98 protein-coding genes, 1 tRNA gene and 6 pseudogenes (2 of these 105 running past the window's edge) are annotated in these 114,762 nt (G+C 71.3%); 46 read left to right on the forward strand and 59 right to left on the reverse strand.

Annotated elements, in window-relative coordinates; genetic code table 11:
• The 9 genes from ACP4J3_RS14610 to ACP4J3_RS14650 all read left to right on the forward strand — a co-directional run.
• Positions 1-481: the final stretch of a 6-phospho-beta-glucosidase gene (locus ACP4J3_RS14610; protein ID WP_426534234.1), read on the forward strand. Its footprint begins 785 nt before the window's first position; the window shows 481 of its 1,266 coding nt (coding positions 786-1,266); the start codon falls outside the window, past its left edge; its stop codon occupies positions 479-481.
• Positions 472-1,443, forward strand: coding sequence for an N-acetylglucosamine kinase (locus ACP4J3_RS14615; protein WP_426534236.1), 972 nt, complete (start codon positions 472-474; stop codon positions 1,441-1,443). Before ACP4J3_RS14610 ends, ACP4J3_RS14615 begins: the two co-directional genes overlap by 10 nt.
• A 225-nt stretch (positions 1,444-1,668) precedes the next feature.
• Complete coding sequence (locus ACP4J3_RS14620) at positions 1,669-3,120, forward strand: hypothetical protein (protein ID WP_426534238.1); 1,452 nt, start codon at positions 1,669-1,671, stop codon at positions 3,118-3,120.
• A 14-nt stretch (positions 3,121-3,134) separates the two neighbouring features.
• Positions 3,135-4,220 carry a glutamate ABC transporter substrate-binding protein gene (locus tag ACP4J3_RS14625; RefSeq protein ID WP_426534240.1) on the forward strand — a complete coding sequence of 362 codons (1,086 nt, stop codon included), beginning with the start codon at positions 3,135-3,137 and terminating at the stop codon, positions 4,218-4,220.
• 83 nt (positions 4,221-4,303) lie between these two features.
• Entirely contained in the window at positions 4,304-5,635 is a 1,332-nt protein-coding gene (locus tag ACP4J3_RS14630; protein WP_426534242.1) for a hypothetical protein, read from the forward strand.
• A gap of 160 nt (positions 5,636-5,795) precedes the next feature.
• Complete coding sequence (locus ACP4J3_RS14635; protein ID WP_426534244.1) at positions 5,796-8,357, forward strand: tetratricopeptide repeat protein; 2,562 nt, start codon at positions 5,796-5,798, stop codon at positions 8,355-8,357.
• Between the two features lie 3 nt (positions 8,358-8,360).
• Complete coding sequence (locus tag ACP4J3_RS14640; RefSeq protein ID WP_426534246.1) at positions 8,361-10,001, forward strand: protein phosphatase 2C domain-containing protein; 1,641 nt, start codon at positions 8,361-8,363, stop codon at positions 9,999-10,001.
• A gap of 96 nt (positions 10,002-10,097) precedes the next feature.
• Positions 10,098-11,444, forward strand: a complete 1,347-nt coding sequence (locus tag ACP4J3_RS14645; protein WP_426534248.1) for a vWA domain-containing protein — start codon at positions 10,098-10,100, stop codon at positions 11,442-11,444.
• A gap of 38 nt (positions 11,445-11,482) precedes the next feature.
• A complete protein-coding gene (locus ACP4J3_RS14650) occupies positions 11,483-13,129 on the forward strand; it encodes an FHA domain-containing protein (RefSeq protein WP_426534250.1) in 1,647 nt (548 codons plus the stop codon).
• A 130-nt stretch (positions 13,130-13,259) separates the two neighbouring features.
• Here ACP4J3_RS14650 and ACP4J3_RS14655 read toward each other — a convergent pair whose 3' ends face one another.
• A complete protein-coding gene (locus tag ACP4J3_RS14655; RefSeq protein ID WP_426534252.1) occupies positions 13,260-14,246 on the reverse strand; it encodes a methyltransferase domain-containing protein in 987 nt (328 codons plus the stop codon).
• A 152-nt stretch (positions 14,247-14,398) separates the two neighbouring features.
• On the opposite strand from ACP4J3_RS14655, the gene ACP4J3_RS14660 reads away from it, so the two are divergent.
• Entirely contained in the window at positions 14,399-14,812 is a 414-nt protein-coding gene (locus ACP4J3_RS14660) for a globin (RefSeq protein ID WP_426534254.1), read from the forward strand.
• A 24-nt stretch (positions 14,813-14,836) separates the two neighbouring features.
• On the opposite strand, the gene ACP4J3_RS14665 is transcribed toward ACP4J3_RS14660, so the two are convergent.
• From ACP4J3_RS14665 to ettA, 3 genes are read right to left on the reverse strand one after another with little or no spacing between them, the layout of a single operon-like run.
• Entirely contained in the window at positions 14,837-15,505 is a 669-nt protein-coding gene (locus ACP4J3_RS14665; RefSeq protein ID WP_426534256.1) for a hypothetical protein, read from the reverse strand.
• Positions 15,502-15,939 carry an acyl-CoA thioesterase gene (locus ACP4J3_RS14670; RefSeq protein ID WP_426534258.1) on the reverse strand — a complete coding sequence of 146 codons (438 nt, stop codon included), beginning with the start codon at positions 15,937-15,939 and terminating at the stop codon, positions 15,502-15,504. The genes ACP4J3_RS14665 and ACP4J3_RS14670 overlap by 4 nt, the downstream gene beginning before the upstream one ends.
• A 6-nt stretch (positions 15,940-15,945) precedes the next feature.
• Positions 15,946-17,610, reverse strand: coding sequence for an energy-dependent translational throttle protein EttA (ettA, locus tag ACP4J3_RS14675; protein ID WP_426534260.1), 1,665 nt, complete (start codon positions 17,608-17,610; stop codon positions 15,946-15,948).
• 275 nt (positions 17,611-17,885) lie between these two features.
• On the opposite strand from ettA, the gene ACP4J3_RS14680 reads away from it, so the two are divergent.
• Entirely contained in the window at positions 17,886-18,179 is a 294-nt protein-coding gene (locus ACP4J3_RS14680; protein WP_426534262.1) for a hypothetical protein, read from the forward strand.
• A gap of 259 nt (positions 18,180-18,438) precedes the next feature.
• On the opposite strand, the gene ACP4J3_RS14685 is transcribed toward ACP4J3_RS14680, so the two are convergent.
• From ACP4J3_RS14685 to ACP4J3_RS14700, 4 genes are all read right to left on the reverse strand, one after another.
• Positions 18,439-19,869 (reverse strand): Cys-Gln thioester bond-forming surface protein, encoded by a 1,431-nt coding sequence (locus ACP4J3_RS14685; RefSeq protein WP_426534264.1) that lies wholly within the window; start codon positions 19,867-19,869, stop codon positions 18,439-18,441.
• 272 nt (positions 19,870-20,141) lie between these two features.
• Positions 20,142-20,624, reverse strand: a complete 483-nt coding sequence (locus ACP4J3_RS14690) for a single-stranded DNA-binding protein (RefSeq protein ID WP_426534266.1) — start codon at positions 20,622-20,624, stop codon at positions 20,142-20,144.
• 202 nt (positions 20,625-20,826) lie between these two features.
• Positions 20,827-23,349, reverse strand: a complete 2,523-nt coding sequence (locus ACP4J3_RS14695) for a GTPase (RefSeq protein ID WP_426534268.1) — start codon at positions 23,347-23,349, stop codon at positions 20,827-20,829.
• 3 nt (positions 23,350-23,352) lie between these two features.
• The gene (locus ACP4J3_RS14700) at positions 23,353-24,960 is read right to left on the reverse strand and encodes a dynamin family protein (protein ID WP_426534270.1); all 1,608 of its coding nucleotides are present in this window, start codon (positions 24,958-24,960) and stop codon (positions 23,353-23,355) included.
• A 321-nt stretch (positions 24,961-25,281) separates the two neighbouring features.
• Between ACP4J3_RS14700 and ACP4J3_RS14705 the strand changes: the two genes are divergently transcribed.
• Positions 25,282-25,354, forward strand: a tRNA-Arg gene (locus ACP4J3_RS14705).
• Between the two features lie 620 nt (positions 25,355-25,974).
• On the opposite strand, the gene ACP4J3_RS14710 is transcribed toward ACP4J3_RS14705, so the two are convergent.
• From ACP4J3_RS14710 to ACP4J3_RS14720, 3 genes are all read right to left on the reverse strand, one after another.
• Positions 25,975-29,598, reverse strand: a complete 3,624-nt coding sequence (locus ACP4J3_RS14710; RefSeq protein WP_426534272.1) for a trypsin-like peptidase domain-containing protein — start codon at positions 29,596-29,598, stop codon at positions 25,975-25,977.
• A complete protein-coding gene (locus ACP4J3_RS14715; RefSeq protein WP_426534274.1) occupies positions 29,577-29,873 on the reverse strand; it encodes a CU044_2847 family protein in 297 nt (98 codons plus the stop codon). Before ACP4J3_RS14715 ends, ACP4J3_RS14710 begins: the two co-directional genes overlap by 22 nt.
• Before the next feature lie 746 nt (positions 29,874-30,619).
• On the reverse strand, positions 30,620-31,063 hold the full coding sequence (locus ACP4J3_RS14720; RefSeq protein WP_426534276.1) for a hypothetical protein: 444 nt from the start codon (positions 31,061-31,063) through the stop codon (positions 30,620-30,622).
• A gap of 271 nt (positions 31,064-31,334) precedes the next feature.
• Between ACP4J3_RS14720 and ACP4J3_RS14725 the strand changes: the two genes are divergently transcribed.
• On the forward strand, positions 31,335-31,517 hold the full coding sequence (locus ACP4J3_RS14725) for a hypothetical protein (protein WP_426534278.1): 183 nt from the start codon (positions 31,335-31,337) through the stop codon (positions 31,515-31,517).
• Positions 31,518-31,557: 40 nt separating this feature from the next.
• Here ACP4J3_RS14725 and ACP4J3_RS14730 read toward each other — a convergent pair whose 3' ends face one another.
• Both ACP4J3_RS14730 and ACP4J3_RS14735 read right to left on the reverse strand, forming a co-directional pair.
• Positions 31,558-32,991: an ATP-binding protein gene (locus tag ACP4J3_RS14730; protein ID WP_426534437.1), complete on the reverse strand. Its 1,434-nt coding sequence runs from the start codon at positions 32,989-32,991 to the stop codon at positions 31,558-31,560.
• A 703-nt stretch (positions 32,992-33,694) separates the two neighbouring features.
• The gene (locus ACP4J3_RS14735; protein ID WP_426534280.1) at positions 33,695-34,567 is read right to left on the reverse strand and encodes an LLM class F420-dependent oxidoreductase; all 873 of its coding nucleotides are present in this window, start codon (positions 34,565-34,567) and stop codon (positions 33,695-33,697) included.
• A 228-nt stretch (positions 34,568-34,795) separates the two neighbouring features.
• Between ACP4J3_RS14735 and ACP4J3_RS14740 the strand changes: the two are divergent.
• Positions 34,796-34,903, forward strand: a pseudogene (locus ACP4J3_RS14740) (Rieske (2Fe-2S) protein); the annotation flags it as partial.
• Positions 34,904-35,246: 343 nt separating this feature from the next.
• Positions 35,247-35,831: a hypothetical protein gene (locus ACP4J3_RS14745; RefSeq protein ID WP_426534282.1), complete on the forward strand. Its 585-nt coding sequence runs from the start codon at positions 35,247-35,249 to the stop codon at positions 35,829-35,831.
• 695 nt (positions 35,832-36,526) lie between these two features.
• On the opposite strand, the gene ACP4J3_RS14750 is transcribed toward ACP4J3_RS14745, so the two are convergent.
• Entirely contained in the window at positions 36,527-37,774 is a 1,248-nt protein-coding gene (locus ACP4J3_RS14750; RefSeq protein WP_426534284.1) for a serine hydrolase domain-containing protein, read from the reverse strand.
• A 313-nt stretch (positions 37,775-38,087) separates the two neighbouring features.
• Here ACP4J3_RS14750 and ACP4J3_RS14755 point away from each other — a divergent pair, with 313 nt between their 5' ends.
• The 4 genes from ACP4J3_RS14755 to ACP4J3_RS14770 all read left to right on the forward strand — a co-directional run bounded on the left by ACP4J3_RS14755 (position 38,088) and on the right by ACP4J3_RS14770 (position 40,734).
• Positions 38,088-39,071: an ArsR/SmtB family transcription factor gene (locus ACP4J3_RS14755; protein ID WP_426534286.1), complete on the forward strand. Its 984-nt coding sequence runs from the start codon at positions 38,088-38,090 to the stop codon at positions 39,069-39,071.
• 135 nt (positions 39,072-39,206) lie between these two features.
• The gene (locus ACP4J3_RS14760; RefSeq protein WP_426534288.1) at positions 39,207-39,344 is read left to right on the forward strand and encodes a hypothetical protein; all 138 of its coding nucleotides are present in this window, start codon (positions 39,207-39,209) and stop codon (positions 39,342-39,344) included.
• Positions 39,345-39,421: 77 nt separating this feature from the next.
• Positions 39,422-39,607, forward strand: a complete 186-nt coding sequence (locus ACP4J3_RS14765; protein WP_426534290.1) for a hypothetical protein — start codon at positions 39,422-39,424, stop codon at positions 39,605-39,607.
• Positions 39,604-40,734 (forward strand): hypothetical protein, encoded by a 1,131-nt coding sequence (locus ACP4J3_RS14770; protein WP_426534292.1) that lies wholly within the window; start codon positions 39,604-39,606, stop codon positions 40,732-40,734. The genes ACP4J3_RS14765 and ACP4J3_RS14770 overlap by 4 nt, the downstream gene beginning before the upstream one ends.
• 27 nt (positions 40,735-40,761) lie before the next feature.
• Here ACP4J3_RS14770 and ACP4J3_RS14775 read toward each other — a convergent pair whose 3' ends face one another.
• The 5 genes from ACP4J3_RS14775 to ACP4J3_RS14795 form a co-directional block, all read right to left on the reverse strand.
• The gene (locus tag ACP4J3_RS14775) at positions 40,762-42,312 is read right to left on the reverse strand and encodes a serine/threonine-protein kinase (protein ID WP_426534294.1); all 1,551 of its coding nucleotides are present in this window, start codon (positions 42,310-42,312) and stop codon (positions 40,762-40,764) included.
• A complete protein-coding gene (locus ACP4J3_RS14780; protein WP_426534296.1) occupies positions 42,309-43,103 on the reverse strand; it encodes a serine/threonine protein kinase in 795 nt (264 codons plus the stop codon). Before ACP4J3_RS14780 ends, ACP4J3_RS14775 begins: the two co-directional genes overlap by 4 nt.
• Before the next feature lie 185 nt (positions 43,104-43,288).
• On the reverse strand, positions 43,289-44,077 hold the full coding sequence (locus tag ACP4J3_RS14785; RefSeq protein WP_426534298.1) for an SDR family oxidoreductase: 789 nt from the start codon (positions 44,075-44,077) through the stop codon (positions 43,289-43,291).
• A 17-nt stretch (positions 44,078-44,094) separates the two neighbouring features.
• Positions 44,095-45,066 carry an NAD-dependent epimerase/dehydratase family protein gene (locus ACP4J3_RS14790; protein ID WP_426534300.1) on the reverse strand — a complete coding sequence of 324 codons (972 nt, stop codon included), beginning with the start codon at positions 45,064-45,066 and terminating at the stop codon, positions 44,095-44,097.
• Positions 45,067-45,080: 14 nt separating this feature from the next.
• Positions 45,081-46,058, reverse strand: a complete 978-nt coding sequence (locus tag ACP4J3_RS14795; protein WP_426534302.1) for a ScbA/BarX family gamma-butyrolactone biosynthesis protein — start codon at positions 46,056-46,058, stop codon at positions 45,081-45,083.
• 131 nt (positions 46,059-46,189) lie between these two features.
• On the opposite strand from ACP4J3_RS14795, the gene ACP4J3_RS14800 reads away from it, so the two are divergent.
• Both ACP4J3_RS14800 and ACP4J3_RS14805 read left to right on the forward strand, forming a co-directional pair.
• Entirely contained in the window at positions 46,190-46,861 is a 672-nt protein-coding gene (locus tag ACP4J3_RS14800) for a ScbR family autoregulator-binding transcription factor (RefSeq protein WP_426534304.1), read from the forward strand.
• 86 nt (positions 46,862-46,947) lie between these two features.
• Positions 46,948-47,907 carry a D-2-hydroxyacid dehydrogenase family protein gene (locus ACP4J3_RS14805; protein ID WP_426534306.1) on the forward strand — a complete coding sequence of 320 codons (960 nt, stop codon included), beginning with the start codon at positions 46,948-46,950 and terminating at the stop codon, positions 47,905-47,907.
• A 10-nt stretch (positions 47,908-47,917) separates the two neighbouring features.
• On the opposite strand, the pseudogene ACP4J3_RS14810 reads toward ACP4J3_RS14805, so the two are convergent.
• The 5 genes and pseudogenes from ACP4J3_RS14810 to ACP4J3_RS14830 all read right to left on the reverse strand — a co-directional run.
• Positions 47,918-48,160: pseudogene (locus ACP4J3_RS14810) on the reverse strand (DUF2087 domain-containing protein); the annotation flags it as partial.
• 321 nt (positions 48,161-48,481) lie between these two features.
• A complete protein-coding gene (locus tag ACP4J3_RS14815; protein ID WP_426534308.1) occupies positions 48,482-49,342 on the reverse strand; it encodes a tyrosinase family protein in 861 nt (286 codons plus the stop codon).
• The gene (locus tag ACP4J3_RS14820) at positions 49,326-49,829 is read right to left on the reverse strand and encodes a tyrosinase family oxidase copper chaperone (RefSeq protein WP_426534310.1); all 504 of its coding nucleotides are present in this window, start codon (positions 49,827-49,829) and stop codon (positions 49,326-49,328) included. Before ACP4J3_RS14820 ends, ACP4J3_RS14815 begins: the two co-directional genes overlap by 17 nt.
• 108 nt (positions 49,830-49,937) lie before the next feature.
• On the reverse strand, positions 49,938-50,528 hold the full coding sequence (locus tag ACP4J3_RS14825) for a vitamin K epoxide reductase family protein (RefSeq protein ID WP_426534312.1): 591 nt from the start codon (positions 50,526-50,528) through the stop codon (positions 49,938-49,940).
• Between the two features lie 104 nt (positions 50,529-50,632).
• Complete coding sequence (locus tag ACP4J3_RS14830; RefSeq protein ID WP_426534314.1) at positions 50,633-51,391, reverse strand: beta-glucanase; 759 nt, start codon at positions 51,389-51,391, stop codon at positions 50,633-50,635.
• 160 nt (positions 51,392-51,551) lie between these two features.
• On the opposite strand from ACP4J3_RS14830, the gene ACP4J3_RS14835 reads away from it, so the two are divergent.
• From ACP4J3_RS14835 to ACP4J3_RS14850, 4 genes are all read left to right on the forward strand, one after another.
• Positions 51,552-51,941 carry a hypothetical protein gene (locus tag ACP4J3_RS14835; RefSeq protein WP_426534316.1) on the forward strand — a complete coding sequence of 130 codons (390 nt, stop codon included), beginning with the start codon at positions 51,552-51,554 and terminating at the stop codon, positions 51,939-51,941.
• A gap of 394 nt (positions 51,942-52,335) precedes the next feature.
• Entirely contained in the window at positions 52,336-52,671 is a 336-nt protein-coding gene (locus ACP4J3_RS14840; RefSeq protein ID WP_426534318.1) for a hypothetical protein, read from the forward strand.
• Positions 52,672-52,736: 65 nt separating this feature from the next.
• Positions 52,737-53,057: a hypothetical protein gene (locus tag ACP4J3_RS14845; RefSeq protein ID WP_426534319.1), complete on the forward strand. Its 321-nt coding sequence runs from the start codon at positions 52,737-52,739 to the stop codon at positions 53,055-53,057.
• Positions 53,058-53,120: 63 nt separating this feature from the next.
• Positions 53,121-53,441, forward strand: a complete 321-nt coding sequence (locus ACP4J3_RS14850) for a hypothetical protein (RefSeq protein WP_426534321.1) — start codon at positions 53,121-53,123, stop codon at positions 53,439-53,441.
• Between the two features lie 320 nt (positions 53,442-53,761).
• On the opposite strand, the gene ACP4J3_RS14855 is transcribed toward ACP4J3_RS14850, so the two are convergent.
• Positions 53,762-54,067 (reverse strand): hypothetical protein, encoded by a 306-nt coding sequence (locus tag ACP4J3_RS14855; protein ID WP_426534323.1) that lies wholly within the window; start codon positions 54,065-54,067, stop codon positions 53,762-53,764.
• 184 nt (positions 54,068-54,251) lie between these two features.
• Positions 54,252-54,884, reverse strand: a complete 633-nt coding sequence (locus ACP4J3_RS14860; protein WP_426534325.1) for a hypothetical protein — start codon at positions 54,882-54,884, stop codon at positions 54,252-54,254.
• Between the two features lie 370 nt (positions 54,885-55,254).
• Between ACP4J3_RS14860 and ACP4J3_RS14865 the strand changes: the two genes are divergently transcribed.
• The 8 genes from ACP4J3_RS14865 to ACP4J3_RS14900 are packed head-to-tail and all read left to right on the forward strand — an operon-like array spanning position 55,255 to position 64,802.
• Positions 55,255-56,394 (forward strand): glycosyltransferase, encoded by a 1,140-nt coding sequence (locus ACP4J3_RS14865; RefSeq protein ID WP_426534327.1) that lies wholly within the window; start codon positions 55,255-55,257, stop codon positions 56,392-56,394.
• Positions 56,391-57,854 carry an exopolysaccharide biosynthesis polyprenyl glycosylphosphotransferase gene (locus tag ACP4J3_RS14870; RefSeq protein ID WP_426534329.1) on the forward strand — a complete coding sequence of 488 codons (1,464 nt, stop codon included), beginning with the start codon at positions 56,391-56,393 and terminating at the stop codon, positions 57,852-57,854. Before ACP4J3_RS14865 ends, ACP4J3_RS14870 begins: the two co-directional genes overlap by 4 nt.
• 6 nt (positions 57,855-57,860) lie before the next feature.
• Entirely contained in the window at positions 57,861-59,225 is a 1,365-nt protein-coding gene (locus tag ACP4J3_RS14875; RefSeq protein ID WP_426534331.1) for an O-antigen ligase family protein, read from the forward strand.
• Positions 59,226-59,236: 11 nt separating this feature from the next.
• Positions 59,237-61,051, forward strand: a complete 1,815-nt coding sequence (gene murJ / locus ACP4J3_RS14880; RefSeq protein WP_426534333.1) for a murein biosynthesis integral membrane protein MurJ — start codon at positions 59,237-59,239, stop codon at positions 61,049-61,051.
• Positions 61,041-61,832 carry a polysaccharide deacetylase family protein gene (locus ACP4J3_RS14885; protein ID WP_426534335.1) on the forward strand — a complete coding sequence of 264 codons (792 nt, stop codon included), beginning with the start codon at positions 61,041-61,043 and terminating at the stop codon, positions 61,830-61,832. Before murJ ends, ACP4J3_RS14885 begins: the two co-directional genes overlap by 11 nt.
• A complete protein-coding gene (locus tag ACP4J3_RS14890) occupies positions 61,829-62,971 on the forward strand; it encodes a glycosyltransferase (RefSeq protein WP_426534337.1) in 1,143 nt (380 codons plus the stop codon). The genes ACP4J3_RS14885 and ACP4J3_RS14890 overlap by 4 nt, the downstream gene beginning before the upstream one ends.
• Positions 62,968-63,639: a lipopolysaccharide biosynthesis protein gene (locus tag ACP4J3_RS14895; protein ID WP_426534339.1), complete on the forward strand. Its 672-nt coding sequence runs from the start codon at positions 62,968-62,970 to the stop codon at positions 63,637-63,639. The genes ACP4J3_RS14890 and ACP4J3_RS14895 overlap by 4 nt, the downstream gene beginning before the upstream one ends.
• A complete protein-coding gene (locus ACP4J3_RS14900; RefSeq protein WP_426534341.1) occupies positions 63,636-64,802 on the forward strand; it encodes a GNAT family N-acetyltransferase in 1,167 nt (388 codons plus the stop codon). The genes ACP4J3_RS14895 and ACP4J3_RS14900 overlap by 4 nt, the downstream gene beginning before the upstream one ends.
• Here ACP4J3_RS14900 and ACP4J3_RS14905 read toward each other — a convergent pair.
• The 8 genes from ACP4J3_RS14905 to ACP4J3_RS14940 form a co-directional block, all read right to left on the reverse strand.
• The gene (locus tag ACP4J3_RS14905) at positions 64,765-65,955 is read right to left on the reverse strand and encodes a glycoside hydrolase family 26 protein (protein ID WP_426534343.1); all 1,191 of its coding nucleotides are present in this window, start codon (positions 65,953-65,955) and stop codon (positions 64,765-64,767) included. The two genes, ACP4J3_RS14900 and ACP4J3_RS14905, sit on opposite strands and share 38 nt — an antisense overlap.
• A 96-nt stretch (positions 65,956-66,051) precedes the next feature.
• Positions 66,052-67,698 (reverse strand): hypothetical protein, encoded by a 1,647-nt coding sequence (locus ACP4J3_RS14910; RefSeq protein WP_426534345.1) that lies wholly within the window; start codon positions 67,696-67,698, stop codon positions 66,052-66,054.
• 200 nt (positions 67,699-67,898) lie between these two features.
• Positions 67,899-68,438, reverse strand: a complete 540-nt coding sequence (locus tag ACP4J3_RS14915) for a GNAT family N-acetyltransferase (RefSeq protein WP_426534347.1) — start codon at positions 68,436-68,438, stop codon at positions 67,899-67,901.
• Entirely contained in the window at positions 68,423-69,160 is a 738-nt protein-coding gene (locus tag ACP4J3_RS14920; RefSeq protein ID WP_426534349.1) for an XRE family transcriptional regulator, read from the reverse strand. Before ACP4J3_RS14920 ends, ACP4J3_RS14915 begins: the two co-directional genes overlap by 16 nt.
• Before the next feature lie 167 nt (positions 69,161-69,327).
• Entirely contained in the window at positions 69,328-69,684 is a 357-nt protein-coding gene (locus ACP4J3_RS14925) for a hypothetical protein (protein WP_426534351.1), read from the reverse strand.
• Positions 69,685-69,718: 34 nt separating this feature from the next.
• On the reverse strand, positions 69,719-70,231 hold the full coding sequence (locus ACP4J3_RS14930; RefSeq protein WP_426534353.1) for a hypothetical protein: 513 nt from the start codon (positions 70,229-70,231) through the stop codon (positions 69,719-69,721).
• Between the two features lie 265 nt (positions 70,232-70,496).
• Positions 70,497-70,772 (reverse strand): PIG-L deacetylase family protein, encoded by a 276-nt coding sequence (locus ACP4J3_RS14935; RefSeq protein WP_426534355.1) that lies wholly within the window; start codon positions 70,770-70,772, stop codon positions 70,497-70,499.
• A 63-nt stretch (positions 70,773-70,835) separates the two neighbouring features.
• The gene (locus ACP4J3_RS14940; protein ID WP_426534357.1) at positions 70,836-72,758 is read right to left on the reverse strand and encodes an AMP-dependent synthetase/ligase; all 1,923 of its coding nucleotides are present in this window, start codon (positions 72,756-72,758) and stop codon (positions 70,836-70,838) included.
• 321 nt (positions 72,759-73,079) lie between these two features.
• Here ACP4J3_RS14940 and ACP4J3_RS14945 point away from each other — a divergent pair, with 321 nt between their 5' ends.
• Entirely contained in the window at positions 73,080-73,274 is a 195-nt protein-coding gene (locus ACP4J3_RS14945) for a hypothetical protein (RefSeq protein ID WP_426534359.1), read from the forward strand.
• Here the strand turns inward: ACP4J3_RS14945 and ACP4J3_RS14950 are convergent.
• The 8 genes and pseudogenes from ACP4J3_RS14950 to iolC form a co-directional block, all read right to left on the reverse strand.
• Positions 73,265-74,842, reverse strand: coding sequence for a YfbK domain-containing protein (locus ACP4J3_RS14950; protein WP_426534361.1), 1,578 nt, complete (start codon positions 74,840-74,842; stop codon positions 73,265-73,267). The genes ACP4J3_RS14945 and ACP4J3_RS14950 overlap by 10 nt on opposite strands.
• Positions 74,843-74,990: 148 nt before the next feature.
• Complete coding sequence (locus ACP4J3_RS14955; RefSeq protein WP_426534363.1) at positions 74,991-75,854, reverse strand: ABC transporter permease; 864 nt, start codon at positions 75,852-75,854, stop codon at positions 74,991-74,993.
• Positions 75,851-78,508, reverse strand: coding sequence for a CocE/NonD family hydrolase (locus tag ACP4J3_RS14960; protein WP_426534365.1), 2,658 nt, complete (start codon positions 78,506-78,508; stop codon positions 75,851-75,853). The genes ACP4J3_RS14955 and ACP4J3_RS14960 overlap by 4 nt, the downstream gene beginning before the upstream one ends.
• A gap of 122 nt (positions 78,509-78,630) precedes the next feature.
• On the reverse strand, positions 78,631-80,133 hold the full coding sequence (mmsA, locus tag ACP4J3_RS14965) for a CoA-acylating methylmalonate-semialdehyde dehydrogenase (RefSeq protein ID WP_426534367.1): 1,503 nt from the start codon (positions 80,131-80,133) through the stop codon (positions 78,631-78,633).
• 14 nt (positions 80,134-80,147) lie between these two features.
• A complete protein-coding gene (gene iolD / locus ACP4J3_RS14970; protein ID WP_426534369.1) occupies positions 80,148-82,040 on the reverse strand; it encodes a 3D-(3,5/4)-trihydroxycyclohexane-1,2-dione acylhydrolase (decyclizing) in 1,893 nt (630 codons plus the stop codon).
• A gap of 122 nt (positions 82,041-82,162) precedes the next feature.
• Positions 82,163-82,255, reverse strand: a pseudogene (locus ACP4J3_RS14975) (5-deoxy-glucuronate isomerase); the annotation flags it as partial.
• A gap of 10 nt (positions 82,256-82,265) precedes the next feature.
• The gene (locus ACP4J3_RS14980) at positions 82,266-83,147 is read right to left on the reverse strand and encodes a Cgl0159 family (beta/alpha)8-fold protein (RefSeq protein WP_426534371.1); all 882 of its coding nucleotides are present in this window, start codon (positions 83,145-83,147) and stop codon (positions 82,266-82,268) included.
• The gene (gene iolC, locus ACP4J3_RS14985) at positions 83,144-84,094 is read right to left on the reverse strand and encodes a 5-dehydro-2-deoxygluconokinase (protein ID WP_426534373.1); all 951 of its coding nucleotides are present in this window, start codon (positions 84,092-84,094) and stop codon (positions 83,144-83,146) included. Before iolC ends, ACP4J3_RS14980 begins: the two co-directional genes overlap by 4 nt.
• 369 nt (positions 84,095-84,463) lie before the next feature.
• Between iolC and ACP4J3_RS14990 the strand changes: the two genes are divergently transcribed.
• A complete protein-coding gene (locus ACP4J3_RS14990) occupies positions 84,464-84,664 on the forward strand; it encodes a helix-turn-helix transcriptional regulator (protein WP_426534375.1) in 201 nt (66 codons plus the stop codon).
• A 53-nt stretch (positions 84,665-84,717) separates the two neighbouring features.
• The gene (locus ACP4J3_RS14995; RefSeq protein WP_426534377.1) at positions 84,718-85,311 is read left to right on the forward strand and encodes a GNAT family N-acetyltransferase; all 594 of its coding nucleotides are present in this window, start codon (positions 84,718-84,720) and stop codon (positions 85,309-85,311) included.
• Here ACP4J3_RS14995 and ACP4J3_RS15000 read toward each other — a convergent pair.
• Both ACP4J3_RS15000 and ACP4J3_RS15005 read right to left on the reverse strand, forming a co-directional pair.
• Positions 85,283-86,335 (reverse strand): zinc-dependent alcohol dehydrogenase family protein, encoded by a 1,053-nt coding sequence (locus tag ACP4J3_RS15000; RefSeq protein ID WP_426534379.1) that lies wholly within the window; start codon positions 86,333-86,335, stop codon positions 85,283-85,285. The two genes, ACP4J3_RS14995 and ACP4J3_RS15000, sit on opposite strands and share 29 nt — an antisense overlap.
• 161 nt (positions 86,336-86,496) lie before the next feature.
• Positions 86,497-88,791: an MMPL family transporter gene (locus ACP4J3_RS15005; RefSeq protein ID WP_426534381.1), complete on the reverse strand. Its 2,295-nt coding sequence runs from the start codon at positions 88,789-88,791 to the stop codon at positions 86,497-86,499.
• A gap of 190 nt (positions 88,792-88,981) precedes the next feature.
• Here ACP4J3_RS15005 and ACP4J3_RS15010 point away from each other — a divergent pair, with 190 nt between their 5' ends.
• The 3 genes from ACP4J3_RS15010 to ACP4J3_RS15020 all read left to right on the forward strand — a co-directional run bounded on the left by ACP4J3_RS15010 (position 88,982) and on the right by ACP4J3_RS15020 (position 92,480).
• The gene (locus tag ACP4J3_RS15010) at positions 88,982-89,674 is read left to right on the forward strand and encodes a TetR/AcrR family transcriptional regulator (RefSeq protein ID WP_426534383.1); all 693 of its coding nucleotides are present in this window, start codon (positions 88,982-88,984) and stop codon (positions 89,672-89,674) included.
• Positions 89,675-89,934: 260 nt separating this feature from the next.
• Positions 89,935-90,174 carry a heavy-metal-associated domain-containing protein gene (locus ACP4J3_RS15015; RefSeq protein ID WP_426534385.1) on the forward strand — a complete coding sequence of 80 codons (240 nt, stop codon included), beginning with the start codon at positions 89,935-89,937 and terminating at the stop codon, positions 90,172-90,174.
• 8 nt (positions 90,175-90,182) lie between these two features.
• Complete coding sequence (locus tag ACP4J3_RS15020; protein WP_426534387.1) at positions 90,183-92,480, forward strand: heavy metal translocating P-type ATPase; 2,298 nt, start codon at positions 90,183-90,185, stop codon at positions 92,478-92,480.
• Between the two features lie 613 nt (positions 92,481-93,093).
• Here ACP4J3_RS15020 and ACP4J3_RS15025 read toward each other — a convergent pair.
• The 8 genes from ACP4J3_RS15025 to ACP4J3_RS15060 form a co-directional block, all read right to left on the reverse strand.
• Positions 93,094-94,383 carry a citrate synthase gene (locus ACP4J3_RS15025; RefSeq protein ID WP_426534389.1) on the reverse strand — a complete coding sequence of 430 codons (1,290 nt, stop codon included), beginning with the start codon at positions 94,381-94,383 and terminating at the stop codon, positions 93,094-93,096.
• Between the two features lie 267 nt (positions 94,384-94,650).
• Entirely contained in the window at positions 94,651-96,909 is a 2,259-nt protein-coding gene (gene recD2, locus ACP4J3_RS15030; RefSeq protein WP_426534391.1) for an SF1B family DNA helicase RecD2, read from the reverse strand.
• 41 nt (positions 96,910-96,950) lie between these two features.
• Positions 96,951-97,337, reverse strand: coding sequence for a DUF937 domain-containing protein (locus tag ACP4J3_RS15035; protein ID WP_426534393.1), 387 nt, complete (start codon positions 97,335-97,337; stop codon positions 96,951-96,953).
• A 225-nt stretch (positions 97,338-97,562) separates the two neighbouring features.
• A complete protein-coding gene (rbsD, locus tag ACP4J3_RS15040; protein WP_426534395.1) occupies positions 97,563-97,952 on the reverse strand; it encodes a D-ribose pyranase in 390 nt (129 codons plus the stop codon).
• On the reverse strand, positions 97,949-98,962 hold the full coding sequence (locus ACP4J3_RS15045) for a ribokinase (RefSeq protein WP_426534397.1): 1,014 nt from the start codon (positions 98,960-98,962) through the stop codon (positions 97,949-97,951). The genes rbsD and ACP4J3_RS15045 overlap by 4 nt, the downstream gene beginning before the upstream one ends.
• 69 nt (positions 98,963-99,031) lie before the next feature.
• Entirely contained in the window at positions 99,032-100,984 is a 1,953-nt protein-coding gene (locus ACP4J3_RS15050) for a substrate-binding domain-containing protein (RefSeq protein ID WP_426534399.1), read from the reverse strand.
• Entirely contained in the window at positions 100,974-102,542 is a 1,569-nt protein-coding gene (locus ACP4J3_RS15055; RefSeq protein ID WP_426534401.1) for a sugar ABC transporter ATP-binding protein, read from the reverse strand. Before ACP4J3_RS15055 ends, ACP4J3_RS15050 begins: the two co-directional genes overlap by 11 nt.
• Positions 102,543-102,646: 104 nt before the next feature.
• Entirely contained in the window at positions 102,647-103,654 is a 1,008-nt protein-coding gene (locus ACP4J3_RS15060) for a LacI family DNA-binding transcriptional regulator (protein ID WP_426534403.1), read from the reverse strand.
• Between the two features lie 156 nt (positions 103,655-103,810).
• On the opposite strand from ACP4J3_RS15060, the gene ACP4J3_RS15065 reads away from it, so the two are divergent.
• Positions 103,811-104,173, forward strand: coding sequence for an alpha/beta fold hydrolase (locus ACP4J3_RS15065; protein ID WP_426534405.1), 363 nt, complete (start codon positions 103,811-103,813; stop codon positions 104,171-104,173).
• A 133-nt stretch (positions 104,174-104,306) separates the two neighbouring features.
• Here the strand turns inward: ACP4J3_RS15065 and ACP4J3_RS15070 are convergent, their stop codons facing one another.
• From ACP4J3_RS15070 to ACP4J3_RS15080, 3 genes are read right to left on the reverse strand one after another with little or no spacing between them, the layout of a single operon-like run.
• The gene (locus tag ACP4J3_RS15070) at positions 104,307-105,107 is read right to left on the reverse strand and encodes a sugar phosphate isomerase/epimerase family protein (protein ID WP_426534439.1); all 801 of its coding nucleotides are present in this window, start codon (positions 105,105-105,107) and stop codon (positions 104,307-104,309) included.
• 50 nt (positions 105,108-105,157) lie between these two features.
• The gene (locus tag ACP4J3_RS15075; RefSeq protein ID WP_426534407.1) at positions 105,158-106,309 is read right to left on the reverse strand and encodes a dihydrodipicolinate synthase family protein; all 1,152 of its coding nucleotides are present in this window, start codon (positions 106,307-106,309) and stop codon (positions 105,158-105,160) included.
• Complete coding sequence (locus ACP4J3_RS15080) at positions 106,306-107,463, reverse strand: Gfo/Idh/MocA family protein (protein WP_426534409.1); 1,158 nt, start codon at positions 107,461-107,463, stop codon at positions 106,306-106,308. The genes ACP4J3_RS15075 and ACP4J3_RS15080 overlap by 4 nt, the downstream gene beginning before the upstream one ends.
• Positions 107,464-107,734: 271 nt before the next feature.
• Here ACP4J3_RS15080 and ACP4J3_RS15085 point away from each other — a divergent pair, with 271 nt between their 5' ends.
• The gene (locus tag ACP4J3_RS15085; RefSeq protein ID WP_426534411.1) at positions 107,735-108,781 is read left to right on the forward strand and encodes a LacI family DNA-binding transcriptional regulator; all 1,047 of its coding nucleotides are present in this window, start codon (positions 107,735-107,737) and stop codon (positions 108,779-108,781) included.
• A 98-nt stretch (positions 108,782-108,879) separates the two neighbouring features.
• Here ACP4J3_RS15085 and ACP4J3_RS15090 read toward each other — a convergent pair whose 3' ends face one another.
• From ACP4J3_RS15090 to ACP4J3_RS15100, 3 genes and pseudogenes are all read right to left on the reverse strand, one after another.
• Positions 108,880-109,755 carry a maleylpyruvate isomerase family mycothiol-dependent enzyme gene (locus tag ACP4J3_RS15090; RefSeq protein WP_426534413.1) on the reverse strand — a complete coding sequence of 292 codons (876 nt, stop codon included), beginning with the start codon at positions 109,753-109,755 and terminating at the stop codon, positions 108,880-108,882.
• Positions 109,756-109,925: 170 nt separating this feature from the next.
• Complete coding sequence (locus ACP4J3_RS15095; protein ID WP_426534415.1) at positions 109,926-110,150, reverse strand: DUF397 domain-containing protein; 225 nt, start codon at positions 110,148-110,150, stop codon at positions 109,926-109,928.
• Positions 110,137-110,962: pseudogene (locus ACP4J3_RS15100) on the reverse strand (helix-turn-helix domain-containing protein). Before ACP4J3_RS15100 ends, ACP4J3_RS15095 begins: the two are co-directional and overlap by 14 nt.
• Before the next feature lie 297 nt (positions 110,963-111,259).
• On the opposite strand from ACP4J3_RS15100, the gene ACP4J3_RS15105 reads away from it, so the two are divergent.
• Positions 111,260-111,592 carry a hypothetical protein gene (locus ACP4J3_RS15105; RefSeq protein ID WP_426534417.1) on the forward strand — a complete coding sequence of 111 codons (333 nt, stop codon included), beginning with the start codon at positions 111,260-111,262 and terminating at the stop codon, positions 111,590-111,592.
• A gap of 1 nt (position 111,593) precedes the next feature.
• Here ACP4J3_RS15105 and ACP4J3_RS15110 read toward each other — a convergent pair whose 3' ends face one another.
• Positions 111,594-112,205: a DinB family protein gene (locus ACP4J3_RS15110; RefSeq protein ID WP_426534419.1), complete on the reverse strand. Its 612-nt coding sequence runs from the start codon at positions 112,203-112,205 to the stop codon at positions 111,594-111,596.
• A 27-nt stretch (positions 112,206-112,232) separates the two neighbouring features.
• Here ACP4J3_RS15110 and ACP4J3_RS15115 point away from each other — a divergent pair, with 27 nt between their 5' ends.
• The 4 genes and pseudogenes from ACP4J3_RS15115 to ACP4J3_RS15130 all read left to right on the forward strand — a co-directional run.
• A complete protein-coding gene (locus ACP4J3_RS15115; protein ID WP_426534421.1) occupies positions 112,233-113,078 on the forward strand; it encodes a hypothetical protein in 846 nt (281 codons plus the stop codon).
• A gap of 147 nt (positions 113,079-113,225) precedes the next feature.
• Positions 113,226-113,462, forward strand: a pseudogene (locus ACP4J3_RS15120) (dihydrofolate reductase family protein); the annotation flags it as partial.
• 26 nt (positions 113,463-113,488) lie between these two features.
• A pseudogene (locus ACP4J3_RS15125) lies at positions 113,489-113,749 on the forward strand (dihydrofolate reductase family protein); the annotation flags it as partial.
• Between the two features lie 101 nt (positions 113,750-113,850).
• On the forward strand, positions 113,851-114,762 hold the 5' portion of the coding sequence (locus ACP4J3_RS15130; RefSeq protein ID WP_426534441.1) for a bifunctional helix-turn-helix transcriptional regulator/GNAT family N-acetyltransferase. 21 nt of this gene lie beyond the right edge of the window; only the first 912 of its 933 coding nucleotides appear in the window; it begins with the start codon at positions 113,851-113,853; its stop codon lies beyond the right edge, outside the window.

The following is a 114,762-nucleotide window of genomic DNA, read 5'->3' on the forward strand; positions in this document are numbered from 1 at the left end:
GTCCCGCGCCGCGGAAGTGGCCGAAATGGAAAGAAAACTGCTCACCCTGTACGCCGACCCGGCCCTGGACGAGAAGCCCGGACTCCTCTCCGAGCGCGGCGGCGCGTACTACTCGGAGGCGGCGGTGGACCTGGCGGCGGCGCTGCTGAACGGCGCGGGGAGCCCGTACCAGGTGGTGAACACGTACAACAGGGGCACCCTGCCGTTCCTCCCCGACGACGCGGTGATCGAGGTGCAGGCGGCGGTCGGCGGACAGGGCCCGCTCCCGCTGCCGGTCCCGAGCCCGGAACCCCTGTACGCGGGCCTGATGGCCCAGGTGACGGCCTACGAGGACCTGGCCCTGGAGGCGGCCCTGCACGGCGGCCGCACCCGTGTCTTCAAGGCCCTGCTCTCCCACCCCCTCATCGGCCAGTACGAGTACGCCGAGCAGCTCACCGACCGGCTGATCGCACACAACCGGGAGCACCTCGCGTGGGCATGACCGCACGTGTCCTCGCCATCGACGCGGGCAACAGCAAGACCGACGTGGCGGTGGTGGCCGGCGACGGGACCGTCCTGGCCACGGCCCGGGGAGGAGGGTTCCGTCCGCCCGCGGTGGGCGTGGCGGCGGCCATGGACACCCTCGCCGAGGCCGTGGACCGGGCCTTCACGGCCGCGGGCGTGACATCCGCCGACCACGTCTCCGCGTGCCTGGCCAACGCCGACTTCCCGGTGGAGGAGGAGACCCTGGCCGCCGCGCTGCACGCGCGCGCGTGGGGGACGACGGTCGAGGTCCGCAACGACACCTTCGCGATCCTGCGGGCGGGTGTGACCGAACCCCGGGGCGTGGCCGTCGTCTGCGGCGCCGGCATCAACTGCGTGGGCATGCGCCCCGACGGCCGTAGGGCCCGCTTTCCGGCGCTGGGCCGCATCTCCGGTGACTGGGGCGGCGGTTGGGGGCTGGCGGAGGAGGCGCTGTGGCACGCGGCGCGGGCGGAGGACGGCCGGGGCGAGCCGACGGCCCTGGCGCGCACCCTCCCCGCCCACTTCGGCCTCCCCACGATGTACGCCCTGATCGAGGCCCTGCACCTGGGGCACGTCGAGGAGATCCGCCGTCACGAGCTGACACCGGTCCTGTTCACCACGGCGGAGGCCGGCGACCCGGTCGCCCGCGCGATCGTGGACCGGCTGGCCGACGAGGTGGTGACGATGGCGACGGTCGCCCTGAGCCGCCTCGAGATGCTGGAGCAGGAGACACCGGTCCTGCTGGGCGGAGGCGTACTGGCGGCCCGCCACCCCCAACTGACCGACGGCATCCGGGACTTGCTGGCAGCGCGGGCTCCGAAGGCCGTGGCCCGGGTGGTGGCGGCGAGCCCGGTGCTGGGGGCGGCATTGCTGGGGCTGGACCGGGTGGGGGCGGAAGCGGAGGTGCACGAACGGCTGCGGTCACACTTCGAAGGCTGACGGGGCCGACGGGGCCGACAGGGCCGGCGGCGGAACTCGGCCCAGCCCCTGGAGCGGAACCGATCCGATTCCCACGGCGTATTCATGGGCAGGGGAGGTGCGGGATCCTGTCGGCCGCCGGCAGGCGCTCCGCTGCGATCCGATCAAGATCCAGGGAAGGCCGGTGCGGATGTCAGTCCCGGCAGCGATACTTGCCGCGACGGATGACCACGGGGGAGGTCAGCAGTGACACAGACGCCGAAGAGCAGCACCGCACCACCACCGGGCCACGACCCGGTGCACGGCACCCCCACCCTGCCGTCCGTCCCCCCACAGCCCCACCGCCCGGCCGCGCCCGGCCCCACCTCCACCGAACCCCGCCGCACCGCCTTCGCCGAGGGCTTCGACCAGCTCCGCGCGGCCGCCACCACCGAACCCGGCCGCCTGCGCATCATCGGCGCCCTCCTCGCCCTCCTCGTCATCGCCTTCGGCGCCATCGCCGCCTGGCAGATGACCGAGCGCGCGAGCGCGGCCGACGACGTCCTCAACCGCAGCCAGCCCCTCACCTCGGACGCGGCCGACATCTACCGCTCCCTCGCGGACGCCAACACCGCCGCGGCCAGCGGCTACCTCGCCGGTCTGCAGGAGAAGCCCGCCATGCGCGAGGGCTACGAGACGGACATCCGCACGGCCGCCGCCAAGCTCGTCACCGCCGCCGCCAACTCCGAACCGGGCTCGACCTCGGCGGACACGATCGCCGAACTCAGCAGACTGCTCCCCGAGTACAACGGCCTGGTCGAGACCGCGCGGGCCAACAACCGCCAGGGCTACCCCGTCGGCGGCGCCTATCTGCGCGCCGCGAACGAGATGATGCAGCAGAAGATGCTGCCGGCCGCCCAGAAGCTGCACCGGACCGAGAACCAGCGCCTGCGCGAGGACTACGCCGACGCGAAGTCCTTCCCCTGGGCGGCCGCGGGCCTCGGCATCGTCGCCCTGGGCGGCCTCGCCTGGGCCCAGCGCCGCAACTACCGGCGCACCAACAGGGTCCTCAACCACGGCCTGGTCACCGCCACGGCCGCCTCCACGGTCGTCCTGCTGTGGCTCACCGTGGGGCACACCGTGGCCCGCGCGGGCCTGAACGACTCCTACGACCACGGCGTCCGCTCCTTGAACGTGCTGCACGAGGCCCGGATCGCCTCCCTCACCGCCCGCAGCGACGAGAACCTCGCCCTGGTCCGCCGCGGCGCGGACACCAAGGCGCTCGACGACGACACGGTCGTGGACGCGTACGAGTGGGGCTACGACCGGGAGATCGAGGAGCTCGGCAAGGCGCTCACCCGGGCCGCGGGCCTCGCCGACGACACGGCGGGGAGGAAGCCGGTGCAGGACGCGAACGGCTTCATGAAGATCTGGAAGGACCGCCACGGCATCGCCCGCGCCGACAACGACTCGGGCAACTACCAGGCCGCCCGCGACCGTGTGATCGGCACCGCGAAGGAGCCGACGAGCGTGTGCTTCGACAACGTCGACCAGGCCCTGGCCACGGCACTGAAGCACGAGCAGACCGAGTTCAGGCAGGCCGCGGGCGACGGCCGCGACTCGCTGACCGGCCTCCCGACCGGCGCCGCGGTCCTCGCGGTCCTGGGCGCGGCCGGCGCGGTCCTCGGCATCGGCCGCAGGCTGTCGGAGTACCGGTGAGAGGGGGCACGACGATGAACGCGCACCACGCACACGACACACGCCGCACCAGCACCCCCTGGCACCGTCTGCGGGCCGGCCTGCGCGGCTGGGGCGGCGTCGGCGCGATGGCCGTCCTGTGCGCGATGGCCCTGGCCTTCGCCCTGCTGCTCCCGCTCTCCCAGCCGTCCGGCGACACCGGTGCCCCCGGCGGCGACACGGACCCCGCCGGCCACCGCGTCACCACCGGCCTCCAGGCCGAGGCCGAGGACTGCGAGAACCCGCAGGACAAGAGCCTCTCCCCGGCAGGCGGCAACGGCGACACCCCGGCCCTCGACGCCATCAAGGCCCGCAAGGACCGGCGCCTGATCGTCGGCATCGACACCAACAGCTACCGCTGGGGCTACCTCGACCCGAACAACCCCTCCGGCGCGTTGGAGGGCTTCGACATCGACCTGGTCCACCGGATCGCCGAGGACATACTCGGCGACCGCGACGCCGTGCGGTTCAAGGCGATCCCGACCAGCCGCCGTATCGAGGCGATCCAGAAGGGCGAGGTCGACATGGTGGTCCGCACCATGACGATCAACTGCGACCGCATCGAGCAAGTCGCCTTCTCCGCCCCGTACTTCGTCACCGGCCAGCAGGTCCTCGCCCCCAAGACCTCGGAGATCACCGGGTACGACAAGAGCCTGGCGAAGAAGAAGGTCTGCTCGGCGGAGGGCTCCACGGCCTACGACAACCTCGAGGCGGACAAGAAGGAAGGCGACCTCCCCGCGTCCACCGACATCGCCGTCACCGTCCCCAACCAGCTCGACTGCCTGGTGAAGTTGCAGCTCGGCGAGGTCGACGCGATCGTCACCGACGGCGCCCTGGCGGCCAGTCAGGCCGCGCAGGACCCCACGGTCGAACTGAAGGGCGGACTGTTCACCGACGAGTACTACGGCGTGGCGATGAAGCTGGGCTCCGACGATCTGGTACGCCAGGTCAACCGGACCCTGGAGAACTACATCGAGGACGGCGGCTGGAAGACGTCGTACGAGAAGTGGCTGCACCCGACCATGGACCAGGGCGACAAGAAGTCGGCGTCGGCGACCCCTCCCGAAGCCCGGTACAAGTGACCGACCATCAACTGACAGACAGTTACTGACAGACGATTACTGACAGACGACTGACGAAACCACAACGCAGCGAGAGGTGATCGATGGGCGTCACGGACCCCGCCGGGCCGGTGATGGACCGGGACGAGGTGGACCGTGCGCTGGCGCGGCTCGGCGCGGAGCACGAGGCGATCGAGACCTCGCTCCTCGCCCTGCAGGACCACGCGGGCCGCAGACTTCTCGAGGGCGCGCAGTTGACCGGGGTCACCAAGGAGCGCTGGACGGCCGCGGAGGCGTCGATCACGTTGCTGTGGGCGTACTTCGACGCGTACACGGACGCGTTGCGCTCCGCCCGCGAGATCCGCGCCCGGCGCCGCTGGTCCAGCCGGGACGACCTGGTGGAGCTGACGGAGCTGCTGCGCGGCGACTCCGTGACCGTCGCGGGCTCGACGACCGCGACGGCGACCGCCAACGCGCCGACATTGCAAGGCGCTTCGAGCAAGCTCAGCGAGCAGTTCTCGCTGGCCACCCTGGTCGACCGGATGAACGAACTGTACGCGACCTCGCTCGACATGGTCGTCGCCGCCGACGCCGTCTGGTCGGCGCTGCCCGCGCGGATCGATTTACTCGCCGCGGAGCTCCAGCGCACCCGCAAGCTCGCGCACTCCGTCGGCGTACGCCCCGGCGAGCACCCCTCGGGCGACGACCTGGAGCGCATCACCCGCACCCTCACCAACCTGCGCGCGCAGGTGGTCTCCGACCCGCTGGCGTACTGGATCCCCACGCAGGGCAGTTCGGCGCCGGGCGGCGGCCGGCCGGACACCACGGTCTACGACCGGGAGGCGCGCGCCCTGGAGGACGTACGCCGTGAGATCGACGCGGTGCTGACGGTCCGCCAGGATGCCGAGCAGCGTCTGGTCAAGCTGCGCGACGTGCTCTCGCGCGCGGACCGCACGCTGGCCGAGGCCCGCACCGCGCGCGGCGAGGTGCTGGCGAAGATCGCCGCCACGGAGGTGCCGGTCGTCAGCGGCCCGCCGACCGCGCTGCAGGAGCAGTTGGCGACGGCCGCCGAGTACCGCAGACACGCCCAGTGGCACCGTCTGTCCCCGCTCCTGGAGTCGCTGGAGCAGAAGGCGGACGACGAACTGCTGCGCGCCCGCGAGTCGCTGACCGCGGTCACCGCGCCCCTGGCGGTCCGCGCGGAGCTGCGCGGCCGCCTCGACGCGTACAAGGCGAAGGTCGCGCGGCACGGCTTCGCGGAGGACCCGTTCCTGATCGAGCGCTACGACGCGGCCCGCCGCATGCTGTGGAGCGCCCCCTGCGACCTGCGCGTCGCCGAACAGGCGGTCCTGCGCTACCAGCAGGCGGCCGCCGACCTGCTCGGCAGCGGCCGGGTACCGGGGCCGCGCGGGCCGGAGGATCGCGGGGGATCATGAGGGTGAGAGCCTGTGAACAAACCCCCGTGGGGGAGCGCGTGCCGACAGCGACATCAGCCTCCCCCACGCTCGAATCGAGCTCGCGCGGGGGCACCCCCATCGCGGCGGGCGCAGCGCTGGCGGGGCTTTGTTCACAGGCTCTAAGGGGGGAGTCGTCGTCATGAGTCAGGCACAGCAGCCCTGCCAGCGGCCGGACTGTGGTGGGGCGTACGAGGACATGGGTGGCGGTGAGCTGTACTGCGACACCTGCGGGCTCGCCCCGGTCGTCTCGGCGAGCGGCATGGTCGGCTCGCCGCCCACCGGGATGACCGGCGGTGGCAAGGGCGGGCGCGGTTCGGGCAGTGACAGCTCCCGCGCCGGCAGCCGTGGCAGCTCGCGTACGTCGTCGCAGTCGTCGAAGTCCCGGCGCTCGGTGTCGGGACGGCTCTCGCGCGCGCTGTCGGGCCGTTCCACGGGCCGCTCGGTGTCGGTGCGCAGCTCCGGCTCCTCGGCGGGCTCCAGCGGCCGCAGCCGGCTCGGCGCCGGTCTGGTCCAGGTGCCGGACGTGCCGCGGCCCGACCCGCGCGCGATGGTGCTTCAGAACCCCGAGGTGCCCGAGCGCAAGCGTTTCTGCTCGCGTTCGGACTGCGGCGCGCCGGTGGGCCGTGCGCGCGGCGACCGGCCGGGCCGTACCGAGGGCTTCTGCACCAAGTGCGGGCACCCGTACTCGTTCATCCCGAAGCTGAAGGCCGGCGACATCGTGCACGGCCAGTACGAGGTCGTGGGCTGCCTCGCGCACGGCGGGCTCGGCTGGATCTACCTCGCCGTGGACCGCGCCGTCTCCGACCGCTGGGTGGTGCTCAAGGGCCTGCTCGACACCGGCGACCAGGACGCGATGGCGGCGGCGATCTCCGAGCGGCGCTTCCTCGCCGAGATCGAGCACGCCAACATCGTGCGGATCTACAACTTCGTCGAGCACCTCGACCAGCGCACCGGCTCCCTCGACGGCTACATCGTCATGGAGTACGTCGGCGGCAAGTCCCTGAAGGAGATCGCGAACTCGCGCCGCACGGAGACCGGCCGGCGCGACCCGCTGCCCGTCGAGCAGGCGTGCGCGTACGGCATCGAGGCCCTGGAGGCGCTCGGCCACCTCCACAGCCGCAATCTCCTCTACTGCGACTTCAAGGTCGACAACGCCATCCAGACCGAGGACCAGCTCAAGCTGATCGACATGGGCGCGGTGCGCAGGATGGACGACGAGGAGTCGGCGATCTACGGCACAGTGGGCTACCAGGCGCCGGAGGTCGCGGACGTCGGCCCCTCGGTGGCGTCCGACCTGTTCACGGTCGCCCGCACGCTCGCCGTACTGACCTTCGACTTCCAGGGCTACACGAACGTCTACGTCGACTCGCTGCCCGACCCCGACAACATCGAGGTCTTCCGCCAGTACGAGTCCTTCTACCGCCTCCTGGTCCGCGCCACCGACCCCGACCCGGCCCGCCGCTTCGCCTCCGCGCAGGAGATGACGGAGCAGCTCACGGGCGTGCTGCGCGAGGTCGTGTCCCTGCAGTCGGGGCGGGCCAGGCCGTCGCTGTCGACGCTGTTCGGGCCCGAAGTGCGGGTGACGGACACGGAGTTGTTCCCGAGGCTGGACGGGGACGTCTCGCGGCTGGGGGCGCGGGCGGCGCCGTCCCGGAAGAAGCGCACCGCGGCCGGTTCCCCCGCCCTGGAGCCCGGCGTCGGCGCCGGCGCCGGCGCCGGCAAGGCACTCACGTCCGGCGCTCCCGGCACCCCGGGCATCGTCAAGGCCGCCGACGCCCCCGCCGCCGCCCTCGCCCTGCCGGTCCCCCGGGTCGACCCCTCCGACCCCAACGCCGGTTTCCTCGCGGGCCTGATGACCACCGCGGCGGCCGAGCTGCTCGGCGCCCTCGCCGCCGCGCCCGCGCCGTCGACCGAGACCCGGCTCCGGCAGGTGCGGGCCTGGCTGGAGAACGGCGACACCGGCACCGCGCACGAGGCGCTGCTGAAGCTGGAGGACGAGCGGCCCGACGACTGGCGGGTGGTCTGGTACCGCGGCGTGGCCGCGCTGGTCACCGGCGACCACGAGGGCGCCGCGCTCGCCTTCGACGCGATCTACGACGCCTTCCCCGGCGAGCCCGCGCCCAAGCTGGCCCTCGGCCTGTGCGCGGAGGTGCTGGGGCAGTTGGACAACGCCGCCGAGTACTACCGCCTGGTGTGGTCCACCGACCCCAGCTTCGTCAGCGCCGCCTTCGGCCTGGCCCGCGTCCAGTTCGCGACCGGCGACCGCCGTGGCGCCGTAGGCACCCTGGAGTCGGTTCCGGAGAGCTCCATCCACTACACGGCCGCACGCGTCGCCGCCGTCCGGGCGCGGCTGCGCGGTCGTACGGGGGTCGGCGCCGACGTGCCGTTCCTGGACGATCTGACCGCCGCCGCGGGGCAGGTCGAGGCGCTGGAGGCGTACGGTCTGGATCCGGCGCGCCGAGAGCAGTTGTCGGCGGAAGTCCTCGGCTGCGCGCTGGACTGGATACTCTCCGGGGGCCAGGGTTCCGTCCCTCCCGCCGCCGGAGGACGGACACTGCTCGGCAGTGGCCTGGACGAGCGGGGACTGCGTTTCGGCCTGGAGCGTTCGTACCGCATGCTGGCCCGGCTCGCACGGGGCGGCGAGGAGAGGATCGACCTGGTGGAACGTGCCAACCGTTACCGCCCCCGGACGTGGGTGTAGTTGATGTCGCAGATGCCCCAGTTGTCCGCCTGCCCGAGCTGCGAATGGCCGCTCGAGTCGGGTGACCGTTTCTGCGGTGCGTGCGGATACGACCTGTCCGCCGTGCCCGTACGGCCGGACGACCACCCGACCATCGCCCTGAACGGCTCGACGCCACCCCCCGCCCCGGGCACGCCCGGCACGGACTGGCCCGCCGCCCCCACACCGAACGGCCCCACCGTGCCCGCACCCACACAGCCCCCGACGAACGCCCCCGGACCCCACCCGGTACCCCCGGGCACACCCCCACCCCCACAGTCACCACCACCCGCCGCACCGGTGCCACCGCCGACGAGCGGGACCGAGGTGCCACCGGGCAGCCAGGGCATGACGCCGACCCCCGCAGCACCGGGCCACCACGCACCGCACGGTTATCCGACCCCGGGCAGCCACGCCAGTCCGGCCCGCCCCGCAGGTCCGGGCAGCCCCACCGACCCCGGCATCCCGACACCCGGCCACCACGCACCGGCCGTCCACCCGGCCCCGGGCGGGCACGCAGGTCCGGGCAGCCACACCGACCCGCAGGCGCCGCACCCCCCGGCCGTCCCCCCAGCCGCGACCGGCGCCCCGGTCCCCCCGGTCTCCCCGGCGTCCGGTGTGCGGTTCGATCGTGCGCCGCAGCCCGAGGAGTACGCCTTGCAGGCGCCCGATCCGCGGATCGCCGCCGATCTGCCGACCCCGCCCGAGGGCACCAAGGTGTGTGTGGCCTGCCGTGCGGGACGCGTCGATCACGACGGGTACTGCGAGAACTGCGGGCACGCCCAGCCGCGCGAGCGCGACCACATGGAGCAGGACGCGGGTCCCGTCGCCGCCGTCAGCGACCGCGGTCTGCGCCACCACCGCAACGAGGACGCGTTCGCCGTGGGCGCCGCCACGCTGCCCGACGGCCGCCCGGCGGTGCTCGCGATCGTCTGCGACGGCGTGTCCTCGGCGACCCGCCCCGACGACGCCTCGATGGCCGCCTCCCGCGCCGCGAGCGATTCGCTGCTGGCCGCCCTGCCGCGCGGCACGCACCCGCAGCAGGCCATGCACGACGCGATCATCGCCGCCTCGAACGCGGTCAACGCGCTGGCGAGCGAACCGGCCACGGCCCGCGAGCAGGCCCCGCACCAGAACGCGCCGGCCTGCACGCTCGTCGGCGCCGTGGTCACCGCCGGCCTGCTGGTCGTCGGCTGGGTCGGCGACAGCCGCGCCTACTGGGTCCCGGTCGACCGCGGCACTCCCCCGGCCCGGCTCACCGAGGACGACTCCTGGGCCGCGCAGATGGTCGCCGCGGGCCTGATGAACGAGGCCGAGGCGTACGCCGACGAGCGCGCCCACGCCATCACGGGCTGGCTCGGCGCGGACGCCTACGAACTGGAGCCGCACACCGCTTCCTTCAAGCCGGACCGCCCGGGTGTGGTGATCGTGTGCACCGACGGGCTGTGGAACTACGCGGAGGCCGCCGAGGACATGGCCGACGCCGTGCCCCTCGACGCCGCCGCGCGCCCCCTGCACGGGGCCCAGGTACTGGTCGGCCACGCGCTGGACGGCGGGGGCCACGACAACGTAACAGTGGCGATCCTGCCGTTCCCGGCACCGCCGATGGGGGCAGGATCGGCCTGAGGCCTACTGCGGGGACGGCCTCAGCGGACCGGAGGGGACCGGTCCGTCGACAGCCATGGCCCCACCACGGGGTTCTTTAGGGGGATTTGAGAACGTATGGCCAATTTCTCGAAATCAAGCGTGCCGCAGTTCTCGGTGGACGTGTACCAGAACGAGTACCTGCCCGAGGGCGGCCGCGAGGTCAACGCGATCGTCACGGTCACCTCGACCGGCGGCGGCACCATCGGCAGCGCGGTCACCGCGCCCCACCTGTACTCGCCGGGGCAGAGCCCGGACGCGGCCGTGGCGATCATGGTCGACTGCTCGGGCTCGATGGACTACCCGCCGACCAAGATGCGCAACGCCCGCGACGCCACGGCCGCCGCGATCGACACCCTGCGCGACGGCGTGCACTTCGCGGTGATCGGCGGCACCCACGTGGCGAAGGAGGTCTACCCGGGCGGCGGCCACCTCGCCGTGGCCGACGCCACCACCCGCGACCAGGCCAAGCAGGCGCTGCGCAGGCTGAGCGCGGGCGGGGGCACGGCCATCGGCACCTGGCTGCGCCTGGCCGACCGGCTGCTGTCCTCGGACGACGTCGCCATCCGGCACGGCATCCTGCTCACCGACGGCCGCAACGAGCACGAGTCGCCCGAGGACCTGAAGGCCGCGCTCGACGCCTGTGCCGGACGGTTCACGTGTGACGCCCGCGGCGTGGGCACCGACTGGGAAGTGAAAGAAGTCACAGGGATCGCTTCCGCACTGCTCGGCAGCGCCGACATCGTCGCGGACCCGGCCGGTCTCGCCGCCGACTTCACGCAGATGATGGAGACGGCGATGGGCAAGGAGGTCGCGGACGTCGCGCTGCGGCTGTGGACGCCGGTCGGCACCACGATCAAGTTCGTCAAGCAAGTCGCGCCGACGGTCGAGGAATTGACCGACCGCCGCACCGAGGCCGGCCCGCGCGCCGGGGACTACCCCACGGGGTCCTGGGGCGACGAGTCCCGTGACTACCACGTTTGCGTCGAGGTCCCGGCCGCGAACATCGGCCAGGAGATGCTCGCCGCCCGGGTTTCACTGGTGGTTCCGCAACCCGACGGCAGCGCCGGGAACTTGGGCGCGCAGGGTCTCGTACGGGCCGTATGGACCGACGACATGGTCGCCTCGACGTCGATCAACCCACAGGTCGCCCACTACACCGGCCAGGCCGAACTGGCACAAGCCATTCAACAAGGGCTGGATCTTCGCAAAGCGGGCGATATGGATGGAGCAACTGCCAAACTGGGCCGCGCCGTTCAGCTCGCGAACGACTCCGGAAACGCGGATACTGCGAAACTGCTTGCGAAGGTGGTGGACGTCGTCGACGCCACGACAGGTACTGTGCGACTGAAGACGAAGGTCGAGGAGGCCGACGAGATGACTCTCGAGACACGGTCGACAAAGACTGTTCGTGTAAAGAAGTGAGCTAGAAGTTCCCTGACCTGAGAGGGGGAAGCGCCGACATGCCGACCTGCCCGAACGGACACCAGTCGGGTTCCGACGACTGGTGCGAGGTCTGCGGTCACCGCATGGCCGGTGCCGTACCTCCGCCCCCTCCGCCGCCCCCGCCCGGCGGCGGCTACGGCTTCCCGCCGCCCGGTGGCCCCGGCCCCGGCGGCCCGTCCGGTGGCCCGAACGTCGGTCAGCCGGGCGGCCCTCCGCCCAGGTCCGGCATGCCGGAGCCGGAGCTGTGCCCGCAGTGCCGTACGCCGCGTGAGGGCGGTGCGCCGTTCTGCGAGGAGTGCCGGTGGAACTTCCTGACCAACACGGCGACGTCGTACACCCCCGCCGCCCCGCGCCCGCCGGCGCCCGGCGGGCCGGGCCTGCCCTCCCACTTCCAGCAGCAGTCGGGGCCTCCGCCGTCGTTCGGCGGCGGTGACTCGTACGAGTACCAGGGCTCGCGCCCGTCCCAGGTGAACCGCCCGGCGGAACCGATCCCACCGTTCGGCGCGGAGCCGCAGCGGCCGGGTGGCCCGGGTGGTCCCGGTGTCCCGGGCGGACAGGGCGGACCCGGTGGTCCCGGTGGCCCGGGCGGTCCCGGCACTCAAGGTGGCCCTGGCGCACCCGGTGGGCCCGGCGGACCTGGTGGTCCTGGTCCCGGTGGCATGGGCGGTCCCGGTTCGGGCTTCGGCGGTCCCGGAGCCGGCCCCGGTGGTCCGGGCGGTCCGGGCGTTGGCCCGGGTGGTCCAGGCAGCGGCCCGGGTGGCTTCGGCGCGGGTCCGGGCGGTCCGGGTCCCGGCGGTCCGGGTCCGGGCAACACGAACCCCGGCGCACCCGGTGGCCCGGGCGGACCGGGTGGTCCTGGCGCCCCCGGCGGTCTCGGTGGCCCTGGCGGTCCCGGTGGCCCCGGTATGAACGGCCCCTCCGGCTTCGGCGGCGACCCCTCGCGGCCGGTTCCGCCGCCGCCCGGCCCCACCCCGCCCGGTGGCCCCGGCGGCCCGGGCGCGACCGGTGGTGCTCCGCAGGCGTTCCAGTCGGCCGGTCCCGGCGCCGGCCCCGCCGCCCCGCCGGCCCCGCCCGGGTTCGGGCAGGACCCGAACCGTCCACAGCCGGGCGGCCCGTCCTTCGGCGGCGGTGACGACGACTGGGTGATCTCCCCGCCCTCGTCGGGCCCGGGCGCTCCCGCTCAGGGCGGCTACGGCTACCCGCAGCCCGGTGCGACCCAGGCCCCGCCCTCGCCCGGCCCCGGCTACCCGCAGCAGCCGACGACCTGGATGGCGACCATCGGTCCGGACCGCGACTACTTCATGGCGATGATGCAGCGCTCCGGCCCCGAGGCCGCGGGCCTGAACCTGCCCGCGTACTCGCCCGAGCAGCAGCGCACGCTCACCGGCAACCAGGTCACCATCGGCCGCCGCCGCCACTCCACCGGCGACACCCCCGACATCGACCTGTCGGTGCCGCCGGAGGACCCGGGCGTCTCGCACCAGCACGCGGTCCTGGTCCAGCAGCCGGACGGCACCTGGGCGGTCGTCGACCAGAACTCGACGAACGGCACCACGGTGAACGGCGCCGAGGAGCCGATCCAGCCCTTCGTGCCGGTACCGCTCCAGGACGGCGACCGGGTGCACGTGGGGGCGTGGACGACGATCACGATCCGACGCGGCTAGTTCTCGGCCGGCTCTCGGCTGGTTCTCGGCCGGGTCTGGACCGGTTGCCGGTTCTCAACCGGTTCTCGACACCCGGGAGGGGTCGGTCGTACGGGGCTTCACGGCCGTACGACCGACCCCTCCCGGCGTCTCAGCCGGGCAGCGGCCACGCGTAGGGCCCCTCGGGGTCGTCCAGCCACGCCCACTCGTGCTCGCCGCGCACCGTGATCCCGTAGCGCTCCCGCTCCGGCCGCCCCTCGCGGTCCCACAGCGCGTACGCCTCCTGCGGATCGAGGCTGCCGCGGGTCAGGGCGAGCAGGAAGCGGAACAGTTCGTGCTCCCTGGCCCGGCGCGGCAGCCCGCCCAGGTGCGCCGGCTCCAGCTCGGAACGGCTGCCTCCGCGCAGCGGCACGAAGTAGGCGGGCGTGTGCAGGAAGCGCCCCTCGGCGTGCTCGGCGTCCCGTACGGCGAGGGCGACCAGGCCGGTGGCGAGCGGCGTCAGGATGCGGGCGCCGGGGCGGCACTGGGCGAGCCAGGCGCGCGGGACGGACCGCAGGGTGCAGGTGGCGATGATGCGGTCGAAGGGGGCGCGCTCGGGCACGCCGCGTGCGCCGTCGCCGGTGACGACGGCGGGGTGGTATCCGGCGGCGGCCAGGTGCTGCCGGGCCGACTCGGTGATCTCCGGCTCCAGGTCGACGGTGGTGACGAGATCGTCGTCGCCTAGCCGGTGGGCGAGCAGGGCGGCGTTGTAGCCGGTGCCGGCGCCGATCTCCAGGACCCGGCCGCCGTCCCGCACCTCCAGCGCGACCAGCATCATCGCCATCAGCGACGGCTGGCTGCTGGAGGAGAGCAGTTCGCCGTCGCGCAGCCGGGTGGCCAGCGGGGTGTCGGCGTAGGCGCCGCGCACCCAGCGCTCGCGCGCGGCCGGGTCGGGGCTCTGGCCCCAGCGGCGCTCGTAGCCGCCGGCGACGCCGACGTAGTAGTACGGCACGAACAGGTGCCGCGGCACGGCCCCGAAGACGTCCCGCCACACGGGGTCGCCGGCCCACGCCCCGCTCAGGTCGATCCCGCGCACCAGCGCGGCCCGCGCCGAGGCGGCGAGGTTCTCCAGGTCCCGGTCGAGTGCGTGCGCGCTCATACGTCCACTGTCCTGCGCGAGACGGCACGAGGCGAGCACCCGCCCCGGCCATCCGGAACGAGCCTCTCGGTTCACCGGTCCAGGACTGTCGACCGGTCCAGGACTGTCGACCGGTCCTAGGCCTGGAGTCCTCGGTCGCCGCGTCTGAGAGCATGGGAGGCGTGAATGAGATTCGGCGCGGCACGCTTCAGGAGCAGACCTTCTACGAGCAGGTCGGCGGGGAGGAGACCTTCCGCCGCCTCGTCCACCGTTTCTACGAGGGTGTCGCGGAGGACCCGCTGCTGCGGCCCATGTACCCCGAGGAGGACCTGGGCCCGGCGGAGGAGCGTCTGACCCTGTTCCTGATCCAGTACTGGGGCGGCCCGACCACGTACAGCGAGAACCGCGGCCACCCCCGCCTGCGCATGCGCCACGCCCCCTTCACTGTCGACCGCGCGGCGCACGACGCCTGGCTGAAGCACATGCGGGTCGCCGTCGACGAACTCGGCCTCTCCGAGGAGCATGAGCGGACGCTGTGGAACTACCTCACGTACGCGGCGGCGTCGATGGTGAACACGGCGGGCTGATCCAGCCGGCGGCCCGCGTGGCCGTCAGCGGACGCTGACGTCGAGCGCCCCGAGCCCCGCACGCCGTACGGCGATCGACCCGTACGGCGTGCGCAGCCGCAGCCACGCGCCGGACGAGAGCAGGGTCGGCTCCCCGGTGGCGCGCAGGAATCCCAGTGACTGGGCGGCGTGCACGGCCCGTACCGGCAACTGGGTGTCCCCGACGGTCCGGGACCAGATCTCCCGCCCGATCCGGTCAAGCTCGGCCCGGGTACGCCGCTCGGCCGGCAGCTCCTGCGTACGCGACCGGAACTCGGCGATCCCCGCACCGATCATCGCCCGCAGGGCGTCGGACGCGGGCAGCCCCGGCACCGGCCGCCATCCGCCGCGCGGCGGGAGCACCCCGGCCCACGGCGGTCCGGTCACGGCCTGCGGCACGACGGCGGTGGCCGCCGACTCGTCGACGGACTCCAGGAGTTCACCGGCGGAGACGGTCGCGTCCAGCGTGACGTCGAGACCGTTCTCGTACGGCTTGGCCAGGCGCACCGCGCGGATCGCCAGCACCTCGAAGGACGGCGGCCGCCCGAAGACGGCGAGCGCGGTGCCGGCCGCCTGCAGGCGCACCGCGGCTGAACGGTCGTAGTGGAGCAGCCGGGAGAGGAAGGCCGCGAGATCCGCCGCCTCCCCCTCGTCGGCGAGGTGGAGCACCGTCATGCGGCGACGGCCCCCTCCTCATCGGCTCGGTCGGCCTCGCCGGGCTCGTCGTCCATGTACTCCCGGAGGAACTCCTTCTCCTCCGCGGTGATCCGGCGCGGCCGCTCGGCCTCGAAGTCGAACGGCACGACGACCGTCGAGGCCCGGACGTAGACCAGGTCGTCGTCCTTCACCTCGTAGCCGATGGTGAAGGACGCGGCCTTGATCTCACTGACCCACAGCTCTATGTCCACCGGGTGGTGCCGGTGGACGAGCTGCCGCTTGTAGTCGATCTCGTGGCGCGCCACCACCGACCCCTGCTTGAAGTCCCTCTCCGGACGGAACAGGAAGTCGATACGGGCTTCCTCCAGATAGCGGACGAAGACCGCGTTGTTGACATGCCCGTACGCGTCCATGTCCGACCAGCGCAGGGGGCAGCGGTAGATGTGGCGCAAGATCGATCAGCCCCGGGTCAGCTTCTTGTAGGTGGCACGGTGCGGACGGGCCGCGTCCGGGCCGAGCCGCTCGATCTTGTTCTTCTCGTACGACTCGAAATTGCCCTCGAACCAGAACCACTTGGACTCGCCCTCGTAGGCGAGGATGTGCGTGGCGACGCGGTCGAGGAACCACCGGTCGTGGGAGACGACCACGGCGCACCCGGGGAACTCGAGAAGAGCGTTCTCCAGGCTCGACAGCGTCTCGACATCCAGGTCGTTGGTGGGCTCGTCGAGCAGCAGCAGGTTGCCGCCCTGCTTCAGGGTGAGCGCGAGGTTGAGGCGGTTGCGCTCACCGCCGGAGAGCACACCGGCGGCCTTCTGCTGGTCGGGCCCCTTGAACCCGAAGGCGGAGACGTACGCCCGGGACGGCATCTCGACCTGACCCACGTTGATGTAGTCGAGCTCGTCGGAGACGACGGCCCAGAGGGTCTTCTTCGGGTCGATGTTCTCGCGGCTCTGGTCGACGTAGGAGATCTTGACGGTCTCGCCGACCTTGATGTCGCCGGAGTCGGGCTGCTCAAGACCCTGGATCATCTTGAACAGCGTGGTCTTTCCGGCGCCGTTCGGCCCGATGACACCGACGATCCCGTTGCGCGGCAGCGTGAAGCTGAGGTCGTCGATGAGGAGCTTGTCGCCGAAGCCCTTGCTGAGGTTGTTGATCTCGACGACGACGTTGCCGAGCCGCGGCCCCGGCGGGATCTGGATCTCCTCGAAGTCCAGCTTCCGCATCTTGTCGGCCTCGGCGGCCATCTCCTCGTAGCGGGCCAGTCGCGCCTTGGACTTGGCCTGCCGCCCCTTGGCGTTGGAGCGGACCCACTCGAGCTCTTCCTTGAGCCGCTTCTGCCGCTTGGCGTCCTTCTGCCCCTCGACCTTGAGGCGGGCGGCCTTGGTCTCCAGGTACTTGGAGTAGTTCCCCTCGTAGCCGTGCAGCCGGCCGCGGTCGACCTCGCAGATCCAGCCCGCGACGTTGTCGAGGAAGTACCGGTCGTGGGTGACGGCGACGATGGTGCCCGGGTACTTGGCGAGGTGCTGCTCCAGCCAGTTCACGGACTCGGCGTCGAGGTGGTTGGTGGGCTCGTCGAGCAGCAGCAGGTCGGGCGCCTCGAGCAGCAGCTTGCACAGCGCGACGCGGCGCTTCTCACCACCGGAGAGGTTGGTGACCTGCCAGTCGCCGGGCGGGCAACCGAGGGCGTCCATAGCCTGCTCGAGCTGGGCGTCCAGGTCCCAGGCGTTCGCGTGGTCGAGCTCCTCCTGCAGCTTGCCCATCTCGTCGAGCAAGGCGTCGGAGTAGTCGGTGGCCATCAGCTCGGCGATCTCGTTGAACCGGTCGAGCTTGCCCTTGATCTCGGCGACACCCTCCTGGACGTTCTCCAGGACGGTCTTCTCCTCGTTCAGCGGCGGCTCCTGGAGCAGGATCCCCACCGTGTAACCGGGCGACAGGAAGGCGTCACCGTTCGACGGCTGCTCGAGCCCCGCCATGATCTTCAGAACGGTCGACTTACCGGCACCGTTCGGGCCGACGACGCCGATCTTCGCACCCGGAAGGAAGTTCAGGGTGACGTCGTCGAGGATCACCTTGTCGCCGTGCGCCTTGCGCGCCTTGCGCATGGTGTAAATGAACTCAGCCAAGAGAAACCGTCCGGCAGCTTGAAATCTGGCAGTGGGCAGATACACCCCATCTTGCCCGACCGCCACCCCTGGGGGGAAACCAGTATGGGGCGGGGGCTCTGACCTGGGGCTTCATTACCCCGGCACACGTCGGCCAAGAGGGGTCCGGCTCGGTGGGATCGCCCGATTCCCCGGCGCGTCGTACAGACATGTCCTAATTTTTCACATTACCCTCTCGTAACTGTACGAAGTCGATCTCCCACAGATCGCACCCACCTCACTCCATCGGAGATGACATGCACAAGCTTCACAAGGCTGCCGTCGTGGTCGTCGCCCTTGGCAGCGTCGGTCTGCTGAGCGCCGGCACCGCCACCGCCCAGGGCTTCGACGGGCACGGCGGCAAGGGCGGGGACAAGGTCAGTGTGCTGCAGAGCTCCCAGTGCAAGTCGCACGACCTGAACGTCGACGTCCTCGGCCAGATCGGCATCCTCAACGGCGCGCTCGGCAACGCGCTCAACGGCGAGGGCCACACGGGCGCGCAGGACACCCACATCGGTTCGACGATGGGCTGCGACAACAGCGCCTTCTGAGCCCCGCCTCAGTCACGGGGATTCCGGCCACGTCTCATGCCGTGACGATCTCGGTGTGAGACGTGGGGGCGGGTGCGGACCGGTGCGTCCCAGGCGAGACCTACCGGTGGAGTACGGGCTGTGACGGGCGGCCCATGGGTTTTGTTCCGCCGATGACGGCGCACCGAGGCCCGCCGTACCGCACCGGCTCCCCGGAAAGATCAGGGCCCGATCCACTCAACGGATCGGGCCCTGACCGGCGTTCTGCCTCGGCAGACGCCTACTTCTGCGCCGAGGCCTCCCGCTTGCGTACGACGATCAGGCCCGCGCCGCCGATCACGACCAGGCCGATGGCGATGCCCGCGATCAGGGGTGTCATGGCGGAGCCGCCGGTCGCGGCGAGGTTGGTGTCGTCGGACGCCGAACCGACCGTGGCGGGGCTCGGCTCGCTCAGGGTCTGGGTGACACTGCCCGCCGCGTCGGCCTCGCCCGCCTGTGTCATGCAGTCCAGCACCCCGGCGAACCGCTTCTTGAAGCCGTTCGGCCCCTCGATGGTGAAGTCGTAGGCCTGGTCCTCCTGGAGCGGGACCGTGACCGTGCGCGAGGTGCCCGCCGGGATGCTGTACTCGATCCCGAGCAGCTCGAAGGTGAACGGCGCGTCGCCCTCGTTGGCCGCGGTGATGTCGACACCGCCCTTGTCACAGTTCTCCGCCGCGGACAGTGCGGGTATCGCACCGCTCTGAGCCCAGCTCGCGCTCGCGGTCGCCGAGACGGTCGACTCGCTGGAGCCGGCCAGGATCTGCGTCTGGCTGCGGCTCTCGGCGGCGAAGGCACGCCCCACCGGCACGGTCGTCGAGGCCTGCACGGTCAGTTCGGCCTGTCCGTCCGCGGCGTCCTCGGGCACGTCGAAGAACACCTGCCCGCCGTCCGCGGCGGTCGTGACGGCCTTGCCGTCCTTGTCCACGATCCGCACCCCGCTCTTGGCGGCGTCCGCGGGCGGGGTCAGGGTCACGCCGTCCCCGTTGGTGCGCACCGTCACCGGACCGAGCCGCTCACCGGCGTGGCCGGAGACCGCGGGCGGGTCCAGCCGCAGCGACGCCTCCGGCTCGGCCATGCCCCGCGCGTTCTTCTCCAGGTAGTCCGCGAGCTGCTCGGCCTGCGGGTCGACGGCGTCGACCTTCACCCCGTCCGAGTAGCGCCAGATCGCCACCTGGGTGCCGGCCGCAGCGTCCTGCTCGGTCAGGCCGCCCTTGACGCCCGCCTTTCCGGCCAGCGCCGCGAGGTCGTTGACCTGCGGGTAGGAGTTCTGCAGGATCCAGCGGATCCTGCCGGAGTTCTTGTTGGCGCCGAGCGAGGTGCCGCTCCAGGGCGTCTCGTGGTACTTGGCGCCGCGCTGTGTGGGGTTGTGGATGTCCACGCAGTACGTCTGCAGCATGCCGCCGCCGTCGACGGACATCTCGAACAGCCCCGCGGAGATCTCCTGGTCGCCGGAGTCGGCGTGGACGACCGCGGCGCCGTATGTCTTCAGGCCACCTATCGTGGCGGTCGCACCGCCCTGGCTCGGCGCTGTCGCGTCGGCCGCGGGTGCGGCCACCGCGGTGCCGGCGCCGGCCAGCACGGTGGCGGCGACAAGCCCGGACGCCAGGGTCGCGGCGGCGAGGCGGGCCGCCCCTCGCCCACGCACCGACAGCGCTGAGAACGCAGCAAACACAGAATTCCCCTTCGAGCAGGACCCGTTGACGTGGGGGGTACGGTCCCACCAGCAGAAACATCAAGCCCCGAGAGCCATGCCCGGCATCCTAGGGACGCGGCGCACCACGCTTCCCCGGGATCCCGTCGTGGGGCCGATCCGACTCGGAATCGTTATCGCCAAGATCCCTCAAGGCCCCTCGTGAGCAGGGCTTATCGACAAATCCACCTGGGTCGTTCGGTGCGCATTCGCCGATAAGCCGCACTTCGGTCAGGTGCGGTCGGTGACTGACATCACGTCACCGGGACAGGCTCCTGGGCCTGTTGGGGCTCGGCGTCGACGGGCGGCGTCTCCCAGTCGGGCTCGGGTCGCGCGGGCGCGGCGGCGGTCCCCGCGGCGCCCGCCGTCCCCGCTTCCTGCTTGGCCGCGCGCCGGAACGCCGACGTACCGCGCGCGAGGTCGTGGCCGATGGCCAGCGCGTCGATGTCCGCCGAGGTCCAGCTCTGCCCCTCCCGTACGTCCGAGCGCACCTTGAGCCGGCCCTGCACCACCACCGGATCGCCCACGTTCAGCGACGCGGCGGCGTTCGTGGCGAGCTGGCGATTGGCCCACACCGTGAAGAAGTTGGTGTGGCCGTCGGTCCACTCGTTCTTCCCGCGGTCCAGGTAGCGCGAGGTCACCGCCAGCCGGAAACGGGCGGACGGCCCCGTCGCCAACTCCCGGTACACCGGCTGCGTCGCCACATTGCCCACCGCGCAGATGATCGTCTCGTTCATCTCGAACCCCTCCCTCGCCCGGCCGCTCCCGGCGGGCGGATACGCGTACGGGCCCGTCCCGTACGGCAGCGTCCGGCCGACCGCGTCGTCGCGATCGCCGCGAAGCCAGACTGCCTGCCGTCGGGCCGAGCCCGCTGAGCCCTGTGGACCACCGCCCACCTGTGGATATCTCCGCCACCCGAACGAGTGCCCCCGCCTCGGCTCACCGCCCCGTCGTCCCCACCCCCATCACCCTCCCGTACTGCTCCCGAACCTCCCGGTACCGCAGCAGCTCGGCCGCCACCGGATCCAGCACCCGGGCCCGCCCGCACCCGGCCGCCGCCTCCCGCAACCGCCGTTCCGCCTCCAGTCCGTACCGCCGGGCCGGCCCCCGCGCCGCCATCCGGCAGCCCCACTCGACGAGCGGACCGCCGGCGATGCCGGCCACCATCAGCAGCACCGGCACGCCCAGGTTGGGCTCCATGACCCCGACGATCTGCGCCACCAGCCAGAGCCCGCCCACGACCTGAAGGATCGTCATGGCGGCCTGCACCAGGACGGCCGCCGGCCACCAGCCCGGCCGCGGCGGCCGCCCCGGCGGGAGTCCGGCCCGCGCGGCCATCTCGTCCAGCGCCTCGGGCAGCCCCTGCGCCCCCCGTACGGCCGCCTCGCGCACCGCCTGCGCCCACGGCGTCGGCAGCCCGGCCGAGGCCCGCTCGGCGACCGTGCGCACCGCCTGCTCGACGCGCTGGCGCGCGGTGGCCTCCTCGTCCGTCTGCGTCCGCAGGGACAGCCGCCCCGTCGGCGGTTCGCTCCGGTCCTGGTACCAGCGGTACAGCCGCAGCCACGGCGTCCCGCACGCGCGGTTGGCGTTGCGCAGCCAGGCCCGCTCGGCGGCCTCGCCCGCGGCGGTGGCGCCGATGGCGTCCGCGAGCCGGGCGGAGAACTCGTCGCGCGCGTCCTCGCTGAGCCCGGGCCGCTTACGGGCCGCGTACAGGGGCCGCAGCCCCAGCCCGGCGGCGTCCACGTCGGCCGAGATCCGGCGCGCCGCCGCCCCGCGTTCCGCCACGAACTCGCCGAGCGCCTCGCGCAGTTCGCCGACGCCGTCCCCGGTGAGCGCGGACAGCGCGAGCACGACGGCGCCGGGTTCGCCGTGCTCGCCCAGCGCGATGCCGTCCTCGTCGAGCAGCCGCCGCAGGTCGTCGAGGACCTGGTCGGTGGCCTCCCCGGGCAGCCGGTCGGTCTGGTTGAGGACGACGAACATGATCTCGGCGTGCCCGGCCATGGGCCGCAGATAGCGCTCGTGCAGAACGGCGTCGGCGTACTTCTCGGGGTCCACGACCCAGATGACGGCGTCGACCAGCCCCAGGACGCGATCGACCTGCTCGCGGTGCTGTACGGCCGCCGAGTCGTGGTCGGGCAGGTCGACCAGGACGAGCCCGCGCAGTTGCCCGTCCGCGACCGAGTTCTGCGCGGGGCGCCGGCGCAGCCGGGGCGGGATGCCGAGCCGGTCGATGAGGCCGGCCGCGCCGTCGCTCCAACTGCACGCCAGGGGCGAGGCGGTCGTCGGCCGCCGTACGCCCGTCTCCGAGATGGTCACCCCGGCGAGCGCGTTGAACAGCTGCGACTTGCCGCTGCCCGTGGCGCCCGCGATGGCGACGACCGTGTGCTGCCCGGAGAGCCTGCGCCGCGCCGCCGCCTCGTCGAGCACCCGGCCCGCGTCGCCGAGCGTTTTGCTGTCCAGCCGGGTGCGCGAGAGCCCGACCAGTTCACGCAGCGCGTCGAGTCGCGACCGCAGCGCCCCGTCGTACGCGAGCGGCGTCACGACCTGCGACCCGGCGGAGGCCCGGGGCTCCACGACGGCGGGCGGCTCAGCCGGGACACCTTCGTTCACCCGCCGCGCGATCAGGCCGTCGTCCCAGGGGGTGGCGGATTCCGTGCCGGGGGAGGACTCCGCGCGGGCGGACTCCGTACGGGACGGGAACGGGGGCTCTGAGCGGGAGGCTGACGCCGCGCGGGCCGACGACTCCGAGCGGGAGGCGGTCTCCGTACGGGACGAGGGCTCCGAGCGGTTCGACCGCTCCGGGCGAGAGGCCGGCTCCTTACGGGAGGCAGTCTCTGTGCGCGACGAGACGTCCTTCCGAGCCGGGACCTCCTTCCGAGCCGAGGCGTCCTTGCGTGCCGAGTCGTCCTTGCGTGCCAAGGCGTCCTTGCGAGGCGCGGCATCCCTACGGGACATGGCATCCGTTCGAGACGACGCGGCAGCCGTACGGGACGAAGCATCCGTACGACGTGAGGCCCCGCCGTCCTCCTTGCGGCCACCGGGGTCGGGGACGCTCCCGCGCGCGGGCGTGCCCCCGTCGCCCCTGCGGCCGTCCGAGCCGGCGGCGTCCCTACGCGCGGCCCCGCCGCTGTCGCCCGGATGGCCGTCGCCCGAGTCGGGGGCGTCCTCGCGCGCGGGCGTGTCGTCGGCCTCCACGCGCGCGTGGCCGCCGTTCGCCCGGTCCCGGTCGTCCCACTTGGCCAGCTTTCGCCAGAGCTTGCGCTTGTCCGGCTCGTCGTCGGCCACGAAGTCCTCGCTCTCGCCGGGCTGCTCACCGCGCGCGCGATCGTCGTTCGAGGGGAAGCCGTTCGCGGAGCCGCGCTCCCCAGGGATGTCGTTCACGCGATCGTCGTCCTTGGTGGCGCCGTCCTCCTGCTGCTGATCGGCGTGTTCCGTGTGGTCATGGTCAGTGACGGCGGTCACCGGTCACCTCTCCTTCTGCAGTACGGACAGCGCGGCGATGAGTTCGGCCTGGGGATCCGGGTGGACCTCCAGGGCGTCGAGCGGCGCCAGCCGTCGCTCGCGTTCGTTGTGCATCACCCGGTCGAGGTGCTCGGTGAGCAGCCGTCCGGCCCGGTCGCGCAGCCGCAGCGCGCCGTGCGCCCCGATCCGCTCGGCGAGCCCCTCCCCCGCGTTCCGCGCCCGGCGGCTGCCCAGCAGAGCGGTGGCGACGAGAGCGGTGACGACCTCGGAGTCCGGGGCGACGCTGCGGTCGAGGTAGCTGACCTCGTCCTCGGCGTACTCCTCCAGCTCGCGCCGCCAGCGCCGTACGGCCACGCCGATGCGGTGCTCGACGCCGGCCGACTTCGGCTCACGGGCCGTCAGTTCGGGAGCGGCGGCGGCCGGTTCGCGGCGCCAGGCGTCGTCGACGCGTTCGTCGGCGGCGGTGACGGAGCACAGCAGGAGGGTGCTCAGGCTCTCCACGAGCGAGTCGAGAAGCTCACCGGCGGAGCAGTCGAGCGGGAAGGCGCGCCAGCGCTTGAGGGCGTCGCCGGCGAGTACGGCGCCGGCCTGGAGCCGGGCACGCACGCGTGCGTACTCGCTGTCGTAGGCGCTGTCCACGGCGGCGGTGAGCCGCAGCGCGGCCGAGTACTGGGCGGCGGCGGCACTGGCGAGCTCGGGCATGCGGGCCTTGAGGGAGTCGAGAAGGCCGTACGCCGTACGCGCCATGGAGTGTTCGCGGGCCGACGGGTCCTGGGCCTGGTGCGTGAGCCAGGTGCGCAGCGAGGCCACCGCCGTGGCCGGCAGCAGCCCGCCGCCCCAGGCCGACTCGGGCAGCTCCGGCACGGTGAAGCGCGGTACGTCGCCGAGGCCTGCCTTGGTGAGGAGGGCGCCGTACTGCCGGGAGACCTCGGACACGACCTGATGGGGAACCCGGTCCAGGACGGTCACGAGGGTGGCGTCGTACTCCTTGGCGGTGCGCAGCAGGTGCCAGGGCACGGCGTCGGCGTACCGGGCCGCCGTGGTGACCATGATCCAGATGTCGGCCGCGCAGATGAGCTGGGCCGCGAGGACACGGTTCTCGGCGATCAGGGAGTCGATGTCGGGTGCGTCGAGGAGGGCGAGGCCGGCCGGCAGGCTGTCGGCGGTCTCGATCCGCAGCACGCGCGCGGCGTCCTCACCGGGCAGCATCAGCTCCTCGCCCGGGTCGTGTTCGGGTACCCACACGCGCGTGAGGTCGGGCAGTACGCGCATCCCGCTGAACCAGTGATGGTCCTCCGGGTGGCACACCAGCACCGGATTGCGCGTGGTCGGTCGCAGTACGCCCGCCTCCGTCACGCGTCGGCCCACGAGAGAGTTCACGAGCGTCGACTTGCCGGCGCCGGTGGATCCGCCCACCACGGCCAGCAAGGGCGCTTCGGGCTCTTTCAGGCGGGGCACCAGATAGTCGTCGAGCTGCGCGAGCAGTTCGTCGCGGTTGGCACGCGCGCGTGGCGCCCCCGCCAGGGGCAGCGGGAAGCGTGCGGCCGCGACACGGTCGCGCAGGGCGGAGAGTGCGTCGAGTAGCTGAGGCCGTACGTCCAAGGTCACCACATGCGAAGAATGCCCAATTTTAGGGGAATTCTGAAGCATATGAGCACGTCTGCGCGCCGATAGGACACAAGGGACGGAAGGGGCGACTGGGACACAGGCACAGTCCAGGCATAACGAGTGCACAACACCGGAGGCGCGAGAGGCCAAAAGCGGTGCACGATTCGTACCTGCCTGCGATTATCAGGACCGCTTCACCGAACCTCCACATCGAGCCACGGAGGCGAAGCAACAGGGACACGGATGCGGGAGCCCTATCCTTGTCCCCGGCAACGTCACGGATCAGCCCACACCCGGGCACCACGACCGAGGCCACCACGACCGGCCCCCGTAGCTCAGTGGATAGAGCAGGCGCCTTCTAAGCGCTTGGCCGCAGGTTCGAGTCCTGCCGGGGGCGCCCAACCTGCGGCTAGCCGTCTCATGGAAAGCCGCAGGTCAAGGCCGTGATTCAACTCTTGTGGGGCGAGAGGTCGGGTAAGTCTCGTGGCGTGCGGATGCCGAGGCCCTATCCGTGTCACGGCAAGAATGCCCAGGTCAGCGGGGTACACGAACCCGAGCCGCAGGTTCGAGTCATACACGGGCACGCACAAAAGGGCTGGCTGTCGATACGGCGCGTCCTACTGAGTGCTGGTGTCGGGATGTTCGACGAGCCATCGGAGCGCGGCCCGGATCGCCTGGATCTGATAGCGCTGGAGTTCCTCGCCATCAGCTCCCTGCATGGCGAGGAAATGGCACTGGACAATCAGGGGACGCGTGCGCCTGCAGCGCGGCCGGGATGGCTCCGTCGACGTGGGCAGATCTTCCGCTGCGTGCGGTGGTTCCTTCATGAAAGGCAAGGTCCCGCTGCGTCGAAGGCCGGGCTGCGGATACGGCCGAACTCGACCGCAGTCACACCGGTGGGGACTATCCTCGGCCACCCCGTCCGCTGCCCGAGCACGCCCCAGGGTCATGCCGTTGCGCCTGGGCTTCTCGAGATCCCGACATGGTCTCTCACGCGGCCACTGCCTCTCAGACAAGTCACGGAAGCCGGGTACGTGTGTGGAAGGCATCCAACGGACCCGCTGAGGAGCCCACGGCGGTCTGGCTCCGCGATTGGCCGCGCAAGGTCTGGAGTGCCTGCATCGTCGCGGCAGCCAGCACGCGTTCACGGCGTGAGTGCCCCTCGCTGTCGGCCATCTCGGTGAGGAGCCGGAAGACGTGTTCCACCTCAGGAGAACCGCTGGCCTGGCCGGTTGAGTCAGTCACGGTCTCGACGTACACGTCGAGCAGGCGGAAGGCTTCCTCGCGGGCTGTCCCACCCATGTCAGGCTCGGTGACCAGGCGCACCAGCATGATGCTCAGGCGAGGACTTCCCTCGGGTTCGGCGTCCGCCAGTGCTCGGGCGGCGGAGACTCGGGCGTGTTCGTCCAGGAGCGGGTCTTCGGCCAGCGCAGCGAAGACATCGGTGGCCGACGGATGGCCGGTGGTGTTCAACTCGTGCGCGGCGCGCAGCCGAATCGATGCGCCGGCTGAGACGTCACCGGCCAGAGCGGTGAAGAGTCCATGCGCTCGAGTGTCGCGGAGTTCTGCAAGCCGCTGGGCAACGCGAAGGCGGAGGGTGTGAGTGTGTTCGTCCGCGGACGAGTCGGCATCCATGGCGTCGGCCAGAGAAACCAGCATGTCAGCGGCACGTTCGTCGCCCGCATCGGCTAGTTCGCCGAGAGCTGTGGCGCGTACCGCGAAGCCTAGGTCGCCGTTTCCGCCGTAGGAGACGAGCAGTTCGACGTAGCGGTTGGCGTCGATGGACCGCAGTATCCGCATCAACTCGTATCTCAGCGCGCGGTCGACCCCCTGCTCGCCGGCCAGAGCCAGCAGCAGCCCAGGAGCTCGTCGGTCGCCGGCTTCGGCAAGTCCTCGCACGGCAAGGGCCTTTGCGTTCACGCCCAGCTCGGCGTCCTCGGCGCACGAGACAAGCAACTCGGCATAACCAGCAGGGTCGGCAGACTGGAGCGCCTTGAGAAGGTGTTGTCGCGCTCCTGCATGAAAGACAGGATCGGCGACCACGCTCACGAGACGACGCCCGAGAGCCGCATCTGACAGTTCGTCCAGGATCTGCTGCATGGCGCCCTGCCGGTCGAGCGGTCCGGCCTCGGGGTCTGCGGCGAGACTCAGCAGGGCTTCCGGATAGCGGTTGTCGCGAAGGGCGCGCAGTGCGCGGGCGGCCATGATGCGGTCGTTGTCGCTGACCATACGGTCCGTCGCCACGGCGAACAGGATGTCCGCGTCTCGGTCGTCCCCCAGCCCGCGCAGGTGCTGCGCGAGTTCCCGCCGGAAGAAGCCGGTGCACTCCGGCTTGTCCGCAGTGGCGGCGAGTGTGTCGGCCGACCGCCGTACGGCACGTGAGGTGACCGGGAGGCCATCCTGCACCAGTCCGGCAACGAACAGTGCGCCCTGCCAGCTCGTTCCACATCGCCACAGGGCCTTGGTCAGCAGAGGGTGTTCGCCCACCGCCGCGATGAGGAATCGGGTGAAGGAGTCGTGCTGCCGCCACTCTGGCGGTAAACGTCTTCCCCAGCGTCCGAACAGACCTCTCAGTGCATCGGCCACCCGCTCGGGGTCACGGGCGAGTTGCCGAGCGGCCAGGAACTCCAGCAGTGTCTGGTGGATGAAGACGAGGTCCCCACCACGCTCCGTGAACAGTCCGCTCCGGCGCATGGTTTCACGCAGGATCGCCCGCCATACGTCATCGGGCAGGCCGGAGGGACGCAGTTCTTCGGTCCGTGACGTGAAGAAGTCGACGGCTGTCGAGTTCTGCCCGTTCAGCCAGGCCAGGGCAAACTGTCCAGCCAGGTCCACGACCTGGGCGGGGAGGCGCTCAGCCGCGCTGACGGCTGCGACGCCATATCTGGCCGTTGCTGTTCGTGCTTGGGCGATGATCCCGGTGGGGGCATCACTGTACTGTCGGCTCTGCAACAGGCTCACGAAGGATCGATAGACCTCGTGGCGGGCTGTCGGCAGCGGGGGCTTCGGCTGGTCGGCGAAGAGCTGGCACAACATGGTGGCCATCAGCGGCACGCGCACCAGCGCTTCACGGTGCCGTTCCCCGAACTGGAGCGTGAACCGATCCGCCGCCTGCTCGGGATCTGGCAGGCCGAGAGCGTTCAGCCAGCGCGCGGCGAACTCCCGTAGCTGGAGGCTGTCGAAGGGAAGCAAATCGAACGTCGCGGCATGCCAGCGGACAGTACCGGGTGACAGCAGTTCGGGCACCGGCCGCGTGGCAAGGACGCATCGGTATGTGGCCCCTTCGGGATCGGCAGCGCGTAGGCCCGCCAGCCGCGTGAGAACGACTTCGCGTTGGTCACGGGTCACCAACTCGTCCAGTCCGTCGACGAGGACGAGCCAGGAAGCTTGGACACTGGGCCTTTCACGGAAGAATCCCGCCGGCCAGATCCCGAGCGGGCTGTGTCGGCCCGCGTCGACTCGTGCAGCCGCTTCGAGTGCCTCGGCCAGCGGCCGGTCCTCCACAAGGTCGGAGGCCTGCACGTAGATGGGCACCAGCGTCGGTGTGCTCCGCACCGCCGGGTGCGCGGCATCGGGGGTGTCGTCGACGCGCCACCGCGCCACGCACTCCCGGACCAGGCTGCGCAGCAGGCTGGACTTACCCGCTCCCGGTCCGCCCATCACCAGCGCATCCACGTGATGTTCGATGACATCCCCGGCCTGTAACCGCTCATCGCCGTTCGCCACTCCTGGCCCAGGACCGGCGCGCAGAGAGTGGGCATGCTGGCTGACGTACACGGTCGACAGAGGTGGCGAGACGTTTCCCGGCACCACGCCGGGATAAGGGTGGGACTCGGCAGCTCGCTCCGCGGCTTCGAGGTACGTTCGCAGCCGCCGGCTTGGGAATGCCCACCCTCCAGCCCTCAACTGGTCGTCAGTGAGCGTTTGAAGCCAGGGCTGCTCCGCGTGCGGCAGTCGGCTGCTCACCGCCCGGGCCGCTGCAGCATGCAGATCCCGCACCCGCTGAGGGCACCGGGACAGCAGAGCTGACGCGGACAGGGCGTGAGCGCTGCCGGAATGGTCCGAGGTGCAGAGCATCCCGGCCACAGCGCCGGTCCGTTTGTTCAGCACGGCGCTGCCGCTGTAGCCACCGCCGACCGGAGGGCCCCACAACCGACTCAGGACGCCCGGGCCCACTGAGTCTCGCCGAGAAGGGCCCTGGTAGGCGAGCTCCACGGACTGGCCGCCGCGAAACATCCCGTCCGGGTGTCCCCACGCCCAGACTTTGTCTCCGTCCAGGAGGCCGTCGTCGAACAGGACCCACGGACCAACGTGATCGAATGGCTCCTCATCGGGAACGACCTGCAGCAGTGCCAGATCGAAACCGACTCCAGGGTCGCGGAAGTAATGCCCCGGCGCAGGGCGCAGACGTATCTCCCGACCGTCCGTACCGACCTGACCATGGACCACCTCAGGCAACGACTCCGCGCTGTCGGCCACCACGTGGGCGCAGGTCGCCACCATGCCAGGCGCGATGAAGAACCCGGTGCCCACCGCCCGGGGAACGGTGCCCGTCGACCGGACCGTCAGCGCCACGGTCGCTGCTCTGAGCAGGTCCTGGGTGGCATCGCTCAGGACGGTCACGACGACGGTGCGACCCACTCCAGCGCGACCTTGAAGGTGGACCTGGCCGTGGCTTTGCCGAGTACCGCCACGAGCGTGCCGGACTCGACCGCGAACTCACAGGCGAACTCAACCGTGGCCTTGGCACTTCCCGTCTGCTGCAAGCGTGCGCCCACCGCTCTGGCAACTCCGACCAACGAGTCCACGGCCTCCTCCAGGGTCGGTCGCCGCGCGGCGATCTCGCGCTCGCTGCCACCAGTCGTCGCCCCCAGCCGCTGCACCGACAGGTACAGGGTCTGTCCATCCGCCGTCACAGGAACCAGAGCCGCTTCGCCCTCTGCTGGCGCGTCCCCCGCCACACCCTCACTGATCACGTCACGTCTCCCCTTCTCATGACCACGAACCGGCCTCCTGCACAGCACCGTTCAGCCTAGTAATGCCGTCTGGCACCCACCAGGAGACAACCCAGTGATCTCACGGGGATGCACCGTGATCAGCTGCGGTTCCGACGGCGTGCGCCCAGTCGTTGTCGCCGTGGTGTCGAGGTGCGTGGAGGAGGTGTGGGTCAACTCACATGTGATGGCGGACGAGCCGAACTCGTCCGCTGCGGACAACGATCGGGCACACTTCGAACCGACCTCAACCCGCACGCCGCGGGTGACTGATGTCCCTGCTGCACGCCCTCACCTTCCGCACTGTCTCCGCGCCCCAACGGGGCCGCTTTGGAAGGCCAGTTGGTGGCAATGACCCCGGAGACACCGACCGGTTCGTGAACAAACCGCGCACCGGTCCGGCCAACGACACCGGCTGCCGGGAACCATCCGAAAAAGGTCCCGACGCACCCGCGGTCGAGGAGAGCCCGAATGAAGACCGTCGTCCAGGAACGTACAGCTCCGCCGAATCCCTGCGCCTGCGGGACATCGACCGTCCCGTTCCCCGCGAGGACGAGCTGCTCATCCGGATCCACGTGGCCGGTGTCGACCCGACTGCCTGGTATCTCATGACGGGGCGGCCCCTACATCGCCCGCATCAACCCGCAGATCGGACTACGGCGTCCCAGTCATCGCGTCCGCGGCCAGCACGCTGCCGGAGCCGTCGAGGCGGTCGGCCCGAAGGTGAGCGACTTGAAGCCCGGGGACGATGTCTTCTGCCAGTGCGACGGCTCCTTGCCGAATACGCCTGCGGCAGGGCCGAACAACTCACCGCCAGGCCCCCCGCCTTGTCCTTCGACCAGGCCACCGCTCTTCCCGTCTCCGGCGTCACCGCGCTCCACGCCCTCGACGTGGCACGCCCCGGCCCAGGACAGAAGGTACTGGTCATCGGGGCCTCCGGAGGCGTCGGGACGTACGCCGTCCACTACGGTGCCCATGTCAGCGGCGTCCGCGTCCCCGACGCGGGAGACCTGGTCCGCTCCCTCGGCGCCGCCGACGTCATCGACCACACCCGCGAGGAGATAACCGACCGCCCGGTCCGCTACGACTTCGTCCTGGACGCCCGCCGGCAACCGCCACGGCCACCTGGACGCACTTTTGTTGATCCGGCCCTGGCCCGTGGCCGCACCATACCTGAGCCGGCTCCGGGGATACCCATCCCGAGAACACCGACGCCGTGTTCCGCGCGCTTCTGCGCAAGCCCGCGTTCACCTGGTAGCGAGATGGGGAGGAGCTGCTGCGCCGCCGCAAGAAGAGCCACTACAAACATGAGCCTCTGCCGAGCATCACCTCCGCCGGCACCCGCCTTGCGGAACTCTTGCACGCGGAAAGGCGGCACGGGCGATGAGAGCCACCAGCGTCCTCGGCGTCACGGTGACCGTCACCAGCATCCAGCTGCGGCCCGGCAGCGGCATCGTCGCCCTGTGCAGACACGGCCGACACCGTCAGGCGATCGGCATCCCCGACCTACTGCTGCCCGAATCCGCGCCCGCGGGATGGGCCTGGGTGGAGGCCTACCGACACTGAGCATCATGAGCCGCGCAGCCCGGGCCTCGCCGTCTTCCGGCTACTGCCAGGCGCGGACCAGATCCTCAGGCCCCCAGTGGGCCGCGAGCGGCAGACCGCCGTCCACACCGCCGCGGGACACCGCAACCAACGGGGTGTCCGGCCCGGCGCCGGGCACCGCGAGTGCGTGCCGAGCCAGGGCGTCGTATTCACGCCGCCCGAATAGCTGGGACTCCAGCCACTTGACGGAGCCGACGAATTGCACCGCACCCGCAACAGGTGCACGATCGGCACCGACCAGATCGATCTCGGGGTTGTTCTGCCGATTCCACCAGCCGCCGACCGCCTCCGTCTCCGGCCACCGCTCATCGGGCAGCAGCCGCAGCAGCGACTCCCGGATGACCGGCTCGACCGCACGTCCCCGCCAGGTCGTCCACGAGCGCTCGATGCGCTCCAAAGCCAGGTCGCCCCGGCCGCGCTCGATGAGCGGGATCCCCCGCTGCAGAAAGGCCAGCCAGAACCGGAGATACGGATCGGCGATCCGGTAGCGCTTGTTCTTGGTGTCGGCCCTGGTGGACAGCGGCAGGTCGGCCGCGAGAACCCGCTTGGCCTGCAGGGTGTTCAGCAGCGGGGACAGCGTGCCCGAGGGCAGCGCCCCCGCGCCTCCGGCCTGGGCGGCGATGGTGGAGAAGGTCCGCTCCCCGCTGCCCACCGCCTCCAGCACCGCCCGCGAGTGTGACGCCTCGGGGAACTCCCCCAGCAGCGACAGCTCGCCCGCCACCAGCAGCGGCGACAGCGGATTCACCACCGCCGCGCGCAGGAAGTCCGCCCGACCCATCCCCGGCCGCCACGACTGGACGATCTCCGGAAAGCCTCCCGTGATCAGCAGCGCGTCCACCGCCTCCGCCGCATCCAGCCCCGTCATGGCCTGCACATCGGCCAGGTGCAATGGCTGGATGGTCATCTTCGCCGCCCGACCGAAGAAGGGACGGCCGTACGACTGCAGCGCCTCCATCACCGACATGTCGCTGCCGACAAGGATGAGCAGGACCGGCTTGGCGGACAAGTGGCGGTCCCAGACCGTCTGCAGCGCCCCCTCGAACTCCCTGTCCTGCTCCACCAGCCATGGCACCTCGTCGATCACCGCGACACTCGGGGCATCGTCCGCAGCCGCGACGGCCAGCGAGCGCAGCGCCTGATTCCAGTCCGCGGCCTGCAGCCCGGCCACCAGCTCCGCCCCCGGCAGCGCGGACTGGGCAAGTGCCCCGGTGAAGTCCGCCCGCTCGGCCACGGCATTACGGCCCCGAGTCGCCTGGAAGACTACATACGGAACCCCGGCCCGGTCACAGAACTCCTGAACCAGACGAGACTTCCCCACCCGACGCCGACCCGTCATGATCACGGCCTGCCCTCGGGTGGCGCCCGCGCCCTCGACCACCAGGCCCAGCTGTCGAGCCAGCAGATCCAGGTCAGCCGCCCTGCCCTTGAATTCCACCAGCAGCCCTCTCACCCATAAAACACAGTTTCGATATTACGTAGATTGAATCTTACTTAGATGTTAGCTCGCTTCACTTCCTACCGACGGGGAACCACGTCGGAGACATCGACGGGCACGCCACACCATCAGCCCTTTCGGGTCTTGGGTAGATGCGCCGACATCGTCACAACCAGCGAATCTCCGCAGGTCACAGCGGGTATGACACAACCAGCCCTTGATTGCTGCTCCTGCCGGGGGCGCCCAGTCTCCGCCCTCCCATTGGGAGGGCGTTTTTGCTGGTCAGAGCCTTTCAGTTGCCGCAGGACGACCACGTCGCCGCAACCGGGTGGATGAGGGAAATCGGCATACAGGCTGAAGGAGCCCTGGGTATCAGATCCTCCTTGCCGCCATGAGTCTCGTCTGGCACCTCCTTGATATGCCCGCGATGGGCGACCACGCCTCGGTCGAGTCGTCCTCCCTGGCCGAAGCCAGTGCCGCGGTTCTCGGCTTTCGCCGCACCGTCGGGCCGCTCACAGCGGCCGACGGCAGCGGGCTCGTCGGATCACCGGTCATGGGCCGGCAGGTCGGCGAGGGCCTTGTCCAGAGGTTCGCGAAGTTCCCTGCGGTTGCTGCTTGGCGGCTGTGGAGCCGTCGTGGTTGGTCGTGCCCACGCGGCGGAGCCGCACATCGATGCAGCCCTGCGCCCCTGAGAAGCCTCAGCTCACGTCAGTAGAGAAGCAAGCTTGCTCCAGGCCTCCCTCGGGAGGGACTCTCGCGATGGCGTGCTGCCGTCCACGATGTGGAGGGCCACGTGATCCGCGCCCGCGGCGATGTACTCGTCGATGCGGGCGCGGATCCGTGTTTCGTCGCCCCAGGCGTAGACCGCGTCGATGAGGCGGTCGCTGCCGCCGTTCGCCAGGTCGTCCTCCGTGAAGCCGTTGCGGAGGAAGTTGTTGGTGTAGTTGGGGAGGGCCAGGTACATGGCGAGGTAGTCGCGGGCCAGGGTGCGGGCTCGGGTCGGGTCGGACTCCAGGACGACCTTCAGCTCCGGGGCCAGCAGCGGGGCGTCGCCCAGGCGCTCGCGGGACGCGGCCGTGTGGTCGGCGGTGACCAGATACGGGACGGAGCCGGCGGCGCGTTCCCGGGCGAGGTCGATGGTCTTCGGGCAGAGGGCCGCGAGGAGGCGGCGGTCGGCGGGGTGGCCCGCCTCGTCCAGGGCGTCCAGGTAGGACACGAGGGCCGAGTAGGGGCGCCGGTACTGCTCCGCGAGCTTGGCGTGGCTGACGCCGAGGCCCAGGGCGAAGCGGCCGGGGTGGGTGGAGTCCAGCTCGGCGAAGCTCGCGGCGGTGGCGGCGGGCTCGTGCTCCCAGATGCTCTGGATGCTGGTGCCGACCACGATCCGGGAGGTCGCCTCGATCAGCGGAGCGGCGTCGCGGGCGGAGGTGTTGCCGCCGAGCCAGAGCGCGCCGTAGCCCAGTTCCTCCAATTCCGCCGCCGCCTCGGAGAGTTCACCGTTGCGGGACGGGGTCCCGAAGCGCAGGTCGCTGCTCCAGATGCCGTACCGTCCGACGGTTTCCTTCAAGTTGTCGGTCATGAGTGGCGGTTTCCCTCCGGTCGGTGTGCGTGACAGCCGTACATCGGTGCCAACCGGAGGGTGCCACCGGATCTTCCCGTCGGCACTACAGGAATCCTCGGTGGACGTTAAGTCCCTTCTCGTGATCTCTCGTGATTCGTGGCATGGAGTGAAGACCGTGTCCGAGCGACTTATCGGACGAGCAGTGGGCGTTGATCGCCCCACGAGATCTTCTACAAGAACCGGACCGGCTCCCGTTTCGACGTGCGCACCGGCAAGCCGCTCGACCCGCCGGCCCCTCGTCCCGTTCCGGTGTATCCGGTGAGGATCGAGGATGGTTGCGTGTACGTCGATGTCGTACCGCGGCACGTGACGATGCACGAGGTCGCGAAGGTCACCGGGGTGGGCAAGGGCACGCTCTTCCGCACGTCCGCGTCAGATGCAAGTCGAGCGCTGCCAGAGCCGGCTGCGGGGGGGGGGGGGGCGGAGACGTCAGCCATGCCATAGCGGGATGGGGCCCCTCGCCGAGATGGGGATTCGGCCCCGCCGTACGCAGGCCGACCGGTTGGTCTCAGCTGCCCTAAATGAAGTTCGACGGAGGAGGCCGCTGGCACGTCAGCCTGATGGGCGCCCCAGGCGGTCACCCCACCAGTGACCCGGACCCTTCGAAGCCTACGCGCGAACCCTGCGCCACCCGATCATGGCAGACCTGCTCAAGCACGCCGAACCACTCACAGACGTCAGGGGCACCCACAGCACCGCCAACCGGCGCCACTACTACGAACGAATCACACCGTGGCCGGAGGGCCTAGTAGTACTGGGGGACTCCGTCGCGGCGTTCAACCGCCTCTACGGGCATGGCATGTCCGTGGCCGCACAAGGTGCCGTCGCCTTGCGCGACTCGCTCTCGACCGGTCTCACCCCCGACACCGCCCGCCGCGCCCAGCGCGCCATCGGCAAGTGCGTCGACACCGCATGGGCACTCGCGGTGGGAACGGACATCCATTTCCCCACCACCACGGGAAAGCCCCCGAGCCATGCCGATCGTCTCCTCCATCGCTACGTCAGCCGACCATCCCGCACCGCAACGGGCTCATTCCACGCGGCCACGGCGCTGACCGACGTACTGGCACTCCAGGCACCGCCCACCTCCCTCATCAAACCCAGCATGTGGCTGACAGCCCTCATCGGACCGCTACGACCACTGATGGACCGCCCTCAGTTCACACCCACCGAACGCAGGCTTTTGAGCAGCCTTGAGGAGCCAGCCGCATCTCCCGAGTAGCTGGTACTGGGCCGGTACGACGGCTACCTGGGCAGCTGCCGACGGGCGCGCCAGTCCTGGACGATGAGGACGGCATAGAGGGAGCTTCAAGGGATATGACCGCCTCGGTGACATGGGTCAGGTCGGGCGGCGGTGCGCGCGGCGGCGGTCGAGCGCGTCTTCGGCAGGTGCGCCGGCAGGTGCGCCGACATGGTCACTGCACCAGGACGTCATCAGCGAGCGTGACCCGTCTTCGCAGGCAGAAGAAGGGCGGCTGAAACAGCAATCCCCGCCTGCCCAGGCGTACTTCGCCACGAACCGGACAGTCGGCCGCCGGCACGGGCGGCTGCCGGCGCAGTACGGGACGGAATCCCGCCGGCAGGCCATCGGTGCCGCCGCAGCGGGGCGGCGATGGGGCGCGTCCCCGCTGATCAGGGCCTAGAAGCTGTTGGCATCTCCCAGAGGGGATCAGGAGGCGGCGGCTGCGACGCGTACGCGTGCGAGGTCGTCGGTGGTGGAGTGCACCCGCAGCGTGGGGCTGGCGGTGGCGGTCGGGTGGTCGTCGGTCATCGGGCGGGACGGCGTGACGCTCCACGGCCGTGCCCGAACAGCACTTGTGGGGACGAGGAGGCATCGGACGCGCCCGCGTCCCCCGGCTCCACTCTGCGGGAGCCGAGGGACGCGGCGGTCGTCCAGGGTCGGGACCCCGGCCGGCCTCAGCGGTTTTCGGGCAGGTCCGGCTCGGCCGGGAGCACGGACGGCCTGGGCTGCGCCGGCGACGACGCCGTCGCGGCGGGCTTCTTGCCGCAGAACGCGGCCTCGAGCGTGCCGCCCAGCGCCGTGTTGGCGGACCCCTTGTTCGAGGTGTTGGCCATCGCGGAGAGGCCGCGCCGGCCGTCACGGGTCGCGAAGGCGTAGGTGTAGTACCCCTGCACGGTGCCGGTGTGGCCGTAGACCTGCGTACCGCAGGACAGGTCGTAACGGCGCAGACCGAGGCCGTAGAAGCGGGTGTTGGTGGCGTCGGTCGGCGTGACGGTGGTCATCTCCTGCAGCATCCGCGGCGACAGCAGCCTGCCCCGCATCAACGCGGTCATGAAGGTGTTCAGATCCGCCGGGCTGGAGATGACCGCGCCGGCCGACTGGGCCCAGGAGACCGTCTGTTCCGTGGAGTCCACCAGCGGCGCGCCGGCCTCGTCGGGGTGCAGATAGCCGCGTACGTGCAGTCCCGCGATGCGGACGTCGGGGTGCACGTACGAGGTGTTGCGCAGCCCCAGCGGGCCGATGATGCGGCGCTTGTACTCCTTGGCGACCGGCTTCCCGGTGATCTTCTCGATGAGCATGCCGACGACCACGAAGTTGGTGTTGGAGTACTTGTACGAGACGCCGGGCTCGGTGGTGCGGGGCTCGCTCAGCGAGAGGTCCAGCAGTTCCTGGTAGCTGAAGACGCGATTGCGTACGGCCTCGAAGCCGGGCACGGTGTGCTCGAACATCGCGTCGGTGTAGTCCGCGAGGCCGCTGCGGTGGGTCAGGAGGTGCCGCACTGTGATCCGGTCGTCGGGCAGCAGCCCGGGAAGGTACCGGTTCACCGGCGCGTCGAGCTCCAGTCTCCCCTCCTGCACGAGCTGGAGCAGGACCACGCTGGAGAAGGTCTTGCTGACGCTTCCGACGCGGAAGCGTGCGCGGACGTCCATGGCGGCGCCCGAGTCCCGGTCGCGTACGCCCACGGCCCGGGTCCGGACGCCCTCGGGGCCGGTGAACCGGGCCATCGCTCCGGGTGCGCCCTGGGCCATGGCGGCGTTCAACGCGGCCACCACGCCTTCCATGTCGGGGGCGGGTGTGGTGGCGCGCGTGGCGCCGGGTACGGCAGGCGCGGCGTGCGCGGTGGTGGCGGGGACGACGCCGGCGGCGAGCGCGGCGATCAGGGTGGCGCCGACGGCCAGGCGTCGACGGCGGTTCAGCGTCATGTCAGTTCCTCGAGTCGAAGGGTGAGGCACAGGAGTCCGGTGCTCAGGTCCCGGTCGTCGACCCAGCCCGCGCGCACTCCGGAGTCGAGGTGCATTGCAGTGCCCCCGTTTCTCTTGCCTGTTCTGCGCGGGGCACAGCGATAGGCGCGGTCGGTCATCCGCCACCGTCCCCCGTGGTCCGACACAGTCTGTTCAAACTCGGCGGCACTGGCCCAGCATTTCGAGCAGTTTCAAAGTGAAACCTCTGCTCAAACCTGTGCGTCCCAAGGGGTGGTGGGGTGGTGGGGTGGTGGTACGTCAACGGGGGGTGTTCATGGCCGGGTTCTCCGAGTTACGTCTGGGGCCGCTGGGAGCAGTGCCGGTGTCGGTCGTGGCGCAGCCCGGCGTCACCCTGATGTCGCTCGTCGCGGATGCGCTGGGTGGCCGTTCCCAGGGGGTGCACCCCGCGTGGCGCCGCACACTGTGCTCGGCGGTGCCCGAGGGCGCGGAGGCCGTGCTGCGGCCGCTGTTCACCCCGGAGTACTCGATGGTCCCCGACTGCCTCACCCCCACGGCGCCTCTGTGGGAGACCGATCTCTCCGTCCAGCTCGACCGTCTGGCGGAGGTACCACCCCATGTGCTGCTGCGGGAGCTGGAGACGGACTTCGGGGGGACGGTCCCCCGGCAATGGCAGTCGGTCGTCGACCGGCCGAAAGCCTTCATCCATGCGTACGCGGCCATTCTCGGCGCCGTGTGGGAGGCCTTCGGGCCGATCTGGGCGCGGGCCGGCGCCCTGCTGGCCCGGGAGACCGAGCGCGTGGGCGTGGCGGTCGTCAGCAACGCCCTGCCGCTCGTGCTGGCCGGACTGGGACCCAAGATCCGCTTCACCGGACAGACGCTGTACGTGCCGGATCCGCACCCCGAGACGTTCGAGCGGGGTGCCCGCCGCGTGGTGCTGGTGCCCATCGTGTCGGGCAACGGTGCCTCGGTCTTCAGTTTCGACCGCTGCGACGCTGTGTGGTTCGGCTATCCCGTGCCGGGCCTGAACACGCTGTGGACCGCTCGGGAAGCCACTGCCGAACGGGACCCGCTCAAGCTCGTGGTGGGCTCCCTCCGGGCGGGTATCCTGCGCGAGCTGGTTCGCCCGTGCACCATGGGTTCCCTGGCCGCCACGCTCAACTGCACGCCGGGGACCGTGACGTACCACTGCGGCCAGTTGGAGGCGGCCGGGCTCCTCACCCGGGAGCGACGGGGACAGCACGTGGTGGCGCGGCGCACGGCCTCGGGCGGGGCGCTGGTCAACCTGCTGTCGGGGTGAGCCCCACAGAGGGCGACCGCCACCCTGACATCCGTCAGGACCGCCGGCCCCACTCCCCTTTCTAAGGTTCGAGTCGTCCTCCAGGCCCCGCCCGCGGTGCGGGGCCCCCTCCACAGACAGAAAGAGACGGCTCTCATGCGCCTGTTCCGCTCCACCCTCGCCACGGCCGCCGCCCTGTGCGCGTTCACCACCGGCATCGTCGTCGCTCAGCCCGCACTGTCGGCCCACGCCGCCGACTTCAGCCTCGCCAGCGTCCGCATCACGCTGGCGTAAGGGCACCCAGTCGGCCGGCAGATCGCCTTCGGCGCGGCCGTTCCCGCTTCCCAGCGTTCACCACGAAAGGCACGACCATGCGCAGAATCCTGCACGGCGCCGCCGCGCTCGCCCTCACCGCCGCCGCTCAGGCCCAGTCCGAAGGCGTCGAGCTGTGCAAGTCCGTCAACACGGACTGCCACGAGGCCATCCCCCCGCAGCAGGGCTGGTACGTCGACCTCACACCCACCAACTCGCTCCATCTCAGGGAGCACTATCTGTGAGGCGCCCTCCAGGAAGCCGTCTTCTCGCCGCTGCCGCCGCACTGCTGCTGATCGGCGGCGCGGCGGGCTCCGCCGCCGCCGCGTCCGTCGAGGTGCCCGCCGGCCTCAGCGCCGGGGTCGCCGTCCTCGACCGGCAGACCGGCACCTTCACCGAGCAGCTCAACTCGAGCACCCGCTTCCGCTCCGCCTCGGTCGTCAAGCTGCTGCTGGCGCTGGACCATCTGTGGAACCGGGGCCCCGACCACACCGTGCCCGCGGCCGACCGGGCGTGGCTGGAGCCGATGCTGCGCGGCAGCGACGACGACGCGGCCAGCGACTACTGGTCGGACAACGGCGGTACGGCGATCATCACCCGCATGGTGAGCCGCCTCGGCCTCGAGGACACGGCACCACCGCCCACCGGGTACGAGGGCTACTGGGGCTACACCGCGCTCTCCGCCCGCGACACGGTGACGATCTACCGGTACCTCCTGGACTCGGCGCCCGTTCCCGTGCGCGACTTCGTGATGGAGAACCTGCGCCGGTCCACCCGCTGCGCCTCGGACGGATTCGACCAGCACTTCGGCGTCGCCGGGGCGTTCGAGAAACCGTGGGCGGTGAAGCAGGGCTGGTCGGGATTCTCGTACGAGGAAGGCACCTGCGGCCCGCCGCGCACCGCTGCCACCACGGACCCGGCGAGCCCGGCTCCGGCCGCCGCCGCCGCGGACGTGGACCTGACCCGGCCGGCGCTGCACAGCACGGGCACCGTGGGCGCCGGTGACCGCTCCATCGTGGCCGTGTTCACGCTGCATCCCGTCGGCACGTCGTACGGGAAGGCGTACACGGACGTCGGCCGGCTGACCCGCTCCCTGAACGTCCCCGGAGCCACGCGGCCCGCGGGATGGTGGTACGGCACGTGGAGCGACCATGTGAACGTCCGCCCCGGCCCCGGCACCGGCAACGCGCCGATCACCCAACTCCCGGCAGGCGTCGAGGCGTTGGTGGGCTGCCAGGCGAGGGGCGAGGAGGTTCACGTACCGCCCTACACCAACGAATGGTGGGCGTACCTCCCCCAGTACAACGGCTGGATCTCCAACATCTACATCAACTCGCCCGACAACAGGATGCCGGACGTCAAGGACTGCTGAACGGCCATGAGCGACAGCTCCGCCACCTCACCGCTCGTAGGCGGCGAGGTAGCGGAGCACCTTGTCGACGTGGGGGCGCACCCGTTCGGGGACGCCGCGCTCCGTGATGACCGTGCGGTCGCTGGTGCGGTATCCGGCCGCCATCAGCGCGGGAAGGTCCTGGGCGGGCATGTCGGCCTCCTTGAAACGCTGGTCGAGCCAGCACACGTACAGCGACATCGTGGAGATCGCGTCCGGTGGCGACATGTAGTCCTTGTCCCCGTCTCCGTCTCCGTCGACCGCCCAGGCCCTGAACACCGACGGCGTCCACATGGCGATGCCGTACTCCTCGGTCGCCGGGCGGGACGCGTTCACGTCGAAACCGCTCTCCGCCTTGAGCATGGCGGCGAGGAACGCGGGCGTGACCTCCGCGTCGGAGCAGCGGTGGGCGGCCTTCACGATGACCGGCCGCAGTGCCTCGGGTACGTCGGAGTCCTCCGGGATCTCCCCGGCGGCCGGGCTGTGCGCGCCGGTGACGACGGCTCGTGTGCCGCGCCCCTGGCCGTCCTCGTCGTCGTCTCCCCCACCTCCGCCGAGCCCGAGCAGCACGGTCCCGGCGACGGCGGCGGCCGACACCGCGGCGAGCGCCACGGCGGCGACCGGCAGCAGGCGTCGCCGGCCGCGCGGGCCTGCCAGTTGCTCGATCCGGGCGGACAGGCTCGCGGCGGTGTGGCGCATGCGGCCGGCGTGGTCGGCCACCAGACAGTCCTCGATGAGCCAGCGCCAGTTCTCGTCGAGTCCGGCGTCCAGGCGCAGTGTTGCGGTGCCGCGGGCGTAGGCCTGCGCGGCGAGCGAGCGGGCGCGCGCGGTGGCGCCGGGGAACGGGTGCAGGCCACCGGTGAGCACCTGGTGGGCCAGGACGCCGAAGGCCCAGATGTCGGCGGTCGGCCGCACCACCGTCCCGCCGGCTCCGGTGCGCTGGGACCACCACTCGGGCGGCACATGGTCGAGCGTGCCGAGCGGCGGCACATAGGCGTGGGTGCCCTCGAGTTCGGTGGCCAGGCCGAAGTCGGCGAGCCAGACCGCGCCGTCCGCGCCCAGCAGCACGTTGGCGGGTTTGAGGTCGCCGTGCACCCAGCCGGCGCCGTGCATATGGGCGAGCCCGGCGGCGACGCCGCGCAGGACCCGCACGGCGTCCGGGATCGGTCCGCCCGTCCCGGCGGCGTCCAGCGCCTGCCGCAGACTGGCCTCGGCACGGTCCATGACGAGCGCGATCGCCCCGTCCAGCGCAGGCAGGTCCGGCGCGTCCACGGTGCACACGGCATGGGTCCGTACGAGGTGCGGATGGTCCGCCTCGGCGCTGAACCGCACCTCGCGCGCGACGAGTTCGCCGAGCGCGGCACGCTGACCGGGCGCCAGGGCACCGGTCGGCAGCACCTTCACCGCCGCGGTCGTGCCGTCCGCGACCGCGCGGGCCTCGTACACGGTCCCCCAGCCGCCCGACCCGATGACGCCGTCCAGCTCCCAGCCGTCGATCCGGAAACCCGCCGGCAGCCGCGGCATCTCGAGGGCGCCCTCCTCGGCGCCGGACGTGCTCACGCGCCGCTCGCCTGCGGGACGGGCCGTCTGCGGGACGGCAACAGGGCGAGGTGCTCCTCGCGCACCAGGCCGAAGCGCAGGGCGAGGGAGGCCAGTCGGGCACGCTTGGCACCGGTGCGGGCGTTGCCGTCCGCTCTGTGCTCGTCGCCGACGTCCAGGCGCAGCTTGGCGAAGGCCAGATAGTCGATGTGGTAGTTCACGGCGGAGCGGGTCAGACCACGGCAACTCTCCAGCGGGCGGAGCCTGTCCGCGATGTCCCCGGCGCCCGGCAGCGTGCCGTCCGAGGGGTCGCGCAGCCGCGGCTCGCACAGGGCCACCAGCACCAGGAAGTACTTCGCCGTCGCATCGAGCGCGTAGGGGTGCACGGTCAACTCCCCCGCGCCGGGGGCGGACCGCTCGTCCAGATAGGCGTGCTGCGGGGCGAACACCTTGAATTCGGCGGTGCCGGACAGCGCGGGCAGGACGACCCGGGAGAACTCGAAGGGCACCGGCGCTCCGAGCCGACCGGGCGCGACGGTGATGTACTCGCCGGCACCTTCCAAGTTCTCGACCGCATACGCGGTGTCACGGCTGAAGTTCGACAGCCGCCAGTAGTCCTCGGCCGCCTCCAGCCGCCCCGCCCGCCGGGAGATCCCGGGGTCGGGCAGAACGATGGAGACGTCCCGGCCGCCGGGCACCCCGCGTCCGAAGTCGGCGACGTCGCCCGGTCCCATGTGCAGCAACTCGGGTTTGGCCGCGCCGACTTCACCCGGCCGTGACGGGCCGGGGAGCTGCACAATGATCGTTTCCATACCGGCTTTCCCCCGATGTTGCCGCCAGGATCGCAGAGGGCTTCTGGTCAAAAGCCGCACAGGTGGCATCGTTTTCCATGCGCGCGAGGCACGTCCACTAGGACGAGCAGCCGATCATCCCGGTTCCCGGCGCGTGAGCCGCCCAGCGAGGGGACGGCGGCATCAGCTCCGGTCAGAGACGACCGTCACAGAGCAGTGCCCCCACTGGCATCCAGATACTGCCCCGTGATCCAGCGGGAGTCGTCCGAGGCGAGGAACGCCACCACGTCCGCCACGTCGGAAGGCATGCCGATCCGGTCGAAGGCGGAGCGCGCCGCCAGGTCGGCCCGTGCCTCGGGGGTCGCCGTGCGGCGGGCGTTCATGTCCGTCTCGATGAAGCCGGGCCCGACCGTGTTGACGGTGATGCCCCGCCCGGCGAGTTCCTTCGCCAGACACCGGGTCATCGTGTTCAGCGCCCCCTTGGACATCGCGTACGCGACGGACTCGGGGAACGCGCGCCGTGAGGCCAGCGACGAGATGTTGATGACGCGTCCGCCGTCCCGCATCCGCGGCAGCGCGCCCTGCACGAGGAAGAACGGCGCCTTGGCGTTGACGGCGATCATGCGGTCGAAGACCTCGGGAACCGCCTGCCCGATCGGCCCCGAGCCGCTCACGCCCGCGTTGTTCACGAGGATGTCGAGCGAGCCCGCACCGTCGGCCGCGGTGTCCGTCTGCTCCCGCAGCCCGGCGTCGAAGGCCGCGAAGACGGCGTCGGCGTCGCCCGGCACCCCGAGTTCCGCCCCGACCGGGAAGGCCCGGCCGCCGTTCTTGCGTATCTCCGCGACGACTTCCAGCGCGGCGCGCTCACTGTGGCCGTAGTGGACGCCGACCAGCGCCCCGTCGCGGGCGAGTCGCTCGGCGATGCCTCTGCCGATTCCCCGGCCGGCTCCGGTGACCAGTGCGATCCTGCCCGCCAGTGCGCGTCTGGTATTCACGAAGGCAACCCCACGCCTCAACCACCCGAATACTCCCGGTACCACGCAGCATGCTCCGCCACGCTCCCCGCGAACCCCACCCCTGGATCGACCCCGACGCCCGCCCAGAATCCGTCGTCCGCGAACCAGTGGTCCACCGCGAGCATCCCGAGGTGGTGCAGTGCGCGCGGCCGGCCGGTGAGCCGTGACCGTGCCTCGTCGAGGCTCAGGGGTGGGTCGGGGAGTCGTAGGCCGAGCCGGTCGGCCACCGTGTCGAGCAGGTCCGAACAGTCCACGGGTTCCGGGTGGTTGACGTGATGCGTGCCCGCAAGGTCGCGGTCCGACAGACCGGCGGCGACCACCGCACGCCCCAGCGCCCGTACGTCGACGACGGAATGGCGGGCCGTGCAGTCCCTCAGGCCCGCCGACAGCGCTCCCAGCAGGCCGGCCAGTCCGGGTACGACCCAGCGGTCGCCCGTCCCGAGTACCAGGTGCGGGCGCAGCACGACCCCACCCGCGTCCAGCACGTGCCGCTCGGCGGCGGCGCGGGCACGGCTGGTCGCCGAGACCGGTGCGATCGGCAGGTCGGCCGGGTGCGCGGCGGTGAAGGGCCCTCGGCCGTACACCGCGGCCGTACTGACGTAGACCACGCGGCCCACGCCGGATCGCGTCGCCTCCTCGACCAGCGCGCGGGTGCCGTGGTCGTTGACGCTCTCGGTGCGCCGTGCGTCGTCGCCGATGTGGGAGGCGCAGTGCAGCACGACGTCGACGCCGTCGCAGACACCGCGCAGCGAACCAGGGTCGGCGAGGTCCCCGCGCACGATGTCCGCCGTCGGGGCGGTGCCCGGTGGCGGGCTCGCGGGGGTACGCAGCAGCAGCCGGAGGCGGCACGGTGCGGTGCCCGCTCCCTCTTCCCTGTCCTCCCCGGCTCCGCTCAACTCCCGTAGAGCGGCGAGGACATGCCCTCCGACGAAGCCGCTTCCCCCGGTGACGAGGATGCGTGGTGACACGGTCGGGTCCTCCCTCAGCGGTCGGCCGGCTTCGACGCCGCGACCGTCACCGTACAGCGGAAGACCTCGGCGTCGTCCTGGAGGCCGCGTACCCGGACCGTGCTCGGGTCGGGGTCGCCCTTCGGCAGGGGGTCGGCCTCGATCCAGCAGGGGCTGTCGAGTTCGGCGTACCGCGCGAAGACCATGTCCATGTCGGTGATGACCATGAGGCCGGGGAAGAGCGAGAAGGCCGTCGCGGCCTGGCGGGCGGCCTCCAGCAGCACGAAGCCGGGCACATGGTCGTTCGGCCTGCGGAACAGGGTGGGATGCGCGGTGTTGACCCTGAGCTGCCAGGCGCCCGGCCGCGGGGAGGGGGCGAGGACGACGGCCGCGCTGTCCGTCCGGCCGACCGCCCCGGGCGGCAGTCCGGGCAGCAGCGGTACGGGACAGCCGGTCAACGACAGCCGCTCACCGCGCAGTCGGCGGTAGGCCCGGTCCGTGACGCAGTCGAGCCGCCCGTCGGCGGTGGCGACGACCCGGCCCTGCCGGCGCAGCACCATCGCACAGCGCATGCCCGCCAGACGACGGCCGCGGTGCCGTACGTCGCCGCAGGTGAAGTCGGCGACGGCGTCCTCGGACGACCGGTCGAGCACCAGCCCGGCCGGCGCCGCCGAGTACCGGATGCGCTGCATCACGAACCGGTCGCCGGTGGGCACCGCGAACGCGGCGTGGGCCAGCAGCATCGAGCCCTGGCGCAGTATCTCCGGTATCAGCAGGGGGTCCTGGAAGCGTCCGGCCACCTCGGTGAAGTACCGGTGCCGTCGTGGCCAGCGGGCCCTGACCTGGAAGCGGGTGTCGTCCAGACGGCGCCAGGCGGTGGGTAAGGCGTCCCGCGCGTCGGGCCGGTGCACGTGTTCGCCGCTTATCTCCGTATGCCATACGGCAGTCGCGGGGGCGGGTCCGGCAGTGCCCGCGGTCCGCTCGTCCCGGGCGCAGGCGTCAGCAGATCGCACGCGGTCCATGGCTCCCCCCGGGTCGTTTCGCCAGAGCGAGGCGCTCCCGCCCGCCGAGTAACCTACGTGTGATCCGGTTTTCTTTTCAACACGCCACGTAACGCGCCGACGTGCACACGGTGGAGGGACCCATGGCCCGGCAGGACCGCGCGATCAGAACGCGCCGTTCGATCCTCGAGGCGGCCGCGAGGGTGTTCGGCGAGCGCGGTTACGCCTCGGCCACCGTGGAGGAGATCCTCAACCGGGCCGGGGTCACCAGGGGCGCCCTGTACTTCCACTTCTCCTCCAAGGAGGAGGTCGCGCTGGGCGTGCTGCAGGCCCAACTGCCCATCGACCGGCTGCCCGAGAGGTCCGGCAAGCTCCAGGAGCTCGTCGATCACGGCATGGTCATGGCGTACCGGTTGCAGCACGATCCGCTGGTGCAGGCCGGCGTCTCCCTCGCCCTCGACCAGGGCGCACGTGAACTGGACCGCGCCGCCGCCTTCCGCGCCTGGAGCGAGCAGCTCCAGCAGATCCTCACCGAGGCCCGGGCCCAGGGCGAGCTTCTGCCGCACGTCGACATCACCGACACCGCCGAGTTCCTCACCGGCGCCTTCGCTGGCGTCCAGGCGATGAGCCAGGCCAGTTGCAACCGCGCCGACCTCGGCCGCCGCGTCTGCGTCCTGCTGCGCCACGTCCTGCCGAGCATCTCCACACCGGCGCTGCTGGCGGCCCTGGACCTCTCCCCGGACCGGGGCAGGCGGCTCTTCGAGGAGTACGAAGTCGGCTCCCGGGAAGCCGTCCCACCCATGACGGGAAGTTAGCGAACACCTCCCCTACCCTCCTGCAATCCGACCGACCGGTCTGATTACACCCGTCCCGGCCGTCCCGGCCATGGAAAGGAACCACCGTGCGGCTGCGCTGTGCTGTGCTCGACGACTTCCAGAACGCGGCGATGGAGGCCGCCGACTGGTCGCCGCTCGCTGACGACGTGGAGGTCGTCCCCTTCACCACCCACTTCCCCGACGAGGACACCCTGACCGCCGCCCTCGCCGACTTCGACATCGTGGTCACCCTGCGCGAACGCGTCCCGTTCCCCGCCTCCCTGATCGCCCGGCTGCCCCGGCTGAGGCTGCTGATCGCCTCCGGCATGCGCAACTCGGTCATCGACTACGCCGCCGCCGAGGCGCACGGCGTCACCGTCTGCGGCACGGCCAGCTCCGCCACGCCGCCCGTCGAACTCACCTGGGCCCTGCTGCTGGGCCTCGCCCGCGGCCTCGTCGAGGAGACCAACGCGCTGCGCACCGGCGGCCCCTGGCAGAGCACCGTCGGCGCCGACCTGCACGGCAGCCGTCTCGGCCTGCTGGGCCTGGGCAAGATCGGCAGCCGGGTGGCCCGGGTCGGCCTCGCCTTCGGTATGCACGTCAGCGCCTGGAGCCAGAACCTCACCAAGGAGTACGCCGACGAGGTGGGCGTCCATCTGGCCGCGTCCAAGGAGGAGTTGCTAGCCGACAGCGACTTCGTCTCCGTCCACCTCGCCCTGAGCGACCGCACCCGGGGCCTGCTGGGCGCGCCCGAGCTGGCCCTGCTCAAGCCGACGGCGTATCTGGTCAACACCTCCCGGGCAGCCATCGTCGACCAGGCCGCCCTGCTCGCCGCGCTGCACGAGGGCCGGATCGCCGGCGCCGGAGTCGACGTCTTCGACATCGAGCCCCTCTCCGCCGACCACCCGATGCGCACGGCCCCCCGACTGCTCGCGACACCCCACCTGGGCTATGTCTCGCAGGCCAACTACGCGACGTACTACGGCCAGGCGGTGCAGGACATCCAGGCGTACCTGGCGGGTTCGCCGGTACGACGGCTGCCCTGAAGCCGCCGCGTCAGGCGCTGTCGGCACCCTCGCCGTGCGCCGCCCGCGCCGGCCTGCGGTAGATGCCGTCGCTGCGGTGCAGATGGTGCAGGTCCACCAGATAGCGCCGGAGCGTCACATGGTCGATGTCGTCACTGTCCTCGCACCAGGCGCGCAGCCTCTCATTGACCGTGCGCTCCGGGTACTCGACACCGGGCTCGAGGGTCTGCTCGGCGATATACCGCAGCACCAGCTTCTTGCGGGTCCACCGCGCGGACGCTCCCGGCGCCGGGCGGCATATCTCAGCCCGTCCGGCGTTTGAGGACGAGGCCCGTTCAGGGCCGAAGCGGGGGTCTGGGGGCGGCAGCCCCCAGGGGCGGGGGCGGTTACGCCGGGTTCGAGACCGCTGACGTCGACTCCGGGCAACCCGTTGACCGGCCAAGCCGCCGTAGGCACAGCGCACCCAGCGCCACGGCCGCGAACGCGCGTACCCGGCTCTCCTCGGCGAACAGTCGGACCAGTTGTTCCGTCGGATCGGTTGCGTCCATGGGCGGAGGCCAATTGACATCGGCGGCCGGGGGTGAGCGAATATTTCCTACGCGTACCGGTAGATCTGGGACACGTCCTCCAGATCGTCCGGCGTCACGTCCCACGGTGGCAGCCGCTCGTGTCGGGCGACGATCCGCCGGTACTGGTCGCTGCGCCGCCCGGGCGGCTTCGCCGGCAGGTAGCGGTGGTTGCGATGGCGTCGCTGCCAGCGGGACCACTGCATGTCGAGGAAGGCGTGGACCAGCCAGAAGGCGGGGTCGTTGGGGGACGCGCCGCCGAGCATGGTGCCGCCGATCCAGCGGTGCACCCGATTGTGGTTGCGCCAGGAGTCCCGGCCGCTGCCCCACCCCTCCAGCTTGTTGCGGAAGCCTTTGGAGACCGTCGAGTTCCACGGGGCGACGTCGTAGACGGGGTCGTCCATCGCGTCCTTCAGATCGGCCTTGGTGGGCAGCTTGATCGGGTCCCGGGAGCGGCCCAGGTCCCGGGTGAGGAAGTCGCCCGCCGTGACACCGGCCCGGATGGTCCAGTTGCCGGTGGCGTGGGCGAACGGCCCGGTCATCACCCGCCGGTCGCCGGGCCGCCCGTTGCCGCCGAGCAGCTCGTCGGTCCACGGCAGCGAGGTGGTCTTGCGGTCCCGGGTCCAGTCCCAGTACGGCACCGTCACCGAGTCGTCGACACGGCGCAGGGCCTCCTCCAGGTCCAGCAGGAACCTCCGGTGCCAGGGCAGGAAGGAGGGCGTCATGTGCGCGGCGCGCAGACCCCGGCTGCCGTCGCCGACGAAGTGCGCGATGTGCAGCCGTACGAACTCGTCGTACTCACCACTGCGTTTGATCTCCAGCAGCGCCTCGACGAACCGGCGCCGCTCGGTGCGCGTCAGCTTGCTCACGTTCTTACGCACGTACACCATGCTCTGTCTCCCTGTGCGAATGCCCCCCGCCGAACGGACCGGGGGCCAGGTCGCGCAACTGCTCGCGGGGCCCCAGCTCGTCGACGGCCGCGCGGGTCGCCTCCAGCGGGGTCCGGTGCCAGCCGTAGTGGTCGACCATGCTCAGCCAGGTGCCGTCGGCCCGGCGCATCAGGTGCAGCGGCCGTCCGTCCACGGTGACGTGCCAGGCGACGTCGAGGGCGCTGAGGCCGCCCTGGGAGACCGGGACGCCCCGGATGTGGCGGCCCCGGTAGGTCTCGTCGAAGGGGCTGCCGGCGCCGGGGTCCCGCGGCCGGTCGGCGGACCGCGAGGGCCGGGAAGCGGTGATGACGGGGGCCAGCGCCACGGCGGCGGAGGCGAGCAGCAGCCGTCCGGCCTCCCGCCGCGTCCACTTCCCGGGCTCGCCGCCCTCGGCAGTGTCCGGGCTCTGCGCCCCGCCCACCGAAACCCCACTCGCGCTGGTGGCCATCGCTCACTCCTCGTACGGTTCGGTGTTCGTACGAGTAGCAGTTCACAGCGGTGCGAGGTCACCACCGAAGCGCGGGGCCGGGCCGTGTCGCCCCGGGTGCAGCAATGGTCAGCTTGTCCAGAAGTCCCACCAACGGGTCAGGACCAGCATGCCGACGACGCCGATGTGCAGCACCGGGAGCACCCAGGTGAACTCGTCGAGGAAGGCCCGCACCGGGGCCGGGGCCGGCAGGAAGCGGCGACGGACGAGGAAGGACGTCACGTACCAGAACAGCGGGATCGTCGCGAGCCAGGCCAGAGCGCACCACAGGCACAGGGCGTCGATCCGGTACAGCGACTCGAACTGGAGCCAGGAGACGAACCCGATCCCGAAGAGACAGCCGGCCTCGAAGGTCAGCCAGTACCAGCGCGGGAGCACGGCCCCGGCCAGCAGGCTCACGCCGACGCAGACCACGATGCCGTAGGCCACGAGGCCGAGCATCGGATTGGGGAAGCCGAAGGCCTCGGCCTGGTCGCTCTCCATCACGCTGCCGCAGGACAGCACCGGGTTGAGACTGCAACCGGGCGTGAAGTCGGGGTCCTCGAGCAGCTTGAACTTGTCGAGGGTGACGACCCAGGATGCCACAAGACCGGCCGCCCCGCAGACCACCAGCAGCACGGCGAACGCCCGGCCGCCACCCGCGCGTGAGTCAGGAACCACCGCGCGACCTTATCGACGGCCCGGAGCGCACCCCGCCGCCCTCTCACCCGACCGGCCGACGGCACCCGGCCCGGCCGCCCGAACGGGGGAGCCCGGTGCCGCCGTCAGCGATAGACCCGGAGATGGCCGACGTCGAAGGTGATCGGCTCCGGCCCGCAGGGAGCCGGGTGATGCTCGCCGGCGCTCAGCGACAGGTTGAGGATCAGGTACGCCGACCAGCGCGGGCCGACGCCGGTGTCGTCGCGGAAGACGCACTCGCCGTTGACGTACCACTCGACGCTGCGCGCGCCGTAGCGGGTGCCGAGGGTCACCCACCGGCCCGGGGCGATCGCGCGGTCGTCGGTGAAGTACGTCGCGGCGGTGTTGACGTGGTTGGACAGCTCCAGCAGATGCGGGTTGTCCGGGTGGTACTCGAAGGTGTCGACCTCGTTCTCGCCGTCCTTCCAGGTCCACAGCGCCGGCCACGCCCCCGTCCCGGAGGGGAGCCTGACGCGGGTCTCGATGAAGTCCCCGGTCCGCACCCGGAATTCCTCGTCGGAGTACTCGGTGGTGAGCAGGCCGGTGCGCCAGGCCGGCCGGCCGTTCTCGAGGGTGCGGCCGGCCGGGGTGGCGGTGAAGGTGGCCACCCCGTCCGCGACCGTCACACAGCCGGGGTCGAGCCAGTCGAGCTTGTTGTCGTCCGGGTTGTGGTCGCAGTGGCTGAAGGCGCTGGTGCGGTCGCCGACCCATCTGGTGCCCCAGGCGATCGGGGCGTCGAACTCCTCCGCCCAGATGGGCGATGCGCCGGGAGCGGGGGCCGGGGCCGTGGTCGGCTTGAATTCATCGCCGCCGGTGAACATGTCGATGAGGGCACTGAATTTCATATTTCCGATCATGCGCCGATCCCTCTGAATGCCCCCGCACATTGCATTCTTCACCCCAGTGACTTTCATGCGTATGGAGTAACACGTCGCTTTTGCAGTGCCGATGGACTGCTATGTTCTCCAACCGTTGGATCAGAGGTACTTTCAAGCGAGGTGAATCATGAAGAAGGCAGTTTTCACCACTGCGGCGTTGGCGATCGGTGCGGGTCTTGTGGGTGGGTCGGCGGCCGCCGCATCGGCCGCCGACGGCAGTTCGGGGCTCGGCCCGCTCGGGCTCATGTCCCCGACCAAGGTGAGCCCGGCGGTCGTGCCGGCGGCGGATGTCGTGACGGGGCTGGCCCGCGACGGTGGGATCACCAAGGGCAGCGCGTTCGACAAGAAGAGCCCGGGGCAGCCGATGTCCGGCATCTACCTGGACGGCATGGATCCGGACGCCGTCAAGAAGCCCACCATTCCGGTGAAGAACCCGGCCGGCAGCGGCTCCGTCCAGGTCCGCCCGCTGAAGGCGCCGACCGCCGCCGGACTCGGCACCCTGCTGCCCAACAAGTGACGACCCGGCAGCCTTACGAGTCGGCCGTACCGGTGAAAGCCGGCCCCGGAATGTCGGGACTCTGATCCGGTTCTCGGCGGCCGGAGACCGCCGGCAGGCCCGGACGCTGGATCCGGACCCGCAGTTTCCAGCTCCGCACCCGGCGGGCCCACAAGCCCACCGGCACCGTGAACCACCGTCCGGCCCACCGGCCCTCCCCTCGCCGGTGGGCCGGACGCATGTGGACGGCCGTACCGGCCGGAATCCATTCGGCCCGACCGGCCGTACATTTCCGCGCGTTGCGCCATCCGATGGAATCTGCCCGTGTTTGAATGTTTCCGCCGTGACTTATGCATGCATATACGGGTTTCCTTTTCGTAAGCGTGCGCAACCGTGAATTCAGGAAGGAACCAAGTTGCCCAAGAAGTTCGCGGTCATCACGGCCCTCGCCCTCAGCACCGTCGTCGCCGGCGCGGGCATGGCCTCTGCTGGTGAGTACGACGGCAACGGCAAGACCACCACCGTGAAGGGTGGCGACGGCTTCTCGGCGTCCCCGGTCGTCGTGAACGCCCCCCAGCAGGGCGTCCTCATCGTCAACGGCACCCTCGTCGACGGTCGCTGCCTCGCCCCGTGGTCCAACGGATCCGTCCTCGGCGGCGTCGCCGCGCCGAACTCGAAGTACGCCGCCTGCAACACGGCCCAGGTCGAGCAGGGGCGGAACTCCGTCCACAGGGGCGGGATCTTCTTCTGACCCTGCTCCGAGCAGTTCGCAGCAGGTGAATCACCCCAAACACGCCACCCGGAAAGGCGCAATCCATGCGTAAGAAGGTTACGGCCATCTCCGCCCTCGCCGCCGGCATCGCCCTCGCGACCGGGGGCACCGCCACGGCCGACAGCGACACCACCACCGTCAAGGGCGGCAGCGGCTTCTCGGCATCCCCGGTCGTCGTGAACGAACCGCAGCAGGGCGTTCTCATCGTCAACGGCACCGTCGCCGACCTCCGCTGTGCCGTGCCGTGGTCGAACGGCGCCGTGCTCGGCGGCACCGTGGCATCCAACTCGCACTACGCCTCCTGCAACACCGACAAGATCGAGCAGGGGCGGAACGCCATTCACAGGGGCGGCCTGTTCTTCTGACCCCTGCTTCGAGCAATTCGCAGCAGGTGAATCACCCAAACGCAGCCCGGAAAGGCTCAACTCATGCGTAACAAGGTTACGGCCATCTCCGCCCTCGCCGCGGGCATCGTCCTGGCGACCGGGGGCACCGCCGCGGCCGACAGCGACACCACCACCGTCAAGGGCGGCAGCGGCTTCTCGGCGGCTCCGGTCGTCGTGAACGAACCGCAGCAGGGCATCGCCGTCGTCAACGGCGCCGTCCTGGACGCCCGCTGCCTCGCTCCGTGGTCGAACGGCGCCGTCCTGGCCGGCACCGTGGCCCCGAACTCGAAGTACGCCTCCTGCAACACCGCCAAGATCGAGCAGGGGCGGGGCGCGCTGCACACCGGCGGCCTCTTCTTCTGAGCAGTGCTTCATCCGATGGCGGGCCGCCGGGATTCCGGCGGCCCGCCATCGGTGTTCGCACCCGTCCATGCAAAGCCGTGGGCCCTGTCCGCATCGGCAGAGCGGACAGGGCCCACGGTTTTTATGAAGCGCCGGCAAGGAGGAAAAAGCGCCCATTCACAGGGACCAACGGCCGCACCGCGCCCGTGGTCACCCCGAATCGTCCGTTCGGCCCAACGGCCCACGAAAATCACACCCCGTCACACATGGTCATACATACCGAAGGGCCGACTCCGAGAATTCGGAGCCGGCCCCGGTCATCGAGCCGATGGGCGACGAAGTCACCTGTTGAGCGGAAGGCCGCCGAGCAGCCGGCCGTCGACGGGGTTGGGCAGGGTGCCGCCGAAGACCGGGGTCTTCACCACGCCCTGCTCGTTGACGCCCTTCTTCACGTTGTCCGCCGTGCGCTTCACGTTGTTGCCCACGTAGCCGGTCGGCACCTTGGCGGCGGTGGGGAGGCTGCGGGCCACCGTCTTACCGTTCTCTACGAGGCCGTGCCCCGGCATCTCCACCGCGGAGGCGGGAACACCGGCGCCGGCAATGGCAAGGGAGCCGGCGACGACGGCAGCAGCCTTCAGGTTCTTCATCGTGTTCCTTTCCAGGTAACTCCGGTCTTGATTCTCCTGGGCTAACGAGAGGGGCACCTTCCGGGAAACTCTGCGGCCGTCAAGTTCCAGGAACTCATACGAAAAGACCCGTTGTGCCGACCGCGGCCGGCACAACGGGTCGTGAGGATCGGCGGCTGCTTCGCCTCAGGCACCGGTCCCGGTATCAGCCGCGGCCGGTCAGCGGCGCCAGGAGGCTCAAGAGGGCCTGGAGCAGGCCGCCCGCCGAGGTCTCCACCTCCTTCTCGGTCGCACTGTCGGCGTCGTCGGCGTCCTCGGCCTCATCGGCGCCGTCGGCCTCGAGCACGCCCAGCAGGGCGTCGAGCGCCTGGCCGAGGCCGTCGAGCAGGCCGCCGACGAGGTTCGGCGACGCAGTGGTCGGCGTCGTGGTCGGCGTAGTGGTCGCCCCGGCCTCGGCGAGCACTTCCTTCCTGATCTCCTCGGCCTCCTTCCTGGCCGCCTCGATCTCCTCCTTGGCCTCCGCGATGGCGTCCGCACGGGCCTCTTCGGCCTCCTTGCGGGCCTGTTCCGCTTCCTTCCTGGCCTGTGCGACGGCCTCCTTCGCCTCGTCGGCCAGTTCCTTCAGTTCCGCGTCGGTCAGCGGGTCGTCGTCCGCCCTGAGCGCGCGGTTCAGCAGATCGGTCACCGGGGTCACGGTGCCGAGGCCGGCCAGCGCCTGGGCCTGGGTGTCGGTGGGTGCGGAGTCGGGCGAGGCCGCGAGCGCCGGCGCCGCGGTCCCCAGGAAGAGTGCCGCGCACAGGGCCGATGTCGCGATGTGCCGGAATTTCGGTGCAGGCATGACGTTCCCCTCGGGCGAGTAGAGCGAATGTCGGATCGTGCGATCACCGTTAAACCGGCTCGGCGCGCTCGCAACCGATCGCCTGCATCTGGCCGCGCGGAACCACACCCCACGCCGACTCCGAACGGGTGGTCCCGCGCGGGAAACAAGTCGGAAGACGCCGCCGTTCCCACACTGTTGACCGGATTGAAGATAAATATGGATAAGTGGCTGAAGCCGGTTGAACCGAGGCCCCTCCCGAACAGGTGCGGGATCTTATCCCGGGAACGCGCGCCACACATCGTGCAACTGGTTCGGACTCATTTCTCTCGGACTCATCTCTTCGGACTCATCTCTTCGGACTCATTCCATCGGAAGGGCAGCCTCGGTCATGCGCATCGCGCCGCACATCCTGCATGTCGCCCAGCCGGTCGAGGGCGGTGTCGCGCGGGTCGTGACGGACCTGGCCGCGGCACAACTGGCCACGGGACTACGGGTGACCGTGGCCTGTCCTCGGGGCGGCACGCTCGGGTACGACCTGCGCGAGCTGGGCTGCCGGGTGGTGCGCTGGGACGCTACCCGCTCCCCCGGGCACCGGCTCTGGGGCGAGGTGCGGCGGTTGGCGTGGCTGGTGCGCGAGGTGCGGCCGGACCTGGTGCACGCGCACAGCGCCAAGGCGGGGCTCGCGGCCCGGCTCGCGGTGCGCGGGGGCCTGCCGACCGTCTATCAGCCGCACGCCTGGTCGTTCGAGGCCGCGCACGGAGCCCTCGCTCGGCTGGCGCTGGACTGGGAGCGGTACGGGGCGCGCTGGGCGACGCGGGTGCTGTGCGTGAGCCAGGCCGAGCGGCGTACCGGGCACCGGTCCGGCATCTGTGCCCGGTGGCATGTGGTCCCCAACGGGGTGGACACCGGCCGGTTCCGGCCGGAGGGCGACACGGCGCCGTCCGGGACGGGGCCGCTGGTGGTGTGCGTGGGCCGGCTGTGCCGCCAGAAGGGGCAGGACGTGCTGCTGCGGGCCTGGCCCGAGGTGGAGCGGCAGGTGGCCGGGGCGCGGCTGGTGCTGGTCGGCGACGGTCCGGACGCGAGAAAGCTGCGGGCGATCGCGCCCGCGTCGGTGAAGTTCGCCGGTGCGACGTCGGACGCCGCCCCCTGGTACCGGGCCGCCGACCTCGTGGTCCTGCCGTCCCGCTGGGAGGGCATGGCGCTGGCCCCGCTGGAGGCGATGGCGTGCGCCCGGCCGGTCGTCGTCACCGACGTGAACGGGGCGCGCGAGAGCCTTCCGGCCGACCATCCGCCGTCCTGCCTGGTGCCGCCGGAGAACCCCGGCGCGCTGGCGCGGGCGCTCACGGAACTGCTGCGGGACGAGCCGCTGCGCACGGCGCTCGGCGCACAGGGCCGTACCCATGTGCTCCGCTCCCACGATCTGCGGCAGACCACGGACGCGGTGACTGACGTGTACCGCGAGTTGCTCGGCCTCGGCACGGCGCAGCCCGGCGGACCCGACGAGGGCAGGAAGTGCATCACCACATGACCGCGGAAAGCACCGTTGCCTCACCGGCGGGTCCGCAGCGGACGCCCCAGGGCCCCGCCTTCGTCCTCGCCCCGCGCGGCCGGGCCGCGGTCGGACGCCGACACCCCGGGCGCGGAAGGCGCCGTCCGCGCCGCACCGCCCGGCCGGCGCTGTGGCTCGCCGACGGCGGCGCCGCCCTGCTGGGCGCGCTGCTGCTGCCCGCGCCGCACCGGTATCCGCTGGTCGTCGTCCTGCTGGTGCTCGGCGTGCTGGGGCTGAACCGGCGGGCGTGGCTGTACGACACCTCCGCCGTGCCCGGCGCGCTCGACGAACTGCCCGCCGTCTGCGGCCGGATCGCCGTCGTCTGGGCCGCCATGGCCGCGTTCTCCCCGCTGCGCTCGCTCCCGCCGGCCGTGCTGGTCACCGCCGTCGCGGTGCACTGCGCGGCGGCCTGCGCGGGCCGTGCGGCGGTGCACGCCCTACGGCGCCGGGCCCTGCGGCGCCGGCCCTGTCCCGCCCTGGTGGTGGGCCCCCTCGCGGTGACCCGGCGGGTGGCGGCCGCGCTGCTGCGCCGGCCGGACTGCGGGGTGCGGCCGGTGGGCCTCGTCGCCGACGACCTCGAGGTGCTCGGCGAGGCCGACGGTGAGCCGGGGCTGCCGGTGCTCGCCACCGTGCAGGAGGCCCGGCGGGCGCTGATCCAGAACGGTGTGGGCACCGTGCTCGTGGTGGGGGCCGCCACCCGGGTGGAGAAGGCCGCCATGCTGAGCGGGCTGGCCGCGTACGGCTGTGTGCTGTGGGAGCTGGACGCGGACCCGCCGTCGTACGGCATGGACAGGCGCCGTCGGGGGGCGGGGCATCTGGCCGGCTTCTCGCGCAGGCCGCTGCGGCCGCAGGGCCGGCGGCTCGGTGGTGTGGGCAAGCGGGTGCTCGACGTGGTGCTCTCCGGCTCGCTGCTGGTGCTGGCCGGGCCGGTGCTGCTGGTGTGCGCGCTCGTGCTGCGGGTGATGGACGGGCCCGGCGTGGTGTTCCGCCAGGAGCGGATCGGCAGGGACGGGCGGCCGTTCACGATGCTGAAGCTGCGCACCCACCGGCCCGCCAGCGCGCACGAGGCGGCGACCCGCTGGAGCGTGGCCGACGACCAGGACATGAGCCGTTTCTGCCACTTCCTGCGCCGCACCTCGCTGGACGAGCTGCTGCAGCTGTGGAACGTCTTCCGCGGCGACATGAGCCTGGTCGGGCCGCGGCCCGAACGGCCCTATTTCGTCGCCCAGTTCAGCCAGGCCCATCCGGGCTATCCGGCCCGGCACCGGATGCGGACCGGGATCACCGGGCTCGCGCAGATCCACGGGCTGCGCGGTGACACCTCGATCGAGGACCGGTGCCGCTACGACAACGCCTACATCGACAACTGGTCGCTGTGGCAGGACGTCTGCATCCTGCTGCGCACGGCGGCCCAGTTCGTCCGGCCGACGGGGAGCTGAGCACCGGTGAGCACTTCTACGGCGGCACCGCCCCGGCTCGCACCACCGCGGCCGGCGCCGCGCCGGGTCCGCTCGGTCCTGCCGCTGCCGCCGCTCCTGCCGGTCCTGCCGATCGTGTTCGTGGTCGTCCTGCTGGGGCTGCCCGTCGCACCGGGCAGTACCGCGACCGTGGCCGACGCCGGCTCGGGGCTCCTGGTGCTGTGGGCCGTCGTGTACACCGCGCTGCGGGCGCGGCGACCGCTGACGCGGACCGCGGCGTTCGTGCTCGGGCTGCCCGTGGTGGGCATCGCGGTCGCCGCGGTGGGGGCGGTGACCTTTGGGGACACGCTCACCGGGCTGGCCCGCTATCTGCAGGTGTTCGTGCTCGTGCCGCTGTCGGTGCTGCTGCTGGTGCGCGACCGGCGCGGCGCCCGGCTGGTGCTGTGGTCGGTGGTCGGCCTCGCGCTGTGGCAGGGCGCGATCGGGGTGAAGCAGTACCTCACCGCGACCGGGGCGTCGTATCAGGGGGCGAACATCCGGGCGGTGGGCACGTTCGGGCCGTCCGACGTGATGGGGATGGCGAGCGTCGTGGGGCTGGGAGTGGTGGCCGCGGTGGCCCTCGCGCTGGGGTCCGGAGCGCGGGAGTGGCGGCAGCGGGTCGTGGCGGCCGGGTGTGCGGTGGTCATGCTGGTGCCGATCGCGCTGTCCTTCAGCCGGAGCGCCTGGATCTCCACGGTGGTGACCTGCGGGGTGCTGTTGCTGCTGGTCGGGGCGCGGCGGGCGGTGAAGGTGGGCGCCGCGGCGGTGGCGGCGGCGGTGGTGCTGGTGGGCGGGTTCGGGGTGGGCGCGACGGCGCTGCAGGAGCGGCTGACCAGCATCACCCAGGTGACCGGCGCGCCGGACCAGTCGGTCGTCGACCGGTACACCATGTGGGCGGCGGCCGTCGACATGTGGCGCGAGCACCCGGTGACCGGGGTGGGCCTGAAGGGCTTTCCGGCGTACCGGGACGGTCATGCCTCGTTCGCGCTGTCGTCGGGCAGCGACACGGAGGGGGCGGGCCAGGCCTACCGGCGCCAGCCGCTGCTCTCCCCGCACAACATGTATCTGCTGCTGCTCAGCGAGCAGGGCCTGCTGGGCGTGGTCACGGTCGCGGGGAGCTGGCTCGCCCTGCTGGTGTGCGCGCTGCGCCGGCTGCGGCGCGGCGCCGGGCCCGCCCGGGACTGCGCGCTCGGCGCCTGCGGCCTGCTGATCTGGCAGCTCGCCAACTTCCTGTACGGCGACATCGGCGGCCCCTCCACGACCCTGACGGCCGTCTGCTTCGGCCTCGCGGCCTGGTGGGCCCTGGCGGACGACGAGAGGCCCGCCCCGACCACGGAACCGGCCCGGCGATGAGCCGCGGCCCGATGCCGACCGGGAGCGCCCCGGACCCGACGACCACCGACAGGGCCGCCGCGCTCGTGGCCGCCGACGACACCCTCGCCCGCGCGACCGGCACGATCGGCCCCCTGCCGCCCACCCCTGGCACCCCTTCCAGCCGGTTCCTCGCGCGCGCGACCCTGCTCTCCGCCGCGCTGTCGATGGCCGGGGCGCTGCTCGGGCTCGGGCGGGATCAGGCGTTGGCGCATCTCTTCGGCGCGGGGGCCGAGACCGATGCGTTTCTGGTGGCCTGGACGGTGCCCGAGATGGCGTCGACGCTGTTGATCGAGGACGGCATGGCGTTCGTGCTGGTGCCCGCGTTCAGCCTGGCGCTGGCCCGGCGGGCGCGCGGCGTCGGATCCCCCGACCCGGTGCGGGCCCTGGTCGCCGCCTCGCTGCCGCGGCTGTTCCTGGCCCTCGCCGCCGCGGCCGCCGTGCTCGCGGCCGGGGCGCCGCTGCTGGTCTCCGCGCTCGCGCCCGGCCTGAGCGACCCGTCGCTCGCCGTGTCCTGCACCCGGCTGACCGCGACCTGTGTGCTGAGCTTCGGGCTGGCCGGGTACTGCAGCGCGGTGCTTCGGGCCCACCGCAGCTATCTCGCCCCGGGCGCCATCTACATCGCGTACAACGCCGCGATCATCACCGCGATGTTCACCCTCGCCGCGCGCTGGGGCGTACGGTCCGCCGCCGCCGGTGTCGCGGCCGGCGGGTGCCTCATGGCCGCCATGCAGGCACCGTCCCTGTGGCGGCGCGTCGCCGGGCGACCGAGGCGGCAGTCGGTCGTCGCGCACGGGTGCGCGGGGGACGGTGGCCGGACGGTCGCGCACGGGTACGCGGGAGACGGTGACCGGACAGTCGCCCACGGGTACGCGAGGGACGGTGGCCGGACGGTCGCGCACGGGTTCGCGGGAGACAGTGGCCGGGCGTTCGTGGTTGGGCTCGTCGGCGCGGTGCTGCTGTTCGCGCTGTGCCGGCAGTCGCAGGTCCTCATCGAGCGGTACTTCGCCTCCGGGCTGCCCGCCGGGGCCATCTCGCACCTCAACTACGCGCAGAAGATCGCCCAGTTGCCGATGTCGCTGGCGATGATGGTGTGCGTCGTCACCTTCCCGGTGGTGGCGCGGGCCATCGCCGAGGGCGACACCCGGCGGGCCAGGGAGCGGGTCGAGCGGGATCTGCAGCTGATGGCCTGCCTGGTCCTGCTCGGCGCCGCCGTGGTCGTGGCCTGCGCGCCGCACCTCGTCCAACTGCTGTTCCAGCGCGGCGCGTTCACCGCCGAGGACACCGCCGCCACGGCCGCCGTGATGCGGGTGTACGCGCTCGGGCTGCTCGGGCACACGCTGGTGGGGGCGCTCGTGCGGTCGTACTTCTCGGCGGGCCGCACCACCTGGTTCCCGCTCGGCGCGATGGGCGCGGGCGCGCTGGCCACCGTCGTCGGCGGCGCCTGGGCCGTGGACCCGTGGGGGGCGCGCGGCATCGCCGCGGCCAACGCGGCCGGCATCACCCTCACCGCGCTGCTCCTGCTGCTCGGGCTGGGTCCGCGCACCGTGCCCGTGCGCGTCGGCCACCTGGCAGGCGCACTGCTGCGGCCGGTGCTCGCGGCCGTGTGCGCGACCGGTGCCGGGCTGCTCTGCCCGGGGCCGTCCGGCTCGCCCGCGGCGTCCCTCGCCGCCCGCTGTACGTGCGTGACCGCCGTCTTCCTGCTGCTGGCCTGGCTCCTGGACGCGGCAGGCGCCCGGTCCCTCCTGCTGTCCGTCACGCACTCCGTCCGTAGCTCCGTCACACGAAAGCTTCGCCATGGTCGCTGACATCTTTGCCGCGCCGCGCGCGGCCGAACCCGATCCCCGATCAATCACCGGGGGACGCCCGAGGCGGCGGCCCGCCGCCTGGGTGGCCATGTACCACTCCGTCTCCAACTGCCCCGAAGACCCGCACGACATCACCGTCACCCCCGGCCGCCTGGAGCGCCAGCTCGCCTGGCTGTCCCACCGCGGGCTGCGCGGGGTCAGCGTCCGGGAGCTGCTCGCGGCGCGCGCCCGTGGCCAGGAGCGCGGCCTGGTGGGGCTGACCTTCGACGACGGGTACGCCGACTTCGTCACCACCGCCCTGCCGGTGCTGCACCGCTGGCGCTGCACGGCGACCGTGTTCGTGCTGCCGGGCCGGCTCGGCGGCGAGAACTCCTGGGAGTCGTCGGGCCCGCGCAAGCCGCTGCTCGACGCCGACGGCATCCGCGGTGCCGAGGCCGCCGGCATGGAGATCGCCTCGCACGGCCTGACCCACGTCGACCTGACCGAGGCCGACGACCGGGCCCTGCACCGCGAGGTCACCGAGAGCCGGCGCCTGCTGGCCGGCCTCACCGGCGGCAACGTCGAGGGCTTCTGCTACCCGTACGGCGTCCTCGACGAGCGCACCGTCGACGCCGTACGCCGCGCCGGCTACCGCTACGCCTGCGCGATCACCCCCGGCCCGGCCGGCTCCGGCGACTTCGCGCTGCCCCGCATCCACCTCGGGCAGGCGGACCACGCGCTGCGGCTCGAGCTGAAGCGACGACTGGCCCGCGCCCACGGCCGCGCTCTGGAGGCCGAGTGAAAGCCCTGCACGTCATCACCGGCCTCGGCGTGGGCGGCGCCGAACAGCAGTTGCGGCTGTTGCTGCGTCACCTGCCCGCGCAGTGCGACGTGGTGACCCTGACCAACCCCGGCCCGGTCGCCGCGGGCCTGACCGCCGACGGTGTCGAGGTCACCCACCTCGGGATGACCGGCAACCGCGACGTGGGCGTACTCCCCCGCCTCACCCGGCTGATCCGCGCCGGCGGCTACGACCTGGTGCACACCCATCTGTACCGGGCCTGCCTCTACGGCCGGATCGCCGCGCGGCTCGCGGGAGTCGAGGCCGTCGTGGCCACCGAGCACTCGATCGGCGCCACCCGGCTGGAGGGCCGGCCGCACAGCGCCGGGGTGCGCGGGCTGTACCTGGCCGGCGAGCGCCTCGGCCGCACCACGGTGGCGGTCTCGCCGACGGTCGCCGAACATCTGCGGCACTGGGGCGTGCCCGGGCAGCGCATCCGGGTCATCCCGAACGGCATCGAGGCGCCCCGGTTCCGCTACGACGAGGCGGGCCGCAAGGAGGCCCGGGCGTTCCACGGGCTGCCCGAGGAGGCGTACGTCGTCGGCGGCGTCGGGCGCCTCGCGCCGGGCAAGCGCTTCGACCTGCTGGTGCAGGCGCTGGCCCTGCTGCCCCTGGACGTGTGGCTGCTGCTGGTCGGCGGCGGGCCCGAGGCGGACGTGCTGCGGCGCACCGCCCGGGATCTCGGGGTCGCGGACCGGGTGGTGCTGGCCGGCGAGCGGCCGTATCTGCCCGACTCCCGCGACGACGCGCCTGACCTGGTGGCCCTGCTGTCCGCGATGGACGTGCTCGCCTCGCCGTCGCCGGAGGAGTCCTTCGGGCTGGCCGTGGTGGAGGCGCTCGCGGCCGGGCTGCCGGTGCTGTACGCGAGCTGCCCCGCCGTCGAGGACCTGGCGACGGACGCCGCGCCCGGTGCCCGGCGCGTCACGGGCGGCGCCGGGGCGTACGCGCGGGAAGTGCTGCGGCTGCGGGCGGCGGGACCGGGTGAGCGCACCGTCCCGGACGTGGTGCACCGCTACGACATCGCGCGCACCGCCCGGCAGCTGATGGATCTGTACACGGCCACGGTGGCCGGATCGAACCCGGAAGTGAGTTCCTCATGACAGACAACCCCGCTCCCGCTGAGCACGACCGGCCGTCCGAACGGGGACGCACCTCGTCCAGGTGGCTGCCCTCGTGGTGGTGGCTGCCGGCCGGCGCGCTGATCGGTGCCGTGGCCGGCGGCGCCTACGGACAGTTGCGGCCGCCGGAGTACACGGCGACGAGTTCCGTCGTCGCGGTGCCCAACGGCAGTACCGGCGCCGACGCGCTCGGCTTCGCGCAGGCGTACGGCCGGATGGCCACGCAGCTCGCGGTGCTCGGGGACGCGCAGATGTCGGCGGGCGTGCCGGTGTCGACGCTGCGCGACAGCGTGACGGTCGCCACCTCGCCGGACGCGCCGATGGTCGCGGTCTCGGCGACCTCGACGAGCCCGGCCCAGGCCGTCGACATCGCCAACGCCGTCTCCCACGCGCTGCTCTCGCACGCGGACCGGACCAAGGACGACACCGGCATCAAGCTGGAGCGCCTGTCCCGGGCCCTGAAGCCCACCGAGCCGTCGTCGGCGTCCCCGGCGCTGACCGCGCTGGTGGGGCTGAGCGCCGGCGGTCTGCTGGGCGGCCTCACGCTGCTGGCCCGGCCGCGGCGGACCGAGCCGGACGGCGGCGACCCGAGCCGTGCGTCGGTGCCCGGTCCGGCGGGCGCCGCCGACACCCACGGGACGCTTGGATGACCGCGTCCCACGAACGCACGCTGTCGGTGGAGGTGTGCACCGACGGGCGCGCCTTCGCCGAGCTGGCCGGGGACTGGGAGCGCCTGTACCGGGCGTGTCCCTCCGCCACGCCCTTCCAGAGCCATGCCTGGCTGCACTCGTGGTGGCTGTCGTACGGCAGCCCCGGCGCGCTGCGGCTCGTCCTGGTGCGCCGGGGCGGTGAACTGGTGGCGGCGGCACCGCTGATGCGGGTGCGCCGTCCGCTGCCGGCGCTGGTGCCGATCGGCGGCGAGATCACCGACTTCTGCGATGTGCTGGTCGACGAGGCGGTGGGCGTGGCGGGCGCCGCGGCGCTGGCGGATGCCATGGGCGACCTGGCCCGCACCGCCCTGGTCGACTTCGGTGAGGTGCGGCCGGGCGGGGCGATGGAGCGGGTCTATCTCTGCTGGCGCGGCCCGCGGCGGCGGATGCGGGACTCGGTGTGCCTGAACCTGCCGGCCGTGCCGATGAAGGAGCTGGTCGGGCGGCTGCCGGTGACCCGGGCCGGGCGGGTCCGCCGCAAGGTGAACCAGCTCGGCCGGCTCGGCCTGGAGTGGCGCGTGGTGGGTCACGGTCATGACGAGACCGAGGCCGCGCTGCGCCGGCTCCTCGAACTGCACCGGCTGCAGTGGGAGGGCAGACGGGTCTCGCCGGAGCATCTGCGGCCGCGGTTCCTGGAGCACCTGGTCCGGGCGGCGGTGCCGCTGGCCCGCACCGGCCGGGCCGTGACGACGGAGTTCGTGTGCGAGGGCACGGTGGTGGCGGTCAACATCATGCTGCTGTCCGGGACCATGGCGGGCATGTACATGTACGGCTTCCATCCGCAACTGCGGGACCGCAAGGTGGACATCGCGGCGATGCTGCTGCACGCGGCCACCGGTCACCTGGAGGCCGACGAGTTCCTGGCGTCCGGCGAGGTGCGGACGCTGAGCATGCTGCGCGGCGCCGAGCCGTACAAGTACCGCTGGTGCCCCGACACGGCCGTCAACCAGCGCTTCCTGCTGGCCCGGCGCCGCACCCGCCCGCTGCTGGCGGCGGCCGCCGCCGGGGACGCCGCCCGGCGGCGGGCCAAGAAACTCCTGCGCAAGGACGCCACCGGCCCCGCGCTCACCGAGGGCGCTCCGCCCGCTGCGCACAGCGGCTGAGCTTGCCGCCGATCCAGTGCTCCCGCCACTTCTGGAGGTCGACCGGCGTGCAGTCGGGCAGCTTGGAGGAAGGGGGCGAGGACAGGGGCGTGGACAGCAGCACGCGGTACAGGGCGGAGGCGCGGGGGTTGTCGGAGCACAGCCACACGCCGTGCGGGCAGTAGTCGGTGATGGTGTGGTACAGCGGCTTGTGCTCGTCCATCCAGGCGAGCATGCGCAGCATGTACGTGATGTTGTCGCCGTTGCGGAACAGGCCCCACTCGGGATACGAGATCGGCTTGCCGTGCCTCCGCGCGAAGTCCACGTGGTGCCTGAGGCCGTAGGGCTCGGACACCTGCTGGTCGAAGGTGAGGCCGCGCGGCTGGTCGTAGGCGTCCATGCCGATGATGTCGACGACGTCGTCGCCGGGGTAGCACTCCGGCCAGGGAATCGCGTCCATGCCCCGGCTGGGCGCGAAGTCGAAGCGGAACCGCTGCCCGTCGACCGAGCGCATCACCTTCACGATGCGCCGCCAGTACCGCTTCCAGGCGTCCGGATCGGGGCCGCAGCGGTGGGTGTAGGTGATGCCGTTCATCTCCCAGCCGAGCACGATGACCGTGTCCGGCACGCCCAGGTCGACCAGCCGCTCGGCCAGCACCTCGAAGTGCTCGTCGAACTCGCCGCCCGCGGCGCGCCGCAGCAGGGTGCGGACGGTGGCGTCCGGGACGTTCGCCTCGTTGTGCTCCATCATGGGCACGTTCAGCACGAGCATCCGGTCGTCCTTGGCGCGCCGCCAGGCGGCCCAGCTGTCGAGGAAGTCGTGCCCGCCCTCGATGTTGTGCCACCGGTCCCCCGGCAGATAGGTGTGCCCCACGCGCGGCTCCTGCCCGCCCAGCCAGCGGGTGAGTTCCTTCATGCGCCGCACTCCGGCGGGCCCGTAGTGCAGATACGCGCCGAACGCGGGCCGGTGGGCGGCCACGCCCTGCGGGGAGTGCGCGCCGCCGGGAGGTGACGGGGAAGCCGTGGGCGCGGGGGGTCGTGGGTCGGGCCCGGATGCGGGGCCGGCCGCGAAGGCCGTGCCCGGAGCGAGGGCCGCCGTGACGACCACCGCCGAGGCGATGAGGAACGCCGGCCCTCCGGGGGCGGGCCGGCGGCGACGGTCCGGTGCGGCCATGCGTCCTCCTCGGTGGCGGCGGCTCCTCTCACTTCGCTAAGTGATACGTAGTCACATCCGCGTCGGCCGCACCATCCGAGCGCGCCCGAACGGGCCTCAGTCGCCGGCGCCCCGGACGATCGGCTCCAGGGGCTCAAGGGGCTCCAGCGGCTCGATCGGAAGGCCGGGATACCCCGGGTAGCCGCCCTCGCTCACGACATAGGTGCAGTTGGTGTACGTGTATCCGGGCTCGATGCTCATGCCGTCGGCCTTGTTCGTCACGTCCTCCGCGTCCTCGTCGGCGTACTTGATGAGGGTGTCGTACTTGCCGGCGGGGAGGTTGAGGTGGTTGGTCGGGTAGTCGATGCCGCTGTTCGAGCAGGCGGCGCTCCTGGCGTTCGACTCGCTGGAGTACTTGGTGCATTCGGCGCACGCCGGGAGGTAGACGCTGCCGGTGACCGGGCCGGTGTAGAGGAACTCGACCGCGGTCGGGGCGTCGTTGCTGATCTCCATGGGCATCTTGGCGCCGCCCGGGCCGCGGGACGGCGGCAGCTTGCGGCCCGCCTGGGGCCGTTCCTCGGCGATCTCCGCGGCGATGGCGATCTGCCGGGCGCGCTTGGCGTTCTTGTTGTCCTCGTACTCGTCGGCGAAGTCGTTGAGCGTCTCGGCCGCCGCGCCGAACTTGCCGTCCTCGAACTCGTCCACCCCGCAGGCGTAGGCGGCGGACTCCACCGCGTCGACGGCGTCCGAGCGCAGCCCGTCGCCGGGGCTGCCCGCGGGCAGGTCGACCATGGTCTGGCTGATGGCCCGCAGTTCCTCGCCGGCCGGGCAGGGGTCGTCGCCCTTCAGCGCCCCGGCCTGCTTCGCGATCTCCGCGCTGACGGCCGGTCCGACCTTGGCGGCCTGCGCCGAGTCGGGGAACGTGCGCAGCAGGTCGGCCAGCGCACCGCCGTTCGCCTCCGCCTCGGTCACGGCGTCGGAGCCGAGGTTGGCGATGCCGCACTCGTAGAGCGAGGTGGCCAGGGGCTGCTCGGGCCGGTCGGCGAGAGGGCCGAGCCGCTTGGCGCCCATCGTGTCGGGCAGCTTCCACAGATACCGCAGCGGCTCCAGGGCCTCGCAGTACTCCTTCTCGCGGTACGGCGCGGAGACCGTGTCGTAGAACCGGTCGAGGCGGTCGGGGATGCGCTGGGCGGCCCGGCTGCCGGGGTGGTCGTCGCCGAGCGCACGGTAGGCCTTGAGTGCCCGCTCGTAGTCGTCCTTGCCCTCGGCGAAACCGTCCCGCTGCGAGGCGGCGGTGACCAGCCGGTCCGTCTTGGCGAGCCGGTCGAGCAGCATCTGCTGGTACGCCTCTTCCCGCGCCGCCTCGTACCCCATCGCCCCTCCGGCCGGCACGACGAGCAGCACGAGCCCGAGCCCGGCGGCGACCGTCGACCGCCACGGCAACGTCAGCCGCGTACGCCGGGCCAGCCACGCCCCGTGCCCCGCGGCCCCCACCAGCACCAGGGCGTACGCCCACACCGCCCCGTCCGGCAGCCCGTCGGGCTGTGCGGGCAACGCGGCCACCAGCAGCCACCCGGTGGCGACCCAGCACAGCGCGGCCTGCGCCCACCGCCGCAGGAACACGTACCCGAGACCGAGCCCGCTGAGATTGAACAGCCAGACCGCCGCGACCCGCCACGGATCCACGGACACGGCATCCTCGGGCTCCTCCGCCGGCGGATAGGCCAACCACTCGGAGACCGGCGGTTCTTCGGACCCACTCATACCGACCCACTCCCCCAACTGCCGTAAGGACGGACGAGACACCTTGCGTCTCTACAGATCCGCCATGTTCCGGCAGGTGGCTGGGGAGGGGTCCCGAACGCCGGGGGGATCAGCCGCCGTACAACGCCTCGGTCTCGGCCGCGTAAGCCGTCGTCACCGCATGCCGTTTGTCGGCCAGTTTGCGTTGGAGCGGGCGTTGGTCAGGCGTGGACGGCACGCAGGTTCTTGACCATGACCCCGAGGAGCGGAGCATCGGCGAAGGGGCGCTGTTCGCCGACCTTGGCGTATCCCCACGACTGGTAGAGCGCTTGAACTTTGGGGTGGGTCACGTCGACCAAGAGCACGGCGAGGTCTTCCGCGCGCCCTTTCAGCAGCTCCTCGTGAAGCTGGTCGGACACGCCCTGTTTGCGCCACTGGGGGCGGACCATGAGTTCGGATACCGCGTATGTGGAGGTGTAGCCGTTCTGGGGCTCGTAGGCCGTGGAGCGCCACCATTCCCGGCCGGGGGCGAGCGGGGCGCCGTAGGCGAAGCCGACCGGCTCCTCCGAGTCGTACGCCACGACGCATGTGAAGTCGTCCATGCCGGACCAGTGGTCGACGAACCAGGGGAATCGCTGGTTGAACGGGTCGTCCATGGCGTCTGCATAGGCGTCGTCGTGTACGTCGATGAGCATCTGCCGGAAACCTTCGGGGAGGCTTCCGTGCTGGAAATTACGCAGCTCGATCACGATCGGCTCCATTCGGTTCGCATGCGGTCTGCCCAGTCTCGTGCGTAGGTAGTGGAAGGGGCCAGGTCGAAAAGGCCACGGTGGAAGTCCCCGATCAGCGACCTCATACGGCCGGGCAGAGGGGCACCGTCCATGACGGTGAAGACATCGGCAGCCGTGGCCGTGGCCTGCTCCACGTCCCCCTGATGGAGCTGAGCGAGGGCCAGTTGAGCAGTCGTCATGGCCCGGTTACGACGGAACGCGGCCGGAGTCCTGGCCAGAGAGCGGTGCGCCAGGGATTCGGTGTGGGCGAACAGTCTGTTGCGGCGGTGGATGATCGCTCCGAGGTGGTCGAGTTCGGCCGGTCCGTAGAAGGCCGCCCAGCGGGGACGCTCCAGCTCGGGCGCCTTGGCGAAGGTGTCCAAGGCGGACTCGAAAGACCGCAGCGCGCCGCGTCTGTCGCCAAGGGTGGCGTACGCGAGGGCAACTCGGACGCGGCCCAGGGAGGCAAAGAACGGGTCTCGGCGGGCCGCTGGGGAGGCTTGGGCGGCCTGTGCGGCTGCGAGGGCCTCCGGCCACGCCTGACGCTGCGTCGCGAGGAGCGACTGAGTGACCCACACCCGCATCACTGTCGGACCGTCCTGGGAGAGTCCGGCGAACGTCGTGGACTCGTTCAGGTAGGTCTGTGCCTGGCCGAGGTTGCGGGCGTCGATGCAGGACCAAGCCGCGATACGGCGTACGTAGGACGCATTCACCTCAACGTGGGCACGTCGCCTCGGAGTTGTTGCCGCCTCCCTCCTCACGGCGAAACCCTCGACCACTGATGCGGAGGCCGAGAGCTCCAAACCGGACTGGTTACGGCCCGGCGGTCGGCGGTGCAGGAGGGGGCGACGTGCCGGGAGTGGGCGTGCCGTGCTTCTGTTCAGTCGCCGCCGAGATGCTTGATCTTCTCGAACGGGTAGGCTCCCACGATCACCACGGCCATACCGTAGAGAGCGAAGACCACCAGCCCCCAGGTGGAGACCGACTTACCGCCGCCGCTCAGGATGACGCTGCCGATCGGTACGAGCGGTGCCATGCTGAGCACTGCGGCGCCGGTGCACCAGAAAGCCACCAGCTGATTGGCCCGTTGCCGGAGCGCGGGATCGGCCTTCACCTCCGCCGGGACGTCGTATCCGATGGACTTGTTGCAGACCTCTCGCCGGTATCCGACGCGTGCCGCCAGCATGCTGACGGCACCAAGCACGCAGAAGCAGCCGAAGATGAACATGTAGGCCATGGGTACCTCTGAGGTCTCGTCGTGCCGGGCGACCCTAGCGGATGTACTTGATGATGAAGGCGATGACCATGTTGACGGCCTTGTTCTTGACCCAGCCTGGCAGGACCTTCCAGGCCCAGCCGCCGATCTCGCCACCGAGGCAGCCGATTACGGCGTTCCGCACGTAGGTCTTCTTGCTGGAGGCCTTGCCTGCCGCGATGTCGCTGAGTACTGACGTGGGAATGCTGGCCAGAGCCCCCCTGGCGCACCACGCCGCGGCGCCGATGGCGACTGCCGCGATAGGGAAGGCCCGAGTCTGACGCCCCGTCGCGCCGGCGGCCTCCTGGCTCATGGCCTTCGAGATCTCGGCGAGGGCCTCTGCGCCCATCTCGTCCTCGATGAACTTCCGCTGCTCCGCGGTGAGAGCCGGCGCCGTCGATTCGCTCGCGGCAGCGAGACGGACGGTCTCGGTGCGGGTGCTGTCGGCGGCCAGGGCGGTGGGAGCCGCGGTGGCGAGCAGGGCCGTGCTGGTGACAGCAGCGATGCCGGCCAGAGATATACGGCGCATGACAGTAGTGCGCATTAATTCCCCTGTAATTGGTGCTGCACCTCCCGGTCACGGAGGTGATCGGTTACGAACCCTGACACTCTCCGCCGCGCCTTTACAAACCCATTGCCTATGCGGATGATCACAGCCCTGACCAGGAACCCACCTCCCTGTTCGCGCATCGTCACCAGACGCTGCCGCCGCCCGGACCTAGACGGAGAGTGCCCCACCTGTCACACCGCCAGTTCCGTCTGCGCCGACTCGATGAAGACCGCCCACTTCTGCTTCAGCCAGGGACCGCACAGGCGAGTTCACTCAGCGCATCCAGGACCGAATGCCCAAGTAGAGGGGCGCCGGGCCGCCAGGGGGTGCCGGCCTCCGGGGAGAGGCGTGCGAGGCCGGCCGCCTGGACCGCGAGCGTGGTCACGCGGTGGGCGTGCACATGGTCGGGATGGCCGGTCAGGCCGCCGTACGCGTCATGGACGACCACGATCTCCGGACGGAACCGCCGTACGTGAGCGACCAGCCGCCCCACCGCCTCGTCGAGCGGCGCCTCGCACAACCACGGGCTGCCGGGAGCGGAGCATGAGCTTGTTGCACCATCCGAGTGCGCCCGAACGGCCCCTCAACTGCCGTACAACGCCTCGATCTCGTCCGCGTAAACCGTCGTCACCGCATGCCGTTTGACCTTCAGGGACGGCGTGAGCATCCCGTTGTCCTCGTTGAACTCGCCCTCGACCAGGGCGAAGGCGCGGATGGACTCGGCGCGGGAGACGGCCTCGTTGGCGTAGTCGACGGCCTTTTGGACCTGTGCGCGCATCCGGGGGTCCTTGACCACGTCGGCCATCGGGGTGTCGGCGGGCAGCTTGCGCACCGTCAGCCAGTGGGTGACGGCCTCCGGGTCGAGGGTGATCACGGCGCCGATGAAGGGGCGGTTGTCGCCGACCACGAGGCACTGGCCGATCGGTGAGCGGCTGCGCAGGCGGTCCTCCAGGACGGCCGGGGAGACGTTCTTGCCGCCGGAGGTGACCAGGATGTCCTTCTTGCGGCCGGTGATGGTGAGATAGCCGTCCTCGTCGAGGGAGCCGAGGTCGCCGGTGGCGAACCAGTCGTCGGTGAGGACCGCGTCCGTCGCCGCCGGGTTGTTCCAGTACGAGCCGAAGACGATGCCGCCCTTGATGAGCACCTCACCGTCGTCGGCTATGCGCACGGCGGTGCCGGGGACGGGCTGGCCCACCGTGCCCGGGCGGGGCCTCAGCGGCGGGACGATGGTGGCGGCGGCCGTCGTCTCGGTCAGGCCGTAGCCCTCGTAGACGATGATCCCGGCGGCGTAGAAGAACAGGTTCAGGTTGCGGTCGAGGGGTGAGCCGCCGCTGATGGCGTAGCTCATGCGGCCGCCCAGTTCCTTGCGGACGCGGCGGTAGACGAGGAGGTCGTACAGGGCCCAGGCGGCGTAGAGGGCGGGGCCGGGACCTTTGCCGGTGCCCAGGAACTTGTGCAGATACGCCTCGCCGAAGCGGACGGCGATGCGGTCGGCGCGGTCGAAGGAGGCGGCGCGGCCCATCTTCTCGGCGGTCGCGCGGCCGGTGTCGTGGATCTTCTCGAAGAGGTACGGGACGCCGACGAGGAAGGTGGGGCGGAACTCCTTGAGGGCCGGGCGCAGTTCGTCGGGCTTGATGCTCGGGCAGTGGCCGATCTCGATGCGGGCCATCAGGCAGGCGATCTGGAGGGTGCGGCCGAGGATGTGGGCGAGGGGGAGGAAGAGGAGGGTGGAGGCGGTCTGGCCGGTGACCTCCTTGAAGATGGGGTGGAGGAGTTCGACCGTGTTGGCCGCCTCGGCGTGGAGGTTGGCGTGGGTGAGGACGCAGCCCTTCGGTTTGCCGGTGGTGCCGGAGGTGTAGCAGACGGTCGCGATGGTGTCGGGGGTGAGGGCGCTACGGCGCTTGGTGAACTCGTCGTCGGCGACGTCCCGGCCGAGGGTGGTGAGGGCGTCCATCGCGTGCTCAGCCTCCAACTGCCATATTCGCGGGGGCTGGTGGTGACCGGCGGTGGCTGTCTTGACCGTCTCGGTGTTCTCTCTTGTCTCCGTGACGACATGGCGGGCGCCCGAGTCGCGGATGATCCACTCGACCTGGTCGGCGGAGGAGGTGGCGTAGATGGGGACGGTCTGGCCGCCGGCGGCCCAGATGGCGAAGTCCAGGACGGTCCACTCGTAGCGGGTGCGGGACATGACGGCCACCCGGCCGCCGGGTTCGAGGCCGGCGGCGATCAGTCCCTTGGCCACGGCGGTGACTTCGTGGGCGAAGGTGGTGGCCGTGACCGGGTGCCAGGTGCCGTTTCGTTGGCGGCGCAGGACGACCGCGTGCGGGTCCTCGGCCGCGTTGGCGTAGGGCAGGTCGGCGGTCGTACCGGTGGTGGGCGGCGGGGCGAGGGGTGACGTGCGGGCCTCTCGGACCACGCCGTCGGTGTCCTTGACGACCTCGACCCTGGTACGACCCAGCAGGTCGCTGCGCTGCTTGGCCCGCTTCAGATCCTTGCGTACGCCCATGTCGGCTCCCGGTGCCAGTCGGACTTACCGGGGAGTCAACTTACTCATGCGTAACGGAAGGTCAATGCCTGCGGCGCATGTGCGGGTTCGGTGGGGGTGCGCGTAGCGCCTGCGGGTGCGTTGCGGGTCGGGGCCGTACGCGACTGCGGGTCCGCTCCACTCTAGCTGCGGGCATGCATGCCGCCTGGGGCGGCACGGGTGGGCGCAGGCGGCACCCCGTCGCGCCGGGCCGTGCCCCCCCGGCCCAGCCCCCACGCCGGGCAAGCCGCAAGCAACCGGCGCCGAAGAAGCGCCGCCCAACCGCCGGAGGCAACACGTCCGGTGCTCGACCGCATCACCACCGAACTGCTGGACGCGCTGCGGGACACGGCCCGGCTGCGCACCTCGCCGTCCTGTGGGCTGCGGCTGGCCCTCGCGGCCGCCTGGTCGGCGTACGGCCACGCGCTGGACGTCCTGCATCTGAAGGGGCTCGGCCGCGCGGTGCCCTCCGTGTGCGGGGGCGCCGCTCAGTCCTGACCCGTGAGCCTGCTCGCCCGGTGGATGGCGTCGGCCAGGCGGCGTACGTCCGCGTCCTCCGTCGTGCTCGCCAGCCTGTCGGCCCGGTCGGCCAGTTCGGCGAAGCCCGCCGAGTCCGGCAGGGTGTTCCAGCGGTCGTCGCCGCGGCGCAGGGCGTCGGCGAAGTAGGCGGCCGTGGCCGTGACCTGGAAGCGGGGGCTCGCCTTCCAGACCGAGGGCTGGAGGGAGTCCGTTTCCAGGCGGGCCGACTCCTCGTGCGGGGCACGGGTCTTCGGGTCCAGCCAGCGGACGGTCGCCGTGGCCAGGTGGCCTTCCGTGCCGGGGCGGGTGCGGACGGCGTAGAGGGCCGTCACGGTGTGGCCGGGGCCGGTCTCGCCGCCGTCGACGCTGTCGTCACGGAAGTCCTCGTCGGCGACCTGGCGGTTGTCGTAGCCGATGAGGCGGAAGTCGGAGACCGTCGAGGGGTCGAAGGAGACCTGGGCTTTCGCGTCGCGGGCCGTCAGGTCGATGTTGCGCGGCAGGTCCTGGCAGAAGACCTTGCGGGCCTCCTCGTCGGTGGACACATACGCCGTGTGGCCGTCGCCCTTGTCGGCGAGGCGTTCCATCAGCGCGTCGCCGTAGTCGCTGCCGACGCCCACCCCGAACAGGGTGATGCCGTGCTCGCGGCGTTCGGAGGCGATGCGTTCGAGGATGCTGTCCGGGTCGGTGTCGCCGGTGTTGGCCAGGGCGTCGGAGACCAGGACGACGCGGTTCGTGGCGCCCTCGCGGAGGCCCTCGACCGCCGTTTCGTAGCCCGTCTTCACGCCTGCGCCGAGGTTGGTCGAGTCTGTCGGCTCCAGGGTCGCGATCGCGTCGTGGACCTCGTTCCGGTTGCCGCCAAGCCGCGTCATCGGCAGGACCCGCTCCGCCTCGTCGCTGAAGGTGACGATCGCGACCGAGTCGTCGTCGCGGAGCTGGTTCGTCATCACGTCGAGGGAGTCCTTGGCCAGGTCCAGGCGGCCCGGTTCGGCCATCGAGCCGGAGATGTCGATGACGAAGGTGAGGGCGGCCGGGGCGCGTTCGCCGGAGTCGGCCGCGGGGCGGGTGGCCAGGCCCACGCGCACCAGGGACGAGTTCTCGTCGGCGGTGCGGGCGCCGTCGACGGTGACCGAGAAGCCGTTGCCGTCGGGGCGGTCGTAGTCCTGGCGGAAGCTGTTGACGAACTCCTCGGGGCGGACCGTCGACGGGTCGGGCAGCCGGCCCTCGGCGAGGGTGCGGCGGGCGTAGCTGTAGGAGGCGGTGTCGACGTCCAGGGCGAAGGTGGAGAGGTAGTCGGGGGCCGGCGCGAAGTCGCGGGACTCCGACGACTCGTCGTCACCGTTCTTCTGCTCCCCTGTGCCGCCGCTGCCACGGTTGCGGTCGGGGGCCGGGAAGCCGCTGCGGTAGGAGCTGCCCTCCGCCTTGGAGCCCCCGCTGTCGCTCGCCCCGCAGCCGGTGAGCAGCAGTCCCGCCGCCGCGGTGAGTGCGAGGACCCCTCGGAGGCCCCCTCGTATGCGGAGGCCCCCTCGTATGCGGTGTCGGTCGCCCATCGTCCGTGCCCCCTTGGTCCGTTGACGTCGCCCTTCTGTGACTGTGACGGGCCAGGGGGCCGGAACGTGCGCTACGGAGCGTTGCGGATGAGTCTCGAAGAGGCCACGGGAGACGGCCGTTGAGACCGGTGGGTGATCTTCCGGTGACCTACGAGACCACGTCCTTGCGGGCGAAATGGCGGAAGGCCAGCGCGAACAACACAAGCGCATACGTTATGGAGACCGCCGTGCCCTGGATCATGCCGGACCACTCGGGAGTGGGCTGTACGGCGTCCGCCCACGCGAACTGCCAGTGCGCGGGCAGGAAGTCGCGCCAGTCGCCGAGCGCCGTCACCGCGTCGAGCACGTTGCCGACGATGGTCAGGCCCACCGCGCCGCCGACCGCGCCGAGCGGTGCGTCGGTCTTCGTCGACAGCCAGAACGCCAGGCCCGCGGTGACCAGTTGGGACACGAAGATGTACGCCACGACCACCAGCAGGCGCTGCGCCGCCGTCCCCGTGTCCAGCGAGCCGCCGGTGGGGATCTGCAGCGGACCCCAGCCGTACGCCGCCGTACCGACCGCCAGCGCCACCACGGGCAGCAGCACCATCGCGGCCAGGCTCAGGCCCAGCCCCACCAGGAGCTTGGACCACAGCAGCCGCGCCCGGGGCACGGGCGCCGCCAGCAGATAGCGCAGCGACGACCAGCTCGCCTCCGAGGCCACCGTGTCCCCGCAGAACAGGGCGACCGGGATGACCAGCAGGAAGCCCGCGGACACGAACAGGTTGACGGCGGCGAAGTTGGCGCCGGACGCCGTGGCCGTGTCCATCAGGGTGATGCGGCCGCCCTCGGCCTCCGGCTCGCCGCCGATCGCGAACGCGGCGACCAGCACGAACGGCAGCGCGGCCAGGATGCCGAACATGACCAGCGTGCGACGGCGCTTGAGCTGGCGGATCAGCTCGACGCGGAGCGGCAGTGTGTGGCCCGCGCGGTAGCCGGAGGCGACCTCGGTGCGCTCGGTGAGCGTGCTCATGCGGAGCCTCCGATCAGGGTGAGGAAGGCGTCTTCCAGGCGGCGGTGCGGGCCGACCGACTGGACGGGCACCTCGAGGCGGACCAGTTCGGCGACCAGGCGGGTCGCGCTGCCGTCCGCGTCGAGCCGGACCAGCAGCCCGTCGTCGGTGCGCACGGCCGAGGCCACGCCCGGCAGGGCGGCGACCTTCTCGACGACCGGCTCCTCCACGGCCTCGGGAGTGCCGACGAGCAGGGTGTCGCCGGAGCCGATGATCTCGGCAACCGGGCCCGCCTGCACGAGGCGGCCGCGGTCCATCACCACGAGGTGGGTGCAGGACTGCTCGACCTCGGCGAGGAGATGGCTGGAGACGATCACCGTGCGGCCGGCGGCCGCGTAGCGGATCAGCACCTCGCGCATCTCGCGGATCTGGGGCGGGTCGAGGCCGTTGGTCGGCTCGTCGAGGATGAGCAGGTCCGGCAGGCCGAGCATGGCTTGCGCGATGGCCAGGCGCTGGCGCATGCCCTGGGAGTACGTGCGCACCGCGCGGGCCAGTGCGTCGCCGAGGCCGGCGATCTGAAGGGCCTCGTCGAGGTGAGCGTCCTCCGGCGGGCGGCCGGTGGCCTGCCAGTACAGCTCCAGGTTCTCCCGGCCGGACAGGTGCGGCAGGAAGCCCGCGCCCTCCACGAAGGCGCCGACCCGGGAGAGGACGGGCGCGCCCGGCCGGATCGCGTGGCCGAAGACGCGGATCTCACCGGCGTCCGGCTTGATCAGGCCCATCAGCATGCGCAGGGTTGTCGTCTTGCCCGCGCCGTTGGGGCCGAGCAGGCCGAGGACCTGGCCCTTCTCCACGCGGAAGGACAGGTCCCGTACCGCGTACCGGTCCTGCGAGCCCGCGTACCGCTTGCTCAGGTCGGTGATCTGCAGCGGGACCTCGGCCAGTTCGGGGTCGGGCGGCGCGGGGGCGGCGGTGCGGCGGCGGGCCGTCAGCAGCAGGGCCAGGGCGATCGCCGCGCCCGTGATCGGCAGCCACCACACCCAGGACGGGAGCGGGGCGGCCGCGGTGGACACGCCGGGCGCCGTCGGGACGGACAGGTCGCCCTTCAGGGAGACCGTGTACGTCGCCGGGGCGGCCGGGGAGGCGTAGCCGAGGTCCGTGGAGGACAGCACCAGGCGCAGGCGGTGGCCGCTCTCGATGTCGTGGTCGATGGCGGGGAGCGTGATCGTCACGTCCTTGCCGGCCTTGGCGTCCTCGACGCGCAGCGGCGTGACCAACTGGGACGGCAGCACCTGCTGGGTGCCGCCGCCCGGGCCGACGTCGTAGACCTTGGCGAAGAGCACCGCGTCCTCGCTGGTCGACCTGACGTGCACGGTCGCCTTCGGGGAGCCGGTGATGCGCAGGTCGCCGGTGACCGGCGCCGACTCGAAGGCGGCGAACTGGCCCGGGAAGTCCAGGGACACCCCGACGCCGAGCGAGGAGAGCTGGGCCAGGCCGCCGGAGCCGCCGAGGCCGGGCAGCGCCGAGACCGCGGGCGGGCTGGCGCCGGCCGGGTTGGCGAAGCTCTGCTCGCCGCCGGTCAGGCGGAAGGGCCGCACGCCGCTCTCCAGGCCGGGGTAGGTGTCCGCGCTCGCGCCCCGCAGCAGGGCCTGGCCGTCGGTGGAGTCGACGCCTCCGGTGCGGGTGACGCGGAAGGCCGGGCCGGTGTCGGCGCTCTTGTCGTCCTTGAGGTAGCGGTCGAACCAGGACTCGACGCGGGCCTGGATCCGGCCGGTCTCCATGTCGCCGCCGTCATGGCCGCCGGAGATCCAGTCGACGTCGACGGGCGCGCCGTTGGCCTTGATCGCCTTCGCCGCCCGGTCGGCCTGGCCGAGCGGGAAGAGGGAGTCGGACTGGCCCTGCATCAGCAGGGTGGGCACCTTGATGCGGTCCCCGACGGCCGACGGCGAGCGTTCCTCCAGCATGCCGCGGGCCTGCGCGTCCGGGGTGCCGGACTCGGCGACCCGGTCGTACATCTCGCAGATCTGCTGCTCGAACTTCTCGCAGCCGCCCGCCGAGTTGACGAAGATCCCCGCCCAGAGCTTCTTGAACACGCCATTGGGGAACAGGGCGTCGGCGAGGTTCCAGTACGTGATCGCCGGGGCGATGGCGTCCACGCGGTCGTCGTGGCCCGCGGCCAGCAGCGAGATCGCGCCGCCGTAGGAGCCGCCCGCCATGCCGACGCGCGGGTCCCCGGCCTTGTCGAGCTCGACCTGGGGCTGCTCGGCCAGCCAGTCCAGCAGCCGGGAGACGTCGGCGACCTCGCCCTTCGGGTCGTTCAGCCCGACCTTGCCGGTCGACTTCCCGAAGCCGCGGGCCGACCAGGTCAGCACCGCGTACCCGTCGCGGGCCAGGTCCTCGGCCTGCTGCCGTACGTCGTCCTTGCTGCCGCCGAAGCCGTGCGCGAGCAGCACGGCGGGGCGGCGGCCGCTGTCGGAGCCGGTGAAGTACGAGGTGTCGACACGCACCCCGTCACCCATGTCCATGACCCGGTCGGCCCGCCGCACCGGGGGCGTGCTGTCGTCGGCCGACGCGACGGTCCATGTACCCGCACCGGCTATCACCACGACAGCGGCCGCGGCGGCCAGCAGCCGCCGCGGCCCCCGTAGTGCGCGAAGCCCGGGCAATCGAAGATCCATGGTTCAACGGTACGGGGCGAACCTGTCGGCAAGTTATCGACCGGAGGCCGAACCCCGGCCCCTCCCACGGAAGTACGAGCCGGCTCCCGCGTACACCAGGCGTGGTACGAGGTCCGCCGGCGTCAGTGGTTGCGCGGGAAGCCGAGGTCGACGCCGGAGGGGGCGTCGGCCGGGTCGGGCCAGCGGGTGGTGACGACCTTGCCGCGGGTGTAGAAGTGCGTGCCGTCGTTGCCGTAGATGTGGTGGTCGCCGAAGAGGGAGTCCTTCCAGCCGCCGAAGGAGTGATAGCCGACGGGGACCGGGATCGGGACGTTCACGCCGACCATGCCGACCTCGATCTCCAGCTGGAAGCGGCGGGCGGCGCCACCGTCCCGGGTGAAGATGGCGGTGCCGTTGCCGAACGGCGAGCTGTTGATCAGCGCCACACCGTCCTCGTACGTGTCGGCGCGCAGCACGCACAGCACCGGGCCGAAGATCTCGTCCTGGTAGGCCTTGGCGCTGGTCGGCACCTTGTCGAGCAGCGAGATGCCGATCCAGTGGCCGTCCTCGAAGCCGTCGACCGTGTAGCCGGTGCCGTCGAGGACCACCTCGGCGCCCTCGGCCGCGGCGCCCATGACATAGGAGGCCACCTTGTCCCGGTGCGCGGCCGTGATCAGCGGGCCCATCTCGGAGGTCGGGTCGTTGCCCGGACCGATCTTGATCTTCTCGGCGCGTTCGCGGATCTTCTCCACCAGCTCGTCGCCGATCGCCCCGACCGCGACGACCGCGGAGATGGCCATGCAGCGCTCGCCGGCGGAGCCGTAGGCAGCCGATACGGCCGCGTCGGCGGCGGCGTCCAGGTCGGCGTCGGGCAGGACCAGCATGTGGTTCTTGGCGCCGCCCAGGGCCTGGACGCGCTTGCCGTTGGCGGAGGCGGTGGTGTGGATGTAGCGCGCGATCGGGGTGGAGCCGACGAACGACACCGCCTTCACATCGGGGTGCTCCAGCAGGCGGTCCACGGCCACCTTGTCGCCGTGCACGACGTTGAAGACGCCGTCCGGCAGACCCGCCTCCGCCAGCAGCTCGGCGAGCTTGATCGATGCCGACGGGTCCTTCTCGCTCGGCTTGAGCACGAAGGTGTTGCCGCACGCGATGGCCAGCGGGAACATCCACATCGGCACCATCGCCGGGAAGTTGAACGGCGTGATGCCCGCGACGACGCCCAGCGGCTGCCGGATGGAGGACACGTCGACGCGGCTGGCGACCTGCGTCGACAGCTCCCCCTTGAGCTGCACGGTGATCCCGCACGCCAGGTCGACGATCTCCAGGCCGCGCGCCACCTCGCCGAGGGCGTCGGAGTGCACCTTGCCGTGCTCGGCGGTGATCAGCTCGGCGATCTCGTCGCGGTGGGCGTCCAGCAGCGCCCGGAACTTGAACAGGATGGACGTGCGCTGGGCCAGCGAGGACTGGCCCCAGGTCAGGTAGGCCTCCTTGGCGGCCGCGACCGCCGCGTCCACCTCCTCGACGGAGGCGAAGGCGACCTTCGTGGTGACCGCGCCGGTCGCCGGGTCGGTGACCGGCCCGTACGTGCCCGACGCGCCCTCGGCGGTCTTGCCGCCGATCCAGTGGTTGACGATCTTCGTCATGCCCGGTAACTCCTTCACAGATGGCGGCGTCGGGTCGAGACGTGCCGTTCGTACAGCTCCCGTGCCTTGACCGCCGACGGCCGTGTCGCGGTCTCGGCCACGGGAACATCCCACCAGGCCTGCGCGGGCGGCGCGCCCGACACTGTGTCTGCCGTTTGGGTCTCCACGTAGACACATGTGGGAGTGTCGGCCGCGCGGGCCTCGGCGAGCGCCTCGCGCAGATCGCTCACGGTCTTCGCGCGCAGCACCCGCATGCCCAGGCTCGCGGCGTTGGCGGCCAGGTCGACGGGGAGTGGGGCGCCGGTGAACGAGCCGTCGTCCGCGCGGTGGCGGTACGCCGTGCCGAACCGCTCGGCACCCGTCTCCTCCGACAGGCCGCCGATGGACGCGTACCCGTGGTTCTGCACGAGCAACACCTTGATCGCGACGCCCTCCTGCACGGCGGTCACGAGCTCCGTCGGCATCATCAGATAGGTGCCGTCGCCGACCAGCGCCCACACGCTCCGCTCGGGCGCGGCCAGCTTCACGCCGATCGCGGCCGGGATCTCGTAGCCCATGCAGGAGTAGCCGTACTCCAGGTGGTACTGGTCGCGCGAGCGCGCCCGCCACAGCTTGTGCAGATCGCCGGGCAGGGAGCCGGCCGCGTTGATGATCACGTCCGACTCGTCGACGATCGCGTCCAGGGCGCCGAGCACCTGTGGCTGGGTGGGCCGTACGTCGGGCTCGTCGGCCTCGTAGCAGGCGTCGACGCGCTGCTCCCAGCGCTCCTTGTCCTCGGTGTACTCGGAGATGTAGCTCTCGGCGACCCGGTGGGCGTGCATGTCCAGGGCCACGGTCAGCTCTTGGAGGCCGCTTCGGGCGTCCGCGATCAGGGGCAGGCCGGCGAGCTTGTGGCCGTCGTAGGGCGCGATGTTGAGGTTGAGGAACCTGACGTCCGGATTGCCGAACAGGGTGCCGGAGGCGGTGGTGAAGTCGGTGTACCTCGTCCCCACGCCGATCACCAGGTCGGCGGTGCGGGCGAGTTCGTCGGCGGTGGCGGTGCCGGTGTGGCCGATGCCGCCGACGTCCTGGGGGTGGTCGTAGCGCAGGGAGCCCTTGCCGGCCTGGGTGGAGGCGACCGGGATGCGGGTGACCTCCGCGAACTCGGCGAGGGCCGCCTCGGCACGGCTGTGGTGGACGCCGCCGCCCGCGACGACCAGGGGCCTGCGGGCGGACCGGATCGCCCGTACGGCCTCGGCGAGCTCCGTCGGGTCGGCGCCCGGGCGGCGTACCACCCAGGTGCGCTCGGCGAAGAGGTCGTCGGGCCAGTCGTAGGCCTCGGCCTGCACGTCCTGCGGGAGCGCCAGCGTCACGGCGCCGGTCTCCACGGGGTCCGTGAGCACCCGCATCGCGTTCAGCGCGGACGGGATCAGGGCCTCGGGCCGGGTGATCCGGTCGAAGTACTTCGACACCGGGCGCAGACAGTCGTTGACCGACACATCGCCTGCGTACGGCACTTCGAGCTGCTGGAGGACCGGGTCGGCGGGGCGGGTGGCGAAGATGTCGCCGGGCAGGAGCAGGACGGGGAGGTGGTTGACGGTGGCCAGTGCCGCGCCGGTGACGAGGTTGGTGGCGCCGGGGCCGATGGAGGTGGTCACGGCGTGGGTGGACAGCCGGCCCGACTGCCGGGCGTAGCCGACCGCCGCGTGCACCATCGCCTGCTCGTTGCGGCCCTGGTGGTACGGCATGACCTCGCCGTACTCGATCAGCGCCTGGCCGATCCCGGCGACGTTGCCGTGGCCGAAGATGCCCCAGGTGGCGCCGATCAGCCGCTGCCGTACGCCGTCGCGCTCGGTGTACTGGGCGGACAGGAAGCGGACGAGCGCTTGCGCGACCGTGAGCCTCGTCGTTGAGGTCTGCACCGTCATCGGTAACCCTCCGTATCGTCTGCGAGGACGTCGGGTGTGCCCTCACGCGAGGGGAATACGCGCTGCCGGCCGAAACCGTTCGGGCCGGTTCCAGGGCCTGCTCTACGGCCTGCCCTAAGGCTGGGGACCTCCGGCGCGGGGCCGTAGCGGGCGGGGAGTCTTCGCTCGCACTTCGCTCCTGCCAAAGCAAAGCGGCCACCCGCGCCGGAGGCGATCATGGGAACCTCACAACAGTCCTACGGCAGTGTCCACCGCGGCGGCCACGTCCCCGTCCGCCGGGTAGAGCAACGATCGGCCCACCACCAGGCCGCGCACCGTGGGCAGTTGAAGAGCGCCCCGCCACTTCTCATATGCCCCGTCCTGGTCGTCTCCGACCTCGCCGCCGAGCAGAACGGCCGGAAGTGTCGACGTCCCCATGACCTCGGCCATGTCGTCGGGGTTCTCGGTGACGGGGAGCTTCAGCCAGGTGTAGGCCGAGGTGCCGCCGAGGCCGGAGGCGATGGCGATGGACTTGGTGACGGCCTCGGCCGACAGGTCGTTGACGACCTTGCCCTCGGGGGTGCGCCGGCTGAGGAACGGCTCGACGAAGACGGGGAGCCGGCGTGCGGCCATGTCGTCGATGGCGCGGGCGGTGGACTCCATGGTGGTGAGGGAGCCCGGGTCGGCGTAGTCGATCCGCAGGAGCAGCTTGCCGGCGTCGAAGCCGAGGCGCTGGATGTCCTCGGGGCGGTGGCCGGTGAAGCGGTCGTCGAGCTCGAAGCTCGCGCCCTGGAGGCCGCCGCGGTTCATCGAGCCCATGACGACCTTGCCCTCGAGCGCGCCGAGCAGCAGCAGGTCGTCGAGGATGTCGGCGGTGGCGAGGACGCCGTCCACGCCGGGGCGGCTGAGCGCCAGGCAGAGACGATCGAGCAGGTCGGCGCGGTTGGCCATCGCGAGCCTGCGGTCGCCGACGCCGAGGGCGCCGCGGGCCGGGTGGTCGGCGGCGACGATCATCAGCCGGCCGGAGTCGCCGAGGAGCGGCCGGCGGGTGCGGCGCGCCGCCGCCTCCGCGACAGCCTCGGGGCGCTGGGTGCGCAGGCGGACCAGTTCCGCGATGTCGACGGTCACTTGACGGCCCCCGCGGCGATGGCGGCCTCGATCTCGTCCGGCCTGGGCATCGCGGAGGAGCACTCCAGGCGGGAGGCGACGATGGCGCCTGCGGCGTTGGCGTGCCGCATGATCTTCTCCAGGTCCCAGCCGCTGAGGAGCCCGTGACAGAGGGAACCACCGAAGGCGTCGCCGGCGCCGAGGCCGTTGAGGACGTTCACGGGAAGCGGCGGAACCTCGGCCCGGTCGCCCTTGCTGTTGACGGCGAGGACGCCCTTGGGGCCCTGCTTGACGACGGCGACCTCGACACCGGCGTCCAGCAGTGCCTGGGCGGCGGCCTGCGGCTCGCGTACGCCGGTGGCGACCTCCACCTCGTCGAGGTTGCCGACGGCGACGGTGGTGTGCTTGAGGGCCTCGGCGTAGAAGGGGCGGGCCGCGTTCGGGTCGTTCCAGAACATGGGGCGCCAGTCGAGGTCGAAGATCGTCGTGCCCGACTTCGCGCGGTGGGCGAGCGCCGCGAGCGTCGCCGTACGGCTGGGCTCCTCGCTCAGTCCGGTGCCGGTGATCCAGAAGATACGGGCGTCCCGGATGGCGTCGAGGTCCAGCTCATGGGCGTCGATCTCCAGGTCCGGGGCCTTGGGCTGCCGGTAGAAGTACAGCGGGAAGTCGTCCGGCGGGAAGACCTCGCAGAAGGTGACCGGGGTGGGCAGGCCCGGCACCGGGGTGACCCAGCGGTCGTCGACGCCGAAGCCCTGGAGGGCCTCGTGGAGGTAGGTGCCGAAGGGGTCGTCGCCGGTACGGGTGATCACCGCGGTCCGCCGTCCCAGCCTGGCGGCGGCGACGGCGACGTTGCTCGCGGAGCCGCCGAGGAACTTGCCGAAGGACGTGACCTGCGGCAGCGGGACGCCGGTCTGCAGCGGGTAGAGGTCCACTCCGATCCGGCCCATGGTGATCAGGTCGTACGCCATCGGTGTCCCTCGGTCTCCCTCGTAGCGGCTCTCGTGTCCGACTGTGCGCGGGTCGGCTCTCCCCGGCTTTGTAGCCCTGGCGGGGGAACCCTGTCAATGTTTTGTCCGGACATTCGAACCAGACTCTCCGGAGCTGAGTCGGATACTTCTTTGCGTACTTCTTTGCGTCGCTTGTGTCACAAGAGCAGCATTCGTGTCACGCATGTCGCATGTACGCGGGACTTGCGTCACACCCCGCCGACAGGCCCTGTCCGCGCTCACGCCGCGTCGTTGACCGGACACAGGCTTTGTGATCGCCAGCGCAGCGCGCGGTACCCCCGACGACCAGCCCCCGGTCGCCGCCGCGACGCGCGCGGGGAGGTGCAACTGATGACCGAACGAGGGCTCTGGTCGTACAAGGAGATCGCCGCGCACATCAAGGTGCAGCCGGACACCGTGCGGTCCTACCGCAAACACGGGCTGCTGCCACCGCCGGATCATGTGGAGGGCGGCAAACCCTTCTGGTACGCGGACACCGTGCGGGCCTGGGTGGCGTCCCGGCCCGGCAACCGTGGGCGCAGAGCCGACTGACCTCGCCGAAAAACCGGCTGCGCCCCACCTTTCGCGTGGGGCACAGTCGCGCCATGAGCGACTTCTCCGTCAAGCCCGTACTCACCGGCGACCGGGCCCTGCTGCGGCCGTTCACCGAGGCCGACGCCGCCGTCATGAAGGAGATCATCGAGGACCCCGAGGTCATCCGCTTCACCGACGAGACCTCCGAGGAGTTCTCCCTGGAGCGGCTGCGCTCCTGGTACGGCTCCCGCTCCGAGCAGCCCGACCGCCTCGACCTCGCCGTCACCGACCGAGCCACCGGCGAACTCGTCGGCGAGGTGGTGCTGTACGAGTGGGATCCCAAGGCACGCAGTTGTATCTTCCGCACGCTCATCGGGCCCAGGGGCCGCGGCCGGGGGCTCGGCACCGAGGCCACCCGGCTCATCGTGGGGTACGGATTCGAGCAACTGGGGCTGCATCGGATCCAGTTGGAGGTCTATGGCCACAACCACCGTGCCCTGCGGGTGTACGAGAAGGCCGGGTTCGTGGTGGAAGGGGTGCGGCGGGAGGCCGATCTGAGGGGCGGTCAGTGGGTCGACTGGGTGGTGATGGCCGTCCTCGACCGCGAGTGGGCGTCCCACCAAGGCCGCCCCGGCGTCAACGCCCCGGCCCCCACGGCTCGATGACGGTCACCCCCGCCCCCGGCGCCGACCCCATCGCCGCCAGCGCCGACGGCACCGCGTCCAGCGGGATCGTCTGCGTCACCAGCAGATCCGGCCGCAGCGCCCCGGCCCGCACCAGCTCCATCATCGGCGGGTAGGTGTGCGCCGCCATGCCGTGGCTGCCCAGGAGTTCGAGCTCCAGGGCGATGGCGCGGGCCATCGGCACCGGGGTCGTGCCGGACTGCGAGGGCAGCAGGCCGACCTGGATGTGCCGGCCCCGGCGGCGCAGGCCGTTGACCGAGGCCGCGCAGGTGACGGGTGAGCCGAGGGCGTCCAGGGAGAGGTGGGCGCCGCCGCCGGTGAGGTCGTGGATCGCCGCCGCCGTGTCGGGCACGCCGGAGGCGTCCAGACACTGCGCCGCCCCGAACTTCCGCGCCAGGTCCAGGGCCTGCGCCGAGACATCCACCGCGATCACCCGCGCGCCCGAGGCCGCCGCGATCATCACCGCCGACAGGCCCACCCCGCCGCAGCCGTGCACCGCGACCCACTCTCCCGCCGCGACCCGGCCCTGCTGTACGACCGCCCGGAACGCGGTGGCGAACCGGCAGCCCAGCGAGGCCGCCGTCGCGAAGGACATCTCCTCGGGCACGGCGACCAGGTTCACGTCGGCGTGGTCCAGCGCCACGTACTGCGCGAAGGAACCCCAGTGGGTGAAGCCGGGCTGGGTCTGGCGCTCGCACACCTGCTGGTCGCCGGCCGCACACGCCGCGCAGCTCCCGCAGGCGCACACGAACGGCACGGTGACCCGGTCGCCGGGGCGCCGGCCGGTCACCCGCTCGCCCACCGCCTCGACGACACCGGCGAGTTCATGACCCGGCACATGCGGCAGCGCGATGTCCGGGTCGTGCCCCTGCCAGCCGTGCCAGTCACTGCGGCACAGCCCCGTCGCCTCGACCCGCACGGCCACTCCGTGCGGGGCCGGGTGCGGGTCGGGCACATCGCGCACCTCGGCCGGTTCCCCGTACCGCTCGAACACCACCGCGCGCATCGCTCACCCCTCGCCCTTTGCATGGTTCGGTCGCCTACGGGGCGCCATATGCCTTCGGCTCCCTCACGGCCGGTGTCGTCGGCACAGCGCAGGTTGGTGGGCCGTGGCCGCCCGCCGTGCCATCGCTGCCGCCCGTGGAGATCATCCTGTCCAGCGGAACGCTAGCCGCCCACCCCCGCCTTGTCCCGCTCCTCCACCGCGGCCGGGGCCGATTCGTCTCCGCCCTCGCTCAACCCGAACCGCTCATGGAACCGCCGCAGCGGCCCCGGCGCCCACCACGTCGCCCGCCCCGTCAGACGCATGACCGCCGGGACCAGGAGGCTGCGGACGATCATCGCGTCCATCAGCACCGCCAGGGCGATGCCGAGGCCGAGCATCTTGGTGTTGGTCACCCGGGAGGTGCCGATCGCGACCATCACCACCGCGAGGATCACGGCGGCGGCGGTGATCAGGCCGCCGGTGCGCTGCATGCCGTGCCGGACCGCCTGGTCGTGGTCGCCCGTCGCGTCGTACTCCTCCTTGATGCGGGACAGCAGGAACACGCCGTAGTCCATCGACAGGCCGAAGGCGATGCAGAACATCAGCACCGGCAGGGTTGTCTCGATCGAGCCCGGGCTGGTGAAGCTGAGCGGGCCGGAGAGATGGCCGTCCTGGAAGACCCAGACCACGGCGCCGAACATCGCCGTCAGGCTGAGCGCGTTGAGCACCACCGCCTGGATCGGGATCAGCACGCTGCCGGTCAGCAGGAACACCAGCAGCAGGGTGACGATCGCGACGAACGCGGCGGCCAGCGGCAGGCGTTCGGCGATCGCGTCCTTGGAGTCGACCAGGACCGCCGCCGTGCCGGTCACCTCGGTGTCGAACGGCGCCTCGGTGGCCCGCAGGTCATCGACCAGGCGCTGGGCCGGCTCGTCCACCGCCTCGCCCTTCGGCAGCACCGTGAAGTACGCCGACTCGCCCTTCACCAGCGGCCCGTCGACCCGCAGCACCTCAGGGAGAGCGGCGATCCGCTCCTTGTAGTCGGCGTACTGCGCCTGCGTCGCCCGCCCCTCGGCCAGCACCTCCAGGCCGCCGCCGGGGCTGCCCGGGAAGCCGTCGCGGATGTGCTGCTGCACGATGTGGGACTCGGCGCTCGACGGCAACTGGCGGTCGTCGGCGGTGCCGAACTTCACGCCCAGGAAGGGCAGGCCGAGCAGGACCAGGACGGCGGTGGTGCCCAGGGCGAAGAACGGGGCGCGGCGCATGACGAGGTTCGCGGTGCGGGCCCAGGCCCTGCCCTCCGTCGCGCCGGATGCCTCGCTGACCGTCTCGGAGGCGGAGGACGTCTCGGTGGCCGCCTCGGAGGATGTCTCGGAGGCGGTCTCGGCGGACGCCTTCGGCCGGCCGCGTCGGAACAGCTTGCGCAGGTCCAGGGAGTTCACCCGGTGGCCGAGCAGGATCAGTGCCGCCGGGAGCAGGATCAGCGCGGCCGCCGCGGCGAGCAGGACCACCGCCATCCCGGCGTAGGCGAAGGAGCGCAGGAAGTACTGCGGGAAGAGCAGCATCGCCGCGAGGGAGACCGCGACCGTGAGGGCCGAGAACAGGACGGTGCGGCCGGCGGTGCGCAGGGTGGTGCCGACGGCCTGCAGGGGTTCGGCGCCGGTGGCGAGTTCCTCGCGGAAGCGGCGGACGATGAACAGGGCGTAGTCCACGGCGAGACCGAGGCCCAGGGCCGTGGTGAGGTTCATCGCGAAGACCGACACATCGGTGAACTCGGTCAGGCCGCGCAGCACCGCGTTGGTGCCGAGGATCGCCACGACGCCGATGCCGAGCGGAAGCAGGGCGGCGACCGCGCTGCCGAAGACCATCACCAGCAGCACCAGGGTGACCGGCAGGGCGATCACCTCGGCGCGCAGCAGGTCCTCCTGGATGATCGCCTGCATCTCGTGCCGCACCGCGACCGGGCCGCCGACGCTCACCTCCACCGGGCCGTGCGTGCCCCGGAACTCGGGCGCGATGCGGTCCAGGGTCGCCCCCATCTGTGTCTCGTCGCCGGTGATCCGGGCGGCGATCAGCGCCTCATGGCCGTCCTCGGCGCGCAGGGCGGGAGCCGACGCGGGGTCCGCCTGCCAGTACGAGCCGACGCCCACGACCCCCTTCTCGCCGGCCAGCTCGTCCGCGAGGCGCCGCGCCTGGGCGGCGACCGCGGGGTCGTCCACCGAGGCGCTGCCCGCGTCCACGAGGAGCAGGAGGTTGGGCTGGGAGGCGGGGAACTCGCGCTCCAGCGCCTTGGTCGCGTAGGTCGACTCGGCGGCCGGGTCCTCCCAGCCGCCGCTGCCCAGTCGGTCGGCGACGCCGCTGCCGGCCAGCACGGCGAGCGCGGTGATCACCAGGGCCACGAGCAGGGACAACCTCGGGCGGGCCGTCACGAAGCGGGTCCAGCCTCCGACGCGGGGCGGCCTGTTGACTTCGGTCATTGTGCGGTGTCCCCTTCACCTGATCCATGCTGTGCTGCTTCGATCCAAGCCGGTCGCCGGCCGGGCAGCGTGGAGCCGTCACTGAGCCGTCACTGCCGTAGACTGGCAAACACGAGATATCGCTCGCGTTTCAAGAATGCGAGCGGCCGCTCGTGTTTGTCAATCGCGTTCGGAGAGCTGGGGATAACGCGTGTCCGCCAACCGGGAGAAGGTCAGCCAGGACGACCGGGACGGTCGGGAGAAGGAGCAGCCGCGCCGCCGTCAGGCACGCGGCGAGCGCCGTATCGCCCAGTTGCTCGAGGCCGCGGCCACCGTCTTCACCACCACCGGCTACACCGCCGCCAGCACCAACGCCATCGCCCGCGAGGCCGGCGTCTCACCCGGCACGCTGTACCAGTTCTTCCCGAACAAGGAAGCGATCGCGATCGAGCTGGGTGACCGGCTCATGCACGAGCTGCGCGAGACGTACGGCGAGGCACTCGCCCCGGTCGATCCCGTGACCCCGCTGGAGCAGGCCGTCGGCGCGGCCGTCGACCGGTTCATCGCCTTCAACTGCGAGCACCCGGTGTTCTTCGCGCTGATGCACGGCCCCGACATCCCGGGCCGCATGGCGGAGGAGCACGACGCCCTGCACGCGACCTTGCTGTCCAGGATCGAGGGCCTGCTCTCCTCGTTCCTGCCCGACGCCGCCCCGGCCGACCTCACCCGGACCGCCCACATGTGCCTGGGCCTGTACAAGGCGGGCCTGGAGCTGGTCCTCGCCCACGAGGGCGCCGAGCGCGACGCCTACGTCGAGGAGCTGAAGAAGGCCCTGATCCGCTACCTCGACCCGCTGGTCGGCGACAGACTCGGCCACCCAGGGGCGACCGGAACCGCGCCATGAGGCCCAACCTGCGCATTTGCGCATGACTCAACTCCCGGCTTGACGTACCGACGCACTGGCCCCACTGGCCCCACTGTCCACCGCACTGCCCGCACCCGCATCCTGGGACACCGAGGCAACCCGCCCGCAGACTCGCCCGGCCCACCCCGACCCCTCTTGGAGATGTACCCCATAGGGGTATACCTTGAAAGTCGGACGGGACCCCGCGGGTCCCGTCAGCCCCCCATGCCTCAACCCACCTGCTCCACGAGGAGAACCACATGAGCGCCCAGACCCACACCCCGGGTTCCGTCACCGCCGTCTACAAGGTGAGCGGCATGAGCTGCGGACACTGCGAGGGCGCCGTCTCCGGCGAGATCTCCGAGATCCCCGGCGTCAGCTCGGTGAAGGCCGTCGCCTCCACCGGCGAGGTCACCGTCGTCTCCGCCGCCCCGCTCGACGAGGCCGCCGTACGCGCCGCCGTCGACGAGGCCGGCTTCGAACTGGTCGGGAAGGCCTGAGCCTGGCCATGACCCGCACCACCGACGAAGCGCCGATACCCGGGACCGCCGACGCCCCCGCCCCCGTCGGCACCTCGGACGTGGAGCTGCTCATCGGCGGCATGACCTGCGCCTCCTGCGCGGCCCGCGTCGAGAAGAAGCTCAACCGTATGGACGGCGTGAGCGCCACGGTGAACTACGCGACCGAGAAGGCGAAGGTCAGCTACCGCGCGGGCCTGAAGGTCGCCGATCTGATCGCCGTGGTGGAGAAGACCGGGTACACCGCCGAGGAGCCGGCTCCCCCGGAACCCGCCCCGAAGGTCCCGCAGGAGTCACCGCAGGCCCCTCAGGACGCCGAACCGGCCTCCTACCGCAGCCGCCTGACCGTCTCCGCCCTGCTCGCCGTCCCGGTCATCGCGCTGTCGATGGTCCCGGCCCTGCAGTTCGACAACTGGCAGTGGCTCGCGCTCACCCTCGCCTCACCGGTCGTCGTCTGGGGCGGACTGCCCTTCCACAAGGCCGCGCTCACCAACGCCCGGCACGGCGCGGCCACCATGGACACGCTGATCTCGATGGGCACGCTGGCCGCGTTCGCCTGGTCGCTGTGGGCGCTGTTCTTCGGCGACGCGGGCATGCCCGGCATGCGCCACGGCTTCGATCTCACCCCCGGAGCGGTAGCGACCAATGTCACAGCGCGCATGGACGGCGCCTCCCAGATCTACCTCGAGGTCGCCGCCGGCGTCGTCACCTTCATCCTGCTCGGCCGCTATCTGGAGGCCCGCTCCAAGCGCCGCGCGGGTGCCGCCCTGCGCGCCCTGATGGAGCTCGGCGCGAAGGACGTCGCCGTGCTGCGCGACGGCCGCGAGGTCCGGATCCCGGTCGGCCGGCTGGCCGTCGGCGACCGGTTCGTCGTACGGCCCGGCGAGAAGATCGCCACCGACGGCACCGTCGTCGAGGGCGCCTCCGCGGTGGACGCCGCCATGCTGACCGGCGAGTCCGTGCCGGTGGACGTGACGGTCGGGGACGCGGTCACCGGGGCCACGGTCAACGCGGGCGGGCGGCTCGTGGTCGAGGCGACGCGGGTCGGCGCCGACACCCAGCTCGCGCGGATGGCGAAGCTGGTCGAGGACGCGCAGAACGGCAAGGCCGAGGTGCAGCGGCTCGCCGACCGGATCTCCGCGGTCTTCGTACCGGCGGTCATCGTCCTCGCGGTCGCCACCTTCGGGGCCTGGCTCGGCGTCACCGACGACACGGTCGCCGCGTTCACCGCGGCCGTCGCGGTACTGATCATCGCCTGCCCCTGCGCCCTGGGCCTGGCCACTCCCACCGCCCTCATGGTCGGCACGGGACGCGGCGCCCAGCTCGGCATCCTCATCAAGGGCCCCGAGGTGCTGGAGTCCACGCGCCGGGTCGACACCGTCGTCCTGGACAAGACCGGCACGGTCACCACCGGGCGCATGGCCCTTCAGCGGGTGTACGCCGCCGAGGGCGCCGACGAGGAGCAGGTGCTGCGGCTCGCGGGCGCCGTGGAGCACGCCTCCGAGCATCCCGTCGCCCGGGCCGTCGCCGCGGGCTCCGAGGAGCGGGTCGGACGGCTGCCGGAGGTCGAGGGCTTCGAGAACGTCCCCGGACGCGGCGTACGCGGGCGCGTGGAGGGCCGGGACGTCGCGGTGGGGCGCCTTTTCGAGGAGCTGCCACCCGAGCTCGCCCGCGCGCGGGAAGAGGCCGAGAGGGACGGTCGTACGGCCGTCGTGGTCGGCTGGGACGGCGCGGCGCGCGGCGTGGTCGCCGTCGCGGACGCGGTGAAGGAGACCAGCGCCGAGGCGGTGCGCGAGCTGCGCGCGCTGGGGCTCACGCCGGTGCTGCTGACCGGGGACAACCGGACGGTCGCCGAGGCGGTGGCGGACGCGGTCGGCATCGATCAGGTGATCGCGGAGGTCCTGCCCGAGGACAAGGTGGAAGCCGTACGGCGGCTGCAGCGCGAGGGGCGGTGCGTGGCCATGGTCGGCGACGGCGTCAACGACGCGGCCGCGCTTGCCACCGCCGATCTGGGTCTCGCCATGGGTACGGGGACGGACGCGGCGATCGAGGCGGGCGATCTGACGCTGGTGCGCGGCGATCTGCGGGTGGCGGCGGACGCGATCCGGCTGTCCCGGCGGACGCTGGCCACGATCAAGGGCAACCTGGTGTGGGCCTTCGGTTACAACGTCGCCGCGTTGCCGCTGGCCGCGGCGGGGTTGCTGAACCCGATGATCGCGGGTGCCGCGATGGCGTTCTCGTCCGTGTTCGTGGTGTCGAACAGCCTCCGGCTGCGGACGTTCCGGTGAATTCGTAGTAAGAACCGCACTGGGGCCCTCTGGAGTCCGACGCCCGGCTCACATAAGCTCTTCACAAGGCTCGCGCATCTTCCTTACGCTTGGGTCTCGATCGCCATATCGGGCTCTTGCGTATCTAACGGACATATGCAAGAGACGCAGATCACAGTGAAGTGAACGTAACCATCGAAGGGGTTCGAAGGTCTAAGTTGACGATGTCAGACGGCGTCTTGGGGGGCGCCAACTGGCATCTGAGGATGTCTTGGGGGACTTCCTCAGAGTTGCGTTGCCGGGGCACGTACGACGGGAAGCTTTGAGCGGCCCTCCCGAACGTGCTTGTCCCGGCAGATCGCACTCACCTATGAGTACGACGAGTTTTGCTCGTTCTGCTCAAACGCAATACCGGAAAGACCGAAAGACAGCGATTCAGGCGCTGCTCTCTCAGGCGCCCGGCCGGATCCCGTGGGGGGAATCCGCACCGGGACATGGGAAGGCGCCCTGGACGTCGGCCCGTGGGGGGACCGCCGCCAGGGCGCCTTTTCGCTGCCGCGTTTCAGCCAGGGGCAGTGTGCCGACCGGTGGGGGCGCCGAGCTCTCAGGCGATCGGCGCCCCCACCGGCAGGTGTCAGCGCTGCTCGACGGGAACGAAGTCGCGCTCCACCACACCCGTGTAGATCTGACGCGGGCGGCCGATGCGGGAGCCCGGCTCCTTGATCATTTCGTGCCACTGGGCGATCCAGCCCGGGAGACGGCCGAGGGCGAACAGGACCGTGAACATCTCGGTCGGGAAGCCCATGGCGCGGTAGATCAGGCCGGTGTAGAAGTCCACGTTCGGGTAGAGGCTGCGCGAGACGAAGTAGTCGTCGGAGAGCGCGTGCTCCTCCAGCTTGAGCGCGATGTCCAGCAGCTCGTCGGACTTGCCCAGCGCCGACAGGACGTCGTGCGCCGCCGCCTTGATGATCTTGGCGCGCGGGTCGAAGTTCTTGTAGACCCGGTGGCCGAAGCCCATCAGGCGGACGCCGTCCTCCTTGTTCTTCACCTTGCGGATGAAGGAGTCGACGTCACCGCCCGTCTCCTGGATGCCCTCCAGCATCTCCAGGACGGACTGGTTGGCACCGCCGTGCAGCGGGCCCCACAGGGCCGAGATGCCGGCCGAGATCGACGCGAACATGTTGGCCTGCGACGAGCCGACCAGGCGGACCGTCGAGGTCGAACAGTTCTGCTCGTGGTCCGCGTGCAGGATCAGCAGCTTGTCCAGGGCGGAGACGACGACCGGGTCGAGGTCGTACTCCTGCGCCGGCACCGAGAAGGTCATCCGCAGGAAGTTCTCGACGTAGCCGAGGTCGTTGCGCGGGTAGACGAACGGGTGGCCGATCGACTTCTTGTACGCGTACGCCGCGATCGTCGGAAGCTTCGCCAGCAGCCGGATCGTCGAGAGGTTGCGCTGCGTCTCGTCGAACGGGTTGTGGCTGTCCTGGTAGAAGGTGGACAGCGCCGAGACGACCGACGACAGCATGGCCATCGGGTGGGCGTCGCGCGGGAAGCCCTTGTAGAAATTCTTGACGTCCTCGTGCAGCAGGGTGTGCTGCGTGATGTCGTTCTTGAAGGTGGAGAGCTCGTCGACGGTCGGCAGCTCACCGTTGATCAGCAGGTAGGCCACCTCCAGGAAGGTGGAGCGCTCGGCCAGTTGCTCGATCGGGTAACCGCGGTAGCGGAGGATGCCCGCCTCGCCGTCGAGGTAGGTGATGGCCGATTTGTACGCGGCGGTGTTGCCGTACCCGCTGTCCAGCGTCACCAGACCGGTCTGGGCGCGGAGTTTGCCGATGTCGAAGCCCTTGTCGCCGACGGTGCTGTCAATCACCGGGTAGGTGTACTCGCCGTCGCCGTACCGCAGTACTACAGAGTTGTCGCTCACGTCTTCCCTCACCGACGTTGTGCCTCATCTTCGAGGTTGCCCTGACTGTCTCTACCCTCCCCCATTCGGCTCAGGAGAGTGCACTCGGGGTCGACCATTGGGCCTATTGGCGGCACTGAGTGCCGCCAACTTGTCATCCTGCCCCCTGTCTTCCCCATCTGGAAGTGGTCTGTGACCTTCACGACTCATTTGATCGATCATTTTTTTCGACCTCTTATGAATCGGCAGGTCAGAAGGGGGTCCGGCCGAGGGCCCGGACAGCAGGGTTCAGGATCCCGCGAGCCGGAAGTCGAGCGCCGTGCAGCGCCGCCCGGCCGACACCGTGCGCACCGCCTGGCCGATCGCCTTGCGCGAACCCACCAGGACGACCAACCGCTTGGCGCGGGTCACCGCCGTGTACAGCAGGTTCCGCTGCAGCATCATCCATGCCCCGGTGGTGACGGGGATCACCACCGCGGGATATTCACTTCCCTGTGAACGGTGGATCGTCACCGCGTACGCATGCGCCAGTTCATCCAGTTCGTCGAATTCGTACGGAACCTCCTCGTCCTCGTCCGTCAGCACCGTCAGACGCTGGTCGACCGGGTCGAGCGAGGTGACCACGCCCACGGTGCCGTTGAAGACACCGTTCTCCCCCTTCTCGTAATTGTTGCGAATCTGGGTGACCTTGTCGCCGACGCGGAAGACCCGGCCGCCGAACCGCTTCTCCGCCAGATCGGGCCGCCCCGGGGTGATGGCCTGCTGGAGCAGGCCGTTGAGCGTCCCCGCGCCGGCCGGTCCCCGGTGCATGGGCGCCAGGACCTGGACGTCCCGGCGCGGATCGAGCCCGAACTTGGCCGGAATCCGCCGTGCCGCCACGTCCACGGTGAGCCGTCCGGCCTCCTCGGTGTCGTCCTGGACGAAGAGGAAGAAGTCCTTCATGCCGTCCGTCACCGGGTGCTGCCCGGCGTTGATCCGGTGCGCGTTGGTCACCACGCCGGACTGCTGGGCCTGGCGGAACACCCGGGTGAGGCGGACCGCGGGAATCGGGCTGCCGTCGGCGAGCAGATCCCTGAGCACCTCCCCCGCCCCGACGCTGGGCAACTGGTCGACATCCCCCACGAAGAGCAGGTGCACACCCGGCGGTACGGCCTTGACCAGCTTGTTGGCCAGCAGCAGGTCCAGCATGGACGCCTCGTCGACCACCACCAGGTCGGCCTGGAGCGGCCGGTCCTTGTCGTACGCCGCGTCACCGCCGGGCTTGAGCTCCAGGAGGCGGTGGACGGTGGAGGCCTCCGCCCCGGTCAGCTCGGCGAGCCGCTTGGCGGCGCGGCCGGTGGGGGCGGCCAGCACGACGCGCGCCTTCTTCGCCCGCGCCAGCTCGACGATCGACCGCACCGTGAAGGACTTGCCGCAGCCGGGCCCGCCGGTCAGCACGGCGACCTTCTTCGTCAGCGCCAGCTTGACGGCGGCCTCCTGCTCGGGCGCCAGGTCCGCGCCCGTACGGCCCTTCAGCCAGCCCAGCGCCTTGTCCCAGGCGACGTCATGGAACCCCGGCATCCGGTCCTCCTCGGTCCGCAGCAGCCGCAGCAACTGGGCGGAGAGGGAGAGCTCGGCGCGGTGGAAGGGGACGAGATAGACGGCCGTGACGGGATCGTCCGAGCCGCCGTCGGGGCCCGGCACCTTCTCCCGTACGACACCGGGGTCGCCGCCGTCCTGAGGAACCTGCGCCAGCTCCCCGAGGCACTCGATGACGAGCCCGGTGTCGACCTGGAGCAGCTTGACCGCGTCCGCGATCAACCGCTCCTCGGGGAGATAGCAGTTGCCCTGGTCGGTGGCCTGCGACAGCGCGTACTGAAGGCCCGCCTTCACCCGCTCCGGGCTGTCGTGCGGGATGCCGACGGACTGGGCGATCCGGTCGGCGGTGAGGAAGCCGATGCCCCAGACGTCGGCGGCGAGGCGGTACGGCTGGTTCTTCACGACCGAGATCGAGGCGTCGCCGTACTTCTTGTAGATCCGCACGGCGATGGACGTCGACACCTCGACGGTCTGGAGGAAGAGCATGACCTCCTTGATCGCCTTCTGCTCCTCCCAGGCGTCGGCGATCTTCTTGGTGCGCTTGGGGCCGAGGCCGGGGACCTCGATGAGCCGCTTGGGCTCCTCCTCGATGATCTGCAGGGTGTCCAGGCCGAAGTGCTGCGTGATGCGGTCGGCGAAGACCGGCCCGATGCCCTTGACCAGGCCGGAACCGAGGTAGCGGCGGATGCCCTGGACGGTGGCCGGCAGTACGGTCGTGTAGTTCTCGACGGTGAACTGCTTGCCGTACTGCGGGTGGGAGCCCCATCGGCCCTCCATCCGCAGGGACTCACCGACCTGGGCACCGAGCAGCGCGCCGACGACCGTGAGCAGATCGCCGCCGCCTCTTCCCGTGTCCACACGGGCGACCGTGTAGCCGTTCTCCTCGTTGGCGTATGTGATGCGCTCCAGGACGCCTTCGAGTACGGCGAGCCGCCGCTCGCCGGTCTGGTTCCCCGCCTGTTGAGCCATGATCCGACGGTACAGGTGGGGTGTGACAGAGGGTCAGTGCCTCAGTGCCGACCCGCTCGCTTCGTGAGCACCGCCAGCTCCGCCGGAATCACCATCTCCACCACCTGGGACACGGCGGCGGGCGGCAGCCCCGTCCGCTCGGCGACCACTCTCGCGACCGGCCCGGCCTCCTCGGCCAGCACCCCGGCCATCAGACCGCCGGTCGCGAAGCCCCCCAGCGTGACGATGCCGGTGAGCGGCGCGTCATGCGGGGTCGCGACCGTCTCGGCCTCTGAGGACAGGGCCGACACCGTCGTACAGACCATCTCCCTGGCGCCCGCGTCGTCCGTGCCCAGCAGTTCCGCGATGTCCACGATCCGGTCGTCGCCGAGTTCGCCGAGCACGTCGTCCTGGAGCGATGTGAGGGGGTTCTCGTCTACCTCTTGCATGTCTGTAACGCTACTTCTGCCCGGATTTCCCGGCACGCCGGCGTGGAAAAAAGATCTTGCGGAGAACGTACAACCCTTCCCGCACCCCGCGGGTCGTACCAGGCGTCAGGACTCTTGGAGGGGGATCTGGGGGGATCGCGGGGGTCCTGACGGGAGGGGAAAACGCGAGGGGCCCGGTCGACGGACCGGGCCCCTCGAAACGTTCGCCACATTCGCCGCGTTCGCTCAGAAGAACACCCCGCAGCGCAGCAGCACATTCGCGTACGGCCGTGCCTCCCCCGTCCGCACCACCAGCCGCGCCCCGGCCGACAGCTCCTTGAGCCGCTCGTGCGGGACCAGCTCCAGGCCGGGAAACTCCGCCTCCAGCAGCGCGGCCGCCGCCGGATTGGCCTGGTGGATCTCCTTCGCCGCCGTCGCGCCCTCCACCACCAGCTCGGCCAGCAGACCGTCCAGCACGACGGCGAACGACGGCACCCCGGCCCGGAAGGCCAGGTCGACGACCCGGGGGCCGTCGGGTATCGGCATCCCCGCGTCGCACACCAGCACACCGTCGCCGTGGCCCAGCTCGGCGAGGGCACCGGACAGGTGCCGGTTCAGGATTCCGGCACGCTTCACTGAGCCCCACCTCGCGAGGACATGCCGGGCGAGCTGTCCGACCCTCTGCCGGGGGTCCGGCCCGCGGCGGAGCCGCTGTCGGATGCCGCGTCCCCCGGATCAGCACAGCACAGGGCCTCGACCTCCGCCGCCGTCGGGAAGGAGGCCTGCGCGCCCTCCCGGGTCACGGCCGCCGCCCCGACGCGGGCCGCGTACGCCGCCGCCTCGGTCAGGGACGCGCCTCTCCCGAGCCGCCAGGCCAGTGCGGCCGTGAACGCGTCGCCCGCGCCGGTCGTGTCCACCGCGTCCACCTTCACCGGCGCCACCCGCGTCACGCCCTGCGCCGAGGCCACCAGCGCGCCCTCGGCGCCCAGGGTCACGACCACCGAGCGGGGGCCCTTGGCCAGCAGGATCCGGGCCCGGTCCTCGGGACTCCCGCCCACCGCCGCGTCGCCGAGGATCACCTTCGCCTCGTGCTCGTTGACGATCAGCGGGTCGCAGGCGGCCAGCACCTCCGTCGGCAGCGGGCGCGGCGGGGACGGGTTGAGTACGAAGCGGCTGCCCTCCGCCAGGTTGCGCACCGTCTCCACGACCGTCTCCAGCGGGATCTCCAACTGGGCCGAGACCACCCGCGACGCCTGGAAGAGGCTCGCGGCGGCCCGTACGTCGCCGGGGGTGAGTCCGGCGTTCGCGCCCGGCGAGACCACGATGCTGTTGTCCCCGGACGGGTCCACCGTGATCAGCGCGACGCCGGTCGGCGCGCCGCCGACCAGCACGCCCACGGTGTCGACGCCGGAGGCCCGCTGCGAGTCCAGCAGCAGCCGGCCGTACGCGTCGTCGCCGACCCGGGCCAGCAGAGCCGTACGGGCGCCGAGCCGGGCGGCCGCGACCGCCTGGTTCGCGCCCTTGCCGCCCGGGTGGACGGCCAGATCGGAGCCGAGCACGGTCTCGCCGGCATCCGGCCGGCGCTCCACACCGATCACCAGGTCGGCGTTGGCCGACCCTACGACCAGCAGGTCGTAGTCGTACATGAGATCGCTCCCCTGATTGGTCCCCGTAGCGCCTGAAGGCGTAGTGACTTCAGGCGCCGTTCGCCGATGTCAGCCGGAGAAGCCTGCCACGTTCTCCTTCGTGACCACCTTCACCGGCACCTTCACGGTCTGCTCGACCTTCTCGCCCTGAAGGGCCTTGAGGGCGTTGTCCACCGCGATCCTGCCGAGCTGGGTGGGCTGCTGGGCCACGGACGCGTACAGCGTGCCCGCCTCGACCGCCTTCAGCCCGTCGGGCGTGCCGTCGAAGCCGACCACCGAGACCGACTTGCCGGCCTTGGCGCCCAGCGCCTTGACCGCGCCGAGCGCCATCTCGTCGTTGGCGGCGATGACGCCCTGGACGTCCGGGTGGGCCTGGAGCAGGTTCGACATCACGTCGAGTCCCTTGGTGCGGTCGAAGTCGGCGGGCTGCTGGGCGACGACCTGGATGCCCGGGTAGGCCTTGAGGCCGTTCGCGAAGCCCTGTGCGCGCTCGCGGGCGGCGGAGGTGCCGGCCTGGCCCTGGAGGATCACGATCCTGCCCTTGCCGCCGAGTTTCTCGGCGATCGCCTTGGCGGCCAGCTCCCCGCCGGCGACGTTGTCGGAGGCGACCAGGGCGTCCGTCTTGGCGTTGTTGACGCCGCGGTCGACGGCGATGACCGGGATACCCGCCTTGTCGGCGGCCTTGACGGAATTGCCGGCCGCGTCCGAGTCCACCGGGTTCACGATGATCGCGCCCACGCCCGAACTGGTGAAGTTCTGCAACTGGTTGGCCTGCTGGGAGGCGTCGTTCTGGGCGTCTGTGACGGTCAGGTCCACGCCCAGCTTCTTCGCCTCGGCCTGGGCGCCCGCCCGGATCTGCACGAAGAAGGGGTTGTTGAGGGTCGACAGGGACAGGCCCATCCGCTGGGCGGACGACGCGGAGGAGCCGGTGTGCAGGAAGGAGGTCGCGCCCACGATCGCCACGGTGACGACCGCCGCGAGCGCGTACGTCCCCGCCTGCTTGCCCTTTCCGCCCTGAGAGGTGCCGGAGGCCACCGGGGTCGCCCCCGCCTTGCGGCGCAGCGTGTCGAAGAGCACCGCCAGCGCGATCACGACGCCGATGACGACCTGCTGCCAGAACGCGGACACGTTCAGCAGGTTCAGGCCGTTGCGCAGCACCGCCAGGATCAGCGCGCCGATCAGCGTGCCGGACGCCTTGCCGGTGCCGCCGGCCAGCGAGGCGCCGCCGATGACGACCGCGGCGATCGCGTCCAGCTCGTAGCCGTCGGCGGCCTGGGGCTGCGCGGAGGACAGCCGGGCGGCGAGCACGACACCGGCGACGGCGGCGAACACGCCGGACAGGGCGTAGATGGCGAGCTTCTGCTTCTTCACCCGCAGACCCGACAGCCGGGCCGCCTCCTCGTTGCCGCCGATCGCGTACATCGAGCGGCCGATGTAGGTCCGGCCGAGCACGAACGCGCCGATCAGGCCCATGACGACCATCACGAGCACCGGCACCGGCAGCCAGCCGCCGAGCGTGTCGCCGAGGTGCGAGACGGAGTCGGGGAAGGCGATCGGGGAGCCCTCGGAGATCACCAGCGACAGGCCGCGGGCCACCGAGAGCATCGCGAGCGTCGCGATGAACGGCGGGAGTTTGCCGTACGCGATGAGGAAGCCGTTGACGAGTCCGGCCGCGATGCCGGTCGCGACGGCCAGCAGCACCGCTATGCCGGCCGGCACGCCGTGCGAGGTCGCGCTCCAGGCCAGGACGGTGGCCGACAGGGCGGCGACCGAGCCGACCGACAGGTCGATGCCGGCCGAGACGATGACGAAGGTGACGCCGAAGGCGAGGATGGCGGTCACGGCCGCCTGGACGCCGACGTTCAGCAGGTTGTCGGTGGTCAGGAAGTCGCCCGACAGCGCCGACATGGCGATGACGAGGACGATCAGCGCGGTGAGCGCTCCGTTCTCCAGGAGCAGACGGCGCAGGCCGCCGGCGGCGCCACCGGCGCCCGACGTGCTCTTGAGCGTGTCAGTGGCCACGAGCGGCCTCCTTGTCGGTCGTGGGGTCGGTCTTGGAGCCGGTAGCGGGGCCGGCCGCGGCGTCGGTCGTGGGGCTGCTGACGGCGAGCGCCATCACGGAGTCCTGGGTGGCCTCGTCGGCGGACAGTTCGCCCGCGATCCGGCCCTGGGCCATCACCAGCACCCGGTCGCTCATGCCGAGCACCTCGGGCAGATCGCTGGAGATCATGAGCACGGCGGCACCCGCGGCCGTCAGTTCGTTGATGAGCTGGTAGATCTCGACCTTGGCGCCGACGTCGATCCCGCGCGTGGGCTCGTCGAGGATCAGCACCTTCGTGTTCGCGAGCAGCCACTTCCCGATGACGACCTTCTGCTGGTTGCCGCCGGAGAGCGTGCGCACATGCTGGCCCAGGCCCGCCATCCGCACGCCGAGCTGCTTGGCGATCCGCGCGGCGGCCTCCCGCTGGCCCCTGAGGTCGACGAGCCCCGCGCGCGTGGCGGAACGCAGCGTCACCAGGCCCAGGTTCTCCTCGACGGACGCGTCCAGCACCAGGCCCTGGCCCTTGCGGTCCTCGGGGATCAGCCCGATGCCCGCGGTCATCGCCGCATTGACGTCGTACTTGGCGACCGAGGCGCCGGAGACCTTCACCGTGCCCTTGTCGTACGGGTCGGCGCCGAACACCGCCCGCACCACCTCGGTGCGGCCGGCGCCGACCAGCCCGGCGATGCCGACGACCTCACCGGCGTGCACCGCGAAGGTGACGTCGTGGAAGACGCCGTTCCTGGTCAGCCCCTCGACGGTGAGCAACGCGGCGCCCGCGTCGGCCCGTTCGCGCGGGTACTGCTGCTCGATCGAGCGCCCCACCATGAGCCGTACGAGTTCGCCCTCGGGCGTCGAGGCCGGGACCTGCCCGACGCTCCTGCCGTCCCGGATGACCGTCACCCGGTCTCCCAGGGCGGCGATCTCCTCCAGGTGATGCGTGATGAACACGACCCCCACGCCGTCCTCGCGCAGTGTGCGCACGATCGCGAAGAGCTTGTCGACCTCCTCGGAGGTGAGCACGGCGGTCGGCTCGTCCATGATCAGCACGCGCGCGTTCAGGCTCAGCGCCTTGGCGATCTCGACCATCTGCAGACGCGCGATGCCGAGTTCACGCACGCGCGCGCGTGGCGAGACGCTGACGCCGACCCGCTTCAACAGGACCTCGGCGTCGGCCTCCATCCGCTTCCGGTCGATCATCCCGAAGCGGCGCGGCTGGCGCCCCAGGAAGATGTTCTCGGCGACCGTCAGGTCGGGTACGAGGTTGAACTCCTGGTAGATGGTGGCGATCCCGAGCCGCTCGGAGTCCTGCGCACCGTGGATGCGCACCTCCTCGCCGCCGACGAGGATCCGCCCGGAATCGGGCGTGTAGGCGCCGGAGAGCATCTTGATGAGGGTGCTCTTGCCGGCGCCGTTCTCACCGAGCAGCACATGGACCTCGCCCCGGCGCAGCTCGAAGTCGACGCCGTCCAGCGCGACCACGCCGGGGAAGGTCTTCCTTATGCCCTCGATGCGCAGCAACTCGTCCGGGTCGCTCACGACGTGCTCCTTTGCACTGGGGAGGGGGACTGCGGGGGGGTGGGGGACTGCGGGGGGTGGGGGATTGCGGGAGTGGTGCGGGGGCTACTGGGGTGGTGTGGGGGCTACGGGGGTGATGTGGGCGGCTCGCCGCACGAGCGCCGTACGACAAGGCGGGCAGGGAGGGTGACGGACTCACCGGGCCGCCCCTCGATGCGCTCCACCAGGGCCCGTACGGCGGCCCGGCCCAGCTCGCCCGTCGGCTGGGCGATCGCCGTGACCGGCGGATCGGTGTGCACGAACCACGGGATGTCGTCGAACGCGGCGAGCGCGATGTCCTCGGGAACACGCAGCCCACGCGCGCGTACGGCGTCCAGGGCGCCGAGCGCCATCAGGTTGTCGGCCGCGAACACGACCTCGGGCGGCTCGGGCAGGTCGAGGAAGCCCTCGGTGACCCGCCGCCCGCTCTCGGCCTGGAAGTCGCCCTGGCCTATGTAGGCCTCGGGGAGTTCGAGCCCGTACGCGCCGAGCGCCTCCCGGAAGGCCTCGACCCGCTCGCGTCCGGTCGTGGTGGCGGCGGGCCCGGCGATGATCGCGAGCCGCCGGTGCCCGAGCCCGTGCAGATGCGCCACGAGATCCCGCACCGCGGACTGCCCGTCCGCCCTGACCACCGGCACGTCCACGCCCGGGATCCACCGGTCCACGAACACCATCGGCGTCCCCGCACGCGCGGCGTCCAGCATCAGCGGCGAGCCGCCGTCGGTGGGGGAGACGAGGAGCCCGTCGATACGGCGGTCCAGCAGGTTCCGTACGTGATGGTCCTGGAGGTCCGGCCGCTCGTCGGCGTTGCCGATGATGACGCTGTAGCCGAGCGCACGGGCCTCCTCCTCCACGGAGCGGGCCAGTTCGGTGAAGTACGGGTTCATCACGTCGCTGATCACCAGGCCGAGGGTGTGGGTCTGGTCGGTGCGCAGCGAACGGGCGACGGCGTTCGGGCGGTAGCCCAGCGTCTCGACGGCGGCCAGCACGCGCGTGCGTGCCTCGGCGCTGACCGACGGATGGTCGTTCAGGACACGCGAGACCGTGGCGACCGAGACGCGCGCCTCGGCGGCGACGTCCTTGATGCTCGCCATCGCCGCGCCACCTCCTCGTGGAACTCACAGAACTCGTGGAATCGATTACATCGGCGTACGCAGAGGATTGGAATCGATTACACGAGCTGAGGCAAGGGGGTGGAAGCAGCCGAGACTCAATCGTGACGCCGGATGACGCTCACACCATCCGCTCGTATGTCGCGTCCCGCGATCCCGACCGTCAGGGAGTCGTTGATCGCGGACTACGCGGATCCATGGACCGATGAGCGGGTGGGCCGCTCCTGGCTGGCCCTGGCATGCGCGGCCGACAACCGCTACACCCGCGATCTCGTTCCCGCGCTGCAGCGGTCCACCACGCCCAAGCTTCTGATCTGGGGTGAGGACGACCTCCACGAGAAGGTGGAGTACGCCGAACGGTTCGCCTCAGAGATCCCCCGCACCACGCTCATCCGCATCCCCCATGCGGACCACATCCCCACGGAGAACGCCCCCGACCTAATCGGTCGCGCGCTCGCCGGCTTCTTCACACGTAGCGGCATCAGGACCGCTCAGCTTTGAGGCGGCAGGACTGACCCGTCGGACCCCGCGCCACGAGCGGGGCCCGACGACGACCACCTCTTGGGGAGTCAGGCGACGGTCCACAGCAGTCGTCGATGTGAGGCAGAGGGGACGGATGTCGGGCTACCACCGATCACCGGATCACATGCTCCACGAACAGCTCCGCCGTCTCCGCCAGCACCTCCCGCCCGTCCCGGGCCCACAACCCGTCGTTGAACAGTTCGACCTCGATGGCGCCGCGGTAGCCCGCCGCCTCGACGTGGCCGAGCCACTCCCGCATGTCGATCGCCCCGTCCCCGATCTGACCGCGCCCGGTGAGCACGCCCTCGGGCAGCGGGGTCGTCCAGTCGGCGAGCTGGAAGGTGTGGATACGGCCGCCCGCGCCGGCCCGGGCGATCTGTGCCGGAGCCGTGTCGTCCCACCAGATGTGGTACGTGTCGACCGTGACGCCGACCTGCTGGGCCGGGAAGCGTTCCGCGAGGTCGAGGGCCTGGGACAGGGTGGACACCACGCAGCGGTCGGAGGCGTACATCGGGTGCAGCGGCTCGATGGCCAGCTTCACCCCGCGCTCCTCGGCGTACGGGCCCAGCTCGCCCAGGGCGTCGGCGATCCGCTCCCGCGCCCCGCGCAGGTCCTTGGAGCCGGCCGGCAGGCCGCCGGAGACCAGCACCAGCACGTCCGTACCCAGCGTGGCCGCCTCGTCGACGGCCCGGCGGTTGTCGTCCAGGGCCTTCGACCGCTCGGCCGGGTCGATCGCCGTGAAGAAGCCGCCCCGGCACAGGGTGGTGACCGTCAGGCCGGCGTCGCGCACCAGCTTGGCCGTCGCCTCCAGGCCGTAGGACTGGACGGGCTCGCGCCACAGGCCGACGTTGCCGATGCCCAGCCGACCGCACTCCTCCACCAGTTCGGGCATGGACAGCTGCTTGACGGTCATCTGGTTGATGGAGAAGCGCGCGAGGTCTGCGGTGCTCCCGATGCTGGTGCTCACTGGGCCACTCCGTACAGCGACAGCAGGTTCTTCATCCGCTCTTCCGCCAGCTTCGGGTCCGGGAACAGGCCCAGTCCGTCGGCGAGTTCGTAGGCACGGGCGAAGTGCGGGAGGGAACGGGCCGACTGCAGGCCGCCGACCATGGTGAAGTGCGACTGGTGGCCGGCCAGCCAGGCCAGGAAGACCACGCCCGTCTTGTAGAAGCGGGTCGGCGCCTGGAAGAGGTGGCGGGACAACTCGACCGTCGGATCGAGGAGTTCACGGAAGCCCGCCACGTTGCCCGTGTCCAGGACGCGCACCGCCTGCGCCGCCAGCGGGCCCAGCGGGTCGAAGATGCCCAGCAGGGCGTGGCTGAAGCCCTGCTCGTCGCCCGCGATCAGCTCGGGGTAGTTGAAGTCGTCGCCGGTGTAGCAGCGAACGCCCTGCGGCAGCCGGCGCCGGATGTCGATCTCGCGCTGGGCGTCCAGCAGCGACACCTTGATGCCGTCGACCTTGTCCGGGTGCGCGGCGATGACCTCCAGGAAGGTGTCGGTGGCCGCGTCGAGGTCGGCGGACCCCCAGTAGCCCTCCAGCGCCGGGTCGAACATCGGGCCAAGCCAGTGCAGGATCACCGGCTCGGCGGCCTGGCGCAGGAGGTAGCCGTAGACCTCCAGGTAGTCCTCGGGACCGGAGGCGGCGGCGCACAGGGCGCGGGAGGCCATCAGGATCGCCTGGGCGCCCGACTCCTCCACGACCGCGAGCTGCTCCTCGTAGGCCGCGCGGACCTGCGCGAGCGAACCCGCGGCGATCTGGTCGGTACCGACCCCGCAGGCGATCCGGCCGCCGACCGCCTTGGCCTCGGCGGCGCTGCGCCGGATCAGCTCGGCCGCGCCCGCCCAGTCCAGGCCCATCCCGCGCTGGGCGGTGTCCATGGCCTCGGCGACGCCGAGCCCGTGCGACCACAGGTGGCGGCGGAAGGCGAGGGTGGCGTCCCAGTCGACGGCGGCGGGCGAGTCGGGGGTCGTGTCGGCGTACGGGTCGGCGACGACGTGCGCCGCCGAGAAGACCGTACGGGAGGTGAAGGGCGCGCCCGGGTCGAGGGCGAGGGGTTCGGTGCGGGGCTCGTACGCCCGCAGGCCGCCGTGGGGGTCGGGCAGGTGGATGGTCACAGCGAGATCTCCGGGACGTCGATACGGCGGCCCTCGGCCGAGGACTTCAGGCCCAGCTCGGCGAGCTGGACGCCGCGGGCGCCGGCCAGGAGGTCCCAGTGGTAGGGGGCGTCGGCGTAGACGTGCTTGAGGAACAGCTCCCACTGGGCCTTGAAGCCGTTGTCGAACTCGGCGTTGTCGGGGACCTCCTGCCACTGGTCGCGGAAGACCTCGGTGACCGGGATGTCCGGGTTCCACACCGGCTTGGGTGTGGCGCTGCGGTGCTGGACGCGGCAGTTGCGCAGGCCCGCGACCGCCGAGCCCTCGGTGCCGTCGACCTGGAACTCCACCAGCTCGTCGCGGTTGACGCGGACGGCCCAGGACGAGTTGATCTGGGCGATCGCACCGCCGTCCAGTTCGAAGACGCCGTACGCGGCGTCGTCGGCGGTGGCGTCGTACGGCTTGCCGTTCTCGTCCCAGCGCTGCGGGATGTGGGTGGCGGTGAGGGCCTGGACGGACTTCACGCGGCCGAACAGCTCGTGCAGCACGTACTCCCAGTGCGGGAACATGTCGACGACGATGCCACCGCCGTCCTCGGCGCGGTAATTCCAGGACGGGCGCTGCGCGGCCTGCCAGTCGCCCTCGAAGACCCAGTAGCCGAACTCGCCGCGGATGGAGAGGATCCGGCCGAAGAAGCCCCCGTCGATCAGCCGCTTCAGCTTGAGCAGACCGGGGAGGAAGAGCTTGTCCTGGACGACGCCGTGCTTGATGCCGGCCTCGTTCGCCAGCCGCGCCAGCTCCAGCGCGCCCTCCAGACCGGTGGCCGTCGGCTTCTCGGTGTAGATGTGCTTGCCGGCGGCGATCGCCTTCTTGATCGCCTCCTCGCGGGCGGAGGTGACCTGGGCGTCGAAGTAGATGTCGACGGTCGGGTCGGCGAGGACCGCGTCGACGTCGGTGGAGATGTTCTCCGGGTCCAGGCCGTGCTGCTCGGCGAGCGCCCTGAGGGCGTGCTCGCGGCGGCCGACCAGGATCGGCTCCGGCCACAGCACGGTGCCGTCGCCGAGGTCGAGGCCGCCCTGCTCGCGGATGGCCAGGATGGAGCGGACCAGGTGCTGGCGGTAGCCCATGCGCCCGGTCACACCATTCATGGCGATACGCACCGTCTTGCGTGTCACGTCGTTCCCTTCGTACGCGGGGTCTGCGCCGCGTACGCCCTGTCTTTCACTGGTGAGCGTCACAGCAAGCGCTTTCTATGAGATAAGAAGCTAGCCTCTGAGCAGCGGTCTGGACAAGACCGTGACGAGGTTGAGTTGTTCGAGGGGACGAACAACGGGGGTTTCTCGCCGTAAGGTCTGCTCGACACATTCGGAACCAAGGGCCGCGGACGGCCTGTCTACGAGCACGTATGCGGTGGTACGACGAGATGCGCGACCGGAGGACGACGAGATGACGGTGACCCTGGCGGACGTGGCGGCCCGCGCCCAGGTCTCCCCCGCGACGGTGTCGCGCGTACTGAACGGGAACTACCCCGTGGCCGCCACCACCCGTGAGCGGGTGCTGCGGGCGGTGGACGAGCTGGACTACGTACTCAACGGCCCCGCGAGCGCGCTGGCCGCGGCGACGTCCGATCTGGTCGGCATCCTGGTCAACGACATCGCCGACCCCTTCTTCGGAATCATGGCGAGCGCCATCCAGTCCGAGATCGGCGGGCCGGGCGGCCGCGCGGGCGGCGAGCGGCTCGCGGTGGTCTGCAACACGGGCGGCTCCCCGGAGCGCGAGCTGACGTACCTGACCCTGCTGCAGCGGCAGCGCGCCGCGGCGGTAGTGCTGACCGGCGGCGCCGTCGAGGACGCCCCGCACGCGGCGGCGGTCGCGGCGAAGCTGCGGAAGCTGGCGGAGGCCGGGACCCGGGTGGTGCTGTGCGGGCGGCCGCCGGCGCCGGACACCGGGGCGATCGCGCTGACCTTCGACAACCGCGGCGGCGGCCGCGAACTGACCGAGCACCTGATCGGCCTCGGGCACCGGCGGCTGGGCTACATCGCGGGCCCGGAGGAGCGCACGACCACCCGGCACCGGCTGGAGGGCCACCGGGAGGCGCTGCAGGCGCACGGCATCTCGGAGGACCCGGAGTGGACGGTCCACGGCCGCTACGACCGCCGGTCCGGCTACGAGGCGACGCTGGAACTGCTGCGCCGGGATCCGTCGCTGACCGCTGTGGTGGCTGCCAATGACTCGGTCGCACTGGGGGCGTGTGCGGCGCTGCGCGATTCCGGGCTGCGGATTCCGGACGACGTGTCGGTGGCGGGGTTCGACGACCTTCCGTTCAGCATCGATGCGGTGCCTTCCCTTACGACGGTGAGGTTGCCGTTGGCGGAGGCGGGGGCACGGGCCGGGCGGATCGCCATGGGGCGGGAGGAGCCGCCGCCCGGGGGGATCGCGACGATTCGGGGGGAGCTGATGGTTCGGGGGTCTTCTGGGGGGCCGCGGAAGTAGGGAGCGAGGGGGAGCTGGTACCGCCGCGTCGGTGCCGCACCGGGCTTCGGTGCCGTACCGGGCTTCGGTGCCGGCTCGGGTCGGCATCCCGATCGGCGTCAGTACACGATCGACACGACCTGGCAGGCCGCTTCGGCCAGTTGGCGGTCACCCTCGATACGGGCGCGGGTGAGTGCGGCGGCCGGTTCGATGCCGCGGACGCAGAGGCGCCAGGCGGTCTCCGTGTCCAGATGGAGGAGGGCTGCGGGGCGGTTCGAGGGCTGCTCGGCCAGGGACCAATGCCGCTCGCTGTCGCCGACGGCAGTGGCTGCCCAGGTCCCCCCGACAGGGCCGTCCACATGCACCTGGACCTGTGTGCCGACCGGCGCGGCGGTCGCGCGCAGTGTGTGCGGCAGGGCGCGCAGGAAGGTGTCGAGGACCAGGGAGAGAAACCTCGGGTCGGGGTCGGTGCCCTGGCCGGTGGCGTGGCGGATCTGCTGGCGGTGAGTCCAGTACTCCGTGAACTCCCGAGCACTGTCCAGCCACATCGGCGCCGGGTCGGCCCCGGCCCAGGAGACCCCGAGCGAGGGCGCCATCGGATCGGCGCGCTCGAAGAAGCGCGCGACCTGGCCGCCGATCAGCTCCAGGGTGTCGGTGAGGGCGGCGGGGCTCACCCGGCTGTGGGCGTTGACCCACTCCCCGTTGATTCGGTGGATGTACGCCTCCAGGGTCTCGCCGGGGGCGAAGGCAGGCCCTTCCCTGTGCCCGTCGCGGTCCCGGGCGAGGCGCCCGTAGCAGTCCCCCAGGACGTGCACGGCGACATCCCGCACGCTCCAACCGGGCACCGCTTCCCGACTCCAATCGGCCGGCGCCAGCTTGCGCAGGGTGGCGATCAGGGCGGTGTGCTCGGCGGCGAAGAGGGAGCGGGCGTCGATCGGAGGGCCGAGCCAGGTGTGGTCCGGCGGGTGCGCCGGTTCGGCGTGCTGCGGGTCCATGACCTCAAGACTGCCGTCGGAGAGTTCGGCCTGCCATCGGATATCCCGTCGGCCCGGGAGTGATGGGCAGATCTGTTTCACCGCTGGGTGCGCCTGCCTGCGCGTGAGCTGGGCCTTTTCCCGCCCGGCTGGCACAGATCTGCCCATCACCATCCTCAGGTGCGCCGGGCTCAGGGGCCGATGTGGCCCTGCTGCACCGCGGTGACGAACGCCGTCCAGCCGTCCGCCGAGAAGAGCACGGCCGGGCCGGGGGCGGCCTTGCTGTCGCGGACGGGCACGGTGGCGTGGCCGCGGGCTACTTCGAGGCATTCGCCCTGGTCGCCGCCGCTGTAGCTGGACTTGTACCACCCGGTGAGCGTGGACGAGTCGGAGACCGTGTGCTCACTGCTGACCATCTGCGTGTTCCTCCGCTGCCGCCCTGACGAGGGCCACTGAATCCTGATGCGACAACGCGTCGCTCAGTGCTAGAGCGTAGGCCGTCTGGCTGGCGGCCACCAGCGCCGGGTCGTCCATCAAGTTGCCCGTGAGAAAGCCTTCGACGTAGGCGACCGGGGCGGAATCATCGAAGCTCATGAGCGTGAGCAGGCTCTGCTGGAGCGCGTGCGCCCCAGCACCGTACGGAAGCACATGCAGCCGCAGCCGTCCCGCCTCGGCCATGTCCGCGATCTTGTGCAGCTGTTCGGCCATGACCTGAGGGCCCGCCGACGCGGCGTCGCAGCACGGACTCGTCGAGCAGCGTCCAGATGACCGGATTCAACGGCCCGTCGAGAATCCGGGCACGCTTTGTTCGAATGACAACCGCTTCGTCAAGTTCCTCGGCCGTGTGGTTCGGCCGGTACGCGCGGAACAGGGCACGCGCATAACCGTCGGTCTGGAACATGCCCGGCACCAGCGAGAGCGCGAACAACTGGATCAGCGTGGCCTGTTGTTCCAGTTCGGCCACGGCGGCGAAGTGGTCGGCATACTTCGACTCCAGGTCCTCCAACCAGCGGGCGAAGAACCCGTCGGTCTCGAGTGCCCGGTCGATCCGCTGCGCGTCATCAGGCTTCGGCAGCCGCCTACCCGCCTCGAAGTGGCTGATCAGCGTGGGCGAGCACACCACCTGATCGCCCAGTTCCTCCTGGGTGAGCCCGGCCGCTACCCGGCGCAGTCTCAGCTCCTCTCCGTACTTCTCACGTGCCGTCCGCGGCTTCCGGCGTGCGTCCATCCGGCCAACTCCCTTTCTTGACAGGCGCGATGTCAAGCCCCAACCGCTAGCAGCGTAGCCAGCGATGACCCCACTCTGTGAGTGATTCGCGACAGAGCGCATTCATGAAAGGCAGGCCGACATGCGCAATCTCATCGCCCGGCTCTCGAAGCCGTTCCTGAGACTCCTCCCCCTGACGCACACGCGTCGCCGCCGAACGACGCCTGCCCTTTCCGGGGAGCGCCCATCGGCGTCGCCGTCCGCCGTCCTTGGCGTGGGTCTCGGCTCGGTGGGATTCCCCTACGAGGAGGGCAACAGGTGAGCGGCGTGGGATACGGGGAGTCGGTCGTACGCCTGCTGCCTTGGGCGGGTACCGACGGCAAGTCCTGCTACCTCGTGGGCGACGGCACAGGCTATGTCTCACGTCTCGCGGACCAGATCGAGACTGTTCAGCTCGGCATGGCGGACGACCTCCTCGGTCACGCCGCCGAACTCCTCGCGGAGCGCCGCGTGACCAGCGGAGAACTGCACTACCTTGCCCAACGGCTCAGCGAATGCCTGCGGGACGTCAAGCGTGTCGCGGAGAGCAGGGGGGCACGGCTCGTGCGGACGGAATCGGAGACGGACGCGGATCTGCCGCAGCAGCCGTAACTCACGCACGTCCCCGCTCCCGCTCGGCCCGCTCGGCTGCAAGAGCCGCCTCCTCCACCCGCTCCCGGTGCTTCTCCCACCACGCCCCGTCCCCCGGCGCCATGTTGGAGTCCCCGGTGCGCAACCCCGTGGCTCCATCGGCGAGTTCACGCACGATGTCCGCGTGACCGGCGTGCTGATGAGCCTCGCCGATCATGTGGACGAGGACACGGTGGAGCGTGATGTCGATCGGCGTGTCTCCGGGGATTCGACCGACCGCGTCCAGGGGCAGAGCCTCGATCGTCGCGTCGGCGTGGGCGCAGACGCGGCGGTAATCGTCGACGATCTGCTCCCGTGTCTCGTCGGCGGTCGCCCACAGGTCCGCGTTCGGCTCGGCGGAGTCGCCGGTGATCCAGAGCGGGGGCGCCGGGCAGGGGCGGCCGAAGGTTGCACCGAAGTAGAAAGCCTCCGCGCCGGTCAAGTGCTTGACCAGGCCCAGCAGGTTTGTGCCGGTGGGTGTCATGGGGCGGCGGACGTCGTACTCCGACAGTCCCTCCAGCTTCCAGAGGAGGGTGTCGCGCGCGTCCTGGAGGCCGCGGCGCAGGTCCGCCTTGGGGTCCGATCCGGTCGTCATCGGGGCAGTCTGACCCTGGAGGTGTTCTTGCGTCACCGTCTTTTCCGGGCCGGTGACTTCCCCGGTGCCGACGGCGGCTGGTACATCATCCGGATGAGCAACGGGGGAAGACCAGAGGGCGCCGGACCCATAACACGGCGTGTCGCCGGCTGCTGTCTGGTGCTGCTGATGATTCCGACTGCCCTGGTCTCGTACTTCTGGTACACGGTCTGGCACGCCGACCAGGTGAACAGCGAGCGTCAGCAGGCCGCACTGAACTCCATTCTCCGGCGGGCTCATGAGCAGGCAGACGACGCCAGCCGTGCGCTCACCGAGAGCGGCTCCGGCGCCGATGCCGACACGCTGACCGGGGTGATCTGGCGGCACAGCGAGGCGCCGCTCATCAGCTACGACCCGGCACGTCACCGGTTCACCGCCACCGCGCGCAGGGCCGACTTCTACGACAGCAAGGGGGTGATTCTGGGGAGCGGCTCTGTTCAGATCGCGCGCTGCCTGCGTTTCACCTTCACCCGCGGCTCCGGTTGGGTCTGGACATCCACCGTGGCCGTACGGGACTACAAGGAGTGCCTGCCGGGCACACGGATCGGCAGCTGGGCCGGCACGGCGCGGAGCCGCATCGCGGAGATGAGCACCGTGGAGCTGACGACCGCCGGGGTACAGCGAGCCCTCGACCCCACCGGCAAACTCGGCTACTTCGACGTCAGGAGTGCGGCACGGAAGGGACAAACCGCCACCATCACCGTCCTCATCCACGACACGCACGGTGTGGGCCCCGCGGCCGGGCAGTGCTATCGGTTCGTCCGGGACCTCGGCGGCGAATATGGCGACGACGTGACCGGCGTTCCCCTGAGCACCTGCCCAACGGCCGCTTGAGGTGCCCGCCCTGCCGAATCCCCCGTTCCGCGGACATCACTGGCCCCACCGATGATTTCCGGGCCCCACCCCGGTCTTCACTGCCGTCATCACACGAGCAACATCCGAGCAGCACCCGAGCGCGACAAACAGGAGTGACTCACTCCCATGCGCATCGTCATCACCGAGTTCATCAGCCTCGACGGCGTCGTCCAGGCCCCCGGCGGCCCCGAGGAGGACACAGACGGCGGCTTCGCGCACGGCGGCTGGTCGCACCCGTACTTCGACGAGGAGGTGCTCGGCCCGGCGTTCACCGAAGGGCTGGAGAAGGCCGAGGCGCTGCTGTACGGGCGTCGGACCTACCTGACCATGGCGGGGGCCTGGCCCGAGCGGGCCGGTGCTCCTCCCCCGCAAGCGGGGGGACCCCCAGCCAACCGGTCGCCCGGATCCGTGAGCTGCGCGAGAGCGAGGGCGGTGATCTGGCGATGATGGGCAGCCCGACCCTCGTGCGCACCCTCATCCAGGAGGGGCTGGTCGACGAGCTGCAGCTCGTCGTCATGCCGGTGCTGCTGGGAGGCGGGAAGTCGATCTTCCCGGCGGACGGCGGGAAGCGGCCGTTCGAGCTCGTGTCCACGGTCGGCGGGAAGACGGGCGTACAGGTGTGTGTCTACCGGCCGGCCGCCGAAGGGTAGCCGTGGGGGCGCGGGCGTTCAGGCTCGATCCGACGGTATCTCTGACTGAGTCAAGTATCCTGGGTCAATATCCTGAGTCCACCATCCGGGGGTCGATGCTCATGACCGTCCAGGACATCCGCGCCTTCAACCGCTTCTACACGAACGTCATCGGCGCCCTCGACTACAGCCGCCACCTTTACGCCCCGTACACCCTCACCGAGTCCCGCGTCCTGTACGAGCTCGCGCACTCCCCGCGTACCGACGCGGCCGACCTGCGGGCCGAACTCTCCTTGGATGCGGGGTACTTGAGCAGGATCCTGAACAAGTTCGAGCAGGAAGGGCTCATCGAGCGCACGACCTCCCACCGCGACCCCCGACGACGGCGCGTCACGCTCACCGCGCGCGGCCGGGAGACCGGCAAGCTGCTGGAGGAGCGGTCGAACGAGGCGGTCGGCTCGCTGCTGTCGACGGTGCCGGCGGCCGAACGGCCGCGCCTCGCGGAGGCGATGACGACCGTCCGCACGATCCTGTCCCACGGCCGCCCGCCCCGCCGCGAGGACGTCCTCCTGCGCAAGCCCGGCCCCGGCGACCTCGGCTGGATCGTGCAGCGCAACGCCGCGCTGTACGCCGCCGAGTACGGCTGGAACACCGACTACGAGGGCCTGGTCGCGAGGATCGTCGCCGACTTCGCGGAGGACCACGACCCGCATCTGGAGCGGGTGTGGATCGCCGAGCTGGACGGCCGCCCGGTGGGCTGTGTGATGTGCGTACGGGACGAGGCCCCTGCCACGGCCCGGCTGCGGCTCCTCCTCGTCGAGCCCGACGCCCGCGGCCTCGGCATCGGCGACCGGCTGGTCACCGCGGTCATCGACTTCGCGCGCGGCGTCGGCTACCGAGAGCTGGTCCTGTGGACCAACGACGTCCTGAGCACGGCCCGCCGCATCTACCAGCGCCACGGCTTCGTGCTCGTCGCCGAGAAGCCCCACCGCTCCTTCGGCAAGGACCTGACCGGCCAGGACTGGCGCCTGGAC

It is taken from the genome of Streptomyces sp. UG1 (assembly GCF_049974585.1).
In the GTDB taxonomy this organism is placed as follows: domain Bacteria; phylum Actinomycetota; class Actinomycetes; order Streptomycetales; family Streptomycetaceae; genus Streptomyces.

Bases quoted from the DNA above. Each gene is read 5' to 3' on its own strand.
- ACP4J3_RS14625 (WP_426534240.1), top strand. From the start codon at position 3,135: ATGAACGCGCACCACGCACACGACACACGCCGCACCAGCACCCCCTGG.
- ACP4J3_RS14630 (WP_426534242.1), top strand. From the start codon at position 4,304: ATGGGCGTCACGGACCCCGCCGGGCCGGTGATGGACCGGGACGAGGTG.
- ACP4J3_RS14635 (WP_426534244.1), top strand. From the start codon at position 5,796: ATGAGTCAGGCACAGCAGCCCTGCCAGCGGCCGGACTGTGGTGGGGCG.
- ACP4J3_RS14640 (WP_426534246.1), top strand. From the start codon at position 8,361: ATGTCGCAGATGCCCCAGTTGTCCGCCTGCCCGAGCTGCGAATGGCCG.
- ACP4J3_RS14645 (WP_426534248.1), top strand. From the start codon at position 10,098: ATGGCCAATTTCTCGAAATCAAGCGTGCCGCAGTTCTCGGTGGACGTG.
- ACP4J3_RS14650 (WP_426534250.1), top strand. From the start codon at position 11,483: ATGCCGACCTGCCCGAACGGACACCAGTCGGGTTCCGACGACTGGTGC.
- ACP4J3_RS14655 (WP_426534252.1), bottom strand. From the start codon at position 14,246: ATGAGCGCGCACGCACTCGACCGGGACCTGGAGAACCTCGCCGCCTCG.
- ACP4J3_RS14660 (WP_426534254.1), top strand. From the start codon at position 14,399: ATGGGAGGCGTGAATGAGATTCGGCGCGGCACGCTTCAGGAGCAGACC.
- ACP4J3_RS14665 (WP_426534256.1), bottom strand. From the start codon at position 15,505: ATGACGGTGCTCCACCTCGCCGACGAGGGGGAGGCGGCGGATCTCGCG.
- ACP4J3_RS14680 (WP_426534262.1), top strand. From the start codon at position 17,886: ATGCACAAGCTTCACAAGGCTGCCGTCGTGGTCGTCGCCCTTGGCAGC.
- ACP4J3_RS14690 (WP_426534266.1), bottom strand. From the start codon at position 20,624: ATGAACGAGACGATCATCTGCGCGGTGGGCAATGTGGCGACGCAGCCG.
- ACP4J3_RS14725 (WP_426534278.1), top strand. From the start codon at position 31,335: ATGAGAGCCACCAGCGTCCTCGGCGTCACGGTGACCGTCACCAGCATC.
- ACP4J3_RS14735 (WP_426534280.1), bottom strand. From the start codon at position 34,567: ATGACCGACAACTTGAAGGAAACCGTCGGACGGTACGGCATCTGGAGC.
- ACP4J3_RS14745 (WP_426534282.1), top strand. From the start codon at position 35,247: ATGGCAGACCTGCTCAAGCACGCCGAACCACTCACAGACGTCAGGGGC.
- ACP4J3_RS14750 (WP_426534284.1), bottom strand. From the start codon at position 37,774: ATGACGCTGAACCGCCGTCGACGCCTGGCCGTCGGCGCCACCCTGATC.
- ACP4J3_RS14755 (WP_426534286.1), top strand. From the start codon at position 38,088: ATGGCCGGGTTCTCCGAGTTACGTCTGGGGCCGCTGGGAGCAGTGCCG.
- ACP4J3_RS14760 (WP_426534288.1), top strand. From the start codon at position 39,207: ATGCGCCTGTTCCGCTCCACCCTCGCCACGGCCGCCGCCCTGTGCGCG.
- ACP4J3_RS14765 (WP_426534290.1), top strand. From the start codon at position 39,422: ATGCGCAGAATCCTGCACGGCGCCGCCGCGCTCGCCCTCACCGCCGCC.
- ACP4J3_RS14780 (WP_426534296.1), bottom strand. From the start codon at position 43,103: ATGGAAACGATCATTGTGCAGCTCCCCGGCCCGTCACGGCCGGGTGAA.
- ACP4J3_RS14800 (WP_426534304.1), top strand. From the start codon at position 46,190: ATGGCCCGGCAGGACCGCGCGATCAGAACGCGCCGTTCGATCCTCGAG.
- ACP4J3_RS14815 (WP_426534308.1), bottom strand. From the start codon at position 49,342: ATGGTGTACGTGCGTAAGAACGTGAGCAAGCTGACGCGCACCGAGCGG.
- ACP4J3_RS14820 (WP_426534310.1), bottom strand. From the start codon at position 49,829: ATGGCCACCAGCGCGAGTGGGGTTTCGGTGGGCGGGGCGCAGAGCCCG.
- ACP4J3_RS14830 (WP_426534314.1), bottom strand. From the start codon at position 51,391: ATGAAATTCAGTGCCCTCATCGACATGTTCACCGGCGGCGATGAATTC.
- ACP4J3_RS14835 (WP_426534316.1), top strand. From the start codon at position 51,552: ATGAAGAAGGCAGTTTTCACCACTGCGGCGTTGGCGATCGGTGCGGGT.
- ACP4J3_RS14845 (WP_426534319.1), top strand. From the start codon at position 52,737: ATGCGTAAGAAGGTTACGGCCATCTCCGCCCTCGCCGCCGGCATCGCC.
- ACP4J3_RS14850 (WP_426534321.1), top strand. From the start codon at position 53,121: ATGCGTAACAAGGTTACGGCCATCTCCGCCCTCGCCGCGGGCATCGTC.
- ACP4J3_RS14855 (WP_426534323.1), bottom strand. From the start codon at position 54,067: ATGAAGAACCTGAAGGCTGCTGCCGTCGTCGCCGGCTCCCTTGCCATT.
- ACP4J3_RS14860 (WP_426534325.1), bottom strand. From the start codon at position 54,884: ATGCCTGCACCGAAATTCCGGCACATCGCGACATCGGCCCTGTGCGCG.
- ACP4J3_RS14865 (WP_426534327.1), top strand. From the start codon at position 55,255: ATGCGCATCGCGCCGCACATCCTGCATGTCGCCCAGCCGGTCGAGGGC.
- ACP4J3_RS14870 (WP_426534329.1), top strand. From the start codon at position 56,391: ATGACCGCGGAAAGCACCGTTGCCTCACCGGCGGGTCCGCAGCGGACG.
- murJ (WP_426534333.1), top strand. From the start codon at position 59,237: ATGCCGACCGGGAGCGCCCCGGACCCGACGACCACCGACAGGGCCGCC.
- ACP4J3_RS14885 (WP_426534335.1), top strand. From the start codon at position 61,041: ATGGTCGCTGACATCTTTGCCGCGCCGCGCGCGGCCGAACCCGATCCC.
- ACP4J3_RS14895 (WP_426534339.1), top strand. From the start codon at position 62,968: ATGACAGACAACCCCGCTCCCGCTGAGCACGACCGGCCGTCCGAACGG.
- ACP4J3_RS14900 (WP_426534341.1), top strand. From the start codon at position 63,636: ATGACCGCGTCCCACGAACGCACGCTGTCGGTGGAGGTGTGCACCGAC.
- ACP4J3_RS14905 (WP_426534343.1), bottom strand. From the start codon at position 65,955: ATGGCCGCACCGGACCGTCGCCGCCGGCCCGCCCCCGGAGGGCCGGCG.
- ACP4J3_RS14910 (WP_426534345.1), bottom strand. From the start codon at position 67,698: ATGAGTGGGTCCGAAGAACCGCCGGTCTCCGAGTGGTTGGCCTATCCG.
- ACP4J3_RS14915 (WP_426534347.1), bottom strand. From the start codon at position 68,438: ATGGAGCCGATCGTGATCGAGCTGCGTAATTTCCAGCACGGAAGCCTC.
- ACP4J3_RS14925 (WP_426534351.1), bottom strand. From the start codon at position 69,684: ATGGCCTACATGTTCATCTTCGGCTGCTTCTGCGTGCTTGGTGCCGTC.
- ACP4J3_RS14930 (WP_426534353.1), bottom strand. From the start codon at position 70,231: ATGCGCCGTATATCTCTGGCCGGCATCGCTGCTGTCACCAGCACGGCC.
- ACP4J3_RS14940 (WP_426534357.1), bottom strand. From the start codon at position 72,758: ATGGGCGTACGCAAGGATCTGAAGCGGGCCAAGCAGCGCAGCGACCTG.
- ACP4J3_RS14950 (WP_426534361.1), bottom strand. From the start codon at position 74,842: ATGGGCGACCGACACCGCATACGAGGGGGCCTCCGCATACGAGGGGGC.
- ACP4J3_RS14955 (WP_426534363.1), bottom strand. From the start codon at position 75,854: ATGAGCACGCTCACCGAGCGCACCGAGGTCGCCTCCGGCTACCGCGCG.
- ACP4J3_RS14960 (WP_426534365.1), bottom strand. From the start codon at position 78,508: ATGGATCTTCGATTGCCCGGGCTTCGCGCACTACGGGGGCCGCGGCGG.
- mmsA (WP_426534367.1), bottom strand. From the start codon at position 80,133: ATGACGAAGATCGTCAACCACTGGATCGGCGGCAAGACCGCCGAGGGC.
- iolD (WP_426534369.1), bottom strand. From the start codon at position 82,040: ATGACGGTGCAGACCTCAACGACGAGGCTCACGGTCGCGCAAGCGCTC.
- iolC (WP_426534373.1), bottom strand. From the start codon at position 84,094: ATGGCGTACGACCTGATCACCATGGGCCGGATCGGAGTGGACCTCTAC.
- ACP4J3_RS14990 (WP_426534375.1), top strand. From the start codon at position 84,464: ATGACCGAACGAGGGCTCTGGTCGTACAAGGAGATCGCCGCGCACATC.
- ACP4J3_RS14995 (WP_426534377.1), top strand. From the start codon at position 84,718: ATGAGCGACTTCTCCGTCAAGCCCGTACTCACCGGCGACCGGGCCCTG.
- ACP4J3_RS15000 (WP_426534379.1), bottom strand. From the start codon at position 86,335: ATGCGCGCGGTGGTGTTCGAGCGGTACGGGGAACCGGCCGAGGTGCGC.
- ACP4J3_RS15005 (WP_426534381.1), bottom strand. From the start codon at position 88,791: ATGACCGAAGTCAACAGGCCGCCCCGCGTCGGAGGCTGGACCCGCTTC.
- ACP4J3_RS15015 (WP_426534385.1), top strand. From the start codon at position 89,935: ATGAGCGCCCAGACCCACACCCCGGGTTCCGTCACCGCCGTCTACAAG.
- ACP4J3_RS15020 (WP_426534387.1), top strand. From the start codon at position 90,183: ATGACCCGCACCACCGACGAAGCGCCGATACCCGGGACCGCCGACGCC.
- recD2 (WP_426534391.1), bottom strand. From the start codon at position 96,909: ATGGCTCAACAGGCGGGGAACCAGACCGGCGAGCGGCGGCTCGCCGTA.
- ACP4J3_RS15035 (WP_426534393.1), bottom strand. From the start codon at position 97,337: ATGCAAGAGGTAGACGAGAACCCCCTCACATCGCTCCAGGACGACGTG.
- ACP4J3_RS15045 (WP_426534397.1), bottom strand. From the start codon at position 98,962: ATGTACGACTACGACCTGCTGGTCGTAGGGTCGGCCAACGCCGACCTG.
- ACP4J3_RS15060 (WP_426534403.1), bottom strand. From the start codon at position 103,654: ATGGCGAGCATCAAGGACGTCGCCGCCGAGGCGCGCGTCTCGGTCGCC.
- ACP4J3_RS15065 (WP_426534405.1), top strand. From the start codon at position 103,811: ATGTCGCGTCCCGCGATCCCGACCGTCAGGGAGTCGTTGATCGCGGAC.
- ACP4J3_RS15070 (WP_426534439.1), bottom strand. From the start codon at position 105,107: ATGACCGTCAAGCAGCTGTCCATGCCCGAACTGGTGGAGGAGTGCGGT.
- ACP4J3_RS15085 (WP_426534411.1), top strand. From the start codon at position 107,735: ATGACGGTGACCCTGGCGGACGTGGCGGCCCGCGCCCAGGTCTCCCCC.
- ACP4J3_RS15090 (WP_426534413.1), bottom strand. From the start codon at position 109,755: ATGGACCCGCAGCACGCCGAACCGGCGCACCCGCCGGACCACACCTGG.
- ACP4J3_RS15095 (WP_426534415.1), bottom strand. From the start codon at position 110,150: ATGGTCAGCAGTGAGCACACGGTCTCCGACTCGTCCACGCTCACCGGG.
- ACP4J3_RS15110 (WP_426534419.1), bottom strand. From the start codon at position 112,205: ATGACGACCGGATCGGACCCCAAGGCGGACCTGCGCCGCGGCCTCCAG.